This window comes from Pseudomonas sp. GW823-FHT01D03, assembly GCF_058798255.1.
Map to the genome: position 1 here is coordinate 340461 of NZ_JBXAKK010000001.1, position 115343 is coordinate 455803.

The 115343-nt window shown below is 60.6% G+C and carries 85 protein-coding genes, 3 tRNA genes and 3 rRNA genes (2 of these 91 cut by a window edge); 60 read left to right on the forward strand and 31 right to left on the reverse strand.

From position 1 onward, the window contains the following. Together trpA and AC1RBR_RS01540 are read left to right on the forward strand one after the other, a co-directional pair. Nucleotides 1-277, forward strand: partial view of a tryptophan synthase subunit alpha gene (gene trpA, locus AC1RBR_RS01535; protein ID WP_095139712.1) — the final stretch only. 536 nt of this gene lie to the left of the window's left edge; only the last 277 of its 813 coding nucleotides appear in the window; the start codon falls outside the window, past its left edge; the stop codon is at nt 275-277. Nucleotides 278-399: 122 nt separating this feature from the next. Then, nucleotides 400-855 carry an anti-virulence regulator CigR family protein gene (locus AC1RBR_RS01540; RefSeq protein WP_456018364.1) on the forward strand — a complete coding sequence of 152 codons (456 nt, stop codon included), beginning with the start codon at nt 400-402 and terminating at the stop codon, nt 853-855. 148 nt (nt 856-1003) lie between these two features. On the opposite strand, the gene AC1RBR_RS01545 is transcribed toward AC1RBR_RS01540, so the two are convergent. The 10 genes from AC1RBR_RS01545 to AC1RBR_RS01590 all read right to left on the reverse strand — a co-directional run bounded on the left by AC1RBR_RS01545 (nt 1004) and on the right by AC1RBR_RS01590 (nt 11112). After that, a complete protein-coding gene (locus AC1RBR_RS01545; protein WP_492562652.1) occupies nt 1004-2965 on the reverse strand; it encodes a DUF7844 domain-containing protein in 1962 nt (653 codons plus the stop codon). After that, nucleotides 2962-3282, reverse strand: a complete 321-nt coding sequence (locus AC1RBR_RS01550) for a DUF2388 domain-containing protein (RefSeq protein ID WP_007911662.1) — start codon at nt 3280-3282, stop codon at nt 2962-2964. Before AC1RBR_RS01550 ends, AC1RBR_RS01545 begins: the two co-directional genes overlap by 4 nt. A gap of 42 nt (nt 3283-3324) precedes the next feature. Further along, the gene (locus AC1RBR_RS01555; protein WP_492562654.1) at nt 3325-3630 is read right to left on the reverse strand and encodes a DUF2388 domain-containing protein; all 306 of its coding nucleotides are present in this window, start codon (nt 3628-3630) and stop codon (nt 3325-3327) included. Between the two features lie 108 nt (nt 3631-3738). After that, nucleotides 3739-4056, reverse strand: coding sequence for a DUF2388 domain-containing protein (locus AC1RBR_RS01560; RefSeq protein ID WP_007962831.1), 318 nt, complete (start codon nt 4054-4056; stop codon nt 3739-3741). A 586-nt stretch (nt 4057-4642) separates the two neighbouring features. Then, nucleotides 4643-4858: a DUF1127 domain-containing protein gene (locus tag AC1RBR_RS01565; protein ID WP_003220409.1), complete on the reverse strand. Its 216-nt coding sequence runs from the start codon at nt 4856-4858 to the stop codon at nt 4643-4645. A gap of 321 nt (nt 4859-5179) precedes the next feature. Beyond that, complete coding sequence (gene scpC, locus AC1RBR_RS01570) at nt 5180-6673, reverse strand: succinyl-CoA:acetate CoA-transferase ScpC (protein WP_095139708.1); 1494 nt, start codon at nt 6671-6673, stop codon at nt 5180-5182. A 214-nt stretch (nt 6674-6887) separates the two neighbouring features. Further along, nucleotides 6888-8321: an NAD(P)(+) transhydrogenase (Re/Si-specific) subunit beta gene (locus AC1RBR_RS01575; RefSeq protein WP_095139707.1), complete on the reverse strand. Its 1434-nt coding sequence runs from the start codon at nt 8319-8321 to the stop codon at nt 6888-6890. Next, nucleotides 8321-8641 (reverse strand): NAD(P) transhydrogenase subunit alpha part 2, encoded by a 321-nt coding sequence (locus tag AC1RBR_RS01580; protein WP_003220416.1) that lies wholly within the window; start codon nt 8639-8641, stop codon nt 8321-8323. The genes AC1RBR_RS01575 and AC1RBR_RS01580 overlap by 1 nt, the downstream gene beginning before the upstream one ends. Before the next feature lie 15 nt (nt 8642-8656). Next, entirely contained in the window at nt 8657-9778 is a 1122-nt protein-coding gene (locus tag AC1RBR_RS01585) for a Re/Si-specific NAD(P)(+) transhydrogenase subunit alpha (protein WP_007962844.1), read from the reverse strand. A 434-nt stretch (nt 9779-10212) separates the two neighbouring features. Beyond that, nucleotides 10213-11112 carry a LysR family transcriptional regulator gene (locus AC1RBR_RS01590; protein ID WP_097090188.1) on the reverse strand — a complete coding sequence of 300 codons (900 nt, stop codon included), beginning with the start codon at nt 11110-11112 and terminating at the stop codon, nt 10213-10215. Nucleotides 11113-11269: 157 nt separating this feature from the next. Between AC1RBR_RS01590 and AC1RBR_RS01595 the strand changes: the two genes are divergently transcribed. The 7 genes from AC1RBR_RS01595 (at nt 11270) to rrf (ending at nt 19534) form a co-directional block, all read left to right on the forward strand. Then, on the forward strand, nt 11270-12451 hold the full coding sequence (locus tag AC1RBR_RS01595; protein WP_492562657.1) for an acyl-CoA dehydrogenase: 1182 nt from the start codon (nt 11270-11272) through the stop codon (nt 12449-12451). 13 nt (nt 12452-12464) lie between these two features. Next, nucleotides 12465-13685, forward strand: coding sequence for a CaiB/BaiF CoA transferase family protein (locus AC1RBR_RS01600; RefSeq protein ID WP_492562659.1), 1221 nt, complete (start codon nt 12465-12467; stop codon nt 13683-13685). Between the two features lie 641 nt (nt 13686-14326). Then, nucleotides 14327-15863 (forward strand): 16S ribosomal RNA (locus AC1RBR_RS01605). A gap of 81 nt (nt 15864-15944) precedes the next feature. Next, nucleotides 15945-16021: transfer RNA gene (locus AC1RBR_RS01610), tRNA-Ile, on the forward strand. Between the two features lie 29 nt (nt 16022-16050). Next, nucleotides 16051-16126: transfer RNA gene (locus AC1RBR_RS01615), tRNA-Ala, on the forward strand. Between the two features lie 247 nt (nt 16127-16373). Beyond that, nucleotides 16374-19265: ribosomal RNA gene (locus AC1RBR_RS01620) — 23S ribosomal RNA — on the forward strand. A gap of 153 nt (nt 19266-19418) precedes the next feature. Then, nucleotides 19419-19534 (forward strand): 5S ribosomal RNA (gene rrf / locus AC1RBR_RS01625). Together the 16S, 23S and 5S rRNA genes with 2 tRNA genes alongside form the textbook arrangement of a ribosomal RNA operon. Before the next feature lie 65 nt (nt 19535-19599). On the opposite strand, the gene AC1RBR_RS01630 is transcribed toward rrf, so the two are convergent. The 4 genes from AC1RBR_RS01630 to AC1RBR_RS01645 all read right to left on the reverse strand — a co-directional run bounded on the left by AC1RBR_RS01630 (nt 19600) and on the right by AC1RBR_RS01645 (nt 24946). After that, the gene (locus tag AC1RBR_RS01630; protein ID WP_492562661.1) at nt 19600-20778 is read right to left on the reverse strand and encodes a PepSY-associated TM helix domain-containing protein; all 1179 of its coding nucleotides are present in this window, start codon (nt 20776-20778) and stop codon (nt 19600-19602) included. Between the two features lie 77 nt (nt 20779-20855). Then, a complete protein-coding gene (locus AC1RBR_RS01635) occupies nt 20856-23357 on the reverse strand; it encodes a TonB-dependent siderophore receptor (protein ID WP_492562662.1) in 2502 nt (833 codons plus the stop codon). Between the two features lie 87 nt (nt 23358-23444). Continuing rightward, nucleotides 23445-24446, reverse strand: coding sequence for a FecR domain-containing protein (locus tag AC1RBR_RS01640; RefSeq protein WP_492562664.1), 1002 nt, complete (start codon nt 24444-24446; stop codon nt 23445-23447). Further along, entirely contained in the window at nt 24446-24946 is a 501-nt protein-coding gene (locus tag AC1RBR_RS01645; RefSeq protein ID WP_492562666.1) for a sigma-70 family RNA polymerase sigma factor, read from the reverse strand. Before AC1RBR_RS01645 ends, AC1RBR_RS01640 begins: the two co-directional genes overlap by 1 nt. Nucleotides 24947-25257: 311 nt before the next feature. On the opposite strand from AC1RBR_RS01645, the gene AC1RBR_RS01650 reads away from it, so the two are divergent. Continuing rightward, a complete protein-coding gene (locus AC1RBR_RS01650) occupies nt 25258-27138 on the forward strand; it encodes a methyl-accepting chemotaxis protein (protein WP_095140130.1) in 1881 nt (626 codons plus the stop codon). A 146-nt stretch (nt 27139-27284) separates the two neighbouring features. Here the strand turns inward: AC1RBR_RS01650 and AC1RBR_RS01655 are convergent, their stop codons facing one another. From AC1RBR_RS01655 to AC1RBR_RS01675, 5 genes are all read right to left on the reverse strand, one after another. Next, nucleotides 27285-27752 (reverse strand): SRPBCC family protein, encoded by a 468-nt coding sequence (locus AC1RBR_RS01655; RefSeq protein WP_027611106.1) that lies wholly within the window; start codon nt 27750-27752, stop codon nt 27285-27287. Between the two features lie 22 nt (nt 27753-27774). Next, on the reverse strand, nt 27775-31167 hold the full coding sequence (locus tag AC1RBR_RS01660) for an amino acid adenylation domain-containing protein (protein WP_492562668.1): 3393 nt from the start codon (nt 31165-31167) through the stop codon (nt 27775-27777). 13 nt (nt 31168-31180) lie between these two features. Continuing rightward, nucleotides 31181-32110, reverse strand: a complete 930-nt coding sequence (locus tag AC1RBR_RS01665; protein WP_492562670.1) for a diiron oxygenase — start codon at nt 32108-32110, stop codon at nt 31181-31183. Continuing rightward, entirely contained in the window at nt 32107-32883 is a 777-nt protein-coding gene (locus AC1RBR_RS01670) for a DUF3050 domain-containing protein (RefSeq protein ID WP_481396200.1), read from the reverse strand. The genes AC1RBR_RS01665 and AC1RBR_RS01670 overlap by 4 nt, the downstream gene beginning before the upstream one ends. A 769-nt stretch (nt 32884-33652) precedes the next feature. Continuing rightward, complete coding sequence (locus tag AC1RBR_RS01675) at nt 33653-34363, reverse strand: GntR family transcriptional regulator (RefSeq protein ID WP_095140125.1); 711 nt, start codon at nt 34361-34363, stop codon at nt 33653-33655. A 196-nt stretch (nt 34364-34559) separates the two neighbouring features. Here AC1RBR_RS01675 and lapG point away from each other — a divergent pair, with 196 nt between their 5' ends. Together lapG and lapD are read left to right on the forward strand one after the other, a co-directional pair. After that, complete coding sequence (lapG, locus tag AC1RBR_RS01680) at nt 34560-35252, forward strand: cysteine protease LapG (protein WP_492562673.1); 693 nt, start codon at nt 34560-34562, stop codon at nt 35250-35252. Between the two features lie 14 nt (nt 35253-35266). Continuing rightward, a complete protein-coding gene (gene lapD / locus AC1RBR_RS01685) occupies nt 35267-37213 on the forward strand; it encodes a cyclic di-GMP receptor LapD (protein ID WP_492562675.1) in 1947 nt (648 codons plus the stop codon). A gap of 126 nt (nt 37214-37339) precedes the next feature. Here the strand turns inward: lapD and AC1RBR_RS01690 are convergent, their stop codons facing one another. After that, nucleotides 37340-37678 (reverse strand): tryptophan synthase subunit beta, encoded by a 339-nt coding sequence (locus AC1RBR_RS01690; RefSeq protein WP_115985159.1) that lies wholly within the window; start codon nt 37676-37678, stop codon nt 37340-37342. A gap of 148 nt (nt 37679-37826) precedes the next feature. Next, nucleotides 37827-53465, reverse strand: coding sequence for a LapA family giant adhesin (locus AC1RBR_RS01695; protein WP_492562678.1), 15639 nt, complete (start codon nt 53463-53465; stop codon nt 37827-37829). A gap of 357 nt (nt 53466-53822) precedes the next feature. Between AC1RBR_RS01695 and AC1RBR_RS01700 the strand changes: the two genes are divergently transcribed. The 12 genes from AC1RBR_RS01700 to AC1RBR_RS01755 all read left to right on the forward strand — a co-directional run bounded on the left by AC1RBR_RS01700 (nt 53823) and on the right by AC1RBR_RS01755 (nt 70055). Continuing rightward, entirely contained in the window at nt 53823-55175 is a 1353-nt protein-coding gene (locus AC1RBR_RS01700) for a TolC family outer membrane protein (protein WP_095137823.1), read from the forward strand. A 42-nt stretch (nt 55176-55217) separates the two neighbouring features. Then, nucleotides 55218-57374, forward strand: coding sequence for a type I secretion system permease/ATPase (locus AC1RBR_RS01705; RefSeq protein ID WP_027611114.1), 2157 nt, complete (start codon nt 55218-55220; stop codon nt 57372-57374). Beyond that, on the forward strand, nt 57364-58731 hold the full coding sequence (locus tag AC1RBR_RS01710; protein ID WP_027611115.1) for an HlyD family type I secretion periplasmic adaptor subunit: 1368 nt from the start codon (nt 57364-57366) through the stop codon (nt 58729-58731). The genes AC1RBR_RS01705 and AC1RBR_RS01710 overlap by 11 nt, the downstream gene beginning before the upstream one ends. A 372-nt stretch (nt 58732-59103) precedes the next feature. Beyond that, entirely contained in the window at nt 59104-60000 is an 897-nt protein-coding gene (locus AC1RBR_RS01715) for a TauD/TfdA dioxygenase family protein (RefSeq protein ID WP_492562681.1), read from the forward strand. Between the two features lie 18 nt (nt 60001-60018). Continuing rightward, nucleotides 60019-61044 carry an ABC transporter substrate-binding protein gene (locus tag AC1RBR_RS01720; protein WP_492562683.1) on the forward strand — a complete coding sequence of 342 codons (1026 nt, stop codon included), beginning with the start codon at nt 60019-60021 and terminating at the stop codon, nt 61042-61044. Nucleotides 61045-61049: 5 nt separating this feature from the next. Further along, nucleotides 61050-61910 (forward strand): ABC transporter ATP-binding protein, encoded by an 861-nt coding sequence (locus tag AC1RBR_RS01725; RefSeq protein WP_492562685.1) that lies wholly within the window; start codon nt 61050-61052, stop codon nt 61908-61910. 20 nt (nt 61911-61930) lie between these two features. Then, complete coding sequence (locus AC1RBR_RS01730; protein WP_492562686.1) at nt 61931-62797, forward strand: ABC transporter permease; 867 nt, start codon at nt 61931-61933, stop codon at nt 62795-62797. A gap of 174 nt (nt 62798-62971) precedes the next feature. Further along, nucleotides 62972-63889: a LysR family transcriptional regulator gene (locus AC1RBR_RS01735; protein ID WP_007961495.1), complete on the forward strand. Its 918-nt coding sequence runs from the start codon at nt 62972-62974 to the stop codon at nt 63887-63889. A 219-nt stretch (nt 63890-64108) separates the two neighbouring features. Next, on the forward strand, nt 64109-65647 hold the full coding sequence (locus AC1RBR_RS01740) for an MFS transporter (protein ID WP_253149762.1): 1539 nt from the start codon (nt 64109-64111) through the stop codon (nt 65645-65647). 26 nt (nt 65648-65673) lie between these two features. After that, the gene (locus AC1RBR_RS01745) at nt 65674-66741 is read left to right on the forward strand and encodes an HlyD family secretion protein (protein WP_492562688.1); all 1068 of its coding nucleotides are present in this window, start codon (nt 65674-65676) and stop codon (nt 66739-66741) included. Between the two features lie 131 nt (nt 66742-66872). After that, on the forward strand, nt 66873-68297 hold the full coding sequence (locus AC1RBR_RS01750) for an efflux transporter outer membrane subunit (RefSeq protein ID WP_492562689.1): 1425 nt from the start codon (nt 66873-66875) through the stop codon (nt 68295-68297). Between the two features lie 162 nt (nt 68298-68459). Continuing rightward, entirely contained in the window at nt 68460-70055 is a 1596-nt protein-coding gene (locus AC1RBR_RS01755) for a glycosyltransferase family 39 protein (protein WP_492562691.1), read from the forward strand. An 8-nt stretch (nt 70056-70063) separates the two neighbouring features. Here the strand turns inward: AC1RBR_RS01755 and AC1RBR_RS01760 are convergent, their stop codons facing one another. Both AC1RBR_RS01760 and AC1RBR_RS01765 read right to left on the reverse strand, forming a co-directional pair. Beyond that, on the reverse strand, nt 70064-70822 hold the full coding sequence (locus AC1RBR_RS01760) for a slipin family protein (RefSeq protein ID WP_150603973.1): 759 nt from the start codon (nt 70820-70822) through the stop codon (nt 70064-70066). A 2-nt stretch (nt 70823-70824) separates the two neighbouring features. Next, nucleotides 70825-71355: an NfeD family protein gene (locus AC1RBR_RS01765; protein ID WP_492562693.1), complete on the reverse strand. Its 531-nt coding sequence runs from the start codon at nt 71353-71355 to the stop codon at nt 70825-70827. Between the two features lie 175 nt (nt 71356-71530). Here AC1RBR_RS01765 and AC1RBR_RS01770 point away from each other — a divergent pair, with 175 nt between their 5' ends. From AC1RBR_RS01770 to pgaD, 15 genes are all read left to right on the forward strand, one after another. Beyond that, entirely contained in the window at nt 71531-71992 is a 462-nt protein-coding gene (locus AC1RBR_RS01770; protein WP_492562695.1) for an aminoacyl-tRNA deacylase, read from the forward strand. 125 nt (nt 71993-72117) lie between these two features. Then, nucleotides 72118-72363 carry a DUF2789 domain-containing protein gene (locus AC1RBR_RS01775; RefSeq protein WP_492562697.1) on the forward strand — a complete coding sequence of 82 codons (246 nt, stop codon included), beginning with the start codon at nt 72118-72120 and terminating at the stop codon, nt 72361-72363. Nucleotides 72364-72456: 93 nt separating this feature from the next. Continuing rightward, a complete protein-coding gene (locus AC1RBR_RS01780) occupies nt 72457-72702 on the forward strand; it encodes a type II toxin-antitoxin system Phd/YefM family antitoxin (protein ID WP_204894228.1) in 246 nt (81 codons plus the stop codon). After that, a complete protein-coding gene (locus tag AC1RBR_RS01785; protein WP_007961475.1) occupies nt 72692-72973 on the forward strand; it encodes a type II toxin-antitoxin system RelE family toxin in 282 nt (93 codons plus the stop codon). The genes AC1RBR_RS01780 and AC1RBR_RS01785 overlap by 11 nt, the downstream gene beginning before the upstream one ends. A 144-nt stretch (nt 72974-73117) precedes the next feature. Beyond that, a complete protein-coding gene (locus AC1RBR_RS01790) occupies nt 73118-73546 on the forward strand; it encodes a MarR family winged helix-turn-helix transcriptional regulator (RefSeq protein ID WP_047290742.1) in 429 nt (142 codons plus the stop codon). Further along, nucleotides 73543-75606, forward strand: coding sequence for an FUSC family protein (locus AC1RBR_RS01795; RefSeq protein WP_492562700.1), 2064 nt, complete (start codon nt 73543-73545; stop codon nt 75604-75606). The genes AC1RBR_RS01790 and AC1RBR_RS01795 overlap by 4 nt, the downstream gene beginning before the upstream one ends. After that, the gene (locus AC1RBR_RS01800) at nt 75603-75812 is read left to right on the forward strand and encodes a DUF1656 domain-containing protein (protein ID WP_047601052.1); all 210 of its coding nucleotides are present in this window, start codon (nt 75603-75605) and stop codon (nt 75810-75812) included. Before AC1RBR_RS01795 ends, AC1RBR_RS01800 begins: the two co-directional genes overlap by 4 nt. Continuing rightward, nucleotides 75809-76696, forward strand: coding sequence for an efflux RND transporter periplasmic adaptor subunit (locus AC1RBR_RS01805; RefSeq protein ID WP_492562701.1), 888 nt, complete (start codon nt 75809-75811; stop codon nt 76694-76696). The genes AC1RBR_RS01800 and AC1RBR_RS01805 overlap by 4 nt, the downstream gene beginning before the upstream one ends. Then, nucleotides 76693-78135, forward strand: a complete 1443-nt coding sequence (locus tag AC1RBR_RS01810; protein ID WP_492562703.1) for an efflux transporter outer membrane subunit — start codon at nt 76693-76695, stop codon at nt 78133-78135. The genes AC1RBR_RS01805 and AC1RBR_RS01810 overlap by 4 nt, the downstream gene beginning before the upstream one ends. A 93-nt stretch (nt 78136-78228) precedes the next feature. After that, nucleotides 78229-78864, forward strand: a complete 636-nt coding sequence (locus AC1RBR_RS01815; RefSeq protein WP_115985175.1) for an NADH:ubiquinone oxidoreductase subunit N — start codon at nt 78229-78231, stop codon at nt 78862-78864. Nucleotides 78865-79156: 292 nt separating this feature from the next. Beyond that, nucleotides 79157-80662 (forward strand): YdgA family protein, encoded by a 1506-nt coding sequence (locus AC1RBR_RS01820; protein WP_492562705.1) that lies wholly within the window; start codon nt 79157-79159, stop codon nt 80660-80662. A 249-nt stretch (nt 80663-80911) separates the two neighbouring features. Continuing rightward, nucleotides 80912-83392, forward strand: a complete 2481-nt coding sequence (pgaA, locus tag AC1RBR_RS01825) for a poly-beta-1,6 N-acetyl-D-glucosamine export porin PgaA (protein ID WP_492562706.1) — start codon at nt 80912-80914, stop codon at nt 83390-83392. Between the two features lie 12 nt (nt 83393-83404). Then, nucleotides 83405-85402 carry a poly-beta-1,6-N-acetyl-D-glucosamine N-deacetylase PgaB gene (gene pgaB, locus AC1RBR_RS01830; protein WP_492562708.1) on the forward strand — a complete coding sequence of 666 codons (1998 nt, stop codon included), beginning with the start codon at nt 83405-83407 and terminating at the stop codon, nt 85400-85402. Between the two features lies 1 nt (nt 85403). After that, the gene (gene pgaC, locus AC1RBR_RS01835; protein WP_047601041.1) at nt 85404-86759 is read left to right on the forward strand and encodes a poly-beta-1,6-N-acetyl-D-glucosamine synthase; all 1356 of its coding nucleotides are present in this window, start codon (nt 85404-85406) and stop codon (nt 86757-86759) included. Further along, nucleotides 86756-87289, forward strand: a complete 534-nt coding sequence (gene pgaD / locus AC1RBR_RS01840; protein ID WP_492562711.1) for a poly-beta-1,6-N-acetyl-D-glucosamine biosynthesis protein PgaD — start codon at nt 86756-86758, stop codon at nt 87287-87289. Before pgaC ends, pgaD begins: the two co-directional genes overlap by 4 nt. Nucleotides 87290-87392: 103 nt before the next feature. On the opposite strand, the gene AC1RBR_RS01845 is transcribed toward pgaD, so the two are convergent. Beyond that, nucleotides 87393-88916: an FAD-dependent oxidoreductase gene (locus AC1RBR_RS01845; protein WP_492562713.1), complete on the reverse strand. Its 1524-nt coding sequence runs from the start codon at nt 88914-88916 to the stop codon at nt 87393-87395. 139 nt (nt 88917-89055) lie between these two features. Here AC1RBR_RS01845 and AC1RBR_RS01850 point away from each other — a divergent pair, with 139 nt between their 5' ends. The 5 genes from AC1RBR_RS01850 to AC1RBR_RS01870 all read left to right on the forward strand — a co-directional run bounded on the left by AC1RBR_RS01850 (nt 89056) and on the right by AC1RBR_RS01870 (nt 92855). Continuing rightward, nucleotides 89056-89616, forward strand: a complete 561-nt coding sequence (locus AC1RBR_RS01850; RefSeq protein WP_007963512.1) for a YbhB/YbcL family Raf kinase inhibitor-like protein — start codon at nt 89056-89058, stop codon at nt 89614-89616. Nucleotides 89617-89704: 88 nt separating this feature from the next. Then, nucleotides 89705-91390: a vWA domain-containing protein gene (locus AC1RBR_RS01855; protein ID WP_492562715.1), complete on the forward strand. Its 1686-nt coding sequence runs from the start codon at nt 89705-89707 to the stop codon at nt 91388-91390. A 29-nt stretch (nt 91391-91419) separates the two neighbouring features. Continuing rightward, entirely contained in the window at nt 91420-92001 is a 582-nt protein-coding gene (locus tag AC1RBR_RS01860; protein WP_492567211.1) for an RNA polymerase sigma factor, read from the forward strand. Then, complete coding sequence (locus tag AC1RBR_RS01865) at nt 91998-92567, forward strand: hypothetical protein (protein WP_492562717.1); 570 nt, start codon at nt 91998-92000, stop codon at nt 92565-92567. The genes AC1RBR_RS01860 and AC1RBR_RS01865 overlap by 4 nt, the downstream gene beginning before the upstream one ends. A gap of 57 nt (nt 92568-92624) precedes the next feature. Next, nucleotides 92625-92855 (forward strand): hypothetical protein, encoded by a 231-nt coding sequence (locus AC1RBR_RS01870; RefSeq protein ID WP_443534869.1) that lies wholly within the window; start codon nt 92625-92627, stop codon nt 92853-92855. Nucleotides 92856-92931: 76 nt separating this feature from the next. Here the strand turns inward: AC1RBR_RS01870 and AC1RBR_RS01875 are convergent. Beyond that, nucleotides 92932-93008: transfer RNA gene (locus AC1RBR_RS01875), tRNA-Arg, on the reverse strand. Between the two features lie 443 nt (nt 93009-93451). Here AC1RBR_RS01875 and gabD point away from each other — a divergent pair. From gabD to AC1RBR_RS01890, 3 genes are all read left to right on the forward strand, one after another. Next, nucleotides 93452-94894: an NADP-dependent succinate-semialdehyde dehydrogenase gene (gabD, locus tag AC1RBR_RS01880; RefSeq protein WP_007963502.1), complete on the forward strand. Its 1443-nt coding sequence runs from the start codon at nt 93452-93454 to the stop codon at nt 94892-94894. Between the two features lie 185 nt (nt 94895-95079). Next, complete coding sequence (gene gabT / locus AC1RBR_RS01885) at nt 95080-96357, forward strand: 4-aminobutyrate--2-oxoglutarate transaminase (protein ID WP_003220503.1); 1278 nt, start codon at nt 95080-95082, stop codon at nt 96355-96357. Nucleotides 96358-96487: 130 nt separating this feature from the next. After that, the gene (locus AC1RBR_RS01890; protein WP_492562721.1) at nt 96488-97699 is read left to right on the forward strand and encodes an HDOD domain-containing protein; all 1212 of its coding nucleotides are present in this window, start codon (nt 96488-96490) and stop codon (nt 97697-97699) included. 139 nt (nt 97700-97838) lie between these two features. On the opposite strand, the gene AC1RBR_RS01895 is transcribed toward AC1RBR_RS01890, so the two are convergent. After that, nucleotides 97839-98828: a GGDEF domain-containing protein gene (locus AC1RBR_RS01895; protein WP_204894239.1), complete on the reverse strand. Its 990-nt coding sequence runs from the start codon at nt 98826-98828 to the stop codon at nt 97839-97841. A gap of 247 nt (nt 98829-99075) precedes the next feature. Beyond that, a complete protein-coding gene (gene desA / locus AC1RBR_RS01900; RefSeq protein ID WP_095137852.1) occupies nt 99076-100260 on the reverse strand; it encodes a delta-9 fatty acid desaturase DesA in 1185 nt (394 codons plus the stop codon). A gap of 146 nt (nt 100261-100406) precedes the next feature. On the opposite strand from desA, the gene dibA reads away from it, so the two are divergent. From dibA to AC1RBR_RS01930, 6 genes are all read left to right on the forward strand, one after another. Next, nucleotides 100407-102323 (forward strand): phosphodiesterase DibA, encoded by a 1917-nt coding sequence (dibA, locus tag AC1RBR_RS01905; protein WP_492562722.1) that lies wholly within the window; start codon nt 100407-100409, stop codon nt 102321-102323. A gap of 294 nt (nt 102324-102617) precedes the next feature. Further along, nucleotides 102618-102800, forward strand: a complete 183-nt coding sequence (gene oscA, locus AC1RBR_RS01910; RefSeq protein ID WP_095137854.1) for a sulfur starvation response protein OscA — start codon at nt 102618-102620, stop codon at nt 102798-102800. 135 nt (nt 102801-102935) lie between these two features. Next, the gene (locus AC1RBR_RS01915; RefSeq protein ID WP_047290763.1) at nt 102936-103949 is read left to right on the forward strand and encodes a sulfate ABC transporter substrate-binding protein; all 1014 of its coding nucleotides are present in this window, start codon (nt 102936-102938) and stop codon (nt 103947-103949) included. 156 nt (nt 103950-104105) lie between these two features. Beyond that, nucleotides 104106-104924: a sulfate ABC transporter permease subunit CysT gene (gene cysT, locus AC1RBR_RS01920; protein WP_027611147.1), complete on the forward strand. Its 819-nt coding sequence runs from the start codon at nt 104106-104108 to the stop codon at nt 104922-104924. A gap of 12 nt (nt 104925-104936) precedes the next feature. Further along, complete coding sequence (gene cysW, locus AC1RBR_RS01925; protein ID WP_003220512.1) at nt 104937-105809, forward strand: sulfate ABC transporter permease subunit CysW; 873 nt, start codon at nt 104937-104939, stop codon at nt 105807-105809. 3 nt (nt 105810-105812) lie between these two features. Continuing rightward, complete coding sequence (locus tag AC1RBR_RS01930; protein WP_027611148.1) at nt 105813-106802, forward strand: sulfate/molybdate ABC transporter ATP-binding protein; 990 nt, start codon at nt 105813-105815, stop codon at nt 106800-106802. A gap of 95 nt (nt 106803-106897) precedes the next feature. Here the strand turns inward: AC1RBR_RS01930 and AC1RBR_RS01935 are convergent, their stop codons facing one another. Beyond that, on the reverse strand, nt 106898-107422 hold the full coding sequence (locus tag AC1RBR_RS01935) for an Mpo1 family 2-hydroxy fatty acid dioxygenase (RefSeq protein ID WP_492562726.1): 525 nt from the start codon (nt 107420-107422) through the stop codon (nt 106898-106900). Between the two features lie 82 nt (nt 107423-107504). On the opposite strand from AC1RBR_RS01935, the gene AC1RBR_RS01940 reads away from it, so the two are divergent. Beyond that, nucleotides 107505-108182 carry a Crp/Fnr family transcriptional regulator gene (locus tag AC1RBR_RS01940; protein ID WP_492562728.1) on the forward strand — a complete coding sequence of 226 codons (678 nt, stop codon included), beginning with the start codon at nt 107505-107507 and terminating at the stop codon, nt 108180-108182. Nucleotides 108183-108306: 124 nt separating this feature from the next. Here the strand turns inward: AC1RBR_RS01940 and uraH are convergent, their stop codons facing one another. Both uraH and AC1RBR_RS01950 read right to left on the reverse strand, forming a co-directional pair. Continuing rightward, entirely contained in the window at nt 108307-108717 is a 411-nt protein-coding gene (uraH, locus tag AC1RBR_RS01945) for a hydroxyisourate hydrolase (RefSeq protein ID WP_095137858.1), read from the reverse strand. Between the two features lie 11 nt (nt 108718-108728). Continuing rightward, nucleotides 108729-109214 carry a GlcG/HbpS family heme-binding protein gene (locus tag AC1RBR_RS01950; RefSeq protein WP_253150968.1) on the reverse strand — a complete coding sequence of 162 codons (486 nt, stop codon included), beginning with the start codon at nt 109212-109214 and terminating at the stop codon, nt 108729-108731. A gap of 136 nt (nt 109215-109350) precedes the next feature. Here AC1RBR_RS01950 and AC1RBR_RS01955 point away from each other — a divergent pair, with 136 nt between their 5' ends. From AC1RBR_RS01955 to AC1RBR_RS01970, 4 genes are all read left to right on the forward strand, one after another. Beyond that, nucleotides 109351-110031: a heavy metal response regulator transcription factor gene (locus tag AC1RBR_RS01955; RefSeq protein WP_095137860.1), complete on the forward strand. Its 681-nt coding sequence runs from the start codon at nt 109351-109353 to the stop codon at nt 110029-110031. Next, nucleotides 110021-111409 carry a heavy metal sensor histidine kinase gene (locus AC1RBR_RS01960; RefSeq protein WP_492562730.1) on the forward strand — a complete coding sequence of 463 codons (1389 nt, stop codon included), beginning with the start codon at nt 110021-110023 and terminating at the stop codon, nt 111407-111409. The genes AC1RBR_RS01955 and AC1RBR_RS01960 overlap by 11 nt, the downstream gene beginning before the upstream one ends. 113 nt (nt 111410-111522) lie before the next feature. Further along, nucleotides 111523-111771 carry a helix-turn-helix domain-containing protein gene (locus tag AC1RBR_RS01965; RefSeq protein WP_095137862.1) on the forward strand — a complete coding sequence of 83 codons (249 nt, stop codon included), beginning with the start codon at nt 111523-111525 and terminating at the stop codon, nt 111769-111771. Then, entirely contained in the window at nt 111764-112987 is a 1224-nt protein-coding gene (locus AC1RBR_RS01970) for a type II toxin-antitoxin system HipA family toxin (RefSeq protein ID WP_492562732.1), read from the forward strand. Before AC1RBR_RS01965 ends, AC1RBR_RS01970 begins: the two co-directional genes overlap by 8 nt. Nucleotides 112988-112990: 3 nt before the next feature. On the opposite strand, the gene AC1RBR_RS01975 is transcribed toward AC1RBR_RS01970, so the two are convergent. Beyond that, a complete protein-coding gene (locus AC1RBR_RS01975; protein ID WP_492562734.1) occupies nt 112991-113995 on the reverse strand; it encodes an AraC family transcriptional regulator in 1005 nt (334 codons plus the stop codon). Nucleotides 113996-114095: 100 nt separating this feature from the next. Here AC1RBR_RS01975 and AC1RBR_RS01980 point away from each other — a divergent pair, with 100 nt between their 5' ends. After that, nucleotides 114096-115169 (forward strand): fatty acid desaturase, encoded by a 1074-nt coding sequence (locus AC1RBR_RS01980; RefSeq protein WP_492562735.1) that lies wholly within the window; start codon nt 114096-114098, stop codon nt 115167-115169. Between the two features lie 113 nt (nt 115170-115282). Continuing rightward, nucleotides 115283-115343, forward strand: partial view of an imidazolonepropionase gene (gene hutI / locus AC1RBR_RS01985; RefSeq protein ID WP_492562736.1) — the start only. 1145 nt of this gene lie beyond the right edge of the window; the window shows 61 of its 1206 coding nt (coding positions 1-61); it begins with the start codon at nt 115283-115285; its stop codon lies off the right edge, out of view.

Below are 115343 nucleotides of genomic sequence, written 5' to 3' on the forward strand. Positions count from 1 at the left end.
GGCCGGTGTGACCGGTGCCGGTGCCGCGACTCTGGAGCATGTCGAAGAAGCGGTGACTCGTCTGCGTCGACACACTGACCTGCCGATCAGCATCGGTTTCGGTATCCGTACTCCGGAGCAGGCGGCTTCCATCGCCCGCTTGGCGGACGGTGTGGTGGTGGGTTCGGCACTGATCGATCACATCGCCAATGCGACCACGCCGGCCCAGGCTGTCGATGGTGTGCTGGGCCTGTGCAAGGCGCTGTCCGAAGGCGTGCGTAAGGCCCGCGTCAGCTAAAGGTAAAGTTCCTGATACAGAGGAATTAGCGCCTCACAACGCAACCTAATCGAGCAAGACCGAGGGATTCAGAACCACGTTCTGAATCCCTTTTTGCTGTTGGTGCAGTGAGGAAAGATCTGATGAAAATGCCGAAACGTCTGATTGCCGGACTGGGCGTGCTGATGCTCAGCGCGACGCCGCTGCTGGCCAGCGCCGACCCGCGCGATGATCACGACCACGGCGGCCCGCAGCAGGGCCATTACGACAACCGTGGCGACAATCACGGTGACGACCACCGTGGCCCGCAGAACGATCACCGTGGCGGCCCGCCGCCGCGTGACTTCGGGCCGGTGCGCCAGACCATACGTGACAATCATGGCTACTTCGTGCGCGGTGCACCGCCACCGCCGGGCATTCGTCTGGAACGTGGCCGGCCGTTGCCGCACGGTTATTACGGCGAGCGGCTGGACGGTCGGGCACTGAGTCGTTTGCCGGTGTATCCGGGTTATGAATGGCGCCGGGCCGGTGGTGACATTGTGCTGATCGCGGTGGGTACCGGGATCGTTTACGAAATTCTGGATGGTGTTTTGTACTGATTTGGCACGATCATCTGTGGCGAGGGAGCTTGCTCCCGCTGGGGCGCGGAGCGGCCGTGAAAATTCGGCATTCAACCGATTTACGACTGCTGCGCCGCCGAGCGGGAGCAAGCTCTCTCGCCACAAGACTCAGTTCCAGTCTTCTGTCTCAGGGCAGCTCCAGTCCGCCGGACGCCTTGTGCAGTTTGCGCAGATGCTCGCCTATCTGCTTCACGTTGGCTTCGCTGGCGGCAATTTCGGCCGCTCGTTGGGGCTCCAGCAACTTGCGCACCTCCTTGTCCAGATCGCCGCTCAGCGCCAGCAGTTGTTTCTGGCGTTGGGCGCTTTCGTCCTGCAGGCGCTTGAACTCGCTCGGTTGCGGCAGACCGTAGCCGCGGCTGTCGAGCAGTTCCGCCGGGCGACTGAGGAAGCCACTGTTGGCGAGAATTTCCTGCAGGGTCGCGTTGGCCTTGTCCATGCCACCGTTTTCCAGCTCCCGGGCGCCGAGGTAACGCTGCTTGACCTCGTCCTGGGCCAGCAGCAACTGGCGGCGATAACTGGCCTGTTCCAGCAGCAGCAATGCGGCGCTGGTACGCAAGTCGGCGCGTTCGAACCACTCACGGCGTTCTTCGGCTGTCAGCGAAAGCCATTCCTCAACAGTGTTCTGCTTGATTGGCAACTGCTTCTTCAGCACATCGAACATCGCCTGATAGCGATCGCGGAACGAGTCGAAGCGATAACCCAGGCGCAGGGCTTCCTTGGGATTGTCGAGTACGCTGGTGTCGGCCAGCCCCCGGCCTTTGAGCACTTCGAGCAAGCCGTTGGGCATGATGCTGTCCAGACCAACAAGTTGCTTGTTGTTGCTGCCGCTGCGTAGCAGTTTCAGGCCTTCCACCGCGCAGTTGTTCGACAGGAAGAAGTAGTTGCCGTCATAGCTCCAGTGCATTTCGGCAGCGTGTTCGATCACGCCTTCGATCTCGTCGCGTGACAGGTTCAATGGCACCGAGGCGAGGCTGCGCAATTCAGTCTTGGTGTATTCGTCGATGACCTGCGCAAGCGGCAGCACGAACAGGCGTGACGGATATTTGCCGACCAGTCCGTCCCAGCTCGACAGCTGCACGTCGCCGACAAAGGCGCGGTAGGACAGCACCAGATGTTGATCAAGGTCGAGCCGGCAATCCGGCCCACGCGGGCGGCCCGGTGCGCAGATCACCAGGCGCAACATGCTGTGACCCCAGCGGCTGACCCAGTTCTGGTTGGCTTCGGCCAGCAAATAGTCGACGGCATACACCCGCTCCGGATCGACTTGCCCCAGCGGCTGTTTGGCGAAGTCATTGCCGGCGTTGAGAAAGGCGAAGGTGTTGCTGCAGGTGTCCTTGACCGGTGGTGCCCAGCCGAAATGCTCCTTGTAGTAGCGATAGAGCGCTGGCCGCCGACAGGCATAGCTCGGGTCGAGGAGGAAATACTCCATGTTGACCGCGACAAACTCTTTCGGGCTGGAGATCTCGTACAGGTCCGGGCTGCGCGCGATCTGTCGGTTGTGCTGTTCGCGTTCACCACGGCGGCCGACATATTGCTGCCAGCCGGCGAGGTCGAGCAGGCGCGGGTCATCGCTCAGGGTGAAGCGCCGCTCTGTCTGGCCGCGACACTCATCGGGAATACCGATCAGCCCGGCGCTGTTGAAGCGTCGGCTGCAACGCTGGATCAGCGTGCGTTCGGCAGCGGGCCACAGGCGCGCGCGGTCATAAATGTGGGTGAGTTCGTGCAGCACCGTTGCCAGCAGTTCCTGGCGTACCGTGCCGTGGGGGCGATTGGTTTTCTCTTTTGCTGCGCTACCGTCGGTGAGGCCTGCGAGCAGTTTGCGATTCAGGTCGAGTTCCGCGATCAGGGTCGCCTGGCCGTAGGCGTTACCGGGCATGTCGTCGGTCCAGCCGACGTCGATGCGCCGATCCAGCTGTTCGACGAAACTGGGCGGCAGTTTTTGCATCGCTTCATCAAGCAGCGCCTGGCTGGCCTGCTGCTGGGCGGGGCTCAGGCCGTCGGTCTTGAGCCGCAATTGCAGGCTGGCGTGGGCGCTGTTGCCAAGCAGCAACAACGCCCCGGCCAGTAGCCAGGCGCCAAGTGACTTCACAGGGCGAGGATGGCTTCGGCGAGCACCTGATCACTGGCGTCGCGGGCTTCCGGCACGCGCGTGCGCAAGGTGTTGAGGGCGGCTTCCAGGTGCGCACCGCGGATATCGCCGTTGGTGGCAACGAAGCTGGCCGCATCGTCGTGGGCTTCGCGGATGATTTTCGAATCGCGAATCGACGTCGTGGTATCGGAGGTGAAATCGATGGTGCGCTGGGAGGCACGAACGATGATGTTACTGGTGGCTACCAGGGTGTGTGCCTGGGCCACATCGGCCAACAAAAACAGGCCAAGGGCGGCAGCAATCAGCGGGCTACGCATGGAACGACTCCGGAGGGCAATGTTAACGAGGGATCATGATAACTATTGGACGAGAATTGCCTGTGCCAGTTCAAGGTCGCTGACATGAAGTTTTGGTCGGGATTTGCGCAAGTAATGCAGGGCGGATTCGAGCTGCGCGCCGCGCAATTGACCGTCACTGGCAACAAACGCCGCCGCGTCATCGTGAGCGGCGACGATCAGTTTACGGTCGAATGGTGCGGAAGACACCATCCCAGTTGCCCAAACGCTGACCACGGTGTTTTGCGTGGAGATATCAAAGGCATCGACCGAGGTCGCCCAGAAGGCGCTGATCAGCACAGAAGGGAAAAGCAGTCTGAATAAACGCATGAGACTCGGTAACGGTTAACGAACCTCAAGGCTAGCGCAAATGCCCGGGCCAGAGCCAGCGGCGAAACATCGGGACACGACTGGCGTGCCCCGTCCGGCAACGGCGGATCAGATCGCCAGGATGGCTTGCGCCAGTTGGAAGTCAGTCGCGTTCAGTTGCGGTGCCTGATGGCGGATCAGGTCCAGAGCGCTTTCCAGTTTCACGCCACGAATCTGGCCTTCGCTGGCGACGAAGCTGGCAGCGTCGTCACGGGCAGCAATCACGACTTTGTTGTCACGCAGCGAAGAGCTGACGTCGGAGGTGGCATCCGAAGAGGACTTCAGCGCGCCAACCACAGCGTCGGTGGTCACGATGAAGCTGGAGGCGCTGGCGTTGGCAGCCACGGCGAGCAAGGCGGCAGCGCTGAGCAGGCGAAGACGGGACATGGGGTATCTCCTGAAAGTAAACCGTTTTGAGAGGTGGCTTGTGTCTGATGTATCAGACGCGGGTTACAGAAGATTCGCCACGTTCTGGTGTGGATATTAGGCCTGTATGCGGCGTTCGGACAGTGGGCAGAATGCTAACGCCAGCAGGGTCTCTCCGGTTCATTCGGTCGCTCGGCATGGCTGAGGCCCTGATCCGCGGGATCGTGGTGATTCAGCTGAGCCAGCAGGCGTCACGTTCCAGCGTGCTCCATCCCTTGTCAAAGCCACGCAGCAAGCGCGGACGAACGAGCGGCTGGATCGGAATTGCGGAAACATCCTGTAAGTTTTTCATGGTGTTTTCTTTAAGCCGGGATGGATTGAAGCCTGGCGATGCCCGATGCAGATAGCCAGGCAGATACACCGATGCAAAATTGTACTGGTGCAAATCTTTGTTTTTTAAACTGTACTTGTTACCCCTGTAACTCGCATCTCGGGACGGTTTCGAAATCCGAAACGACAAAACCCGTCGCGGTTTCCCGCGACGGGTCTTGTTTTTTCAATTCGGGTTGCTGGCGGTGGGTCTAACGACCAGAGCCAGCGACGCTACTTAGCGCCAGAACGGCTTGCTCAGCTCTTCGTAGCGTTGTGCTTCGCTGATACCGGCGTCAGCCAGCAGACGCGAATCCAGACGAGCCAGTTGGTGGCGGCTGGAGATGCGGCGCTGCCACAACATCAGGTTGGCGATAACGCGCAGAGGCAGGGAAGCCTGGGTTTTTGCAGCTTTGTCTTCGAAGAACAGTTCGGAACTGAGTGTACGTTCCATGGTTGACATCCTTCCGCTTGTGGCGGGATCAGGTAGTGGTTTGACTGGTGCCCATGATCCTCTCGTTTGCCTAGTCTCTCTAGATACAGTTCGACTGTATTGTGAGTGACCAGTTAACTGTTTATCGGGGGTGTACGGGTCAAAATTGAGCAAACTGTACCTGTCTGCACTTAACTGGTGCATTTTAAGTCTGTTCGAGGGAAATAGTAGGAAAAAGGTGTAGGAAAGCACCGGTACAGTAGTACAGTTTTTTCCAGAAGAGGCTGGTGAATAAAACCGCTGATACAAACTGTGTTTGCATCAGCGGTTTGACTGTGTGAATTACACTGCGAGCATGCGGCCGGTTTCTTCCAGGTTCATGTGCCAGCTCAACGCGTCACGCAGAATGTGCGGGGTATGACCACCGATGGCGCAGGCAGCGGTGAAGTAGTCATTCAGCGCCTGGCGGTAATCGGGATGCACACAATTGTCGATGATCACCCGGGCGCGTTCGCGCGGGGCCAGGCCACGCAAGTCCGCCAGACCCACCTCAGTCACCAGAATGTCGACGTCATGCTCGGTGTGGTCAACGTGGCTGACCATCGGCACCACGCTGGAAATCGCCCCGCCCTTGGCGATCGACTTGGTCACGAACACTGCCAGGTGCGCGTTGCGCGCGAAGTCGCCCGAGCCACCAATGCCATTCATCATCCGCGTGCCGCAGACGTGGGTGGAGTTGACGTTGCCGTAGATGTCGAACTCCAGCGCAGTGTTGATACCGATGATACCCAGACGACGCACCACTTCCGGGTGGTTGGAGATTTCCTGCGGGCGCAGCACCAGTTTGTCCTTGTACTTCTCCAGGTTGCCGAACACGTCGCTGTTGCGCCGCTCCGACAAAGTGATCGAGCTGCCCGACGCAAAGCTCAGCTTGCCGGCGTCGATCAGGTCGAAGGTCGAGTCCTGCAGCACTTCGGAGTACATGGTCAGGTCTTCGAACGGCGAATCGATCAGGCCGCACATCACCGCGTTGGCGATGTTGCCGATCCCGGCCTGCAACGGGCCGAGCTTGTTGGTCATGCGCCCGGCATCGACTTCCTGCTTGAAGAAGGTGATCAGGTGTTCGGCGATAGCGTTGGTGTCGACATCCGGGGTCGACACCGTGGACGGCGAATCCGCCTGCTGGGTGATGACGATGGCGACAATCTTCTCCGGCGGGATCGGGATCGCGGTGCTGCCGATGCGGTCGTCGACTTTCACCAGCGGGATTGGCGTGCGCGTCGGGCGATAGGTCGGGATATAGATGTCATGCAGGCCTTCGAGGTTGGCGTTGTGCGCCAGGTTGATCTCGACGATCACCTGCTTGGCGAAAATCGCGAAGCTGGCCGAGTTGCCCACCGAGGTGGTCGGCACGATGTGGCCTTGCTCGGTGATGGCCACGGCTTCGATCACCGCGATATCCGGCAGCTTCAGTTGCTGGTTGCGCAGTTGCTCGACGGTTTCCGACAAGTGCTGGTCGATGAACATCACTTCGCCGGCGTTGATTGCCTTGCGCAAGGTGCTGTCGACCTGGAACGGCATGCGCCGCGACAACACGCCGGCTTCGGTCAGTTGCTTGTCGAGGTCGTTGCCCAGGCTGGCACCGGTCATCAGGCTGATCTTCAGCGGCGTGACCTTGGCTCGCTCGGCCAGTGCGTGAGGGACGGCTTTGGCTTCGCCTGCGCGGGTGAAGCCGCTCATGCCGACGGTCATGCCGTCTTCAATCAGCGCGGCGGCGTCGGCGGCGCTCATCACTTTATCCAACAACGAAGGCAGGCGAATACGGTCACGGTACATGGATTATTTTCTCGGGAAGCGAGTAGCAGGATGCGCAGTCTAGTTAATTTCGCGGGCGCCTGTCCCGCTACCAAGGTCGCAAACGAGGCGTCTATTTAGCGGGTTTCAAGTAAAACACCGTTACTGGATCTGCAACAACGTGGCAAATTGTCCGACGTTTTGCGCAAACAAAAACGCCCCGACAAGTCGGGGCGTCCGGTGCAACTGCGGAGGATTACTCGACCGCTTTGACCATGTCTTCGATGACTTTTTTCGCGTCGCCGAACACCATCATGGTCTTGTCCAGGTAGAACAGTTCGTTGTCCAGACCGGCATAACCGCTGGCCATCGAGCGCTTGTTGACGATGATGGTCTTGGCCTTGAACGCTTCGAGAATCGGCATGCCGGCAATCGGCGATTTCGGATCGTTCTTGGCGGCCGGGTTGACCACGTCGTTGGCGCCGAGTACCAGCACCACGTCGGCCTGGCCGAACTCGGAGTTGATGTCTTCCATCTCGAACACCTGGTCGTAAGGCACTTCGGCCTCGGCGAGCAGGACGTTCATGTGCCCCGGCATGCGACCGGCCACCGGGTGAATCGCGTACTTCACGGTCACGCCGCGATGGGTCAGTTTCTCGGTCAGCTCTTTCAATGCATGCTGCGCACGGGCCACCGCCAGGCCGTAACCCGGGACGATGATCACGGTGTCGGCGTTGGTCAGCAGGAACGTTGCGTCGTCGGCCGAACCGGATTTCACCGGACGGGCTTCTTTCGCACCGGCAGGTCCTGCGTCGGCCGTGTTGCCGAAACCACCGAGCAGGACATTAAAGAAGGAACGGTTCATCGCCTTGCACATGATGTACGAGAGAATCGCACCGCTCGAACCCACCAGCGAACCGGCGATGATCAGCATTGAGTTGTTCAGCGAGAAGCCGATACCCGCTGCAGCCCAGCCCGAGTAACTGTTGAGCATCGACACCACCACCGGCATGTCGGCGCCGCCGATCGGGATGATGATCAGCACGCCCATCACGAACGCCAGGGCTAACATCAGCGCGAAAGCGGCGAGGTTGCCGGTGAGCATGAAGGTCACGCCCAGCACCAGTGTCGCCAGACCCAGAACCGCGTTGAGCTTGTGCTGACCGGCAAACTGTACTGGCGCGCCCTGGAACAGGCGGAACTTGTACTTGCCCGACAGCTTGCCGAACGCGATCACCGAGCCGGAGAAGGTGATTGCACCAATCGCCGCGCCGAGGAACAGCTCCAGACGGTTGCCCGCCGGGATCGAGTCGCCCAGTTGCTTGACGATGCCCAGCGATTGCGGCTCGACCACCGCGGCAATGGCGATGAACACCGCCGCCAGACCGATCATGCTGTGCATGAACGCGACCAGTTCCGGCATCTTGGTCATTTCAACGCGCTTGGCCATGATCGAACCGGCGGTGCCGCCGATCAGCAGGCCGACGATCACGTAACCGATACCCGCAGTCGCCAGCTCAGCCCCAAGCTTATAGATGAGGCCGACGGTGGTGAGGATGGCCAGCGCCATGCCGAGCATGCCGAACAGGTTGCCGCGCCGCGAGGTGGTCGGGTGCGACAGGCCTTTGAGGGCCTGGATAAAACAGATCGACGCGATCAGGTAGAGCGTCGTGACGAGATTCATGCTCATTACTTCGGCGCCTCTTCTTTTGCTTTCGGGGCTTTCTTCTTGAACATCTCAAGCATGCGGCGGGTGACCAGGAAGCCACCAAACACGTTGACCGCAGCCAGCGCCACGGCGAGGGTGCCCATGGTCTTGCCCAGCGGCGTGACGGTCAGCGCAGCGGCAAGCATGGCGCCGACGATCACGATCGCCGAAATGGCGTTGGTCACCGCCATCAACGGCGTGTGCAGCGCAGGTGTAACGTTCCAGACCACGTGATAACCGACATAAATCGCCAGCACGAAGATGATCAGGTTGTAGATACCGGGGGAGATAAGCTCTTCCATCGTCTGAATCCCTGCTTAGGCGTTTTTGCGGATGACTTGGCCGTCGCGGCACATCAGGCACGCGGCGACGATGTCGTCTTCGAGGTTGACGTCGAACTGGCCTTCTTTGGTGAACACCAGCTTGAGGAAGTCCAGCAGGTTGCGGGCGTACAGCGCCGAGGCGTCTGCAGCGACTTCACCGGCCAGGTTGGTCGGGCCGACGATGGTCACGCCGTTCTCGACCACGACCTGATCGGCGACGGTCAGCGGGCAGTTGCCGCCCTGAGCTGCCGCGAGGTCGATGACCACCGAGCCCGGCTTCATCTGCGCCACGGTGTCTGCGCTCAACAGTGTCGGCGCCTTGCGGCCCGGGATCAGTGCGGTGGTGATGACGATGTCGGCCTGCTTGGCGCGTTCGTGCACAGCCTGGGCCTGACGTTGCATCCAGCTCGCCGGCATCGGGCGAGCGTAACCGCCGACACCGACCGCGCATTCACGCTCTTCGTCAGTCTCGTAAGGCACATCGACGAACTTCGCGCCGAGGGATTCGATCTGTTCCTTCACCGCCGGACGCACGTCAGACGCTTCGATCACCGCACCCAGACGTTTCGCCGTGGCAATCGCCTGCAACCCGGCCACGCCGGCACCCAGAATCAGCACGCGCGCCGCTTTCACGGTGCCCGCAGCGGTCATCAGCATCGGCATGAAGCGCGGATAGTAGTGCGCGGCCAGCAACACAGCCTTGTAGCCGGCAATGTTTGCCTGCGACGACAGCACATCGAGACTCTGCGCCCGAGAGGTGCGCGGCGCCGCTTCGAGGGCGAACGCGGTGATCCCGCACTCGGCCATTTTGGCGATGGTGTCGTTATTGAAGGGGTTGAGCATGCCCACCAGCACCGTGCCGCGCTTGATCAGCGCCAGTTCGGCGTCGCTGGGGGCGACCACTTTGAGAATCAGCTCGGCGCCGAACGCATCGTTGGCACTGCCAATGGTTGCGCCCGCCGCTTCATAGGCACTGTCGACAACGCTGGCTTTAACGCCGGCGCCGGTTTGCACAGTGACCTTATGACCTTGGCTGATCAGCTTTTTAATGGTTTCCGGGGTTGCAGCAACCCGTGTTTCACCGGTCTGGGTTTCGAGAGGAACACCAATGTGCACGTCAAATCTCCTGCGTGATCTTATTGAGTAAACCCAGGCACTGCGGATGGTGCGACTGGGGCGGCCGATCAGCACGATCCCGCCAAATCAGGGCGGGGCGCGGCATTTTGCAGGCGAACTTTATGCCCTTCAAGGGATTATGACGGGTGACGGAAAATTAACTACAAGTCATCCCGTGACCGAATGTCGCAGATGGCCAGTTGAATCCCTTGCAGGCCGTGCCTTGCAAGGATTCTGGCTGAATTTGAAAAAATTTCTCATCGGTGGCGTGAATAGGCCGTAATGAGTCGTGGATGAAGGCTCAAAGCCACGTCTTCAGGCGCTTGTGGGACGTCTGTACGACTTTCGGATACAGTCTGTGATTTTGCGACAAATACTTATATCTGTAGGGCTTTGATTTTCCTGACTACCGGGTTAGTAATCGCTGTAAGCCTTTATCCTTCTAGGCTGTAGCTGTTTGCCTGATTGACCAGCCAATCGCGAAAAGCCTTGAGTGATGCCGATTCGACCTTTCGCTCCGGAATCATCAGGTAATACGCCTTGATGCTGGAAAGCGCATTCGGGTTGGCGACCACCAGGCGTTTCTCGGCCAGTTCGCGCTGAATCAGAAACGGTGGAATCAGCGCGATGCCCATGTCGTGCATGGCCGCTTGGGCCAGCATGGAGAATAGCTCGTAGCGCGGGCCTGTCATGTCGCGTGGGATGTTCAGGTGCTGTGAATTGAACCATTGGCGCCAGGCGTAGGGGCGAGTGGTTTGCTGCAACAGAGGCAGCTCGGCAATCTCGTTGGGTGTCAGATGTTTCTTGCTGCCGAGGAGAGCGGGGCTGCATACCGGCATCGGATTTTCGCCCATCAGCCTGTGGGATTCGGTACCCGACCAATCGGCGTCGCCAAAGTAGATTGCCGCATCGAAATCAGTGTCGGCAAACAGGAATGGGCGGGTGCGGTTGGTGAGATTGACCGTTACTTCCGGGTGTTTGAGTTGGAAGTCCTTGAGCCGTGGCAGCAGCCATTGCGTGCCGAAGGTCGGCACCACCGCCAGTTCGATCACGTTGGTGCCTTGCTGGCCCATCACCGAGAGCGTGTCGCGCTCGACGGCGTCCAGTTGCGTGGCCACCCGACGGCTGTAGGAAAGTCCCGCTTCCGTCAGCTTCACTCCACGTCGCGAGCGCCGGAAAAGCTCCACACTGAGGAACTCCTCAAGGCTGGCGATCTGTCGGCAAATGGCGCCTTGGGTGAGGGAAAGTTCTTCGGCAGCCTTGGTAAAGCTTTCGTGGCGAGCGGCGGCTTCGAAGCTGATCAGGGCGGTGGTGCTGGGGATCTTTCTGCGCATGTACGTCAACCTCACTAATGCGCCGCATAAAAGGCATTCAGCGACGTTTCGGAGTGAGAAATTAGCACAACAGGATGCGAAATCCTCGTTTGCCGCGCTGGCGAACCGGGCCTAGGATCAATGCCACGTTAATTCACCGATTTGCGAGGACACACTCATGGGCGGTAAAGCTAGCTTCAACTGGATCGATCCCCTGCTGCTGGATCAACAGCTCACCGAAGAAGAGCGCATGATCCGCGACACCGCCGCCCAATTCGCTCAGCAGAGCCTGGCGCCCCGCGTGCTTGAAGCTTTCCGCCATGAGAAAACCGACCCGGCGATCTTTCGCGAAATGGGCGAAGTCGGCCTGCTCGGCGCGACCATCCCTGAGCAGTACGGCGGCAGCGGCCTGAACTACGTCAGCTACGGCCTGATTGCTCGCGAAGTGGAGCGTGTCGACTCCGGCTACCGCTCGATGATGAGTGTGCAATCGTCGCTGGTAATGGTGCCAATCAACGAATTCGGCACAGAAGCCCAGAAACAGAAATACCTGCCGAAACTGGCCTCCGGTGAATGGATCGGCTGCTTCGGTCTGACCGAGCCAAACCACGGTTCCGACCCGGGTGCGATGACCACCCGTGCGCGCAAAGTCGACGGCGGCTACAGCCTGACCGGCGCCAAGATGTGGATCACCAACAGCCCCATCGCCGACGTATTTGTAGTCTGGGCCAAAGACGATGCCGGCGACATCCGTGGCTTCGTACTGGAAAAAGGCTGGAAGGGCCTGAGTGCACCGGCGATTCACGGCAAGGTCGGTCTGCGTGCTTCGATCACTGGCGAAATCGTCATGGACAACGTGTTTGTGCCGGAAGAGAACATCTTCCCGGACGTGCGGGGTCTGAAAGGCCCGTTCACCTGCCTCAACTCCGCACGTTACGGCATCTCCTGGGGCGCGTTGGGCGCTGCCGAGTTCTGCTGGCACACCGCTCGCCAGTACACCCTCGATCGTCAGCAGTTCGGGCGTCCATTGGCCGCTACCCAATTGATCCAGAAGAAGCTGGCCGACATGCAGACCGAGATCACTCTGGCGCTGCAAGGTTGCCTGCGTCTGGGTCGTATGAAGGATGAGGGCACTGCGGCGGTCGAAATCACCTCGATCATGAAGCGCAACTCCTGTGGCAAGTCGCTGGATATCGCGCGCATGGCCCGTGACATGCTGGGTGGCAACGGCATTTCCGACGAGTTCGGAGTGGCCCGTCACCTGGTCAACCTGGAAGTGGTGAATACCTATGAAGGTACCCACGACGTTCATGCGCTGATCCTCGGTCGCGCGCAAACCGGTCTGCAGGCGTTCTATTAACAGGAGAGCGACCATGGGCGCGCTGTCGCATCTGCGGGTACTGGATTTATCGCGCGTGCTGGCCGGGCCTTGGGCCGGGCAGATTCTCGCCGACCTTGGCGCCGAGGTGATCAAGGTCGAGCGCCCGGGCAATGGCGATGACACGCGCGCCTGGGGGCCGCCCTTCCTTAAGGACGCTTATGGTGAGAACACCAGCGAGGCGGCTTATTACCTGTCGGCCAACCGCAACAAGCAATCGGTAACGATCGACTTCACCCGACCTGAGGGGCAGCAGCTTGTACGGGACCTCGCGGCGAAGTCGGACATCCTGATCGAGAACTTCAAGGTTGGAGGGCTGGCCGCTTATGGGCTGGACTATGAGTCGCTCAAAGCGATCAATCCGGACCTGATCTATTGTTCGATCACCGGGTTTGGTCAAACCGGACCGTATGCCAAGCGGGCCGGTTATGATTTCATGATCCAGGGGCTGGGCGGGCTGATGAGCCTGACCGGTCGCCCTGAAGGTGATGAAGGCGCCGGGCCGGTGAAGGTGGGGGTGGCGCTGACGGATATCCTCACGGGACTGTATTCGACCGTGGCGATTCTGGCAGCGCTGGCTCATCGTGATCACGATGGCGGCGGCCAGCACATCGATATGGCTCTGCTGGATGTGCAGGTCGCATGTCTGGCGAACCAGGCAATGAACTACCTGACTACCGGCAATGCGCCGAAACGACTGGGTAATGCACATCCGAACATCGTGCCCTATCAGGACTTCCCGACGGCTGATGGCGATTTCATTCTTACCGTTGGCAATGACGGACAGTTCCGCAAGTTTGCCGAGGTGGCGGGGCAGCCGCAGTGGGCGGACGATCCGCGTTTCGCGACTAACAAGCTGCGGGTGGCTAATCGCGCGGTGTTGATTCCGCTTATTCGTCAGGCGACGGTCTTCAAGACCACTGCCGAATGGGTGGCGCAGTTGGAGCAGGCGGGCGTGCCTTGTGGGCCGATCAATGATTTGTCCCAAGTGTTTGACGATCCACAGGTGAAAGCGCGTGGGTTGGCGATAGAGCTCCCGCATGCACTGGCCGGGATGGTTCCGCAGGTAGCGAGTCCGATCCGGCTGTCGCAGACGCCGGTCGAGTACCGTCGTGCGCCTCCTTTATTGGGCGAGCATACGCTGGAGGTTCTGCAGCGGGTGCTGGGTCTGGGCGCTGGCGCGGTGGAGGCACTCAAGGCTGATGGGGTGCTTTGAGTATCCCTCTATATAGAGGAGTCGTTTCCCAGCCTATATATATGTGTCGCTGTGTGTTTTTTGACCGATCTGTAAGTCGTTGAAAGAAAAGTGAAATTAACGGTTGACGGCAGATTCAGGAGGTCTATAATTCGCCCCACTTCCGGCGCAGTCGAAACGGAAAGCTCCTTGAGATTCAATGAGTTATGCGATTTTCGACAGCGAGTTGCTTCAGTTCATCGAAGCCTGGAAGGAGTTGAAAGGGCGGTGATGTTTGGCTCTTTTGACGGTTCGATCTTCTCGGTCGAAAGCGGTGAAAAAGAGGTGTTGACAGCAGCGTGTAACGCTGTAGAATTCGCCTCCCGCTGACGAGAGATCGGAAGCGCAAGTGGTTGAAGTTGTTGAAGAATTCTTCGAAAACTTCTGAAAATAATCACTTGACAGCAAATGAGGCTGCTGTAGAATGCGCGCCTCGGTTGAGACGAAAGATCTTAACCAACCGCTCTTTAACAACTGAATCAAGCAATTCGTGTGGGTGCTTGTGGAGTCAGACTGATAGTCAACAAGATTATCAGCATCACAAGTTACTCCGCGAGAAATCAAAGATGTAACCAACGATTGCTGAGCCAAGTTTAGGGTTTCTTAAAAACCCAAAGATGTTTGAACTGAAGAGTTTGATCATGGCTCAGATTGAACGCTGGCGGCAGGCCTAACACATGCAAGTCGAGCGGATGAAGGGAGCTTGCTCCTGGATTCAGCGGCGGACGGGTGAGTAATGCCTAGGAATCTGCCTGGTAGTGGGGGACAACGTTTCGAAAGGAACGCTAATACCGCATACGTCCTACGGGAGAAAGCAGGGGACCTTCGGGCCTTGCGCTATCAGATGAGCCTAGGTCGGATTAGCTAGTTGGTGAGGTAATGGCTCACCAAGGCGACGATCCGTAACTGGTCTGAGAGGATGATCAGTCACACTGGAACTGAGACACGGTCCAGACTCCTACGGGAGGCAGCAGTGGGGAATATTGGACAATGGGCGAAAGCCTGATCCAGCCATGCCGCGTGTGTGAAGAAGGTCTTCGGATTGTAAAGCACTTTAAGTTGGGAGGAAGGGTTGTAGATTAATACTCTGCAATTTTGACGTTACCGACAGAATAAGCACCGGCTAACTCTGTGCCAGCAGCCGCGGTAATACAGAGGGTGCAAGCGTTAATCGGAATTACTGGGCGTAAAGCGCGCGTAGGTGGTTTGTTAAGTTGGATGTGAAATCCCCGGGCTCAACCTGGGAACTGCATCCAAAACTGGCAAGCTAGAGTATGGTAGAGGGTGGTGGAATTTCCTGTGTAGCGGTGAAATGCGTAGATATAGGAAGGAACACCAGTGGCGAAGGCGACCACCTGGACTGATACTGACACTGAGGTGCGAAAGCGTGGGGAGCAAACAGGATTAGATACCCTGGTAGTCCACGCCGTAAACGATGTCAACTAGCCGTTGGGAGCCTTGAGCTCTTAGTGGCGCAGCTAACGCATTAAGTTGACCGCCTGGGGAGTACGGCCGCAAGGTTAAAACTCAAATGAATTGACGGGGGCCCGCACAAGCGGTGGAGCATGTGGTTTAATTCGAAGCAACGCGAAGAACCTTACCAGGCCTTGACATCCAATGAACTTTCCAGAGATGGATTGGTGCCTTCGGGAGCATTGAGACAGGTGCTGCATGGCTGTCGTCAGCTCGTGTCGTGAGATGTTGGGTTAAGTCCCGTAACGAGCGCAACCCTTGTCCTTAGTTACCAGCACGTAATGGTGGGCACTCTAAGGAGACTGCCGGTGACAAACCGGAGGAAGGTGGGGATGACGTCAAGTCATCATGGCCCTTACGGCCTGGGCTACACACGTGCTACAATGGTCGGTACAGAGGGTTGCCAAGCCGCGAGGTGGAGCTAATCCCACAAAACCGATCGTAGTCCGGATCGCAGTCTGCAACTCGACTGCGTGAAGTCGGAATCGCTAGTAATCGCGAATCAGAATGTCGCGGTGAATACGTTCCCGGGCCTTGTACACACCGCCCGTCACACCATGGGAGTGGGTTGCACCAGAAGTAGCTAGTCTAACCTTCGGGAGGACGGTTACCACGGTGTGATTCATGACTGGGGTGAAGTCGTAACAAGGTAGCCGTAGGGGAACCTGCGGCTGGATCACCTCCTTAATCGACGACATCAGCTGCTCCATAAGTTCCCACACGAATTGCTTGATTCATTGAAGAAGACGATAGAAGCAGCCCGAAATTGGGTCTGTAGCTCAGTTGGTTAGAGCGCACCCCTGATAAGGGTGAGGTCGGCAGTTCGAATCTGCCCAGACCCACCAATTTTTGTGTGGGAAACCTGTAGAAATACGGGGCCATAGCTCAGCTGGGAGAGCGCCTGCCTTGCACGCAGGAGGTCAGCGGTTCGATCCCGCTTGGCTCCACCACCACTGCTTCTGAAGTTTGAAAGCTTAGAAATGAGCATTCCATCGCTGTGATGGTGAATGCTGATTTCTAGTCTTTTGATTAGATCGTTCTTTAAAAATTTGGGTATGTGATAGAAAGATAGACTGAACGTTACTTTCACTGGTAACGGATCAGGCTAAGGTAAAATTTGTGAGTGACTCTTAAGAGTTTTGCGAATTTTCGGCGAATGTCGTCTTCACAGTATAACCAGATTGCTTGGGGTTATATGGTCAAGTGAAGAAGCGCATACGGTGGATGCCTTGGCAGTCAGAGGCGATGAAAGACGTGGTAGCCTGCGAAAAGCTTCGGGGAGTCGGCAAACAGACTTTGATCCGGAGATGTCTGAATGGGGGAACCCAGCCATCATAAGATGGTTATCTTGTACTGAATACATAGGTGCAAGAGGCGAACCAGGGGAACTGAAACATCTAAGTACCCTGAGGAAAAGAAATCAACCGAGATTCCCTTAGTAGTGGCGAGCGAACGGGGACTAGCCCTTAAGTGGCTTTGAGATTAGCGGAACGCTCTGGAAAGTGCGGCCATAGTGGGTGATAGCCCTGTACGCGAAAATCTCTTAGTCATGAAATCGAGTAGGACGGAGCACGAGAAACTTTGTCTGAATATGGGGGGACCATCCTCCAAGGCTAAATACTACTGACTGACCGATAGTGAACTAGTACCGTGAGGGAAAGGCGAAAAGAACCCCGGAGAGGGGAGTGAAATAGATCCTGAAACCGTATGCGTACAAGCAGTGGGAGCCCACTTTGTTGGGTGACTGCGTACCTTTTGTATAATGGGTCAGCGACTTATTTTCAGTGGCGAGCTTAACCGAATAGGGGAGGCGTAGCGAAAGCGAGTCTTAATAGGGCGTCTAGTCGCTGGGAATAGACCCGAAACCGGGCGATCTATCCATGGGCAGGTTGAAGGTTAGGTAACACTGACTGGAGGACCGAACCGACTACCGTTGAAAAGTTAGCGGATGACCTGTGGATCGGAGTGAAAGGCTAATCAAGCTCGGAGATAGCTGGTTCTCCTCGAAAGCTATTTAGGTAGCGCCTCATGTATCACTGTAGGGGGTAGAGCACTGTTTCGGCTAGGGGGTCATCCCGACTTACCAAACCGATGCAAACTCCGAATACCTACAAGTGCCGAGCATGGGAGACACACGGCGGGTGCTAACGTCCGTCGTGAAAAGGGAAACAACCCAGACCGTCAGCTAAGGTCCCAAAGTTATGGTTAAGTGGGAAACGATGTGGGAAGGCTTAGACAGCTAGGAGGTTGGCTTAGAAGCAGCCACCCTTTAAAGAAAGCGTAATAGCTCACTAGTCGAGTCGGCCTGCGCGGAAGATGTAACGGGGCTCAAACCATACACCGAAGCTACGGGTATCACGCAAGTGATGCGGTAGAGGAGCGTTCTGTAAGCCTGTGAAGGTGAGTTGAGAAGCTTGCTGGAGGTATCAGAAGTGCGAATGCTGACATGAGTAACGACAATGGGTGTGAAAAACACCCACGCCGAAAGACCAAGGTTTCCTGCGCAACGTTAATCGACGCAGGGTTAGTCGGTCCCTAAGGCGAGGCTGAAAAGCGTAGTCGATGGAAAACAGGTTAATATTCCTGTACTTCTGGTTATTGCGATGGAGGGACGGAGAAGGCTAGGCCAGCTTGGCGTTGGTTGTCCAAGTTTAAGGTGGTAGGCTGAGATCTTAGGTAAATCCGGGATCTTAAGGCCGAGAGCTGATGACGAGTTACCCTTTGGGTGACGAAGTGGTTGATGCCATGCTTCCAAGAAAAGCTTCTAAGCTTCAGATAACCAGGAACCGTACCCCAAACCGACACAGGTGGTTGGGTAGAGAATACCAAGGCGCTTGAGAGAACTCGGGTGAAGGAACTAGGCAAAATGGCACCGTAACTTCGGGAGAAGGTGCGCCGGTGAGGGTGAAGGACTTGCTCCGTAAGCTCATGCCGGTCGAAGATACCAGGCCGCTGCGACTGTTTATTAAAAACACAGCACTCTGCAAACACGAAAGTGGACGTATAGGGTGTGACGCCTGCCCGGTGCCGGAAGGTTAATTGATGGGGTTAGCTAACGCGAAGCTCTTGATCGAAGCCCCGGTAAACGGCGGCCGTAACTATAACGGTCCTAAGGTAGCGAAATTCCTTGTCGGGTAAGTTCCGACCTGCACGAATGGCGTAACGATGGCGGCGCTGTCTCCACCCGAGACTCAGTGAAATTGAAATCGCTGTGAAGATGCAGTGTATCCGCGGCTAGACGGAAAGACCCCGTGAACCTTTACTATAGCTTTGCACTGGACTTTGAATTTGCTTGTGTAGGATAGGTGGGAGGCTTTGAAGCGTGGACGCCAGTTCGCGTGGAGCCATCCTTGAAATACCACCCTGGCAACTTTGAGGTTCTAACTCAGGTCCGTTATCCGGATCGAGGACAGTGTATGGTGGGTAGTTTGACTGGGGCGGTCTCCTCCTAAAGAGTAACGGAGGAGTACGAAGGTGCGCTCAGACCGGTCGGAAATCGGTCGTAGAGTATAAAGGCAAAAGCGCGCTTGACTGCGAGACAGACACGTCGAGCAGGTACGAAAGTAGGTCTTAGTGATCCGGTGGTTCTGTATGGAAGGGCCATCGCTCAACGGATAAAAGGTACTCCGGGGATAACAGGCTGATACCGCCCAAGAGTTCATATCGACGGCGGTGTTTGGCACCTCGATGTCGGCTCATCACATCCTGGGGCTGAAGCCGGTCCCAAGGGTATGGCTGTTCGCCATTTAAAGTGGTACGCGAGCTGGGTTTAGAACGTCGTGAGACAGTTCGGTCCCTATCTGCCGTGGACGTTTGAGATTTGAGAGGGGCTGCTCCTAGTACGAGAGGACCGGAGTGGACGAACCTCTGGTGTTCCGGTTGTCACGCCAGTGGCATTGCCGGGTAGCTATGTTCGGGAAAGATAACCGCTGAAAGCATCTAAGCGGGAAACTTGCCTCAAGATGAGATCTCACTGGAACCTTGAGTTCCCTGAAGGGCCGTCGAAGACTACGACGTTGATAGGTTGGGTGTGTAAGCGCTGTGAGGCGTTGAGCTAACCAATACTAATTGCCCGTGAGGCTTGACCATATAACACCCAAGCAATCTGAATGCTCGAAAGAGACCAGATTGCGGTGTGTGAAGACGCAATGAACCGAAAGTTCGCGATGCTCACAAACACCTGTATCACATACCCGATTTGCTGAAGCGAGGCCAACCGGTCACGAGTCAGTACCCGAATTTCTTGACGACCATAGAGCGTTGGAACCACCTGATCCCATCCCGAACTCAGAAGTGAAACGATGCATCGCCGATGGTAGTGTGGGGTTTCCCCATGTGAGAGTAGGTCATCGTCAAGATTAAATTCCAGAACCCCTGTCTGCTAACGCAGACAGGGGTTTTGTCGTTTCAGGACTCCCAAACATCAGACCGTTTTACGAGCCTTGCTGATGCGCCGAGCTTGCCACTTACGCCACCAGATATAGACGCCAGTCCCTGACAGTCCCGCAATCACAACACCCAATACCGCGATCAGCACCTGACCGGTAAAGCCTATGATCCGTCCGCCATGTATCGGTAGCTGCAATCGATAAAACCGCTCCCCCAATGTCCCTTCTCCAGCGATTTCCTGCCCTAATAATCGTCCGTCCGTGCCGTGAAAGAACAACCAGGATTTTCCATGCGCTTGAGTGTCATGTTGTCCAAATCCTGCACCGTAGAAGTTGTACTCAAAGCTGTAATACAACTCCCCGATCGCCGCTGTCAGTCCTAACCTTTTTCCCTCCTGCACTGCCCTTTCATACGCCTGTTGATAACTCAACTGTGTCACCCCCAACTCCGAGGGAGGCATTCGCCCTCGAGCCTCATAAACGCTCGGTTCAATCGGCGAAAACCACGACACTGCCGGTTTGAACACCTGACTCGGCAAATTCATCGCGACACTGCTGACCGCAATCGGCAGCAACAACAACCACAGCCACAATCCCCCCGCACGATGCAGGTCGAAGTTGAGCCGGTAAGCGTGCCTGCCCTTGATCTTCCAGGCCGTCGACCACTTTCTCCAGAACGGCTTGCCACGAGGAAATGTCAGCGAAAAGGCGATAAAGCAATCGATCACCCAGGCGCACGCAACCAGACCCATCAACCACAAGCCCCAGTTTCCGGGCAGCGTCAGGTTGTAATGAAACTCGAGAATGAACGGAATGAAGTTCTCCCGGGAAAAGCAGCACTCGCCCCAGTAACGTTGCCCTTTCTGCTCGGCACTCACCGGGTCCAGGTAGAACACCTGATTGCGCTCATCAAACGGTTTGCCCGTCGCCGGATCGTTACGTGGAACAGCTGCCAATAGCGCGGTATGCCCCAACTCGTCCGGATACTCCATGTACCAGACCTGCAGCTTCGGATGGGTGGTTTGCACAGCCTCGACCAACGCCCCTGGAGGCAATCGCTGACCCTCGGCGGACGCCGCATAGAATTGCGGATTCAGCCACTCATCCAGCTCATGATTAAACGCCAGAATGCTTCCGGTAATCCCGGCCAACAGCAAAAACACCGCCGTCGCCAGGCCGATATAGCGATGCAACAACACCAACAATGCGCGCATGAAGATTTCCCCACAAAGACGACAAAGCCAGCCCCTGAGAAATCAGCGGCTGGCTTTTTTATGCACAAGGCAAAGGCTTAGAACTGGTAGCTGACCGTGGCGGCGACGTTGCGCTCTTCGCCCATGTAGCAGAAGTTCAGGCTGGCGCAGGAGGCCACGTAGGACTCGTTGGTCAGGTTGTTCGCATTCAAGCGCACGTCGACGCCCTTCAAGCCGACCTTGCCCAAGTCATAACCGATGGAGGCGTCGAACAAGGTGTAGGAAGGTACCTTCAGCGTGTTTTCCGCATCCGCCCAGCTGTAACCGACATAACGCACACCACCGCCCAGGCGCAGGCCGTCGAGTGCCGCACTGTCGAATTTGTAGTCCGCCCACAACGACGCCATGTGCCGCGGTGCCTGAGTCGGCGAGTTGCCTTTGTTCTCGATCACATCGGTCGGCGTGCTCAAGGTGCTGACCATCGACTTCGAGTACTCGATATCGGTGAAGGTGTAGCTGCCGAGGACTTTCAGGTTGTCGGTCAACTGCATGTGCGCTTCCAGCTCCAGACCTTGCGAGCGCACAGCGCCGACTGCTCGGTAGAAGTTTTCCTGTGGCAACTTGGTCGCGAGGTTCTCCTGATCAATGCGGAACAGCGAGGCTGTGAACAGGTTGTCGGTGCCCGGCGGTTGATACTTCAGGCCGACTTCCCACTGTGTGCCATCGGTCGGAGGCAGAGGATTACCGGCGCTGTCGGCATACGAGTTCGGGTTAAACGACTCGGAGTAGCTGATGTACGGCGCCAGGCCGTTATCGAACAGATACAACGCACCAGCGCGGCCGGTCAGTTTGGTGCGGCGGTCGTTGATTTCCGTGCCCACCGAACGGCCCGCTTCGGCGATACGGTTCTCATCCGACGTCTCGACCCAGTCCTGACGCAGGCCCAGCGAGAACCGCCACTGGTTCATCTCGATCAGGTCTTGCAGGTAGACCCCGGTCTGCTCCAGGCGCCGCAGGTAACTGGTGTCGCCGTACATATCGATCGCTGAGTTGCCATAGACCGGGTTGAACGCATTGATCGGCGCCAGACCGCCACTGGTCCAGTCGACCACCGTTTTGCGCCGCTGATAGTCCGCACCCATCAACACGGTGTGCTTGGTAGCTCCGGTGAAGAATTCGGCCTGCAGCATGTTGTCGACGATGAACGCATGCAGACGTTCATCGCCGCCGGTGTAATAACGGTTCAGTTCGTTGCTGGTTGGCGTCGTCCAGCCATAGGCGTAAACCTGATCCATGTTCACTTTGGAGTCGAGGTAACGGAAGTTCTGCCGCGCTGTGAAGACATCGTTGAAGCGATGTTCGAACTGATAGCCGAACGATTGCTGATCCCGCGAGTAGCCATCAATCCCCGGCTCACCCTCGAAGAAGTGCGGCGAGATGCGATTGCCGTTGCGCTGATGAATCGTCCCGTCCGCCGGCACGCCGCCGTGGTAGCCGCCATCCGGATCGTGCTGCAGATACGCCTGCAGCGTCAGCGAGGTGTCTTCAGTGAAATCGATGCTCAGCGTCGGAGCGAGGGCGAAGCGTTTTTCCTTGTTGTGATCGAATTGTGTGTCGGACTGATCCGTCAAACCGGTCAGACGATAGGCAATGCGCTTGTCGTCATCGCCCGGACCGCTGAAGTCAAAACCGACCCCGCGCTGACCTTGGGTACCGACCGTGGCCTGAACCTGATGATAGGCCTCGTACAACGGCTTTTTGCTGGTCAGCGCCACCAGGCCACCGGGCGAACTGCGGCCATACAAGACCGACGACGGGCCTTTGAGAATATCCACGCGCTCGAGGAAATACGGATCGACCTGCATGGTGCTGTAGGTCCCGCTGTCGCCCATCGACTTGAGGCCGTCGAGGTAGATGTTATCCACCGAGCCATCGTTGAAGCCGCGCATCGCCACATAGTCGTAGCGATGGGTCGCCCCGTAAGGGTTGGTCAGCACGCCGGGGGTATAACGCATCGCCTGGGAGACGGTCTGCGAGCCTTGATCGTCCATTTGCTCGCGGGTGACCACGGACACGCTTTGCGAAGTTTCCAGCAACGCGGTACTGGTCTTGGTGGCGATCTGGCTGTGGGTGGCGTTATAGCCTTCCATGCTGCCGAGTGCGTTGCCGAGGGCGAAACCTTTGATATCGGTGGTTGGCAGTGCCAGCGCATCGGTTTCACTGACAGGACGCAGGACGTAGCTGCTGCCGTCCTGGCTGACTGCTTCCAGGCCCGAACCGCTGAGCAAATGGCTCAACGCCTGATCAGTTGAATATTCGCCCTGTACGCCCGGAGACTGTTGTCCCTGCGTTTGCTGCGGAGTCATCGCCAGGGTAATGCCTGCCTGACGGGCAAACTGGTTCAGCGCTTCGCCCAGCGGGCCGGCGCCGATGCTGTAGCGATGACTGCTCGCTTCACTGGCAGGGGCGGCGACGCTCAGGCCGGGCAGCGCACCGGCACCCAGAACGGTGGACAGCAGGGCGGCGCGAACGGCGTGGCGCAGCAGGCCCGATTCGGCAGTGAAATTCAGCGGTTTCTTACAGGTGAGGCGGACAGTCATTGTCGGTTTCCGTGGCAAGTCGCAAAGGCTGAGTTGAAGTGCTTACTGACCAAGCCGGACTTGTCGCGAAAACCCGCCAAAGTAATTTCAGGTCACCGCCTCGAGTGTGACCCACCATCGGGTGCGATAACGCAATTGCACCGGCAGGGTCTGCGGCAGGATGGCCAGCAGCTTGTCGGTGTCCTCCAGGCGGAACACTCCGGACAGGCGCAAGTCCGCCACCTGCGGCGCGCACGTCACAAAGCCCTGCCGATAACGCCCGACTTCATTGAGGAAATCGCCCAGGCGCATGTTGCGGGTCACAATCAAACCATCGGCCCACGCGCCCACGTCCATATCCAGTGGCGGGGCCGGGCGCACCTGATGGTGATCGATCAGATAGGTCTGCCCGGCGAGCGCCTCGACGGAGGTTGCGCCGCTGCGAATGGCGACGCTCCCTGAGCTGACGGTGAGCCGCGTGCAATCGCTGTCCTGACGCAGAATGAAGCGGGCTTTTATCGGCTCATAAATGCCATGACGACTTTGCACGCGAAGTGGCCGGTTGAACGTCGCGCCTTCATCGTTACCGCCGCAGGTAACGATGATTTCCCCGCGAGTGAGTTTGATCAGCCGTTGTTGCGCGGTGTAATCCAGATCCACAGCACTTGCAGTGTTCAGCTCGATCCGCGTGCCGTCGGGCAACTGGAAGCCGCGGCGTTCGCCGGTCGCCGTTGCATAATCGGCGCGCCACTGCTGCCAGACGGAGATGTCCTTGGCCAGCCACGCCGCGGAGGCCATCAGTACCGTGCCGGACAGCAACTTCAAGGCCTGTCGCCGTCCGAGTCCTTGCGCACTGTTTTCCAGCGTATTCAGCGCCACGTGCGCACCGGGCACGGCGCGCAGGTTATGGCTCAATTCCGCCTGCAACGACTGCACACGTTGCCAGGCCAGTTCATGTTCATGATGTTCGGCGCGCCACGCGTCGCACTGATGACTCAGGCGCGCATTGCCATGGTTGTTGCGCAGCCGCAGCAACCAGTGAATGGCTTGCTTGACCACCTGTTGTTGCGGCTCGGCGCGGCGCCCGACTGAGTTGTTGTCCACAGGCATCAGGCTTCGTACCGCAACATGTAACAGTGATACAGCGCATCGGCGACGTAACGTTCGACTGAGCGCAGTGACAAACCCATCTGCGCGGCGATTTGCCTGTGGGTCAAACCTTCGCACTGCGCCAGCAGAAACGCCTGACGCACTTTCGGCCGCAAGCCTTCGAGCATGCGCGCCACGCTCTCGAGCAACTCGATCACCAACGCGCGAGCTTCGGCGCTTGGGGTTTCGGCTTCGGGCAAATGGGCGATGGCTTCGAGATAGGCGCGTTCGATTTCTGCACGGCGCCAGTGGTCGATTACCAGGCCACGGGCGATGGTGCGTAAAAATGCGCGAGGTGCCTTGAGTTCCAGACGTTCGCTGCGCTGCAACAGACGGACGAAGGTGTCCTGGGCCAGATCCGCGGCATCTGCGGCATTGCCCAGCCGCGCTCGCAGCCAGGCGTTGAGCCAGCCGTGATGACTCCTGTAAAGCGCCTGCATTGCAAACTCAGGTGAGGACATGAACGCGACAGCCCGAACGTCACAAATGATAATTAGTCGCATTTTTATCAAGGGCTGAGAATTTTGCAACCTCCGCACGAATAACCGTCTTAAAAAACTGAAGGCAAACGCTCTGGCACGCCGTTCGGCGGGAATCTGACAGAAATGCCGCACATTTCCCACAACGCCCTAAGTTTTCCGCGAACGGTGCCGACAGACTGGTGAGACATGCGTGCACCAAAGTAGAGCGGTCGTCAGAACGCCGCCTGCGCTGTACATGGAATGTTGCATCCCGGAACGCATCCCCACTTTTGCATAAGAAGTCCCATGAAATGAATCTCAAGTTCAGCCATAAAATCCTGTTGGCCGCCTCGGGCGTCGTGGTCCTGGCTTTCGCTTTGTTCACCCTCTACAACGACTATCTGCAACGCAACACCATTCGCCAGAACCTTCAGTCGTCCGTGCAGCAGGCCGGCGATCTGACCGCCAGCAGCGTGCAGAACTGGATGAGCGGGCGAATTCTGGTGCTGGAAAACCTCGCGCAAAACGTTGCCCATCAGGGCAAGGACGCCGACTTCCCGGGGCTGGTCGATCAACCGGCCTTCACCTCGAACTTCCAGTTCACCTACGTCGGCCAGGCCAACGGGGTGTTCACTCAGCGCCCTGACGCGAAAATGCCCGACGGCTACGACCCGCGTCAGCGCCCTTGGTACAAGCAGGCCGTGGTCGCCGACAAAACCATGCTGACCCCGCCGTACATGGCGGCGGTCGGTGGTCTGGTGGTGACCATCGCCATGCCGGTGAAAAAGAATGGCGAACTGCTGGGTGTAGTCGGTGGCGACCTGAGCCTGGAAACACTGGTGAAGATCATCAACTCGGTGGACTTCGGTGGCCTTGGCCACGCGTTCCTGGTCAGCGGTGACGGCCAAGTGATCGTCAGCCCGGACAAAGATCAGGTGATGAAGAACCTCAAGGACATCTACCCGAATTCCGGCGTGCGCATCGAGAAAGGCAACCAGAACGTGGTGCTCAACGGCCAGGAACGTATCCTGTCGTTCACCCCGGTCAGCGGTTTGCCGAATGCCGACTGGTACATCGGTCTGTCGATCGATCGTGACAAGGCCTACGCCGCCCTCAGCCAGTTCCGTACTTCGGCGCTGATCGCGATGTTCGTCGCGGTCGCTGCGATTGCGTTGCTGTTGAGCCTGCTGATCAACGTCCTGATGCGTCCGCTGACCACCATGGGCCGCGCGATGCAGGACATCGCCCAGGGTGAAGGCGACCTGACCCGGCGTCTGGTCGTGGAAGGCAAGGATGAGTTCGCCGAACTGGGCAGCTCGTTCAACCAGTTCGTCGAGCGCATTCACGCGTCGATTTCCGAAGTGTCGTCGGCCACCCGTCATGTACATGACCTGTCGCAACGGGTGATGGCGTCGTCCAACGCCTCGATCATCGGTTCCGACGAACAAAGTGCCCGCACCAACAGCGTGGCTGCCGCGATCAACCAGTTGGGCGCCGCCACTCAGGAAATCGCCCGAAATGCCGCCGATGCTTCGCAGCACGCCAGCGGCGCGAGCGAGCAGGCCGATGACGGTCGTCAGGTGGTCGAGCAGACCATTCAGGCGATGACCGAGCTGTCGCAGAAGATCAGCCTGTCGTGCACCCAGATTGAAACTCTGAACGCCAGCACCGACAACATCGGCCACATCCTCGATGTGATCAAAGGCATCTCGCAGCAGACCAACCTGCTGGCGCTCAACGCGGCCATCGAAGCGGCACGTGCTGGTGAAGCCGGACGTGGTTTTGCGGTGGTGGCGGACGAGGTGCGCAACCTCGCCCATCGCACCCAGGAATCGGCGGAGGAGATCCACAAGATGATCACCTCCTTGCAGGTCGGTTCCCGTGAAGCGGTGACCACCATGAACGCCAGTCAGGCGTCCAGCGAAGAGAGCGTTGAAGTGGCGAATCAGGCTGGCCTGCGCCTCGTCAGCGTGACCCAGCGCATCGGCGAAATCGACGGCATGAACCAGTCGGTGGCTGCCGCGACCGAAGAGCAGACGGCGGTGGTGGAAACCCTCAACGTCGATGTCAACCAGATCAACCTACTGAACCAGCAGAGCGTCGCCAACCTCAATGAAACATTGAAGGATTGCGATGCGTTGTCGCAGCAGGCGAACCGGTTGAAGCAGTTGGTCGACAGCTTCAAGATCTGATCGCCAGACGGAAGACCGCGTTATCGTTCTTCGCGAGCAAGCCCGCTCCCACAAATTGACCGCGTTCCTACAGAAGGAATGCAATCAAAATGTGGGAGCGGGCTTGCTCGCGAAGGCGGTAGTTCAGTCACCGCCAAACTGAAGCCTTACACAAACAGCTTCAGCACATTCCCCATCGCATCATCGGCAAACCCCTGCACGAAATCCTTGAACCCCGGCAGCGCTTCCTCCCCACCTGAAGCCGGCTCGGCAATGATCGTCCAGGTCGCCCGCGACTTCCCCGCCCCCAGTGATTCCACATTCATCGCCGCCCACAAATTCGCCACACCCAAGGTGTTGTAAATCGTGGTCCAGGTCATGGCGCGCGCCTGCTCATCGCGGGAGTTGAGTTGTTCGACCACCACATTGCCATCCTTGAAGAATTTCTTGCGCAGCGACGACACGCCGTCGCCGGTCATTTCGATGTGCGACAGCGCCGGAATGAAACGGTCGAAGCCAGCGAAATTGCCGACCACCGCCCAGACCTGCGCCGCGTCCGCCGGCACCTCCACCGAAGACACAACGTGGCAGCCGTGCGGGTTTTTGATCAGGGTGTCGGGTTGCAGATTGCTCATGGTGTTGCTCCTTTTTGATGAACTAGATGAAGTTGATCTGTTTCAAGTAATCGCAGCCGCGACGTAGCAGCGCCGGGGATTTTTCCGGGTACTGCGCGCCCATCTGCCGCACGCCGGCCTTGGCGTTGGCATGGCCGATCAGGGAGATGTCGCCGATGTCTTCCTCGAAGCCGTTGAGGTAGAAACCGAGCACGCCGAACAGCGCGTTGTCGGCATCGACCCGGCCCAGTTGCTGCTGCCAGTCGGCGACGCTGACCAGCGAGAACTCGCTGCCGGTTTCGCGGAACGAGGCGACGTAGGCATCCCAACTCAGCGGCTCGGGGTTGTGCAGGTTGAACACCGCACGCTTGGTCGAATAACGGCTGGCGTGGAAGGCGATGAAGCGGGCGAGAAAGTCCACCGGCATCAGGTCGAAATTCAGCGCGAAGGCCGGCACCTGACCGAGCTGGATCGAGCCCTTGAGCATCAGCATCAAACGGTTTTTGTGCGGCTGGCAGACGCCGCTCAGGCTGTTGAAGCTGATGTTGCCGGGGCGATACAGGTTGACCCACACCCCGCGCTCGCGGGCCCGTTCGAGGATGCGTTCGCCGACCCATTTCGACAGGTTGTAGCCGTTGCGAATGTAGATCGGCGGGGTCGCTGCGGCGGGCAATTCGAGCACGTGGCCTTCGCTATCGACGGTGCTGGAAGCGGACAGCGTCGAGACAAAATTGAAGACCTTTTTGCTGCGCCCTTCACACAGGCGCAGCAGCTCGAAAATCGGCTCGACGTTATCTGCGGCAAGCGACTCGTAATCAAGCACGTGATTGACGTTGGCGGCGTTGTGCACCAGCGCGCCGAACTCGCGATCCAGGCGCTGATAATCGTCAGCGGCCAGACCCAGTTGCGGGCGGGTGAGGTCCGCGGAGTAGATTCGCACCCGGCTCAAATCGAGATGTTCGAGGCGGTTCTCGCGCAACGCCTGAGCAAAACGCTGCGCCGCCGTTTGCCCGCCCCCGTCGCGCACCAGACACGCCACTTCGCTGGCGCCCCAACCAAGCAGCGCTTCGACGATGTGCACGCCGACAAAGCTGTTGGCGCCGGTGACGATCACCTTGTGCACATCGCCCAAGCGACTGATGGGCAGCGGCTCAATGTTCAGCGCACGCTCGGCGTCGGCCATGGCCTGGGCGCTGAGCACCGCGCTGTCATCGGTACCGCGCACCAGCGTTGCGAGTTTGATGATGGTCGGCAATTCGATGAAGCGGTTGATCGAGATGCTGCGCCCGAACTCCTCACGCAAGCGCAGCAACATCCGCGACAGCAGAATCGAATGCCCACCGAGATTGAAGAAGCTTTCGTCGGTGGAAATATCGCTGCTCGGCAGCTCCAGCAGTTCCGCCCAGATCTCCAGCAGCAACGCTTCGTCAGCGTTTGCCGGCAGGCATTTCGGACTGCTGTCCTGCACGCTCACCGGCAGCTCCAGCAACGCTTTGCGGTCGACCTTGCCGTTGCTGGCGAACGGCATCTGCGCCAGTTCAGTCCACGCCACCGGTTGCATGTAGTCCGGCAGAAACTGCTGGGCATGCGCCTTCAACAGATCGCGGGCAGCGTCCGACTGCGGCTGCGCAAGGAACGCCAGAATCCGCCGCTGATGGTCGATCACCACCGCCACCTGGCGGTACAACTGGCTCTCGCGCAGGCAGCGCTCGATCTCTTCCGGTTCGACCCGGAAACCACGGATCTTTACCTGATTGTCGCGCCGTCCACACAGCTCGATGCCGTGTTCGCCCCACTTGGCCATGTCGCCGCTGCGGTAGGCGCGCAAGCTCTCACCGTGCGGCAGTTGCAGGGTCAGATAACGCTCCGCAGTCTGCTGCGGATTGTTCAGATAACCGAGGCAAACGCCGGGGCCGACGATGAACAATTCGCCGACGGTGTTCTCCGGCACCGGTTGCAGATCGTCATCGAGAATCAGCACCTGACTGTTGGCAATCGGTGCGCCAAGAGTACGGTTGCTGTCACCCGGTTTGAGCTGGCGAGCGGTAATCAGCACCGTCGCTTCGGTGGGGCCGTAGAGGTTGTGCAGCTTGCCCTGACGGGTCAGTTGCTCGATGACGAAGGGCTCGCAGATGTCGCCGCCGGTCATCACCTCGACGCCTTGCAATTGCTCCAGCGGTAGGATGCTCAGCAGCGCCGGCGGCAGGAACGCGTGGGTCAGTTGCCGGCGGCGGATAAGCGCCACCAGTTGCAGCGGATCGCGGCGCTGGGTGTCATCCGGTACTACCAGTTCAGCGCCTTGCAGCAGCGTCGGAAAGATATCGATCAGAGAAGAATCGAAACTCAGCGAAGAGAACTGCAACACCCGACTTTCGGCGTGCAACTGCGCGTAATCGGCGTACCACGCGGTGAAGTGCGCAAGGTTCGCCTGGCTCAGCAGCACGCCCTTCGGATGGCCGGTGGTGCCGGAGGTGTAGAGCGCCATGCACGGTGCTTCAAGCGTCGGCCGCTGACGCATCAACGGCAGGTCGAGATCGGCGTCGGCACTGTCGATACGACTGACATCCAGCCCGGGCATCGACTCACCCAGCGGATGCTCGCCGTCGTGCAGCAACAACACTGCGCCGGCGTTTTGCAGGATGTATTGCTGACGCTGCACCGGATGGCTCGGCTCCAGCGGCAGATACACCGCGCCACTGCCGAGCACCGCCAGAATCGAGGCGAACAGCGCCGGGCTTTTCGGCTGGCAGATACCCACGACCCACGGCTGCGGATGCTGCTCGAGCAACGGTTGCAGACGTTGCTGGATCGCACGGCTGTGCGTGTGCAACTGGCGATAGCTGAGTGACTGCTCGGCCAAGTGCAACGCCGGTCGCTCGGCGTGCGCGATCAGGCTCTGCTGCAGGCGTTCGATCAGCGGCGTCTGCGCCTGTCGCAATAATTCCGGATGCGTCGTGGCGTTGAGGCGATGGACGTAAGCCAGACTGTCGAGAAACGACAGATTTTCCACCTGTTCAAAGTCCGGCGCCGTGGCTGGCACTGCCTGCTGCAAATACTCGGCATCGCGGGAGAAACGGCTGACCAGCAACGCGACTTCGTCGACCACATGCGTCAGCACTCGCTGGCGCAGTGCCTGACCATTGCCGGACGGCTCATCGCCAATCGGCACACGGCTGATCAGTGACGAGCCGAGGAAGCACAGCAGGTCGAGCGTCGGTAAACCGCCAAGGCTCGGCGACCCGATACCCAGGCGCAGATGCAGGTGCGGGATGGCGCAGAAATCGCCGGCGCCGATGAAGCCGTCGTCGATGATCAGATCCACCGGCGATTGCGCCGCGCCGCTGCGCCGTAAAGTGTGACCGTGTTGTTCGAGTTCCTGCGCCAGGTCGGTCATGGCCTGGCTGGCGCCAATCAGCAAAATGTCGAGACGTCTCATGTCGGCCTCCTCATCAAACCAGATAGTCACGCAGGGCGTGCTGCACGCACGGCGTGTCGAGCAGCGAGCTGCTGTGGAAAAAGCGCACGATGTTGCCCACCAGCGGATGGTGGCGATTGATCGGAAACGCCAGCCCGGCCATTTCGTCCTTGAGCGAGCGGTGCACTGCCTCGCTGACCGGCAGGGCGTCGATCAGGCGCAAATCGAAGGACTTCTGGATGTCGTTGGTCAGGTAATGGCCGATGAACACCGGCAGGATCTGCGCGATGGTTGCCCGATCCGCGTCATTGGCGGTGTGCCAATAGATACGCACCATGCGCGCCCAGAAGCTGGAGTGGCGGCCCTCGTCGAGCAAGTGATCGGCCATCAGCCCTTTGATCGACGGCTTGACCGTGTCGTCCCGGGCGAACGCGGCGACGTCGCCGGTCACGGTGTTTTCGGCGATGGCCACGCAGATCAGTTCCACCGCGCTGCGCAGGTGCTCGGGCGCCAGTGCCACAGCGGCAGGAATCGCCCGGCTCAGTTCGATTTCAGTGGGCAGTTCGATCGGCTCGATACCGGTCATGGCCACGGTCTGCTGCATAAAATCCATCGCTACCAGCGCGTGGTAATCCTCGTCCACCACCACGGTCATGGCGTCGTAGCGACAGGCGAACGGGAAGGCCACGGCGAAGCGATTCTTGGCGATGCTGCGCGCGGTCTTGTCGACGATCTCGGTCTCGAAAATCACCACGTCGTTGATGAATTTGTACAGCGTCTGCACCAGGGCGAAATCCCGCTGCTGCGGGCATTCGCGCAGGAAGGTTTCGCTGAGCACCAGGGGTTGGCGGCTCAGCGGGTAGATCAGGCGTTCATCGTCTTCGAGCACGCGCCGTGGTCGGGTACGGATGGTGGCGCGGGTTTCCCAGGCGTCGGCGAAGGATTGGTAGTCGGCGGCGTTCATTGGGCCACCTCCACCAAAGTCTCGCGCATGCTCAGACGCAGGCCGTCCCACAGGGCGATGCGGCTTTCCACCGCCGCGATGGCGCTGGCATAGACCTCGGCTTCGCGTTGCGGATCGCCATCGACCAGGCGATCGAGCAGGTGCTCCGCCGCCGGGCCGTGATCTTCCGAATCGACCTCGATGTGGCGCTCCAGGTAATAGCGAAAGGTCGGCGCCTGTTCGATGCCGATCCCCCAGTCATCGAGGATGCGCTGGAACATCGGCGGGATTACGCTCTCGCGGCCATGCAGGAACGCCGCGGCGACGCTGTGGCCCGGTGCGTGCAGCGCGGTGTTCAGCGTCTCGCGCACAAATTTTGCTGCTGCCGGATCCACTTCGACGCTTTGCAGAGCGACGTCGTAACTCACGCCTTCCTGCTGCAGCGCGACAAACCGCTCGACCGCCGTGGTGCTCGCACCGACTTCGCGCATGGCGTCCAGGTACAGCTCGAAATGGCTGTAATGGCCGTGAGCGGGACGATCATCCGACTCCTCACCGAGCACGATTTCATTGATCAGGCGTGCGGCATGCGGGTCTCGTGGCGGCAACCAGGGCAGCCGCGTGCAGGTCAGTTCCTGCTGCAGGCGCTTGGTCAGCGACATGAAATCCCACACGGCGAAGACGTGGGACTCCATGAACCGGCGCAGTACCGATAACGAATCGATCTCGGTGAAGATCGGGTGAACGCTCAATTGCGCTTTTTTCAGGGCGAGTTGTTCTTTAGTTGGCATCATGGCGAACCTCGGTGTTATTGGAATAGAGGAAGTTGCTCGTTCTGTGCTTTAACGCGGACTCAATAAATCTGAAACGTTTTCTATTGGCGAACGCTGGCCTCATTCGGATCGGTGAAAGTTTGCGAAGTGCATGGAAGGCTCTGAGCAGAAGCCTGGCGCTTATCTGCCAAGACTGCAGCCTGACTATGGAGCTGCGCCGTGTTTGCGGGGTGAACCCTGCTCGGCAATAAAAAGCTAATACATCGTTAAATAACTTAACAAGTTTATTTTTAATTATTTTTAGTTGTCTGTTTTTTGAATATGAGTTGGCCTGATAAAACTATTTATTTGAGTTTTATTTGGGCGTAGTTGCTCCTTTCGGCAAATAAAGGCCAAAATTGAAAACAAGAGTGAATGCCTCACTCAAAGCAACTTTAAAAAGCGGGGATTTATGTGATGTATAGGAATGAAAGTGGGCCGGAAACGGCGCCGTAACTTCCCTTTTTCCCGTGGCAAGGCTCCTTCCGTAGGTTCCTGGTGCGGGGACTGCGCCGGCAGTGCGGCGCGTCGCCCGTTCTTCATGGGGTGGCCGTTAAAGAGTGCGGGTAAATTGGCGGGACGGCTATGACCGATTCGTCCGCGCCGAGCCGCAATGACGGGCTTGCGAGCGCTGGGAGGGTAGAGCGAACAGGCGGATCCGCCACCAGGTTTGCGGGGGATCGGGGGAGAGGATTTGTAAGCGGGTTATTCGCCGGTCAGGCGCGAAGGCCAGAGACCGGCGTGGAGGGTGTCAGCGTGCAGCCTTGCGGTTTTGTCCGGCGGGGCTGGCGAGATAGCGGGTGATGACCTCGACGCCACGGTTGAGGTGATGTGTGAGCAACTTCACCGACAGCTCGACATCGCGCGCGATCACGGCCTGGAGCATGGCGCGGTGATCTTCCTGGGAGAGTTTGCCCAGGCCCATGGCTTCGAGGTTGAACCGCAGGAAGCGCTCTTCCTCATTGAGGCCGTCTTCGACCAATCGCAGCAAACGCCGATTCGGTGCCTTACTGTACAAAGCCATGTGGAACAGACGATTGAGCCGACCGATTTCGCTGTAGTCGTGCTGGATTTCGAGTTCTTCGATATATCTGGCGGCAAGCGCGTGATCGGCGCTGGTCAGCAACGGGATCGACTGGCGCATGGCCTCGGATTCGAGCAGGATCCGCAACTCGTAGGTTTCGGTGGCGTCGCCCTGGATCAGCGGCGCTACAACGGCGCCCTTGTGGGTGGTGACGCTTAGCAGTTCCTGCGCTTCGAGCTGGCGCAGAGCCTCGCGCACCGGCATCCGGCTGACCCCGAACAGGTCGGCCAGATCCTGCTGGCGCAGGGCGGTGCCGCACGGTAAGCGACCGTCAAGGATCGCCGAGCGCAGGGTCTCTTCGATGATCGAGCGGGCAAGGTGTGCGGGAATCGGCCCATCGACTTTGATGCTGTGCAGCGGTTTGGGCTTCTGTGTCACAACTACTCACCCTGAATGACGACGGAATTTGGATCCAAAGACACTAGTGATTGCTCTACAGGTTGTCAAACCATGTAAAGGCTTGCTGTCCTGCGTGAAGTTTAGCGCGATGGTGATGATCTCATGGTGCCATTGTTTTTTGCCGGGCTAAGCTTCACCATCAAACGCTTTCCTTCCTGCCCCTTGGAAACCTGCTGTGGCGGTACGTTTCGCGATCCCCCGGACTCTGCGCTGGCTAGGCTGCGCACTGTTGCTGGCCGGCGTTATGCTGGGCGGCCTGCATGCCGATTGGGATTTTTCCGCGATCAGCCGCAAAGCCACGGCGCTGTACGGCCCGCTGGGTGCCGGGCAGCAGCGGATCGATGCCTGGCAGAACCTGCTGGCCACGCAGAAACAGGTCAGCGAGATGGAAAAGCTCAAAGTGGTGAACCTGTTTTTCAACAAACAGGTGCGTTATGTAGAAGATATCGATCTGTGGCGACAGGTCGATTATTGGGAGACGCCCATCGAAGCCCTGTGGAAAGGTGCCGGCGATTGCGAAGACTACGCGATCGCCAAGTATTTCAGCCTGCGCCATCTCGGGGTCTCCAGTGACAAGCTGCGCATCACCTACGTCAAGGCACTGCGCCAGAATCGCGCGCACATGGTACTGACTTACTATGCCACCCCCGATGCCATGCCGTTGGTGCTCGACAGCCTGATCGATCCGATTCAGCCGGCGTCCCAGCGAACCGATTTGCTGCCGGTCTACTCTTTCAATGCAGAAGGTCTGTACCTGCCGGGAGCCAAGGGCAACAAGAAGGTCGGTGACACCAAACGCCTGTCGCGCTGGCAGGATGTGCTGAAGAAAATGCAGGCCGAAGGTTTCCCGGTCGAAACGACTAACTAGGAGCACGCGCTCAGATGTCTTTGTTCAAACAGCTGTTGATCGCTATCTGTCTGTTCCTGGTGGTCGCCTTCACCGGCAGCTTCATGGTCAGTCTGGAGAGCTCGCGCACGCAGTACGTCAACCAGCTGCGCTCCCACGCTCAGGACGCCGCCACGGCGCTGGCGTTGTCGCTGACGCCGAATATCGACGACCCGGCGATGGTCGAGCTGCTGGTCAGCTCGATTTTCGACAGCGGCTATTACGCGAGCATCCGCGTCGTTGATCTGAAAACCGACCAGACCATCGTCGAGCGCAGCGGAATTCCGACAGTCAGCAATGTGCCTGACTGGTTCGTCAACCTGATCGGCCTCGAACCTGCTGGTGGCGACGCGCTGGTCAGCCGTGGCTGGGAGCAGGCGGCGCGGGTCGAGGTGGTCAGCCACCCGATGTTTGCCGTGGCCAAGTTGTGGCAGAGCGCGTTGGGCAGCCTCGGCTGGTTGCTGCTGTGCGGTGCGGTCAGTGCGGTGCTCGGCGCGCTGCTGTTGCGCCGGCAATTGCGCCCGCTCGATTACATGGTCAAACAATCGCACGCCATTGCCCGCCGCGAATTCCTCAGCCTGCCGGATCTGCCGCGCACCCCGGAACTACGGCGCGTGGTACAGGCGATGAACCAGATGGTCGAGAAGCTCAAGGCGCTGTTTCAGGAGCAGGCCGAGCGCAGTGAAAAACTGCGTGCCGAGTCCTATCAGGACAACCTCACGGGGCTGGCCAACCGGCGCTATTTTGAGATGCAATTGCACAACCGCGTGAGCAACCCGGAGCAGGCCAGTTCCGGTTATCTGCTGCTGTTGCGGGTCAAGGATCTGGCCGGGCTCAACCAGCGCCTGGGCGGGCAGCGCACCGACGAACTGTTGAAAGCGGTGGGCCAGCAGCTATCGCGCGAATGCGCCAAATACCCGGAAACCCAGAACCTCGTCACCCGCATACGCGGTGGTGAGTTCGCCGTGCTGGCGCCAGGGCTGGTGCGCGAAGAAGCGCTGCAACTGGCGCAGAACCTCGACAGCGCATTGAGCAGCCTGCATGCCACCGGCGCCACCGATGTACCGGCCGTGGCCTCCATCGGCCTCGCGCCGTTTGCCCACGGTGATTCACCGCAAGCAGTACTGACCCTGGGCGACCAGGCGCTGGCGCAGGCCGAGGGGCAGGGCGAGCAGAATTGGGCGTGCATCGATCAGAGCCTGGTGGCGGACGTCGGTGACGATCACCACGCCTGGCATCGCTTGCTCGATCAGGCGCTGAATCAGCAGCGTTTCGAGCTGTACTTCCAACCGGTGGTGGCCGCTCAGGACACGCAATTGGTGCTGCATTACAAAGTGCTCTCGCGGTTGCTGGATGAGCAGGGTCAGACCATTCCGGCCGGACGTTTCCTGCCGTGGCTCGAGCGTTTCGGCTGGACCGCACGGCTTGACCGCTTGATGCTCGAACGCGTTCTGGAGCAGATGAAAGGGCATGAGGATTCGCTGGCGCTGAACCTGTCCTCGGCGACCCTGGCCGATTCGCAGGCCTTGAACAAAGTGTTCGAGATTCTGCGGGCGCACTCTGATCTGGGCGAGCGCCTGACGCTGGAGATCGGTGAGGAACAGTTGCCGGAGCAAGCGGTGCTGGAGCAGTTGACCCGGCGCCTGCGTGAACTCGGTTTCTCCCTGAGCCTGCAGCGCTTTGGTGGACGCTTCAGCATGATCGGCAACTTGGCGCGGCTGGGGCTGGCGTACCTGAAGATCGATGGCAGCTACATTCGCGCCATTGATCAGGAGAGCGACAAGCGCCTGTTCATCGAAGCGATCCAGCGGGCGGCGCACAGCATCGATCTGCCATTGATTGCCGAGCGGGTGGAGACCGAAGGCGAGTTGTCGGTGATTCGCGAGATGGGCTTGTATGGGGTGCAGGGGCAGTTGTTGGGTGAGCCCAGGCCCTGGAAGTAAATCTTGTTAAGGCGGTGACAGTGATGCCGCCTTCGCGAGCAAGCCCGCTCCCACATTGGAATGCATTTCAAGTGTGGGAGCGGGCTTGCTCGCGAAGGGGCCAGTCCAGTCGCCGAAGATCGCGGATCAGATCAGCCCGCCTTCATCTTCATCGATCAGGTGGCTCAACCCGCCCAGCGCCTCACGCGCCTGGGTCCGGTCCATCAGCTTGGCCTGTGCTGCCGGCGGCAGGTCGGTGACCCGGATCACGCCTTTCTGGGTCAGCACCTGAATCAGGTCGTCGAGTACCCGAATCATTTCCAGGTCGCTCTGCTTGAGCTGTTTCAGGCTGGTTTCCACCACTTCATTGGCGAACCAGGCCTGGATTTCATGGCTGTCGGCCGGCAGCGTTTCCGTGGCCTCGGCGTAGGCCGCGGCTTCCACGCGAATCAACAGACCTTGCGCATCGCGTTGCACGTAAAACATTGAGCATCCCTCAGAAAAGATCCAGCGTCATGCTGTCAGCAGCATAGGCCAACTGCGCGCGAGTATGCGGTGCGGCGACGAAATCGTCACCGCCGAGTTAGCCGCAAACGTGACGGCCGCCCCAAGGGGCGGCCGTTTTGTTCACGCATCAGCTGTTGTTGTGGTCGACCTTGATGGTCGGATCGCTGCCGGCAATCAGGTTGTGAATGTTGGCACTCGACCAGTTGTTGCCTTCCAGTTTGATCGTCACGTCCGGCGTGGCGGCTGCCGCATCGCCGGAGTTGAACTTGCCCGCCGAGCTGACTTGCAGCGACGACGTGCCATCAACCGTGGTGATCTTCAGGAAGTTGTCGATGGTGCTGCCGGTTTCACCCTGCAGCAGATCGCGCAGGTCGATGCGGTCGCCTTCACTGGCCTTGAAGTCCTTGATCACATCGTTGCCGGTGTCGCCCGCCTTCCAGACGAAGGTGTCGGCACCGGAACCACCGATCAGGATGTCGTTGCCCTTACCGCCGATCAGCGTGTCGTTGCCGGTGCCGCCGAGCAGGATGTCATTGCCCTTGCCGCCGTCGAGCAGGTCGTTGCCGCCCGAGCCAAACAGGATGTCGTTACCTGCGCCGCCCAACAGCGTGTCGTTACCGTCATGTGCACCGGACACATCGAACGCCTGATAGTGCTCGGTGATGTACTGGTGCACGTTGCTGGTGGTGACTTTGCTGACGTCGACCCCGGTTTCCTTGGCCACGAACGCCTGCATCGCCTGATAACCCTCACCGGCAATGCCGTTGAAGCTCACCAGGTCGCCGAACAGGATGTCGTTACCGTCGCCACCGCTGACGGTGTCGTTGCCCGGCATCGTCGCTTCGGTGTGGCCGATGATCGAGTTGGCCAGATCCTTCGGATCGATGTTGGTCTGTGGCGTCTTGTCCGAGTCGTAAGGTTTCAGGTCGTTGAGGCTGACATCGTTGTTCAGTCCGATAGCCTCGACGTTCGACAGACCGCTGAGCAGGGCAAAGCCACTGGTCGAGTTACTGGTCGTTGACGAGTTGGTGCTGTTACCGGTACCCGCCAGATTGGACAGCTCATAAGTGCCGTCGCCCTGCGCGTGGATGGTGCCCAGATTAGAGCTGCTCCAGCCCCACCACGAATTGTAGGTTTGCAGGGTCACGGTGCCGGCGCTGTTGATCGTCAACGCGTGGGTATTGTCGATGTAGGTGCTGAAGGTGTCGCCCGGCTTGTAGTTGCTGGTTTTCACCACGTCGTCGAGCTTCACGTTGCCGTACAGCGTCGGGTTGGTCTGTTCGCCGCTCTGGTAGTAGGTCGGCTGGCCGTCGGTGATGAAGTACGTGAGGTTCTTCGCGCCGGTGTTGGCCACCGCGTCAGCGCTCTGGAACCAGTTGGCCGTGGTCTTGAAGACGTCCTCGTAGTTGGTGCCGCCGCCGGAGGCCATCGAGTCCAATACGGCTTTAAGTTGCGTCAGCGCGTTCGGGTCGTTGAGGTTCACCGACACCGACTTGTTGACCTGGGTATCGAAGTCCACCAGGAAGATGTTTACCGTCCCCGAATTGCTGCCGCCCAGGCTCTGCTTGAGACTGTTGAACACCGAGGTCAGCGAGTCTTTGGCTGCGTTGAGCGACGAGGCGCTCATGCTGCCCGAGCTGTCGACCATGAACGCGATGTTGTAGTTGGTGCCCGGCACTACGGTCAGACCGCCGATGTCGGCGACCATGATGTCGTTGCCATCGGTGCCGTTGAAGGTGTCATCGCCAGAAGTACCGACCACCGCGTTGTACACCGCCGGCACCACGGTGACCGGGATGGTCGCGGTGCTGCTTGCCGAGCCGCCGACCATCTCGGTGGAGGTCGAGGTCACGGTCAGGTTGAACTGGCCGTTGTAGTAGGTCGGCGGGGTCACGGTCAGACTGCCGAGGTTCCAGCCGGTGACGTTGGCTTCGCCATTGCTTGCGGTGACGGTGAAGCTGTGGCCATTACCGTCGGAAAGGACCGAGCCGACCGGCGCGCCGCTGATTTTCACGCTCAGGGTTTCCGAGCCGTCGGTGTCGGTCAGCGCGGTGTTGATCGCCGACAGTTTCACCGTGGTGCCCTCGGCGCCGGTGTTGAGCTTGTAGCCGTCGTAATAACCTTCGCCGTTGCTGCCATGCAGGTCGGAGACGGTTACGCCGGCATTCACCAGATCCTGCACGCCGGTGTAGATCGGCACGCCGGCGCTGCTCAGGTCGATCGGCGTGCTGCCATTGACCGACAGGTTCACGTCATAGCTGCCCGGGCCGCTCTGGTTGTGGTGGTAGATGTCCAGGGTGTAGTAGCCGCTGGTGGTCGGGGTGAACGAACCACTGATCGCGCCACCCGCGCCCCAGGTACCTGACGCCACGCTCTTGCCGCCAATGGTGATCAGCAGGCTGTCGTCAGCCACGCCGCTGAAGCTGTAGGTCTTGCCGGCTTCCAGATAGATCAGGCCGGAGGTTTTCGACGCGGTGCCGGCGGTCACACTGCCGTCGGACTGCACGTTGGTCACGTTGGTGCTGGAGTTCGGGGTACCGGCGCCGTCGATCACGTTTTTCAACGTGGTCGAGTCAGCGCCGTTGCCGTTGGTGCCCAGGCCCGGCAGGCCGGTCCAGACTTCCTTGACCAGTCCGGTGGACTTCACGCTGTTGTCGGCCACGCTCACGGTCGGTGCATCCGCCACCGGCGTGATGTCGATCTTCACGGTGCCGGTGTTGCCCAGCAGCTGGCCGTCGGTTGGCTGGAACTTGATCTGTGCGTAGTCGGCCTGGTTGTTGCCCATGCCGGTGCCGCCGTAACCGTTGACCCCCGATTCGTTGGCATCCGGCATGAAGCGCAGCTTGCCGGCGTCGATGTCAGCCTTGCTGAAGGTCTGGTTGTTGGCGACGTCTTTCCAGGTCGAACCGTCCAGGTATTGCAGTTTGCCTTCGCCCGGCAGCTGGGTGATTTTGATGCCCAGGCTGCTGGCCGGGCTGTCGACGTCGGTCACACCGAAGGTCGACCAGCCGAGGAGCAGCGGCGTGTCTTCGGTGCCGGTGACGTTGCTTGGCGCGGCCACCGGAGCGTCGTTGACCGCCACTACATTGACCGTGGTGGTCGCGGTGTTGGAGTAGTTGCCGCCATCGGTCACAGTCACGGTGATGATCCGTGGCACGGTGCTCGGGTTTTCACTGCTGTTGGTGAAACTAATGTTCTTGATCGCCTGCATGTAGTCGGCGAGCGTTGCGTTACCCGACAGGGTCAAGGTCACGGTGCCGTTGGTGCTGTTGGCATTGATGGTGATGCCGTTGACGCTGTTGCCCAAGTTCAGTGCGTCACCGTCCTGACGGTTGGTCAACACGATGGTCGCACCGGTCAGCATGGTGCTGTCCGGATCGGTGATCGTCAGGTCAGTGTCGGCAATCGACACGCCGGCGCCCGGGGTGTTTTCGGTGAACGTGACCTTGTAATCGGCACCGGTGGCGCCGCTGGAGTTGTTGGCATCGAGGTCGATGACCGGTGGCGCATCGTTGTCGATGATCGAGGTGCTGACGCTGCCGTTGGTGCTGCTGACGGCCAGGTTCTCGAAGTTGCCGCCGGTGGCCGAGTCGATCTTGACCACGAAGTTCTCGGTGCCTTCGGTGATCTTGTCATCGATGGTCGCGACGTTGAACTGCGCGCTGCTGGCGCCTGCCGGGATCTTCACGGTGTACACGCCAGTGAAGTCCGAACCGTCGGCGGCGGTGCCGCTGTAGACGATTTTCAGGGTCACGTCGGTTTGCGCCGGGTGGGTCAGGCTGACGGTGTAGCTGGCGGTCTGGCCTTCGGTCACCGAGGTGCTGCCGGTGATGCTGACGGTGGTGGTGTCGATGGTATCGGCGACGTTGGTCACGGCCGGTGTCGTGCTCGGTACCAGGTTCTCGAAGTTGCCACCGCTGGCGTTGGTGATGGTCGCCTGCACGCTGCCGGCGTCTTTGTAGACGTCGTCAGCCGGAGCGGGAACGGTCACGGTGCCCGTGGTTTTACCGGCGTCGATGGTGATCACCGAACCGTTGCTCAGGGTCACGGTCACCGGCGAGCCGGCGGCGTTGCTCAGGGTCGCGGTGTAGGTGATCTGGCCGCCCTCGTTCACCGCCGGGGTCGCGCTCAACGACAGGTTGGTGGTGTCGACGGTGTCGGTCACGGTGGTGCTGACCGGGGTCTTGTCGGCTACCAGATTTTCGTAATTGCCGCCGCTGACGTTGGTGATCGCATTGGTCAACGGTGCGTGGCCGGTCAACACGTCGTTCGGCGCAGTGGTGGTCACGGTGCCGGTGGTTTTGCCGATGTCGATGGTGATCGTCTGGCCGTTGGACAGGCTTACGGTCACTGGCGAACCGGTGACCGGAGCGCCGACAGTGGCGGTGTAGGTGACGGTGCCACCCTCGGCCACAGTACCCGTGGCGGTGAGTTTCACGCCCGTGGTGTCGATGGTATCGGTAACGCTGGTCACGGCTGGCGCGGTGCTTGGTACCAGGTTTTCGAAGTTGCCACCTGTCGCCGACTTGATGGTCGCCTGCACGGTGCCGGCGTCTTTGTAGACGTCATCGGCTGGTGCAGGAACAGTCACGGTGCCGGTGGTTTTGCCTGCATCGATGGTGATCACTGCGCCGTTGCTCAGGGTCACGGTGACTGGCGAGCCAGCAGCGTTGGTCAGGGTCGCGGTGTAAACGATCGAGCCACCTTCGGCCACGGTGCCGGTCGCACTGAGCGACAGGTTGGTGGTGTCGACAGTGTCGGTCACGGTGGTGCTGACCGGGGTCTTGTCGGCAACGAGGTTTTCGTAGTTGCCGCCGCTGACATTGGTGATCGCGTTGGTCAGCGGCGCATGGCCGGTCAACGCATCGTTCGGTGCGGTGGTGGTCACGGTGCCGGTGGTCTTGCCGATGTCGATGGTGATGGACTGGCCGTTGGCCAGAGTCACCACGACTGGCGAACCTGTGACTGGCGCACCGACGGTGGCGGTGTAGACGACGTTGCCGCCTTCAGCCGCTGTACTGGTGGCAGACAACTTCACGGTAGTGGTGTCGATGGTGTCGGTGACGCTGGTCACGGCCGGTACGGTGCTTGGTACCAGGTTTTCGAAGCTGCCGCCGCTGGCGTTGGTGATGGTTGCCTGCACGGTGCCGGCGTCTTTGTAGACGTCATCAGCCGGGGCAGGAACGGTCACGGTGCCAGTGGTTTTGCCGGCGTCGATGGTGATCACCGCGCCGTTGGACAGAGTCACAGTGACCGGCGAGCCAGCCGCGTTGGTCAGTGTCGCGGTGTAGATGATCGAACCGCCTTCGGCGACCGTGTTGGTGGCGCTCAGGGACAGGTTGGTCGTATCGACAGTGTCGGTCACAGTGGTGCTGACCGGTGTCTTGTCGGCCACCAGATTTTCGAAGTTGCCGCCGCTGACGTTGGTGATCGCATTGGCCAACGGTGCGTGGCCGGTCAACACGTCGTTCGGCGCTGTGGTGGTCACGGTGCCGGTGGTTTTGCCGATGTCGATGGTGATCGTTTGGCCGTTGGACAGGCTTACGGTCACTGGCGAACCAGTCACAGGCGCACCGACGGTGGCGGTGTAGGTGACGGTACCACCTTCGGCCACGGTGCCAGTGGCGGTGAGTTTCACGCCCGTGGTGTCGATGGTGTCGGTGACGCTGGTCACGGCTGGCGTGGTGCTCGGCACCAGGTTTTCGAAGTTGCCACCGCTGGCATTGGTGATGGTTGCCTGCACGGTGCCGGCGTCTTTGTAGACGTCATCAGCCGGGGCAGGAACGGTCACGGTGCCAGTGGTTTTACCGGCGTCGATGGTGATCACGGCGCCGTTGCTCAGGGTCACGGTGACTGGCGAGCCAGCAGCGTTGGTCAGGGTCGCGGTGTAAACGATCGAGCCACCTTCGGCCACGGTACCTGTAGCGCTGAGCGACAGGTTGGTCGTATCGACAGTGTCGGTCACGGTGGTGCTCACCGGGGTCTTGTCGGCTACGAGGTTTTCGAAGTTGCCGCCGCTGACGTTGGTGATTGCGTTGGTCAACGGTGCATGACCGGCCAACACGTCATTCGGCGCAGTAGTGGTGACAGTACCGGTGGTTTTACCCACTTCGATGGTGATGTTCTGACCATTGGCCAGAGTGACGGTCACTGGCGAACCGGTTACCGGTGCACCAACGGTCGCGGTGTAGGTGACGGTACCGCCTTCAGCAGCAGACTCGGTCGCGGTCAGTTTGACCGTGGTGGTGTCGATGGTGTCAGTAACATTGGTGACTGCAGGAACAGTGCTCGGCACCAGGTTCTCGAAGTTGCCACCGGTAGCAGTCGAAATGGTCGCTTCGACTTTGCCAGCGTCCTTGTACACGTCATCGGCAGGCGCCGGAACGGTCACGGTGCCGGTGGTTTTACCGGCGTCGATGGTGATCACGGCGCCGTTGCTCAACGTCACGGTAACCGGCGAGCCGGCAGCGTTGGTCAGCGTCGCGGTGTAAACGATCGAGCCACCCTCGGCCACGGTGCCGGTCGCGGACAGCGACAGGTTGGTGGTGTCGACGGTGTCAGTAACCGTGGTGTTGACCGGGGTCTTGTCGGCAACGAGGTTCTCGTAGTTGCCGCCGCTGACGTTGGTGATCGCGTTGGTCAGCGGCGCATGACCGGCCAGCGCATCGTTCGGTGCGGTGGTAGTGACGGTGCCGGTAGTTTTACCCACTTCGATGGTGATGTTCTGACCGTTGGCCAAGGTCACCACAACCGGCGAACCGGTGACTGGTGCACCGACGGTTGCGGTGTAGGTGACGGTACCGCCTTCAGCAGCAGACTCGGTCGCGGTCAGTTTGACCGTGGTGGTATCAATGGTGTCGGTGACGTTGGTGACGGCCGGAACGGAGCTCGGCACCAGGTTTTCGAAGTTGCCACCGGTGGCATTGGTGATCGTTGCCTGAACGGTGCCGGCGTCTTTGTAAACGTCGTCCGCTGGTGCCGGAACGGTCACGTTGCCAGTGGTTTTGCCCGCTTCGATGGTGATCACGGCGCCGTTGGACAGGGTCACGGTCACTGGCGAGCCAGCCGGGTTGGTCAGGGTCGCTGTGTAGATGATCGAACCACCCTCGGCAACCGAGTTGGTAGCGCTCAGGGACAGGTTGGTCGTATCGACAGTGTCGGTCACAGTGGTGCTGACTGGCGTTTTGTCAGCCACCAGACTCTCGTAATTACCGCCGGTCACGCCAGTGATCGCGTTGGTCAGAGGAGCATGACCAGTCAACGCATCGTTCGGTGCGGTGGTAGATACAGTGCCGGTGGTCTTGCCGACTTCGATGGTGATGTTCTGACCGTTGGCCAACGTCACTACGACCGGCGAACCGGTCACTGGGGCACCGACAGTCGCGGTGTAGGTGACGGTACCGCCTTCAGCGGCAGACTCGGTCGCGGTCAGTTTCACCGTGGTGGTGTCGATGGTATCGGTAACGTTGGTGACGGCCGGAACAGTGCTAGGCACCAGATTCTCGAAGTTGCCACCGGTAGCAGTGGAAATGGTTGCTTCGACTTTACCGGCGTCTTTGTAAACGTCGTCCGCCGGCGCAGGAACAGTTACGGTGCCAGTGGTTTTACCGGCTTCGATGGTGATCACTGCGCCGTTCGAAAGAGTCACGGTGACTGGCGAGCCAGCGGCATTGGTCAAGGTCGCGGTGTAAACGATCGAGCCACCCTCGGCCACGGTGCCGGTCGCACTGAGCGACAGGTTGGTGGTGTCGACGGTGTCAGTAACGGTGGTCGAAACCGGCGTTTTGTCGGCGACCAGATTCTCGTAATTGCCACCGGTCACGCCGGTAATCGAGTTGGTCAGTGGTGCATGCCCGGTCAGCGCATCGTTCGGTGCTGTGGCGGTCACCGAACCAGTGGTCTTGCCGACTTCGATGGTGATGTTCTGCCCGTTGGCCAAGGTCACGACAACCGGCGAACCGGTGACCGGCGCACCGACGGTCGCGGTGTAAGTCACGGTGCCGCCTTCAGCCACCGAAGTATCGGCGCTGAGCTTCACGGTGGAGGTGTCGATGGTGTCGGTGACTTCGGTCACTGCAGGAACAGTGCTTGGGACGAGGTTCTCGAAGTTGCCACCGGTGGCGCTGGAAATGGTTGCTTCGACTTTGCCAGCGTCCTTGTACACGTCATCGGCAGGCGCCGGAACGGTCACGGTGCCAGTGGTTTTGCCCGCTTCGATGGTGATCACGGCGCCGTTGGACAGGGTCACGGTCACTGGCGAGCCAGCCGGGTTGGTCAGGGTCGCTGTGTAGATGATCGAACCACCCTCGGCAACCGAGTTGGTAGCGCTCAGGGACAGGTTGGTCGTATCGACAGTGTCGGTCACAGTGGTGCTGACTGGCGTTTTGTCAGCCACCAGACTCTCGTAATTACCGCCGGTCACGCCAGTGATCGCGTTGGTCAGAGGAGCATGACCAGTCAACGCATCGTTCGGTGCGGTGGTAGATACAGTGCCGGTGGTCTTGCCGACTTCGATGGTGATGTTCTGACCGTTGGCCAGGGTCACGACCACAGGCGAGCCGGTCACTGGCGCGCCGACGGTCGCGGTGTAGGTGACGGTACCGCCTTCAGCAGCAGACTCGGTCGCGGTCAGTTTCACCGTCGTGGTGTCGATGGTATCGGTGACGTTAGTGACCGCAGGAACGGTGCTCGGCACCAGGTTTTCGAAGTTGCCACCGGTAGCAGTGGAAATGGTTGCTTCGACTTTACCGGCGTCTTTGTAAACGTCGTCCGCTGGCGCAGGTACGGTTACGGTGCCAGTGGTTTTACCGGCTTCGATGGTGATCACTGCGCCGTTCGACAGGGTCACGGTGACTGGCGAGCCAGCGGCATTGGTCAAGGTCGCGGTGTAGACGATCGAGCCACCCTCGGCCACGGTGCCGGTCGCACTGAGTGACAGGTTGGTGGTGTCGACGGTGTCAGTAACGGTGGTCGAAACCGGCGTCTTGTCGGCGACCAGATTCTCGAAATTACCGCCAGTCACGCCGGTGATCGCGTTGGTCAGAGGAGCATGACCGGTCAACGCATCGTTCGGCGCGGTGGTGGTGACGGTACCAGTGGTTTTACCCACTTCGATGGTGATGTTCTGGCCGTTGGCGAGAGTGACGGTCACTGGCGAACCAGTTACCGGTGCACCAACGGTCGCGGTGTAGGTGACGGTACCGCCTTCAGCGGCGGACTCAGTCGCGGTCAGTTTCACCGTGGTGGTATCGATGGTGTCGGTCACGTTGGTGACCGCCGGAACGGTGCTAGGCACCAGGTTCTCGAAGTTGCCACCGGTAGCGCTGGAAATGGTCGCTTCGACTTTACCGGCGTCTTTGTAAACGTCATCGGCAGGTGCCGGAACGGTCACGGTGCCCGTGGTTTTACCGGCTTCGATGGTGATCACCGCGCCGTTGGACAGCGTCACGGTCACCGGAGTACCGGCCGGATTGGTCAGGGTCGCGGTGTAAACAATCGAACCACCTTCCGCCACCGAGTCGCTGGCGGTCAGGTTCAGGTTGGTGGTGTCGACGGTGTCCGACACCGAGGTGTTCGCCGGTGTCTTGTCGGCCACCAGGTTTTCATAGTTGCCGCCGGCAACCTTGTCGATGGCCACGCTCAGCGAGCTGCCGCCCGCCAATGGGCTGTTCGGCGCAACGAAATTCACGCTGCCGGTGGTCTCACCGACGGCGATGGTGATGGTCTGGCCGTTGGACAGGGTCACGACGACTGGCGAGCCGGTTACCGGTGCGGTCACGCTCGCGGTGTAGGCCACGGTTTCGCCTTCGGCGACGTTGGCGGTAGCGGTCAGCGACACGGTGGAGGTGTCGATGGTGTCGTTGACGGTGGTCACCGCCGGAGTGTTGCTGGTGACCAGGTTTTCGAAGTCGCCACCGGTCGCGCCCTTGATGGTCGCTTCAACGGTGCCGGCGTCCTTGTAGACGTCATCCTTCGGTGCATCGACGGTCACGGTGCCGATAGTTTTACCGGCGTCGATGGTGATCACCGCGCCATTGCTCAAGGTCACTGTCACCGGGGTGCCGGCGGCGTTGGTCAGGGTGGCGGTGTAGGTGATCTGGCCGCCTTCGTTCACCGCCGGAGTCGCGCTCAGCGACAGGTTGGTGGTGTCGACAGTGTCAGTCACGGTAGTGCTGACCGGTGTCTTGTCGGCGACGAGGTTTTCGTAGTTGCCGCCGCTGACATCGGTGATCGAGTTGTTCAGCGGTTCGTGACCGGTCAGCGCATCGTTCGGTGCTGTGGTGGTGACGGTGCCGGTGGTCTTGCCGATGTCGATGGTGATGGTCTGACCGTTGGCCAGGGTCACAACAACAGGTGCGCCAGTCACTGGAGCGCCAACAGTCGCGGTGTAAGTGACGGAGCCGCCTTCAGCCACCGAAGTATCGGCGCTCAGCTTCACGGTCGAGGTATCGATGGTGTCGGTGACTTCGGTAACGGCTGGAACGGTGCTTGGCACCAGGTTCTCGAAGTTGCCGCCTGCAGCATCCTTGATCGTGACTTCGACCTTGCCGGCGTCTTTGTAGACGTCATCGGCTGGCGCTGGAACAGTCACGGTACCGGTGGTTTTACCGGCTTCGATGGTGATCACCGAGCCGTTCGACAGGGTCACGGTGACTGGCGAGCCAGCGGCATTGGTCAGCGTGGCGGTGTAGACGATCGAGCCACCCTCGGCCACGGTGCCGGTCGCACTCAGCGACAGGTTGGTGGTGTCGACAGTGTCGGTCACGGTGGTGCTGACCGGAGTTTTGTCGGCCACCAGATTCTCGTAATTGCCGCCGCTGACGCCAGTGATCGCGTTGGTCAGTGGTGCATGACCATTCAACGCATCGTTCGGTGCGGTGGTGGTCACGGTGCCGGTGGTCTTGCCGACTTCGATGGTGATGTTCTGACCATTGGCCAGGGTCACCACGACTGGCGAACCAGTAACGGGTGCGCCAACGGTCGCGGTGTAGGTAACCGTGCCACCTTCAGCAGCAGACTCGGTCGCGGTCAGTTTGACCGTGGTTGTGTCAATGGTGTCAGTGACTTCAGTCACTGCCGGAACAGTGCTCGGAACGAGGTTCTCGAAGTTGCCGCCGGTTGCACCGTTGATGGTGACTTCGACTTTGCCGGCATCTTTGTAGACGTCATCGGCAGGGGCCGGAACGGTCACGGTGCCAGTGGTTTTGCCCGCTTCGATGGTGATCACCGAACCGTTGGACAGGGTCACGGTGACTGGCGAGCCAGCAGCGTTGGTCAGGGTCGCGGTGTACGTGATCGAACCGCCCTCGGCGACCGAGTTGGTGGCGCTGAGCGACAGATTCGTCGTGTCCACGGTGTCAGTGACGGTGGTGCTGACCGGGGTATTGTCAGCGACCAGATTTTCGAAGTTGCCACCGGTGACGCCGGTGATCGAGTTCGTCAACGGTTCGTGACCCGTCAGCGCGTCGTTTGGCGCGGTGGTCGTGACGGTGCCGGTGGTCTTGCCGACTTCGATGGTGATGTTCTGACCATTGGCCAGGGTCACCACGACTGGCGAACCAGTAACGGGTGCGCCGACGGTGGCGGTGTAAGTGACAGTGCCGCCTTCAGCTACCGAAGTGTCGGCGGTGAGTTTGACCGTCGACGTATCGATGGTATCGGTAACTTCGGTAACAGCCGGAACGGTGCTCGGCACCAGGTTCTCGAAATTGCCGCCTGCTGCGTCTTTGATCGTGACTTCAACCTTGCCAGCGTCTTTGTAAACGTCATCGGCTGGTGCTGGAACGGTCACGGTGCCGGTAGTTTTACCGGCTTCGATAGTGATCACCGAGCCGTTGGACAAGGTCACGGTCACCGGAGTACCGGCCGGATTGGTCAGGGTAGCGGTGTAGACGATCAAACCGCCTTCCGCCACGGTGCCGGTGGCGCTCAGGGTCAAGTTGGTGGTGTCGACGGTGTCGGTGACGTTGGTCGAAACCGGGGTTTTGTCAGCGACCAGGTTTTCGTAGTTGCCACCGCTCACTTCAGTGATCGCGTTGGTCAGTGGCTCGTGACCGGTCAACGCATCGTTCGGTGCGGTGGTGGTCACGGTGCCAGTGGTTTTGCCCACTTCGATGGTGATGGTCTGACCGTTGGCCAGGGTCACAACAACCGGCGAGCCAGTCACCGGCGCACCGACAGTGGCGGTGTAAGTGACGGTGCCACCTTCAGCCACCGAAGTATCGGCGGTCAGTTTGACGGTCGAGGTGTCGATGGTGTCAGTCACTTCAGTGACCGCAGGGACGGTGCTCGGCACCAGATTCTCGAAGTTGCCGCCGGTTGTTCCGGTAATGCTGACTTCCACTTTGCCGGCGTCTTTGTAGACGTCATCGGCAGGTGCTGGAACCGTTACGGTGCCAATGGTTTTGCCGGCCTCGATGGTGATGACCGAGCCATTGCTCAAGGTCACGGTCACCGGAGTACCGGCCGGATTGGTCAGGGTTGCGGTGTAGACAATCGAACCGCCTTCCGCCACGGTGCCGGTCGCAGTCAGCGACAGGTTGGTGGTGTCGACGGTGTCGGTCACGGTGGTGCTGACCGGGGTTTTATCCGCGACCAGATTTTCGTAGTTGCCACCGCTCACGTCAGTGATCGCGTTGGTCAGTGGCTCATGACCGTTCAACGCATCGTTCGGCGCAGTGGTGGTGACGGTGCCGGTGGTTTTACCCACTTCGATGGTGATGGTCTGGCCGTTGGCCAGGGTCACAACAACCGGCGAGCCAGTCACCGGCGCACCGACAGTCGCGGTGTAGGTGACGGTGCCGCCCTCGGCCACCGAGGCATCGGCGGTCAGTTTGACGGTCGAAGTATCGATGGTGTCAGTGACTTCGGTGACAGCCGGAACGGTGCTCGGAACAAGGTTCTCGAAATTGCCACCGCTGGTTCCGGTAATGCTGACTTCGACTTTGCCGGCATCTTTGTAGACGTCATCGGCTGGCGCCGGAACGGTCACGGTTCCGGTGGTTTTGCCGGCTTCGATGGTGATGACGGAGCCATTGCTCAGGGTCACGGTCACCGGGGTGCCGGCCGGATTGGTCAGGGTCGCGGTGTAGACGATCGAACCGCCTTCAGCGACGGTGCCGGTGGCACTCAGCGACAGGTTGGTGGTGTCGACGGAGTCGGTCACGGTGGTGCTGACCGGCGTCTTGTCGGCGACCAGATTTTCGTAGTTGCCACCGCTCACGCCAGTGATCGAATTGCTCAGCGGCGCCTGGCCGTTCAGCACGTCGTTCGGTGCGGTGGTGGTCACGGTGCCGGTGGTTTTGCCCACTTCGATGGTGATGGACTGACCGTTGGCCAGGGTCACGACAACTGGCGAACCGGTCACGGGCGCACCGACGGTGGCGGTGTAAGTAACGGTGCCGCCCTCGGCGACCGAGGTGTCAGCGGACAGTTTGACCGTCGAAGTGTCGATGGTATCGGTCACTTCGGTGACCGCAGGGACAGTGCTTGGCACCAGGTTTTCGAAGTTGCCGCCGGTTGCACCGTTGATGGTGACTTCGACTTTGCCGGCGTCTTTGTAAACGTCATCGGCAGGCGCCGGAACCGTCACGGTGCCGGTGGTTTTACCCGCTTCGATGGTGATCACCGCGCCGTTGCTCAGGGTCACGGTGACGGGCGAGCCGGCAGCGTTGGTCAGGGTCGCGGTGTAGACGATCGAGCCACCCTCGGCCACGGTGCCGGTCGCACTCAGTGACAGATTGGTGGTGTCGACGGTGTCGGTAACGGTGGTCGAAACCGGAGTTTGGTCGGCGACGAGGTTTTCGTAGTTACCGCCACTGACGTTGGTGATGGCGTTGGTCAGCGGTGGGTTGCCAGTCAGCGCATCGTTCGGCGCGGTGGTGGTCACGGTGCCGGTGGTTTTGCCGACTTCGATGGTAATGATCTGACCGTTGGCCAGGGTCACGGTCACTGGTGAACCGGTCACAGGTGCACCGACGGTGGCGGTGTAAGTGACGGTGCCGCCCTCAGCGACCGAAGGATCGGCGGTCAGTTTGACGGTCGAGGTATCGATGGTGTCGGTGACTTCGGTGACCGCCGGAACGGTGCTCGGCACCAGGTTCTCGAAATTGCCGCCGGTAGTGCCGGTGATGCTGACTTCGACTTGGCCGGCATCTTTATAGACGTCATCGGCAGGCGCGGGAACGGTCACGGTGCCAGTGGTTTTGCCGGCGTCGATGGTGATGACGGAGCCGTTGCTCAACGTCACGGTCACCGGGGTGCCCGCCGGATTGGTCAGGGTCGCGGTGTAAACGATCGAGCCGCCTTCAGCGACGGTGCCGGTGGCGCTCAGCGACAGGTTGGTGGTGTCGATGGAATCGGTGACGGTGGTGGTGGCCGGCGTCGTGTTTGGCACCAGATTCTCGAAGTTGCCGCCGGTCGCACCGGTGATCGTGGTGCTGACGGTGCCGCCGTTGTTGTAGACGTCGTTCGGCGCGGTCGGCACGTTGACCGTGCCAGTGGTCTGGCCGGCTTCGATGGTGATGATCGAACCGTTGGACAGGGTGACGGTGACCGGCGTCTGTGCCGGATTGGTCAGGGTCGCCGTGTAGGTGATCTGGCCACCTTCGACCACGCTGCCGGTGGCGGTCAGGGTCAAGCCGGTGGTGTCGCGCGAATCGACGATGTTCGTCACGACTGGCGTCGTGTTCGGCACCAGGTTCTCGAAGTTGCCGCCGGTGGCACCAGTGATGGTGGTGCTGACGGTACTGCCGTTGTTGTAAACGTCATTCGGCGCGGTCGGCACGTTGACGGTGCCGGTGGTCTGGCCGGCTTCGATGGTGATGGTCGAACCGTTGGACAGGGTGACGGTCACCGGCGTCTGCGCCGGGTTGGTCAGTGTCGCGGTGTAAGTGATCTGACCGCCTTCGGTGACGCTGTTGCCAGCGGTCAGGGTGACGGTGGTGGTGTCGATGGTGTCGGTGACCTGGGTCGTGGCCGGGGTGGTCGGCGGGGTCACGGTGATGCCGTTGCCGCCGGTGGTGCCGGTGACGGTCACATCGATCTGGGTCGGGTCGTTATATACGGTGTCGTTCGGTGCCAGCGGCACGTTGACGGTGCCGGTGGTGGAGCCGGCCGGAATCACGATCACCGAGCCGTTGGACAGAGTGATGGTCAGGTCGGTCAGCGGCGCCTGGGTCAGGGTCGCGGTGTACACCAGCACGCCGCCGGCTTCGGTGATGGTCGGCGTGGCGCTGAGGCTCAGGGTCGACTCACGCAGGGCGTTGGTGGTGGTGTCGGTGGTCTGGCCGCCGGTGGTGTTCTGTGCCACTTGTGCGCCGGAGTTGATGCCCGCAGTCGGGAAGCCGATGGTCGGATCGACGCGGCCCGCGGTGGCATCGAGCATCACGAAGCTGTGACCGCCGCCTGCCGCGCCGCCAGTGCCTGCGGCGGTAGCGCCGGCAGCGGTGGCTTCAAGGGCGGTGGTCGGGTCGGCGCCGGCGGCGATGGCCTGCTGCAGCTCGGCTACAGACGGCGCGGCCTGCGCGGTGGCTTCGGCCAGGTCAGTGCTGGAGTCGGGCGCGTTGGCGCTCCACTGGGTTTCACGGCCCAGGTCCAGGGTGCGGCCATCCGCCAGTTCCAGCGACACGGCGCCGGAGAGGCCGGTATCGATCTGGTCGCCGACGAACAGGCGATCGCCTTCAACGAGCACGCGGCGTACACCCTCGGGGGAGACCACGAATACTTGACCGACAATGCTTTTGACGATGGCAACAACACTGCTCATTGAAGACTCTCCGGGTGTCACGTTCAGTTGACTTCCATAGCCTGATGGCTTCGGCGCCGATTCAGTCTGGACGTACTTTTAAAATTTGCGAATCAAGTTTGACGCTGTTTTTCGTCAATATTTTGGCTAGATTCTTTCGCTATTAACTTTATGCCAAACTATTGACCTTCTGGGTGCCATCCTAAACAATCGCCCCACTAATGTCACATTGATATTTCCGCGGCGACCTGTCCCTTAGCGTGTGATCCAGTTCCTATTTTGAACTTTCCGACATACGGTCATTCCGGTTGCCAATCATCCGACGCAGCAGCACGTTTTGCTGTGATTCAAGACAAGAAGTCCTGGGAAATCTTTACCATGCGTTTGCACCTGTTCAAGGCTCTACCGTTCGCCCTCGCCGCCTCATTTGTACAAGCACAATCCTTACCAGAAGCCATGCAGCAGGCACTGGATGTCCATCCGGAAATCCAGGCAGGGGTCAACAGTCGTTTGGCCGCGGATTATCAGTTAAAGGCAGCGAAAGGGGGATACCTGCCCAAGGTCGATCTGCTGGGCGGTTATGGTCGTGAGGGCACCGACAGCGTGACCACCCGCGCCAACGGTGGCGGCAACCACTGGGAAACCTTGAACCGCAGCGAGTCAAGTTTACGTCTCTCGCAAATGGTTTTTGACGGTTTTGCGACGTCGAGTGAAGTCGGGCGTCAACAAGCCACCGTCAACTCCCGCGCCTACTCGCTGCTCGGCACTTCCGAGCGCACCGCGCTGACCGTCGCCCAGGTGTACCTGGACGTACTGACCCGTCGCGAATTCGTGCGTCTGGCCGAAGAAAACCTCAAGAGCCACCAGCGCATTTACGACCAGATCCAGTTGCGCACTCAGCGTGGCGTTGGTAGCGGCGCTGACCTTGATCAGGCTGAAGCGCGGATGGCTCAGGCCCGCAACAACCTGATCACCGAACAGACCAACCTCGCCGACTCCGAGACCAACTTCCTCAGTGCCGTCGGCCAGATGCCAGACCAGCTGGAGCGTCCGGCGCCGTTCATGGCGATGATGCCGGCCAACCTCAATGAAGCGCGTCAGCAGATGCTGGAAAACAGTCCGATTCTGCGCTCGGCCGAGTCCGATATCGCTGCGGCCGAGAAGCAGTACGAAACCGCCAAGTCGACGTTCTACCCACGTTTCGACGCCGAGCTGGGGCGCACCGCCGACAACGATCTCGACGGTCAGAACGGCCACAACAACGAGTGGCAGGCGATGCTGCGCATGCGCTTCAACCTGTACTCCGGCGGCAGCAACAAGGCCGATCTGGAATCCAAGTCGTACCTGTCGAACCAGGCTCTGGACATCCGCAACAACGCCCTGCGTCAATTGAACGAAGAGCTGGGCCTGGCCTGGAACGCCCTGAACAACGCCAATGCGCAGGTGCCGATTGCTCAGCAGTACGTTGATCACAGCACCTCCGTGCGCACCGCCTACCAGCGTCAGTTCAGCCTCGGCGAGCGCACCCTGCTCGATTTGCTCGACAGCGAAAACGAGTTGTTCACCGCTTCGCGCCGTTTGGCCGAAATCAAGAACATTCAGTTATTTACTCAGTATCGAATCAAGGCGACCATGGGCGAGTTGCTCAAGAGCCAGGGAGTGGTCGCACCATTGGCATCCGTCGTGCAGAACGATGTGAAGCCGAAGGTTCAACTGCCCGGTATGAATTGAGCAGAACCTTCATTGTTCAATTGTTAGCCAAGAGTGCCGAGCGTGGAATCAGAAGTCAGTCGAGTTCAACTCATTCATGATCCGCGCGCGATGCACGACGATCCGTTACTGGATGGCCTGCTCGCTCTGTGCATGCTGCACCAGAAACCCGCCAGTGCGGCGATGCTCACCACTGGCCTGCCGCTGCCCAAGCAGCGTCTGAGTGTCGAGTTGCTGCCCCGCGCAGCGGCTCGCGCCGGGCTGCAGGGCCGGGTGCTGCAACGCAAGCTGGAAGAGATTCCGGCGATTGCCATGCCGGCGCTGTTGCTGCTCAAGGATGGCCGCAGTGCTGTTCTGCTCGGCTGGCAAGGTGACAACGAAGCCCGGGTGCTGCTCAGCGAAAGCGATGGCGGTGAATCGGTGGTCAGCCGCGAACTGTTGGCCGACGACTACACCGGCAAAGTGTTCTTCGCTCAGCCGCAGCACAAATTCGACGTCAACCACGGCACGTTGATCCCGCGTGCACGCTCGTGGTTTCGCGACACCCTCAAGCGTTCGCGCTGGCTGTATGCCGATGCGATCGCCGCGAGTTTCCTGATCAACATCATCGCCATGGCCGCGCCGCTGTTCGTGATGAACGTCTACGACCGCGTGGTGCCGAACCAGGCCGAAGCGACCCTGTGGGTGCTGGCGCTGGGCATCACCGGTGCCTACATCTTCGACCTGATCCTCAAGAGCCTGCGCAGTCTGTGCCTGGATCTGGCCGGCAAGAAAACCGACCTGATCATCTCCGCGACGCTGTTCGAGCGCATCGTCGGCATGGCCATGAAGTACCGCCCGGCGCGGGTCGGCAGCTTCGCGCAGAACATCCATGAGTTTCAGAGCCTGCGCGACTTCCTCGCCTCGCTGACCCTGACCAGCCTGATCGACCTGCCGTTCACCATTCTGATCTTCATCGTCATCGCGATTCTCGGCGGGCATCTGGTGTGGATTCCGGTGCTGGCGTTCCCGATTGCGCTGTTGATCGGCTACGCGTTGCAGAAGCCGCTGGTAGCGACCATGGAACGCACCATGGCGCTCGGCGCCGAGCGTCAGTCGAGCCTGATCGAAACCCTCGCCGGCCTCGATGCGGTCAAGGTCAACAACGCCGAAAGCGAACGTCAGTACCAGTGGGAACAGACTATCGGCACTCTCAGCCGCCTCGAGCTGCGAGTGAAAATGCTCTCCGGTCTGGCGATGAACATCACCCTGCTGATCCAGCAACTGGCCGGGGTGATCATGATCGTCTTCGGCGTGTACCAGATCATCGCCGGCAACCTGAGCATGGGCGGTCTGATTGCCTGCTACATGCTCAGTGGCCGTGCGCTCAGCCCGCTGGCCTCGCTGTCCGGTCTGCTCACCCGCTACCAGCAGGCGCGGGTGACCATGACTTCGGTCGACCAGATGATGGAGCTGCCGCAGGAACGCAATTTCGAAGAGCGTCCGCTGAGCCGCAAGGTGCTGCAGGGCGCGATCGAGTGCCGTCAGTTGAACTTCACCTACCCGGAACAGCAGAACCCGGCGCTGAAAAACATCAACCTGGTGATCCGTCCCGGCGAGAAGATCGGCATCATCGGTCGCAGCGGTTCGGGCAAAAGCTCACTGGCGAAACTGCTGGTGGGCTTGTATCAGCCGGACGACGGCGCGTTGCTGGTGGATGGCGTGGACATCCGCCAGATCGACGTCAGCGAGCTGCGCTACAACATCGGCTACGTGCCGCAGGACATCCAGCTGCTGGCCGGTACCTTGCGTGACAATCTGGTCTCCGGCGCACGTTATGTCGAAGACGAGTTGGTGCTGCAAGCCGCAGAACTCGCGGGCGTGCACGAATTCGCCCGTCTGCACCCGCAAGGCTATGAACTGCAAGTCGGCGAGCGCGGGCAGAACCTGTCCGGCGGCCAGCGGCAGAACGTTGCACTGGCGCGGGCGCTGTTGCTCAACCCGCCGATCCTGCTCCTCGACGAACCGACCAGCGCCATGGACAACACCGGCGAAGAACGCCTCAAGCAACGCCTGGCTGCCGTCGTTGAAAACAAGACCGTGGTGCTGGTGACGCACCGGGCCTCGCTGCTGTCGCTGGTCGACCGCCTGCTGGTGGTCGACCGTGGACAAATTCTCGCCGATGGCCCGAAAGCCGCCGTGATGGAAGCGTTGAAGAAGGGGCAGATCAGTGTTGCTTAAGTCGGGTGTCAAAGAGTCGATCCGTCGCTACTTCAAGGGTTCTGCCTCGCTGCAGGGCCAGCCGCTGCCGGAGGTCAACAAGGCGCTGATCGAGGACGCCCCGCGCGTCGTGCGCCTGACTATCTGGGCAATCATCGGCTTCTTCCTGTTCTTGCTGCTGTGGGCCAACTTCGCCGTTATCGACGAGGTGACCAAGGGCGACGGCAAGGCGATTCCGTCGTCGAAGATCCAGAAAATCCAGAACCTTGAGGGCGGGATTGTCTCGGAAATGTTCGTCAAGGAAGGCCAGATCGTCGAGGCCGGCGCACCGTTGATTCGCCTGGACGACACGCGGTTTGCTTCCAACGTCGGCGAAACCGAGGCCGACCGGCTGTCGATGCTGTTGCGCGTCGAACGCCTGAGCGCCGAGGTCGATGACCGTCCGCTGAATTTCCCCGAAGACGTGCTCAAAGCCGTGCCGGGTCAGGCGAAAAGCGAAGAATCGTTGTACATCAGCCGGCGTCAGCAACTGCACGACGAGATCGGTGGTTTGCAGGAGCAGTTGATCCAGCGTCAGCAAGAGCTGCGCGAGTTCAGCTCCAAGCAGGCGCAGTATCGCCAGCAACTGGGATTGCAGCGCCAGGAAATCAACATGTCCGAGCCGCTGGTGGCGCAGGGCGCCGTATCGCCGGTGGAAGTGCTGCGGCTCAAGCGTGCCGAAGTCGAAACCCGTGGTCAGCTCGACGCCACCACCCTGGCGATCCCGCGTGCCGAATCGGCCATCAAGGAAGTCCAGCGCAAGATCGACGAGACTCGCGGCAAATTCCGCAGCGAAGCGCTGACTCAGCTCAACGAAGCCCGCACTGACCTGAACAAGGCCCAGGCCACCGGCAAGGCCTTGGAAGATCGGGTCAGCCGGACACTGGTCACCTCGCCGGTACGCGGCATCGTCAACAAGTTGCTGGTCAACACCATCGGTGGCGTGATCCAGCCGGGCAGCGACATGGTGGAAATCGTGCCGCTGGATGACACCTTGCTGGTCGAAGCCAAGATCCGTCCGCAGGACATTGCCTTCCTGCACCCGGGGCAGGAAGCGATCGTCAAATTCACCGCGTACGACTACACCATTTATGGCGGACTGAAAGCCAAACTGGAGCAGATCGGTGCCGACACCATCACCGACGAAGACAAGAAAACCACCTACTACATCATCAAGGTGCGCACCGAGCGCAGCCACCTGGGCACTGATGAAAAGCCGTTGCTGATCATTCCGGGGATGGTCGCCTCGGTGGATATCATCACCGGCAAGAAATCGGTGTTGAGCTATCTGCTCAAGCCGATCATTCGGGCGCGGGCCGAGGCGTTGCACGAGCGCTAGATCTTCAGCGCGGCGGCTGGCCTCTTCGCGAGCAAGCCCGCTCCCACATTTGATCTTCAGTGGACGCAGGTTCTCTGTTCGACCGGGATCCACTGTGGGAGCGGGCTTGCTCGCGAAGGGGCCAGCCAATCACCACACTCCTGTCAGTAAGTGACACAAATCGTCACTCACTAAACAGTCCATTCCTCACCAACCGCCATATCGTTATTCATTAACGGTATTTAATTTCCAGTTCTTATAGCTTTAAAGTCATCCATCTGCGTACCTGCCGACCAATCGGCGCGCCGCACGACCTGAACCAACACGCAATCCAGCGTGAGTTTCTGATCGACGTGCGCGCCTGTGAGCGCGCCGTGCGTGGGAGATTGAAAGATGTCCGCAGCTACTGCCACCCCAAGCGCCGCGACCGCCGCGCCGCAAACCTTTGAAATTCGTCCGTTCAGCGGTGCCGTCGGTGCCGAGATCATTGGCCTGGATCTGACCCGGCCGGTGAACGACCAGGACTTCGCGCGCATTCATCGCGCGCATCTGGATCACCACGTCGTGGTCTTCCGCGACCAGCGCATCACCCCGCAACAGCAGATCGATTTCAGCCGTCGTTTCGGCGTGTTGCAGATTCACGTGCTCAAGCAGTTCCTGCTGGCCAATCACCCGGAAATCCTCATCGTTTCCAACATTGTCGAGAACGGCCAGAACATCGGTCTCGGCGATGCCGGCAAGTTCTGGCATTCCGACCTTTCCTATAAAGAGCTGCCGAGTCTCGGCTCGATGCTGCATGCCCAGGAGTTGCCGTCCGAGGGCGGCGACACGCTGTTCGCCGACATGCACAACGCCTGGGACAACCTGCCCGAAGCGCTGCGTAAAGCCGTGGAAGGCCGTTCCGCTGCGCACTCCTACACCGCGCGTTACAGCGAAACCAAATTCGAAGGCAACTGGCGCCCGACCCTGACTCCGGAGCAATTGGCCCAGGTCGCCGAAGTGGTGCACCCGATCGTCCGTACCCATCCGGAAAACGGCCGCAAGGCGTTGTTCGTCAGCGAAGGCTTCACCACCCGCATCGTCGGCCTGCCGGAAGACGAGAGCAAGCAACTGCTCGCCGAGCTCTACGCCCATAGCGTGCTGCCGCAAAACATCTACCGCCATCAGTGGCAGCCCCACGACATGGTGTTCTGGGACAACCGTTCGCTGATCCACCTCGCCGTCGGCTGCCCCGCGCACCTGCGCCGCAAGCTGTATCGCACGACCATCCAGGGCGACGCGCCTTTCTGATTTGCCGGAGATTCGATCATGTCCAAACGTCTTCCATTTGCACCGCTAGCGGCGGCCATCGGCCTGGGTTTCAGTCTGATTGCCGGCAGCCTGGTGGCGCCGACCGTGGCCCACGCCGAAGGTGAAATCCGCATCGCCGAACAGTTCGGGATTGTCTATTTATTGCTCAACGTGGTGCGCGATCAGGGCCTGATCGAGAAGTACGGCAAGCAGCAAGGCCTCGACATCAAGGTCGACTGGACGCAGCTCTCGGGCGGCGCGGCGGTCAACGATGCGCTGTTGTCCGGCTCTATCGACATTGCCGGCGCCGGCGTCGGCCCGTTGCTGACCATCTGGGATCGCACCCACGGCAAGCAGAACGTCAAGGCAGTCGCCTCGCTCGGCAACTTCCCGTACTACCTGGTCAGCAACAATCCCAAGGTCAAAACCATTGCCGATTTCACCGAGAAGGACCGCATTGCGGTGCCGGCGGTGGGCGTGTCGGTGCAGTCGCGCTTCCTGCAATACGCGGCGGCCAAGCAGTGGGGTGACAAGGAATTCAACCGCCTCGACAAGTACACCATCGCCGTTCCGCACCCGGATGCGACCTCTGCGTTGATCGCCGGCGGCACCGAACTGACCGGGCATTTCTCCAACCCGCCGTTCCAGGATCAGGCGCTGCAGAACCCGAACGTGCACGTGGTGCTCAACTCCTACGACATCCTCGGGCCGAACACGCCAACCGTGCTGTTCGCCACCGAGAAATTCCGCAACGACAACCCGAAAACCTACAAAGCCTTCGTCGAAGCGCTGACCGAAGCCGCGCAATTTGCGCAGAACAATAAGGGCGCAGCGGCGGACACCTACATCCGCGTGACCAAGGCCAAGATCGACCGCGCCGAGCTGCTGAAAATCATCGACAACCCGCAGTTCGAATTCAGTGTCACGCCGAAAAATACTTATCCACTGGCCGAATTCCTCTACCGCGTCGGTGCGATCAAAAACAAACCGGAGTCGTGGAAGGACTACTTCTTCCAGGACGCCAAACCGCTGCAGGGGAGCTGATCGAGATGAATGCCCCTTTGCAAGGCCACGCGGCCAGCAACCCGATCGCCAGTACGCAAGCGCTGCTGGCGGTGGATAATGTCAGCCTCGAATACCGCACCCCGCAACGGGTGGTGCGCGCCACGCATCAGGTCAGTTTCGAAATCGATCCGGCGGATCGCTTCGTGCTGCTTGGACCGTCCGGCTGCGGCAAGTCGACGTTGCTCAAGGCAGCCGCCGGGTTCATTGCCCCGAGTGAAGGCGAGATTCGCCTGCAAGGTCAGCGGGTCGATGGACCGGGTCCGGACCGGATCGTGGTGTTCCAGGAATTCGATCAACTGCCGCCGTGGAAAACCGTGAAACAGAACGTGATGTTTCCGCTGCTGGCCTCGCGAACCTTGAACAAAAAAGACGCCGAAGAACGTGCACTGCACTACCTGGAAAAAGTCGGTCTGGCGGCATTCGCCGACGCCTATCCCCACACTTTGTCCGGCGGCATGAAGGCGCGGGTGGCGATTGCCCGCGCGCTGGCGATGCAGCCGAAAATCCTTCTGATGGACGAGCCGTTCGCCGCGCTGGACGCCCTGACCCGGCGCAAGATGCAGGAAGAATTGCTGCTGCTCTGGGAAGAGGTGCGCTTCACCTTGCTGTTCGTTACGCACTCGATCGAAGAAGCGCTGGTGGTCGGCAATCGCATCCTGCTGCTGTCGCCACATCCGGGGCGAGTACGCGCCGAAGTGCACAGCCATCAATACGATCTGCAAAGCCTTGGCGGTGTAGCGTTTCAGGAATCGGCGCGGCGCATTCACCGTTTGCTGTTCGATGAAGGCCAGTCGCCGGAAACCGAGCGTGACCACCACTTCAACGACATTCGTATCGCTTATTGAGCGTTCTGGAGGATTGCCCGATGAGCCAACCATCGTCTGTACGACAAGAGTTTGAAACCGTCCTTGAACCATTGACCAGCGTGCCGCTCGAGCGCGAACTGCCGCTGGGCCAACGCCTGTGGCAACAGGGCTGGCTGCGCAAAAGCCTGATCCTGATTCTGCTGGCGATCCTTTGGGAGGTGATCGCCCGGGTGCAGAACAACGACCTGCTGCTGCCAAGTTTTCTGCAGACCAGTCATGCGCTGTACGACGGCCTGCTCAGCGGTGAGTTGCTGGGCAAGGTGTGGATATCGCTGGTGGTGCTGATCAAGGGCTATCTGATCGGCATCGTGCTGGCGTTCGCCCTGACCACGCTGGCGGTGTCGACCCAGTTTGGCCGGGATCTGCTGAGTACCCTGACCTCGATGTTCAACCCGTTGCCGGCGATCGCCTTGCTGCCACTGGCCTTGCTCTGGTTCGGGCTGGGGCAGAACAGCCTGATCTTCGTGCTGGTGCATTCGGTGCTGTGGGCGCTGGCGTTGAACACCTACGCCGGTTTTCTCGGTGTCTCGGAAACCCTGCGCATGGCCGGGCGTAACTATGGGCTGAAGGGCATGCGTTTTGTGCTGTTCATCCTGATTCCGGCAGCGCTGCCGTCGATTCTTGCCGGGTTGAAAATCGGCTGGGCGTTTGCCTGGCGCACGCTGATTGCCGCCGAGCTGGTATTCGGTGCCACCAGTGGCAAGGGCGGGTTGGGCTGGTACATCTTCCAGAATCGCAACGAGCTGTACACCGACAAGGTGTTTGCCGGGTTGGCGGTGGTGATCCTGATCGGGTTGCTGGTGGAGAATCTGGTGTTCGATACGCTGGAGCGGGTGACGGTGAAGCGTTGGGGCATGCAGCGGTAATTTGTGGTGCTCCCACTGGCCCCTTCGCGAGCAAGCCCGCTCCCACATTTTGAAATGCGTTTCCCCTGTGGGAGCGGGCTTGCTCGCGAAGGCGTCGGTTCATGCATCACCGGTTTCAAGGATGTTTGCTAGCATTGCGCCTGAATCAATCCAGATCAGCCAAGAGTGCTCAGCATGCAACTCCCGGACATGAACCTTCTGGTCGCCCTCGACGCTTTGCTTGACGAGGGCAGTGTGGTCGGCGCCGCTCGGCGGATGAACCTCAGCCCTGCCGCCATGAGTCGTACGCTGACGCGCATTCGCGAGGCGATCGGCGATCCGATCCTGGTGCGCGCCGGTCGTGGCCTGGTGCCAACTCCCAAAGCCCTGGAATTGCGCGAGCAGGTGCGCGATGTGGTGGAGCAGGCGGCGCTGCTGTTTCGCTCCGCCGACAGCGTGGAACTGGGCACTTTGCGGCGGCGCTTCAGCATCCGCGCCAACGACTTTTTCATCGGCGTGTACGGCGGCAAGCTGTTCGACACCCTTGACCAGCAGGCGCCGCACTGCGAATTGCGCTTCGTCCCCGAGGGTGATGGCGACGATGAAGCGCTGCGTGAAGGACGGATTGATCTGAGTGTCAGCAACACCCGTCCGGTAACCCCGGAAGTCAAAGTGCAGAACCTGTTCTCCACGCATTTCGTCGGCCTGGTGCGAGAGGATCATCCACTGCTCGACGGCGAAATCACTGCTGAGCGCTATGCCGGTTACTCGCATATCAGCATGTCGCGCCGTGGCATTGCTCGCGGCCCCATCGACACCGCGTTGAACGCCTTGGGTCTGGAGCGGCGGGTGGCGGTGATCGCTCCGAGTTTCCATGCGGCGATGTTTGCCTTGCCCGATTCCGACCTGATCCTGCCGGTGCCCAAGGAAGCGTTGCTCAGCGTGCGCCGACTCGGCTTGAAACTGCGCTCGTTCAACCTGCCGATCCCGTTGCCGACGCTGATGCTGACCCAGGCCTGGCACCCGCGTTTCGACAAGGATCCGGCGCACCGCTGGCTGCGTGAAACGCTCAAGGCGTGTTGCGACGAGACGTGGCTGGCCGCGCAACCCTGATCCCACAAACAACGCAATCTCTGTAGGAGTGAGCCTGCTCGCGATAGCGGTGTATCAGTCGCCAAAAGTATCGACTGAAATGGCGCCATCGCGAGCAGGCTCACTCCTACAGGGAAATCGTTGTGTCTGACGCACTTATAACCTGCCAATAAGTCAATTTTCGTCAGCAGTAAGCCTTACTAAAATTCTCCGGTATTTTTCCTTCCGGAGTGTGTATCCATGACATCCCTGACGGTCCCGGCGCCCATCGCTGCGGCCAGTCCGGCGACGGCGGCTGCGCCACCGGTGTTCGGCGCGCGGATCATCACCGGCCTGGTCGGAGTGCTGCTCGCCGTGTTGGTCTCGGGCCTCAACGAGATGGTGACCAAAGTCGCGCTGGCCGACATCCGTGGCGCGCTGAACATCGGTTATGACGAAGGCACCTGGCTGGTGTCCTGCTACGCCGCGACCTCGGTGGCGGCGATGGCGTTCGCGCCCTGGTGCTCGGTGACCTTTTCGCTGCGCCGTTTCACCCTCTGCGCGATCAGCCTGTTCACGCTGCTCGGCGTGCTGTGCCCGTTCGCCCCCAACTACGAAAGCCTGCTGCTGATGCGCACCCTGCAAGGGCTGGCCGGCGGCGCGTTGCCGCCGATGCTGATGACCGTCGCCCTGCGTTTTCTACCGGCCAATTTCAAACTCTACGGCCTGGCCGGTTATGCCCTGACCGCAACTTTCGGCCCAGGACTCGGCACGCCGCTGGCCGGGTTGTGGAGCGAGTACGTCGGCTGGCAATGGACGTTCTGGCAAATCATCGTGCCGTGCCTGATTGCCATGGCAATGGTCGCTTGGGGCATTCCGCAGGATCCGCTGCGCCTGGAGCGCCTCAAGACCTTCAACTGGAAGGGCCTGCTGCTGGGCTTCCCGGCGATCTGCATGCTGGTGATCGGCTTGCTCCAGGGCAATCGGCTGGACTGGTTCGAGTCGAGCCTGATCTGCGCTTTGCTCGGCGCCGGCTCGCTGTTGCTGGTGGCGTTTCTGATCAATGAGTGGTCGCAGCCGATTCCGTTTTTCAAGTTGCAGATGCTCGGCATCCGCAACCTGGCGTTCGCACTGATGACCCTGGCCGGGGTGCTGGTGGTGTTGCAGGCGGTGGTGCTGATTCCGTCGAGCTATCTGGCGCAGGTCCAGGGTTATCGCCCGGTGCAGACCGCGCCGATCATGCTGATCGCCGCGTTGCCACAGTTGATCGCGCTGCCGCTGGTGGCGGCGCTGTGCAACCTGCGCTGGGTCGATTGCCGCTGGGTGCTCGGCATCGGTTTGAGCATGTTGACGTTGTCTTGCCTGGGTGGCTCGCTGCTGACCTCGGAGTGGATCCGCGACAATTTCTACGTCCTGCAATGGCTGCAGATTTTCGGTCAGCCAATGTCGGTGTTGCCGCTGTTGATGCTCTCGACCGGCAGCATCCAGCCGCAGGACGGGCCGTTCGCCTCGGCGTGGTTCAACACGGTGAAAGGCCTGGCGGCGGTGATCGCCACCGGAGTCATCGAGGCGCTGACCACCGCGCGCCTGCATTTCCATTCCACCATGTTGATCGACAACCTCGGCAACTCACCGCTGGCCGATCGCAGCGATCCGGGGCTCGCCCACCGCCTGCATGAACAGGCCGTGGTGCTGACTTCGTCCGATCTCTATGTGTGCATGGCCGGCGTCGCGGTGGCGCTGATTCTGCTGATTTTCTGGCTGCCGACGCGGATCTTTCCACCGCGCGCGCCGACCTGATGGCTGTACTGAAACAGAAGGTTTTTATGACGACTCAAGCAAAGCAAAAACTCGCGGTGGCCGTGGCGGCCGCACTGGCCGTTGGCGTGTTGCTGTACCTGGCGGTGCCGGGACTGTTCGGCAAGCGTACCCAGCAAAATACCAACGACGCGTTCGTTTCCGCCGACTTCACCTTGGTGGTGCCGCGCGTGGCGGGGTTCATCAAGGAAGTGCTGGTGGAAGACAACCAGCGGGTCAAGGCCGGGCAACTGCTGGCGTTGATCGATGATCGTGATTTGCGCGCCGCCGCTGAAGCGGCCGATGCGCAAACCCTGGTCGCCCGCGCTCAGTTGCAAAATGCCAAGGCCACGCTGGAGCGGCAGACCTCGGTGATTGCTCAGGCGCAAGCTTCGGTGGTCTCGGCCAAGGCAGAAATGGCGTTCGCCCAGCAGGAGCTCAATCGCTACAACCACCTCGCCGGCGTGGGTGCCGGCACGGTGCAGAATGCGCAACAGGCCCGTACGCGCATCGATCAGGCGAGCGCTCGGCTCGACACCGCCAGCGCGAAACTCGCGGCCGAGCGCAAGCAGGTGGAAATTCTCACGGCGCAGCGCGATGCCGCCGAAGGCAATCTGAAGCATGCGCAAGCGGCGCTGGAAATCGCCAGTTTCGAGCTGTCGTATACGCGCATCACCGCGCCGCAGGACGGCATGGTCGGCGAGCGCGCGGTGCGCGTCGGCGCCTATGTGACGCCGGGCAGCAAGCTGCTGGCGGTGGTGCCGTTGCAGCAGGCGTATGTGGTTGCCAACTTCCAGGAAACCCAGCTCACCGACGTGCAGCCGGGGCAGCAGGTGCAGGTGCGCGTCGACAGCCTCGGCGGCGAGGCCTTGAGCGGTCGCGTCGAAAGCATCGCCCCGGCCACCGGCGTGACCTTCGCCGCGGTGAAACCGGATAACGCCACGGGCAACTTCACCAAGGTCGTGCAGCGGATTCCGGTGAAAATCGTGCTTGAGCCGGGTCAGCCATTGGCCGAGCGTTTGCGTGTGGGCATGTCGGTGGAGGCGAGTATCGATACTGGCAGCTCGGCGGCGGAGCGCGAGGTGACTCAGCGATGATTCTGGGTAAAAACCTGTGGCGAGGGAGCTTGCTCCCGCTGGGTTGCGAAGCGACCCCAAGAATCGCGAGTGCTACGCACTCGAGCGGGAGCAAGCTCCCTCGCCACAAAAGTCTGTTTCAGTCACTTGTCATGGTGAGCTTGTTTGGCCTCAGCGCCTGCACCGTCGGCCCCGACTTCCACAAGCCCGAAGCCACACAGATCGCCGACTGGGCCAAGCCCGCCAAATCCGCTCCCAGCCAAGCCGTCAGCGAACCGCTTAACGAACGCTGGTGGGAGGTTTTCCACGACCCGCAACTCTCGGCCCTGACCCAGCGGGCGATGAACAGCAACCTCGATCTGCAACGGGTCAGCAGCCGCTTGCAACAAAGCCGTGCCGCGCGCCAGGTGATCACCGCGGATCGCTACCCGAACACCGCCGCTACCGGCAGCTACGCGCGTAAACGCAACAGTGGCGAAGGCCTGAATGACCCGTCCGGACACAACGGCGATTCCGCTTTCAACCTGTGGGACGCCGGTTTCTCCGCCTCCTGGGAACTGGATTTCTGGGGCCGCGTGCGCCGCGAAACCGAAGCCGCCGATGCCAACCTCGAAGTCGCCGAAAACGACCGACGCGGTGTGCTGCTGGCAGTGCTGGCCGACACCGCGCAGAACTACATCCAGCTGCGCGGCGTGCAGAACACCCGCGCGGTCACCGAGCAGAACCTCGACGTCGCCCGGCACAGCCTCAAGCTGTCGCAACTACGCCTCAACGACGGTGTAGCGACCGATCTGGATGTCGCCGAAGCTGCCGCGCAGGTTTCCGCCATCGAATCGCGCCTGCCGGCCCTTGAGCAGCGTCAGTCGCAACTGATCAACGCGATCAGTCTGTTGATGGGCGAGCCACCGCAAGCCTTGGCCAAGGAGTTATCCACAGACGCAGCGGTGCCGCAGTCACCGCTGCAAGTCGCTATCGGCCTGCCGTCGCAACTGGCCGAACGCCGTCCGGACATCCGGCAGGCCGAGGCGCGCCTGCATGCCGCCACCGCCAACATCGGCGTGGCCAAAGGGGATTTCTATCCGCGCATCACCCTGTCCGGCAACCTCGGATCGCAAGCGATGCAACTGAGCGATTTCGGCTCCTGGGGCTCGCGCGCGTTCGGCATCGGCCCGCAATTCAGCCTGCCGCTGTTCGACGGCGGACGCCTGCGCGGCATGCTGCAACTGCGCGAAGCCCAGCAACAGGAAGCGGCCATCGCCTACCAGCAGACCGTGCTGCGCGCTTGGCACGAAATCGACGACCAGTTGACCGCCTATAACGCCAGTCAACGCCGCCGCGACAGCCTCGCCGAAGCCGTACGCCAGAACCAGATAGCCCTGCGCACCGCGCAACAGCAATACGTCGAAGGCGTGGTCGATTTCGTCAACGTTCTCACCGTGCAGAGCGCGTTGCTCACTACGCAGGAGCAGTGGGTGGAAAGTTCGACCGGCGTTTCGCTGGCGATGGTCGGGTTGTACCGGGCGTTGGGCGGGGGCTGGGAGTCGGTGTATCCGGCGGAGGGGATGGCGCAACGCTGATGGCGTGAACTGAAAATGCCGATGGCAGTTTTTGCATGGGCCGGGGTGCCGGATGTCGTGAAAGCGCACACCGCCATCGACGACCCTCCCGTGGCTGACCTAAAGTGACGGAAAGCTTCGGCTCCATCCGTTCGCGTTATTCCGGCACAGCAAGAGGACGCAATGGCGGCACACAGAGAAACGCCGGTCGGCGACACGCAGGATCCACGTGCTGTCCCCGGAGCATGGTTGGTTGCCTTGCGCCTGATTCGTTGGGCCCGGGAACACTGGCTGTTGCCGATCATGCTGCTGGCGGCGGCGGTGCGTTTCTATGACCTGACGGCCGCGTCGATCTGGTTCGATGAAGGCTCCAGTGTTCTGCTCAGCCGGTTTTCCCTGCCTGAGATCTGGGGGCATGCGGCCCATGACGTGCACCCGCCGCTGTATTTCATGTTGCTGCACGGCTGGATCGGGCTGTTCGGTGACGGCATCCTGTCGATTCGCCTGATGAGCGCTGTCCCGGGGATCATTACCGTCGGCCTCGGTGTGTGGCTGGTGGATCTGCTTGCCACCCGTCGTGCCGCGCTGTTGGCCGGTTTGCTGCTGGCGCTGTTGCCCACGGCCGTGCGCTACAGCCAGGAAGTGCGCATGTATGCGCTGCTCGGCATGTGGCTGATCGCGGCGACCATTGCGCTGGTCTACTGGGTCCGGCAGCCGCGGCGGCATCGTTTTCTGGTGGCTTATGCGCTGCTGATGACGGCAGCGTTGTACACCCACTATTTCACTGTTCTGTGCGTGATCAGCCACTGGCTGTATCTGACGGCGGTGCGCGTGCAGCCGGGGTATCGGCTGCGGCATATTCAGCGTCCGGCCTGGTGGCTGGCCAACTTGAGCATCGCGTTGCTGTACATGCCGTGGGTGCCCAACCTGCTTGATCTGCTGCAGCACATCCCGGAACTCAAGGCCAGTAATGACATAGGCTGGGAAGATCCGGTGACCCTCGTTTCGTTGCCGTCGATGGTCTGGTCGTTGCTGATTCAGGACGACGGTTTGTCCTTGCCCGCGTGGCTGTTCTGGCTGCTGCCACTGGCATTGGTGGGGGTGATCGGCGTCGCGTTGCGACGTGATCGCAGTGTGTTTCGCGGCAGCCTGTTGCTGCTGTCTTACAGCGTGGTGCCGATTCTGCTGGTGTTTGGCGTGTCGTTCATCTCGCCGGTGTTCATCGAGCGTTACGTGACGGCCTATGCGTTGGGGTTGCCGATGCTGGTGGCGCTGGCGGTCGATCGGCTGTACACAGGCTCTCGCGTTCTGGCGCTGGCGATTCTGGTGCTGTTCGTCGGGGTCGAACTGGTGGGTGTGAAGAACAACGCCACGGTCGACAGCAATGATCAGTTCAGCGTGCTGGTCGACTACGTCAATCGACACTTCACCGAGGGTGACCGGATCGTTACCAGCGACATGATGTGGTACCTCAGCTACATCTATTACAACCGCACCGATGCGCAGATCCGCCTGTATACGCCACCTGCGGCGGACGGGCGTTCCACGCGCCCCAATGCCTACGGATTTGGCACATTGGTCGGCGAAGAGGTTTTCCTCGATCAGCTTGGCGACGTGTCCAAGGGCAGCACGCGGATGTGGCTGATCGGCACGCTGGATGAACCCGATGAGTTTGCGGCGTTGCCTGAAGGCTGGCAACGGCAGAGCGATGTCCATGCAGGCGGTGCTTTTGCACGCTTGTATGTGAGGGTACCGAGCGCCGATAAGACGGGCGGGTGATCGCAGGCTCAGGATTTGCCCGACAAATCCGCCATCCCCTTGAGCAACTCGATCGGCAACGGAAAGACGATCGTCGAGCTCTTGTCGCCGGCAATCGAACTCAAGGTCTGCATGTAGCGCAACTGCATGGCGCCGGGCTGGCGGCCGAGCATTTCGGCGGCCTGCATGAGTTTTTCCGAGGCTTGCAGTTCGCCTTCGGCGTGGATCACCTTGGCCCGGCGTTCACGTTCGGCTTCGGCCTGTTTGGCAATCGCGCGCACCATCGATTCATTGAGGTCGACGTGCTTGATCTCGACGTTGGCCACCTTGATACCCCAGGCATCGGTCTGAGCGTCGAGCACCTGCTGAATATCGATGTTCAACTGCTCGCGTTCGGCCAGCAGTTCATCCAGCTCATGTTTGCCGAGCACCGCGCGCAGGGTGGTCTGCGCCAGTTGGCTGGTAGCCGAAAGAAAGTCTTCGACCTGAATGATCGCCTTCTGCGGGTCGAGCACGCGGAAGTACAGCACCGCGTTGACCTTCACCGAGACGTTGTCGCGGGTGATCACATCCTGTGGCGGTACGTCGAGCACCACGGTGCGCAGGTCGACCCGGACCATTTGCTGCACCACCGGAATCAGCAGGATCAGCCCGGGGCCCTTGACCTGCCAGAAGCGCCCGAGCTGGAACACCACGCCGCGCTCGTACTCACGCAGGATGCGGAAGGTCGACCCGGCGAGCACAATGACCAACAGCAGCAGTGCAACGAAACCGATTTGCAGACCCATGATCACTCTCCGTGTCGCACCGCGTCAGTCGCGGCGACTTTCAGCAATAAGCCCTTACGCCCGACCACACGCACCGATTGCCCGGCGTGCAGCGGTGTCGTGCTGTGCACTTGCCAGTGTTCACCCTGCAATTGCACCCAGCCGTTATAGGCGTTTTGCGCTTGCACGGTGGTCACCGCCGTCACGCTGCCGACCAGCCCGGCATCGCCGCTGACGGCGTGGCGCGGGCGGGTTTTCAAGGCGCGGACGATCAATGCGATCAGCAGCAGGGCGCTGAGCAGGCCGAGGCCGATGATCATCGGCACCGGCAACTCGGCGTTGCCCAGAATCAGCGCGCCGATGACGAACATGATGATCCCGCCGAGGCCGATCACCCCGTAGTTGGGCAGCGCGGCTTCGGCGATCAGAAAGGCAATCCCGAGGGTGATCAGCCACAGGCCGAGCGGATTGAATGCGGTCAGCGGGCCGTCAGCCGCGAGGGCCGAGCCGCTGGCCAGCAGTATCAGGAAAAACGTGCAACATCGACTGTTCACGTGACCCTCCGGGAGAGTCATGGGGGTGTTTCCTTAAGTCTAGTTGAGCCTGGCGCTGGATGAATTCTGCTCAATGAGCAGATGTGTCCAGTGAGCGGATTTCCCTTCGCCAATGCCTTGCCGGACTAGACTCAGCAGAACAGGCACAACGTTCAGCGTGACACCGAGGTGCAACATGCGTATGGCAAAAAAAGTGCAGAGCAGCCTGAATCGGGCGCACTGCGAATATGACGTCGTGGCCCACCGCCACTCGGCCAGCAGCCTGGAAACCGCGCGGGTTTCCGGGGTGCCCGCCGAACGTGTGGCCAAGTCGGTGATCCTCGACCACCACCACGGGCATTACCTGATGGCCGTGCTGCCGGCCAGTCGGCATCTGGACTTGAGCAAAGTGCGCAACCGCGGTGAATGGCAGATCACCCGGGAGAGCAACCTGGCGCATATCTTCGATGACTGCGAACGCGGTGCGGTGCCGCCGCTCGGTGATTCCTATGGCCTGGACATGGTCATCGACCCGCTGCTGACCCGGCAGAAAGACATCTACCTGGAAGCTGGCAACCACAACTACCTGCTGCACATGAGCATGCCCGAGTTTCTGAAAATGGTGCCGCATGCCGAGGTGCGGGAGTTGAGTCATTAAGTTTTGTAGCGCTTTCGCCGACGCCTTCGCGAGCAAGCCCGCTCCCACAGGTTGATCGCGTTCCCCTGTGGGAGCGGGCTTGCTCGCGAATGATCTCCCATCCGACGCATTTGAAGGATTCCTCCATGGAACAGCCCACCCACAGCCTGCCGTCCCTGTTCAAACAACTGGGACTGCGCGACGACCCGACCAGCATTGATCAATTCATCGCCACCCATTCACCCCTCAAACCCGAGCTGCACCTGGCGGACGCGTTTTTCTGGAGCAAGAGCCAGGCGGATTTTTTGCGTGATGAGATTCTTGATGATGCGGATTGGGCGGAGGTGGTGGATCAGTTGAATGTGTTGTTGCGCAAGGGGCGGGAGGGATGACTATTTGGCAACCATTTAGCGGCTGATCGTTTTTGCGGTTGTCTGAAAATTCTAAATAGACCAATATCACGACCTCAATTGAGGTCTTTTATTATGCAAAGTGTTCTTGCCGATATGGCGGTCAGCGTTTCCGAATTGAAGAAAAATCCGTCAGCAGTGTTGAGTGGCGCACAGGGTGGTGCTGTGGCTGTGCTGAACCATAATCGCGTCATGGGTTACATGGTGCCAGCCGATGTTTACGAAGCCATGATGGAGCGGCTTGATGATTTGGAACTGGCCGAGATCGTCCGTTCCCGCAGTCATGAAACACCCATTTCGGTAAGCCTGGATGACCTATAAGCTCGAATTTCTGCCGTCTGCTCATAAGGAGTGGAACAAGCTGGGTCATACGTTGCGAGATCAATTCAAGAAAAAGCTCGCTGAAAGGTTATCGCTACCAAGGGTATCGGCTGATGCGCTTCATGGAATGCCTGACTGCTACAAAATCAAACTGAAGGCTTCTGGTTACCGTCTGGTCTACCAAGTGATAGATGAGCGAATCGTCGTTTCGGTAGTCGCTGTGGGAAAACGCGAGCGCAGCAGTGTCTATGAGAAAGCCAAAAAACGCTGAGTCGTCCAGACCTCGGCGTTTTTTTCTTCCCTGACAACCTATTTGTTTCAAAACTTGACTGAAATTCCCCGCCAATGCGATATTGATAGTTAGCAAACTAACAGTGTGCATTTTCCCGTGCCGAATTCCCTCGACGCTCTCCAGATGAACATCAGCAGTGCCATGGTGGTGGCCGCCAGGCATTGGCGGAAGATCTGCCAGACCACGCTGGTCAACTATGGAATCTCCGAAGCCTGCGCCGTGCCGTTGTTGATGATCGGGCGGTTGGGCGAGGGTGTGCGTCAGGTGCAAGTGGCGCAGGCAGCCGGGATGGAGAGTCCGTCGCTGGTGCGCCTGCTCGATCAGTTGTGCCACGCCGGCTATGTCTGCCGCACAGAAGATGCGCAGGATCGCCGGGCCAAGTGCCTGAGCCTGACCGACACCGGCCGTGAGCTGGTGCAAGCGGTGGAAAGCGAGCTGGTACGTCTGCGTCATGAAGTGCTTGAAGGCATCGACCAGAGTGATCTGGAGGCTACGCTTCGGGTACTGCGAGCTTTTGAGGCGGCCAATCCGCCTGTGGTGATCAATTCTTGAACGGTTTTTTCTCTGGCATCCCGCCTGCCCGTGACTGGTTCTACGGGGTTCGTACCTTTGCAGCGTCGATGATTGCGCTGTACATCGCCTTGCTCATGCAAATGCCGCGTCCGTATTGGGCGATGGCCACGGTGTACATCGTCTCCAGCCCGTTTCTCGGGCCGACCAGCTCCAAGGCGCTGTACCGCGCCATCGGTACCTTTCTCGGGGCAGCGGCGGCGGTGCTGTTCGTGCCGATGTTCGTACAGAGTCCCTATGTGCTGGTGGTGGTGATTGCCTTGTGGACGGGGATTTTGCTGTTCCTGTCGCTGCACCTGCGTACCGCCAATAGCTACGCACTGATGCTGGCCGGCTACACCTTGCCGCTGATTGCCTTGCCGACGGTGGATAATCCGCTGGCGGTGTGGGACGTGGCGGAGGCGCGCACCGAAGAGATTTTTCTCGGCATCGCCGTGGCGGCGGTGGTCGGCGCGATGTTCTGGCCGCGGCGTCTGGCGCCGGTGTTCAACGACGCGGTGGGCAAGTGGTTCGCCGACGCCACCACCTACAGCCTGAAGTTTCTCAGCCGCGACGTGCAGCCGGAACAGATCGCCGCGCTGCGCATGGCCATGGTAGCCAATTTCAACAGTCTCGAATTGATGATCGGCCAGTTGCCCCATGAAGGCGCGCGACCGCAAACCGTGCGCAACACCAAGGAACTGCGCGGGCGGATGATTCACCTGTTGCCGGTGATCGACGCTTTGGAAGACTCGCTCTACGCCCTCGAACGGCGCACGCCGGAACTGGTGGAAAAGTTTGCCCCGCTGCTGACCGCGACCCAGCAATGGCTCGGCCATAACGACGCCGATCTTGATCGGTGGCAGGCGCTCAAGGATCAACTTCAGGCCCTGCAGCCAAGCTGCGAGGCGCTGGAAGATCGCAAGCAATTGCTGTTCTCCAACGCGATTTATCGCCTCGGCGAATTCATCGATCTGTGGCAGGACTGCCGCAGTCTGCAGGACGCGATTCTCTGCGAGCGCCAGGACAGCTGGCGCGCGGTTTACCGACACTGGCGCCTCGGGCGGCTGACGCCGTTTCTCGACCGCGGGATGATGCTGTATTCGGTGGCCTCGACCGTTCTGGCGATCATCGTCGCTTCGGTGCTGTGGATTCTGCTCGGCTGGCCGGACGGTGGCAGCGCGGTGATTCTGGCGGCGGTAGCGTGCAGTTTCTTCGCCTCGATGGACGACCCGGCGCCACAGATCTACCGGTTCTTTTTCTGGACCGGAATGTCGGTGCTGTTCGCCAGTCTCTATCTGTTTCTGATTCTGCCGAACCTGCACGATTTCCCCATGCTGGTACTGGCGTTTGCGGTTCCGTTCATTTGTGTCGGTACCCTGACGGTGCAGCCACGCTTCTTCCTCGGCATGCTCCTGACGCTGGTCAACACCTCGTCGTTCATCAGCATTCAGGGCGCGTACGACGCGGACTTCTTCGCCTTTGTGAACTCCAACCTGGCCGGCCCTCTGGGCCTGTTGTTCGCGTTTATCTGGACCCTGATCGCCCGCCCGTTCGGCGTCGAGCTGGCCGCCAAACGTCTGACCCGCTTCAGCTGGAAAGACATCGTGCGCATGACCGAGCCGGCCAATCTGGCCGAACATCGGCATCTGGGCGTGCAGTTGCTCGATCGTCTGATGCAGCACTTGCCGCGTCTGGCCATGACCGGCCAGGACACCGGGATTGCCATGCGTGAAGTGCGCGTCGGCCTGAACCTGCTCGATCTGCTGGCTTACACGCCACGGGTCAGCGGCGCGCCGAAGGCCCTGCTGCAGCAAGTGGTGGCTGAGGTCGGCGAGTATTTCCGCGCGTGTCTGAAGGCCGGCGAACGCTTGCCTGCGCCGAGTCCGTTGCTGATGACGATGGACCGCGCGCGCCGCGCGCTCAAAGGCCACGGCGACGAAGAAACCCGGCTAAACCTGTTGCATGCCCTGAGCGGTTTGCGCCTGGCGCTGCTGCCCGGCGTGGAATTCGTCAGCACCGGCGATGCCGAAGAACCGCTGCCCGATGGAGCGCCACTATGATCGGTGATCTGGATATCAGCGGGATTTTCCTGCCGACCCTGCTGGTGCTGATGGGCATCACCTATGTGTTGTTTTTGCTGGTGCACGGCGTGCTCACGCGTGTGCACTTTTACCGTCTGGTCTGGCACCGGGCATTGTTCAACGTGGCGCTCTACGCCGTGCTGCTGTACGGCGTGGACTCACTCAGTCGATACCTGATGACATGAAAAAACCGTTTCTGACTATCGGTCGCGTGGTCCTGACCCTGCTGATCGTGACTTTTGCCGTCGTCCTCGTCTGGCGCATGGTGATGTATTACATGTTTGCGCCGTGGACCCGCGACGGCCACATCCGTGCCGACATCATCCAGATCGCCCCGGACGTGTCCGGGTTGATCCAGCAGGTCGAGGTCAAGGACAACCAGTTGATCAAACGCGGCCAGGTGCTGTTCAGCATCGACCAGGACCGTTTCAAACTGGCTCTGCGTCAGGCTAAAGCCGCGGTCGCCGATCGCGAAGAAACCCTCGCCCAGGCGCAGCGTGAAGCCAAGCGCAACCGTGGCCTGGGCAACCTGGTGCCGGCCGAACAACTGGAAGAAAGCCAGTCGAAAGTCGCCCGGGCGCAATCGGCGCTGGCCGAAGCGCTGGTGGCGGTGGACAGCGCCCAGCTCAACCTGGATCGTTCGGTGATCCGCAGCCCGGTGGACGGCTACGTCAACGACCGCGCGCCGCGAGTGCAGGAGTTCGTTACCGCAGGGCGACCGGTGTTGTCGGTGGTCGACAGCAACTCGTTCCACATCGACGGCTATTTCGAAGAAACCAAACTCGACGGCATTCATGTCGGGCAGTCGGTGGATATCCGCGTGATCGGCGACAAGGCCAGGCTGCGCGGGCATGTCGAAAGCATCGTCGCCGGTATCGAAGACCGCGACCGCACCAGCGGCAACAACCTGCTGCCGAACGTCAACCCGGCGTTCAGCTGGGTGCGGCTGGCGCAGCGGATTCCGGTGCGTATCGCCTTTGACGAGGTGCCGGAAGACTTCCGCATGATCGCCGGGCGTACCGCGACCGTGTCGATCATCGACGACAGAACGCAGGAGCCCGTGCAATGAACAAGGCCCTGATGATCGCCGGGTTGGGCGTGATGCTCTCGGCCTGTCAGATGGTCGGGCCGGACTATCAGCTGCCCGCTGACGCAGCGGTGCAGCGCAAGGACTTTCAGGGCGAACTGGCGGTGGAAGGCAAACCGGTGGTGTCAGCGCCGGTACCGGCTGACTGGTGGCGGCTGTATAAGGATCCACGTCTGGATCAACTGGTGCAGCAAGCCATGGCGTCCAACACTGATTTGCGTGTAGCGGCGGCGAACCTTCAACGGGCTCGCGCGCAAGTCGATGAGGCCGAAGCGGCGGGTGGCTGGAGCGCAGGCGTGAAGATGGGCGCGCAGCGTCTGCAGGAATCCGGTCAGGCGTTCTTGCTGCCGGAGAAAGTCCCGGTCGACAACGTCGGCGATATTGGCATCAGCGCGTCCTATCAGTTCGATCTGTGGGGCACCCTGCAACGCGGTATCGAAGGCGCGAAAGCTAACGCCGATGCGACGCAAGCGGCGGCTGACACCGCACGCATCACTTTGGTGGCCGACGTGGTTCGCGCCTACACCCAAGTGTGCGCGGCCAACGAAGAGCGGGAAATTGCCCAGCATTCACTCGATCTGCAATCGCAGAGCACCACGCTGATCCAGCGTCTGCGCGATGCCGGGCGTGGCGATGAGACCCAGGTCACCCGTTCGCAAACCCAATTCAAGTCGTTGCGCGCCGACCTGCCGCGCTATGAGGCAGCGCGTCAGGCCGGGTTGTTCCGCCTGTCGATGCTGCTGGCCAAACCGGTCGAGCAATTGCCGGCCGGCACCGCAACCTGTGCCGAGTTGCCGAAAATCGCCCAATTGGTGCCGGTGGGTGATGGCGCTGCGCTGCTCAAGCGTCGTCCCGATATCCGTCAGGCGGAACGTCGCTTGGCGGCCTCGACAGCGGGCATCGGCGTCGCCACGGGCGAGCTGTACCCGGACATCAGTATCGGCGCGACCATCGGCACCGTCGGTCTTATTGACGACTTGGGTGATCCATCGACCAACCGCTGGGGCTTCGGCCCGTCGCTGAGCTGGAAAGTGCCGACCAACGGCGCCCGCGCGCGCATCCGTGAAGCCGAAGCATCGGCCCAGGGCGCACTGGCGCATTTCGACGGCGTGGTGCTCAACGCCATCCGCGAAACCCAGACCGGTCTGGCCCAGTACAGCTCGCTGCTGCAACGCCGCGACGCCCTGGCCGATGCCGAGCAATCGGCAAAACTGGCGGCGGACCAGACCCACCGCTTCTTCCAGGCCGGGCGCGAGTCGTTCCTCGCCGATCTGCAGGCGACCCGCACCTACACCGACGTCACCGCGCAACTGGCCGCCGCCAACACCCAGGTCGCCATGAGCCAGATCGATTTGTTCCTCGCCCTGGGCGGCGGTTGGGAAAGCGGACGAACGCAAGCCTCAAGCGCCAGCAAACCCTGAAGCCGTTGCTATGCTTTGAAGTGTTGAAAGGGCGCCCCGTGCAACGCACCCTTTCAGCGCACATTGCTAGCGCTGGTCTAGGGGAAACCAATAATGAAAAACCCTTACGCTCTCGGCTTCTGGTGCGCCCTGGTAGCGCTGGTGCTGCTATCGGCCACCTATTTCTACGGCATCATGCTGGCCCACCAGATCGACAAGGCCATGGTTTTCCTCGACAGCGCCGTCGCGCTGATTGCAGTGATGGCCATCGTTGTCGTGGCCTGGGCCTCGGTCCAGGTGCAGCGGGTCAAGAAACGCCAACTCGAACAAGGCAAGACCCTGGTGCTGATCTGGGACACCAAAGTCGCCCTGCGCAAGGTCGAAACCGTATTTGACCGCTACTTCTGGGGCAGCTATTGGCAACCGGGACGCACCTTCGCCGAAGTCATGGGCGAACTCACCGGCACCCCGCTGGAAAAAAGCCTCGAAGCGCTGAAGAAGCAGTGTCTGGAACTCGACAAGCAAATCGACAGCGAGGGCTGGCATTGGCTGAACAATGCCCGTGAACTGTCGGATGTCGCCACGGCCATGGCCCGTGAGCGCTATCAACTGGATTTCTGCGACCCTCGGGCGGATGGGCCGGGCGGGGCGGTGATCGATCGGGATTTTGAAGTGCTGGTGTATACCTGGACGGCGCGGTTGAAGAGCTTCGATCATCAACTCGATGAGATCGAGGTGCAGTATTCCTGATCTTCTGGGAATCCAGTGGCCCTATCGCGAGCAGGCTCACTCCTACAGGGGAACGCATTTCAATTGTAGGAGTGAGCCTGCTCGCGATAGCGTCCTCAAAAACACTGCAACTCTCCCCGCCTGTCAGCTGTCCACACTCCCCATAGACACTCTTTAACCTTTAAACATTGGGCCGCCTTGCGCTGCCAGTGCTAATCTCCACCGCTAATTTCAGCGGAGTCGAGCCGCAACCCGGTCACGGGTTCAGGGAAGACGACCACACTTTCAGCCACGGACATTGATCAGGTCATTCATGAATAAATCTGCAGGCGTGCTTCTCGGGATTGTTGTTGCCATCGGTGCGATCAGCGCCGGCGGGGCCTGGTACACCGGAACCAAGATTGAAGGCGTGCTGAACAACGCCGTCAGCAACGCCAACAAAGAGCTGCAGACCGCGATGGCCGGCTCCAATGGCACCGCGTCGCTGGAGCTGGTGTCGCTGGAGCGTCACACTTTCACCAGCACCGCGCACTACCGCCTCAAGGGCGAGGGCGAGATGTTCGGTGACCAGCCGGTCGAGCTGCTGTTTGTCGACCACATCGAGCACGGCCCACTGCCGTTCTCGCGCCTGGTGTCGCTGAAGTGGCTGCCGGTCATGGCCACCAGCAATTACGAGCTGGAAAAGAGCCCGGCCACCGAAAAATGGTTTGCCGCCACCAAGGGCGCCGCGCCGCTCAAGGGCGTGACCAACATCGGCTACGACGAATCCACCACCAGCAGCCTCGAGTTGCTGCCGCTGGAAACCGCGCTGGACGAGCAGTCGAGCCTGAAGTTTTCCGGCCTGACCATGAACATCTCCGCCAGTGCCCAGGCGCAGAAGGTCAAGGCTGACGGCTACATGGACAACCTGAAACTGGTCACCGTGTCGCAGGATCAGGCGCCGGTGCAGGTCGAACTCAACGGTCTGACCCTGGCCAGCAACCTCGCCAAGAGCAGCTACGGCTACTACACCGGGGAAAACACCCTGGAGCTGACCAACAGCAAAACCACCTTCGGTGCCAAGCAGTCGGTGCTCGGCGTGAAGAACTTCGAAATGAAGAACCTCACCGAAGAGAGCGGCAGCAATGCCTCGGGCCGCGCTGACTACAAGGTGGGTGAAGTCACCCTCAACGACAAGAAAATCGGTTCGGCCAACATGGCCATGAGCCTGAAGAACCTCGACATTCCGTCGACGATGTCGCTGATGCAGATCTACCAGAGCAAATTGCAGCCGTACGAGAAGGAAGCGGCGGCCGCTGCCGAAGCCGGCCTGCCGGCACCGGAACTGAACCTGACCGAAGCCGAGTCGGCACAGGTCAAGGCTGACCTGCAGAAACTGCTGGCCGCCAGTCCACAGATCGCGCTGGAAAACCTGTCGCTGAAAACCGCCAACGGTGAAAGCCGCGCCAGTCTGGTGATTGACCTGACCAAGCCGCAGTCGATGGACCTGCCGCCGGATCAACTGGGCAAACAGTTGATCGCGCTGCTGGACCTGAACATTCAGGTGTCCAAGCCGATGCTGATCGATCTGCTCAGCGTGCAGGCGCAGCTCGACGGTCAGACTGACGCCAAAGCCATCGTCGACCAGGCCAGCGCCGGTGCCGACATGTTCTCCGGCATGGCGGTGGGTTCGCAGTTGGCGACCGTCGACGGCGCCAATGTCGTGACCAAGCTGCATTACGCCGCCAATCAGGTGGAGTTCAACGGCCAGAAAATGACCGTTGAGCAGTTCGTCGGCTTCCTGATGAGCAAGTTCGCTGGCGTCACGCAAGTGCAGTAATACTGCGTTCTAAATAGCAACGCCCGGTCTCTGTATCCCGCAGACACCGGGCGTTTTGCTGTCTGGTGTTCCGGTTTTCGTCTGAGCCGGCGCCACGATTCTGAACAATTATTGCGTTCTGGATATTCGACTACGCTTGCATGCAAGACTGCCTGACTAAGCTTGGCTGGGTCTGTTTTGACTCGGTCTCCGTTACGAATGGGCAAGGGGGGCATTGCGACCCGGCTGGCCATGTAAGGATGCTGACGAATGCCGCGTATTGATGTTCCTGTTTTACATCGTGGTTTACGCCCGTTGTTTCGCGTTGCGCTGTGCAGCCAGTTGCTCTGGCCGGCACTGGCGTTTGCCGATACGCCCTACGATCAGATGGTGCGTGATGCCCGTGCCGGGCAGACCACGCCCGCGCTGAATGTGCTGCGCCAGGTGCCGCCGGGGCAATCGACCACCGGCCAGATCAGCGATCATCTGCAGATCGCCAGTTGGGCCGGCCTCGATGCCGAAGTGGTGCAGGTCTATGAAACCCAGGGCCGTGACCGGGTGCTGCCGGTGCAGGCACTGACCGCCACCGCACGCGCCTATCGCAACCTCAAGCGTTGGGAGCAGGCGACCCAGGTCTATAACAAGGCGCTGGCGCTGGAGCCGGACAACGCTGATTTGCAACTGGGGCTGGCCCTGACCCAGGCTGACGCGGGCAAACCCGACGAAGCCGTGACCCGCGCCAAGGCTCTGGTCGCCGCCAAACCCGACGATCCCTCGCGCCGCCTCGCACTGGGCTACGCCCTGACTCGCGCCGGCAAGCAGTACGACGCGCTGTTCGAATACGATCAGGCGTTCATCCGTGCTGGCAGCAAGCCGGACGTTGCCCGTGAGTATGTGGTCGCCCTGCAAAAGGCGCGGCTGCCGGAACCGGCGCTGCGTCTGGCCAATCAACGTCCGGGGCTGATCGACCCGGTGACCTTGCGCCGTCTCGAAGGCGATCTGGCTGCCGAACGGGTGCGTCTGGCCGAACTCGCCACCCGCAGCGAAAAAGAACGCTACGTGATCGCCGACCGCGCGTTGGCCGATTACGACAAATTGCTCGCCACCTGGACCCCGGACGCCAGCGCCCACGATGACGTGATTCGCTGGCGCATCGACCGCATGGGCGCACTCAAGGCCCGGGCGCGCACCGCCGACGTGATCAACGAATACCAGAAGCTGCAAGCCGAAGGCGTGAAGATGCCGACCTACGCCTTGCGCTGGGTGGCGGCGTCGTACCTGGATCAGCGTCAGCCGGAAATCGCCACCGACCTGTATCGCCAGGTGCTGTCGGCACCGGATGCCGATGTCGGTGATCGCCTCGAAGACACCACCGCGTTGTACTACTCGCTGCTGGAGAGTGATCGCGCCGAAGAGGCCCGCAAGGTCGCTGACGATCTGGCCAAGTCGCAGAAACCGCGCGTCGAACTCAAGGGCCTGCCGATCGGCAACCCCAACGATGAATGGATGGACGCGCAGCAACTGGCGGCGCAGGCCGGTACCTACGGTTCCGATCTGCCGCACGGCGAGGAACGCCTGCAGACACTGGTCGATCAGGCCCCGGGCAACCTCGGATTGCGTCTGGCCCAGGCCGATCTGTATCTGGCCCGGCAGTGGCCACGCCGCGCCGAAAACCAGCTCAAGGAAACCGAGAGCATGGCCCCCCGCGACATGGGCCTGGAAATCGCCCAGGCGCGCACCGCCATGCAATTGCAGGAATGGCGGCAGATGGATGCGCTGACCGATGACGTGGTGGCGCGCTTCCCGGACAACCGGCAGGTGCAGCGTCTGGCCCGCGAGCGTGAAGTCCATGACATGTCCGAATTGCGCGTCGAAGCTTACGGCGGCAAAGCCAATGGCGGTGGCAGCGGTGATGCCGGCGCGGTCAGTGGCAGTCGCGACTTCGGCATTCAGACTACGTTGTACAGCCCTCCGATCGATGAAGACTGGCGCGTATTTGCCGGCGCGGGTTATGCCACTGGCGACTTCGCCGAAGGTACCGGCCATCACCGTTTTCAACGTGTCGGTCTGGAACGTCGAACTCGCGACATGACGCTTGAAGCCGAAGTTTCCAATCATGATTATGGCTTTGGCGACAAACAGGGCGCACGTCTGGCGATCGCCCGTGACATCAACGACCACTGGCAGTACGGCGGCAGCCTCGAATACCTGTCGGCCGAGACGCCGTTGCGTGCGCTCAACAGCGACATCAAGGCCAACGGCGGCAATGCGTTTATCCGCTGGCGCGCCAACGAGAGCCGCGAGTGGCGGCTGTCGGTCAGCCCGTCGCACTTCAGTGATGGCAACAACCGCCTCGAGGCCTTGCTCACCGGGCGCGAGGGTGTCTACAGCGCGCCGAACGTGCAGGTCGATGCCGGTCTGGAAGTCGGCACCAGCCACAACTCGAAATCCGATGACGTGCCGTACTTCAACCCGAAGTCGGACTTCAGCGTGATGCCGACGGTCAACGTCAACCATGTGCTCTACCACCGTTACGAAACCTCGTGGAGCCAGCAGTTCCAGGCGGGTGCGGGCACCTACAGCCAGCGTGACCACGGCACCGGCGGCATGGCGATGCTCGGTTATGGCCAGCGTTATGCCTGGAACGACGTGTTCGAGGTGGGCGGCTTGTTCAGTGTGATCAACCGTCCCTACGACGGTGATCGGGAGACCGATCTGCGTCTGCTCGTCGACCTCACTTTCCGCTTCTAGAAGAGTTTGAAGATGCCTTTGATGACGCGTTTCATCCTTCTGCTGGGAGTGCTGCTGATCAGCGCCTGCGCCCAGCAAGCCCCGGCTTTCGCGCCGCCGTCGCAACGTCCGGTGGCGGCCAGTGAAAAACCGTGGCCGAAAAACCACGTGCTGGGCATCGCCTATCACGACGTCGAAGACCGTGACCCCGATCAGGCCGTGGTGGCGGTGCGCACTGAGCGCATGATCGAACAGTTGGCCTGGCTGCGCGAGAACGGCTACAAGCCGGTCACCGTCGACCAGATCATGGCCGCGCGCAAGGGCGGCCCGGAACTGCCAGCCAAAGCGATCCTGCTCAGCTTCGACGACGGTTACTCAAGCTTTTATACCCGCGTGTTGCCGGTGCTGCGTGCCTACAACTGGCACGCCTTGCTGGCGCCGGTCGGCACCTGGATCGACACCCCGCTCAATCAGCCAGTGGATTTTGCCGGTGCACCCCGCGCACGCTCCGACTTCCTGACCTGGGATCAGGTGCGCGAGATTTCGCGATCGGGGCTGGTGGAAATCGCCGCGCACACCGACGCCAACCACAAAGGCGTTCTTGCCAACCCGCAGGGCAACCTGCAGCCGGCGGCGGCGACGCGTCGCTACGATCCGCTCACCAAACGCTACGAATCCGAAGAGGAGTTCCGTGCCCGGATACGCAATGACGTCGCGGCCATCTCGGAAAAAATCCGCAAGGTCACCGGCAAAAAACCGCGCGTCTGGGTCTGGCCGTACGGCACGGCGGACGGCACTTCGCTGACCGTGGTCGGCGAGCAGGGCTACGAAATGGCCCTGACCCTGGACGACGGTCTCGACGCCCTCGACAACCTGATGAGCAGCCCGCGTTTCCTGGTGGCCTCCGATCCTGACGGCGAGCATTTCGCCAACAGCATCGTTGGCGTGCAATCGGATTTCGCCATGCGTGTGGTGCACGTCGATCTCGACAACGTTTATGACCCGGATCCGGCGCAGCAGGAAATCAACCTCGGCAAGCTGATCCAGCGCATGGCCGACATGGGTGCCAACACTGTGTTCCTGCAGGCCTTCGCCGATCCGAAGGGCGACGGACTGGTGCACTCGCTGTACTTCCCTAACCGTCACCTGCCGGTGCGCGCCGACATCTTTGACCGTGTCGCCTGGCAACTGCGCACTCGGGCGCACGTGAAAGTGTTCGCCTGGATGCCGGTCCTGAGTTTCGGCCTCGATTCGAAGTTGCCGCGTGTCACGCGCTGGGATCCGCAGACCGGCACCACCTCCGTCGATCCGGATCAGTATCGGCGCCTGTCGCCGTTCGATCCGCAAGTAAGGCAGATCATCGGTGAAATCTACGAAGACGTGGCGCGCCTGACCTCGGTCGACGGCATCCTTTACCACGACGACGCGGTGCTCTCGGACTTCGAAGACGCCAGTCCGGAGGCCCTGAAAGCCTATACGGCGCAGGGTTTGCCGGGTTCGATCGCCGCCCTGCGCGATGATCCGGCGGCGATGCAGCGCTGGACGCGCTTCAAGAGTAAATACCTGATCGATTTCACCAACGAACTGACTGCCAAGGTGCGTGCGATCCGTGGCCCGCAGGTGCTGACCGCACGCAACCTCTTCGCCGAACCGGTGCTCAATCCTGAAAGCGAAGCCTGGTTTGCGCAGAACCTCGACGACTTCCTCGTGACCTACGACTGGACGGCGCCGATGGCCATGCCGCTGATGGAAAAACAGACCCAGGCGCAATCTGGCCCGTGGCTCGAACAACTGGTGGCGAAGATCAAACAGCGCCCCGGCGCGCTGGATCGCACGGTGTTCGAACTGCAGGCCCGCGACTGGACGAAAAAGGATCAGGCCGACATCGATGGCGCCCAACTGGCGGACTGGATGGGCCGTCTCAAGCGTCAGGGTGCGACCAGTTTCGGTTACTACCCGGACAACTTCCTCGACAACCTGCCGGACCTGAAAACCGTAAGGCCTGCGCTCTCCAACAAATGGAACCCATGACATGCTGGATAGACTGTTAGCCCTGCTTGTTCTGGCGCTCGTCCTCGGCGTGCCGCTGGGGTTGATCTTCCTGGTCACCGGGCAGTTCCTGATGGACTTCGTGTTCTTCTACCCGTTGTTCATGTCCGGTCTGTGGATCGCCGGCGGCCTGTATTTCTGGCTGCACTGGGAACGCCACTGGCCGTGGAAGGACGACACCCTGCCGCCGCCACTGGAAGGCGAGCCGCTGATCTCGATCCTGATCCCTTGCTACAACGAAGGCGAAAACGCTGCCGACACGATTCACGCGGCGCTGGCCCAGCACTACCCGAACATCGAAGTCATTGCGATCAACGACGGCTCCAAGGACAACACCGCCGAAGTGCTCGACCGGCTCGCTCAGGAAGACCCACGCCTGCGCGTGCTGCATCTGGCGGAAAACCAGGGCAAGGCCGTGGCCCTGCGCATGGGCGCGATTGCTGCGCGCAGCGAGTATCTGGTGTGCATCGACGGCGACGCGCTGCTGGCGCCGAACACGGCGGCCTATCTGGTGGCGCCGATGCTCGATAATGCGCGGCTTGGCGCGGTGACCGGCAACCCACGGATTCGCACACGTTCGACCCTGGTCGGGCGGGTACAGGTCGGTGAGTTCTCGTCGATCATCGGCTTGATCAAGCGCACGCAGCGGGTGTTCGGGCGGATCTTTACCGTGTCCGGCGTCATCGTCGCGTTCCGCCGTACCGCGTTGAACCGGGTCGGCTACTGGAGCCCGGACATGATCACCGAAGACATCGACATCAGCTGGAAGCTGCAACTCGATCACTGGAGCATCTTCTACGAGCCGCGCGCGCTGTGCTGGATCCTGATGCCGGAAACCCTGCGCGGTCTGTGGAAGCAGCGCCTGCGTTGGGCCCAGGGCGGTGCCGAGGTGCTGTTCAAAAACATTCGCGGGATCTGGCAGTACCGCCATCGTTATCTGTGGCCGCTGCTGTTCGAATACTGCCTGTCGACCGGGTGGGCCTTCACCTTCCTGCTGTCGGTGATCTTCTGGGGCGTCGGCAAGTTCGTGGTCATGCCGGAGTCGATTGCCGTGCATCACCTGATGCCGCCGGCGTTCACCGGATTGCTGCTGGCGATCGTCTGTCTGGTGCAGTTCGCCGTCAGCATCATCATCGACCGGCGCTACGAACCGGGTCTGGGCAGAACCATGTTCTGGGTGGTCTGGTATCCGATCGCCTTCTGGCTGGTAAGCCTGCTCACCACCTTGGTCAGTTTCCCCAAGGTTCTGTTTGGCCAACACCAGAAGCGTGCGCGTTGGGTCAGCCCTGACCGCGGCATCAAGCCGGTCGGCGACGACGAAGAGGAGGTCATCAAATGAAAATCATCCGGACCCGCCAGCGGCCGTTTCTGGTCGTGATCGACGTGATCCTCACGGTGGTGGCCTGGGTCGGCCTGCTGTTTCTGCTGATTCGCGGGTTGTGGCCGCTGATCGAGACTCACGCCGGTGGACCACGCATCGACAGCTCGGCGTTCGACGCCCTCGGCACCTTGCAAATCTACCTGTGGGTAGCGCTGGTCAACGCAGTGATCCTGATTGGTTGGGCGCGTTATCAGCAGCGCAAAAGCAGAAGCTTCGCCCAGCGTCGCTTGCCGGCGCCGGTGGTCGATGACGAAGGGCTGACCAAGAGTTTCCGCCTGTGCGATGACCGTTTGCAGAAGCTGCGCACGCCTGGGGTGATGACCATCCACAACGATCAGGAAGGAGATATCAGCCATGTGGTGCTGAACTTCCGGCCGCTGCAACCAGCGGAGTTGCCACCACCGCTGGCGCCGCTGGAGCACCCGCGAGTGATCTTTCTGCACGCCGAGGATGATGACAATCGCAACCCGGTAAATCGCCCCAGCTGAGCGACAACTCTCCTGTAGGAGCTGCCGAAGGCTGCGATCTTTTGACTTTGTTTTTGAAGATCAAAAGATCGCAGCCTGCGGCAGCTCCTACATTGTTCAGCATTCAGCTGCGAATCAGCTTCCACGCCTCTTCCATCGCCAACGGTTGTTTCAGCCGTTCGGCCAACATCGCCATGGCCCGCTCTTCCTCGCAAGCCACGGCGGCAACCACTACGCCGTTGTGGCCGAACAGGCCGATGAAGGGCGGATGCTCGGGTTCGCCCTTGAACTCGATTTCATCCCACTGACTGGCATGGCCAAGGTAGTCGTAGTTCCTGCCGAAGTGCCAGGTCCAGAAAAACGGCACATCCAGATAATGCTCGTCAGCGCCCAACATGTTGGCAGCAGCGATACGCGCATGTTGCTGGGCCAGGCGCCAATGCTCAATGCGCTGCGGCTGGCCGCTCAGGGTGAACGTGGCGATATCGCCAATCGCCCAGAGGCCTTCGCAGACCCGCAGACCGGCATCGACGCGCAGTGACTGGTCTTTCTCTCTTGGCAGCGAAGCGAACGCCTCTGTGGCCGGATGAACGCCAACCCCGGCCAGCACCAGATCCGCCGAGACGCGCAAACCGTTGTCCAGCAGCACCGCCTCGACCTTGCCGTCACCGGTGATTTCCCGGGCTTCGTGATCAGTGATGAATTTCACCCCATGCTGTTCATGCAGCGCACGGATCGCATTGCCCACCGCTTCGCCAAATTGCGCGGCAAACGGAATCGCATGGCGGGCGATGACCGTGACGTCGAGGCCGAACTGGCGCAGGGCCGAGGCGCATTCGAGGGCGATAAAGCTGTCGCCGATGATCAGCGCCCGCTGCTCGGGTTTGGCCGCGCGCATGATCTGTTCGGCCTGGGCTTTCGAGCGCAGAACAAACACCTGCGGCAGATCGGCGCCGGGCAGTTGCAGCGGATTGGGCTCGCCGCCGGTGGCGAGCACCGCGGCGTCGTAACCAAGGGTCTGGCCATCCTTCAAATGCAGGGTTTTCGTTGGTGCGTCGAGGGCCGCAATTTCGCCTTGCCGGCGTTCGATGCGCTGCTGCTTATAAAAGCTTTCATCGCGCAGCGACGGGGTTTCCTGCGCCGACATCTCGCCGGCGAGGACGAATTTGCTCAGCACCGTGCGGTCGTAACCGGCATCCGCTTCGCGGTCGAGCATAATGATCCGGCCACCGAAACCTTTCTCCCGCAGAGCCGCCGCACATGCCGTGCCCGCTGCACCTGCACCGACAATCACAAAGGTGCGCGAATCATCGGCCGGCGGCGTGTGTGCGTCCGGCAGCGGTTGATCATCGACCCAGACCTCATCGCCCCTTACCTCCAGCGGATAACGCTTGAGACTGTCGAGGGCCGGCGGTTCGCACAACGCGCCATCCTCGGTGCGAAAAGCGGCTTTGTGCCACGGGCAGATCAGGCGTCCGTTGCACAGCGCGCCGTCAGCCAGCGGCGCGCCAGCGTGTGGGCATTCGCCTTGAAATGCGCGCAGTTGGCCATTGGCGTGGAGCAGGACAATCTTGAGCTCGCCGATTTCCACTTGCAGGCCACGGTCTTCGGGGACATCGGCGACACATGCAACACGGTGCAGGCTCATGTTCGAGCTCCTCGCAGGCATTTCTCATACGAGTTTGCGCCGCAGTGCGAGGTTCAGCCAATTGCCACTGCCAAGGTACGAACGGTACAGCTATAGTTTGCAGGCCGACGAAGGCCCAACCGCACAAGGTGCTCCCGGAATGACCCGATTGACCTCTCTCAACCCTTGGCTGGCGGCCGTCGCCGTCGCCCTTTGCGTGCAGTTTCCGGCGCAGGCGGCCGAGCGCTTTACCCTCGACATCCCCGGTGTCTCGGACAATCGCCTGTTCACCTCGGCCGCCGCGAGCGATGCGGCCGGTTGCGGTGGCAAGAACCAGTCCCCGGCACTGGCCTGGAACGCGGGGCCTGCCGGCACTCTGAGCTACGCGATCGTCATGCACGACCCGGACGGCCAGAAAGGTGCTGGCGTCGATCACTGGATTCACTACGGCATCAAGGCCACTACCCGGCAGATCCCTGCTGGCGTCGGCGCCAAATCCAGTCTCGAAGGCATGGGCGGTACCAACAGCAAAGGCACCACCCATTACATCGGGCCGTGCCCACCGGTTGGCGACAGCGCGCACCACTACATCATTCAGATCTACGCTCTGGATCTGGCCCCGGACGCCTTGCCCGCCGGCCTGACCCGCGCCGAACTGATGGACAAAATCAAAGGCCACGTACTGCGTAACAGCAGCGTGGTGCGGCGTTATCACCGCTGAAAATATTTTCAGCGGCGTTTAACCCGATCTGAAAGGGCTGCCCGTCTCAGTGGATGAATGGATCACTTTCATCCAGAGGTCAGCCCCCATGTCCCGCTCCCTGCCTTTTCTGCGACCCGTTGCCGTCGGTGTGTTGTTGACCGTCGCCGGTTGCGGCGTGTCTTCCAATCCTGAATCGGCTGCCGTTCCGGCTCCGGCCCAGCCTCAGCCATCGATTCAGCATGAAGCGATCGTTGCCGACAGTGCGCTGGCCAAACGCAGCGCGCGTCCAGCGCCGGTTGCCAGTTTCGCGGCGATGCCGGCTTCGGAAAGTTATCCACAAGGCTATCGTGACGAGCAGCGCGAGCAATATCAGGCGCTGGCCGACAACCCGATCCACAGCGTGGACGAGGCTCCGGTCTCGACCTTCAGCGCTGACGTCGATACGGGCGCCTACGCCAATGTCCGGCGTTTGCTCAATCAGGGACGCCTGCCACCGGAAGGTGCGGTGCGACTGGAGGAAATGGTCAATTACTTTCCCTATAACTACGCGCTGCCCAGCGACGGCTCGCCGTTCGGCGTGACCACCGAACTGGCCGTCACCCCGTGGAACCCGCACACCCGCCTGCTGCGGATCGGCATCAAGGCGTCCGATCGGGCTGTGGCGGAACTGGCCCCGGCGAATCTGGTGTTCCTGGTGGATGTGTCCGGTTCGATGGATCGCCGCGAAGGGCTGCCGCTGGTCAAAAGCACACTAAAGTTGCTGGTTGATCAGTTGCGCGAGCAGGACCGGGTTTCGCTGGTGGTGTATGCCGGCGAATCCCGCGTGGTGCTGGAGCCGACTTCCGGACGCGAGAAAGCGAAAATTCGCACAGCTATCGAGCAATTGACCGCAGGCGGTTCAACTGCTGGCGCGTCGGGTATCGAACTGGCCTATCAAATGGCCCAGCAAGCGTTCATCCCCAAAGGCATCAACCGCATCCTGTTGGCCACTGACGGTGACTTCAACGTCGGCATCAGCGACTTCGATAGCCTCAAGCAAATGGCTGTGGATAAACGCAAAACCGGGATTTCCCTGACCACCCTGGGCTTTGGTGTGGATAACTACAATGAACACTTGATGGAGCAACTGGCCGACGCCGGCGACGGCAACTACGCCTACATCGACAACCTGCGCGAGGCGCGCAAAGTGCTGGTGGATCAACTCGGTTCGACCCTGGCGGTGGTGGCGAAAAACGTCAAATTGCAGGTGGAATTCAACCCGGCGCAGGTCAGTGAATACCGCCTGCTCGGCTACGAAAACCGCGCTCTTAAGCGTGAGGATTTCAGCAACGACAAGGTTGATGCCGGGGAAGTCGGCGCAGGACACACGGTGACCGCGCTGTATGAAATTGTTCCGGCAGGTGAGCAGGGCTGGCTGGAACCGCTGCGCTACGGTAAATCGGAGAAGGTGGTTGCTGCGAAGGATGGAGAATTAGCGATGCTGCGTGTGCGTTATCAACAGCCTGAAGGTGGGAAAAGTCTGCTGATCGAACGGCCGATTGCCAATAAGGTCGCACTGGCCAGCGAGGATCTGCGTTTCGCGGCGGCGGTGGCGGCGTTTTCCCAGCAGCTCAAGGACGCCCGCTACACCGGCGACTTCGGCCTGAAAGACACCGAAGCACTGGCCCGGGGCGCTCGTGGCGATGACCGTTTCGGTCTGCGCAATGAGTTCGTGCAACTGGTCGAACTGGCGCAGAGCCTGCTCAGCTCAACCGCATCGAATACGCTGCCCACTGAGCTACGGATTGAATAGTGAGTCGTCTGAAAGGCTTCATCAGTCAGCTGTTTGCTTCACCAGACAGCCCGGCCGCCGGCAGCGATGAAACGCTGCTGGCGCGTTATCGCGAGGGCGACGGCGCGGCGTTCGAGATCTTGTACGCCCGCCATCGTCAGGGTTTGTATCGGTTTTTGCTCGGCTTGAGCGGCAAACCGGAACTGGCCGATGAAGTGTTTCAGGACACCTGGCTGAGCCTGATCCGCAGCGCCAGTCAGCCACAGGGCCGGGCGACGTTTCGTACATGGTTGTTCCAGATTGCCCGCAATCGGCTGATCGATCACTGGCGCAAACACGGCGTGCATCAGCCGCTGCACGACAGTTACAACGAAGAGCTGCATGCGATTGGCGACGAGACCCACGATCCCGAACAAATGCTGAACCTCAGTCGCGACAGCCAGCGCCTGGAAAGCGCCCTGCGAACCCTGCCCGCCGACCAGCGCGAAGTGTTCCTGCTGCGTGCCCATGGCGACCTCGACCTGGCGCAAATCGCCAGCCTCACCGAAACACCGCTGGAAACCGTCAAGAGCCGATTGCGCTACGCCCAGCAAAAACTGCGTCGGCTGCTGGCCGAGGAGGTACTGACATGACTGACGCCCGCGAGAGACCCGAAGAGCAACTGCTCAAGCATTATCGCGAGCAACACACCGGCGAACCTTCAGAACAGCTCGATGCACTGATTCTCGCCGCTGCCCGCCGCGCCGCCCCGGCGCCCAAGCCAAGCCTGTGGCAACGCTGGCTGCAGGCCTGCCAGAAGCCGCGTTGGCAGGTCGCATTCGCCAGCCTGGTCGGTGTGGCAGTGATGCTCTCGCTGGTACAACGCGCCCCCGAACCGCAGCCGCAATTCGACTTCGCCCCGGCCGCCAAACCTGCCGCACCAATGGCTCGCAAACAAGCCCCCGAAGCATTGTCCGCCCCCGCGCCGATGGCAGAAATGGCCGCGCCAATGCACAGCGAGGCGTTCAGCGCCGACGAAGCCAAAACCAGCAAACGCGCTGCCGCCCCGGCCAACGGCCTCGACGCACAATTGCGCGAAGTCTTGCGCCTGCGCGAATCCGGCCAATCAAAAGCGGCCGACACCCTGTTCAACAACCTGCACAAACGCTACCCGAACGCCGACCTCGACGCCCGACTGGAAAAAATCCAGAAGAACTGACCGCCCTGTTCGCCCAGCCATTTGGCATTGCCCCGCAAAAACGCGCACTATCGGGCCATGGCTGAAGTGCTGGAGAACAAAGTGGCAGCAAAAATCGACCGCATCGCCCAACTCCTCAACTGCCCGCAGAAGGGCGAGGAGATGCGGCGCGCGATTACCGAGGCGCGCAAGGAGTTTCTGCTGAACCAGTCGGAAGAAGACGTCGTGGAAGAAGACGAGGTTTTTGAGGAGGTTGGGGAAGAAGAGGAAGACGACGATTACGACGAGTTTGACTGGACGACGGAGTGACCACCGTCGCATGAAACACCGCGCCCACAAAAAAGCCCCGGACCATCACAGTCCGGGGCTTTCTCGTTTAAATCAGTGGTGCACCAGGCGGGATTCGAACCCACGACCCCTGCCTTCGGAGGGCAGTACTCTATCCAGCTGAGCTACTGGTGCAGCGGGCGACATCATACCTAGGTCGGCTCGGGGCGTCCATGCCGGGTTTTGGCGGGTTTTGTCAGTGCGCGTGTCGGTGTGAAACGCTGCATTCCTTAAAGCTGTAACGTCCTGCAAAACCCTCGCTTGGCGCTTTTTACCGGCTGATCTATGGTTTGGCTGCGGCCGGGGCTTTTTGCGCGTTGATCTGAAAAAACCAGCAAACGCTGGGTTTTTGTTCTTTTTTTCGAACGACCTATTGTCCTTTACCCCCTTTGATCCTACGATCCGTTTGAGATTTCAAACGCTCTTTGACGGGGTGTTGGAGCGCTGGTGCTGTGAATAACGCACGATCACTGCGCCTCACCCGGTAGATGATTTCCCTGACGGCAGCCTTGCGAGGCGCCTTTCTACAATCATAATTTTGCTCCGCGCAGGCCGCGGTGCTGTTAAGGAAAGCCGACATGCAGCTTAAAGATACCCAGTTGTTCCGCCAGCAAGCCTTCATTGATGGCGCTTGGGTCGATGCGGACAACGGTCAGACGATCAAGGTCAACAACCCGGCCACCGGCGAAATCCTCGGCACCGTGCCGAAGATGGGCGCTGCCGAAACCCGCCGCGCCATCGAAGCCGCTGACAAAGCGCTGCCGGCCTGGCGTGCACTGACCGCCAAGGAGCGTGCAGGCAAGCTGCGTCGCTGGTTCGAACTGATGATCGAGAACCAGGACGACCTCGCGCGCCTGATGACTCTCGAGCAGGGCAAGCCGCTGGCCGAGGCCAAGGGCGAAATCGTTTACGCCGCTTCGTTCATCGAGTGGTTCGCCGAAGAAGCCAAGCGCATCTACGGCGACGTGATCCCGGGCCACCAGCCGGACAAGCGCCTGATCGTGATCAAGCAGCCGATCGGTGTGACCGCAGCGATCACCCCGTGGAACTTCCCGGCGGCGATGATCACCCGTAAAGCCGGCCCTGCGCTGGCCGCCGGTTGCACCATGGTGCTCAAGCCGGCTTCGCAAACCCCATTCTCCGCCTTCGCTCTGGCTGAACTGGCGCAGCGCGCCGGCATCCCTAAAGGTGTGTTCAGCGTGGTCTCCGGCAGCGCCGGCGACATCGGCAGCGAACTGACCAGCAACCCGATCGTGCGCAAGCTGTCCTTCACCGGCTCGACCGAAATCGGCCGTCAGCTGATGTCGGAATGCGCCAAGGACATCAAGAAAGTCTCGCTGGAACTGGGCGGCAACGCGCCGTTCATCGTGTTCGACGACGCGGACCTGGATAAGGCCGTCGAAGGCGCGATCATTTCAAAATACCGCAACAATGGCCAGACCTGCGTCTGCGCCAACCGTCTGTACATTCAGGATTCGGTCTACGACGCGTTCGCCGAGAAGCTGAAAGTGGCGGTGGCCAAACTGAAGATCGGCAACGGTCTGGAAGAAGGCACCACCACTGGCCCGCTGATCGACGAAAAAGCCGTGGCCAAGGTGCAAGAGCACATCGCTGACGCCGTGGCCAAAGGCGCCACCGTGCTGGCCGGTGGCAAACCGATGGAGGGCAATTTCTTCGAGCCGACCATCCTGACCAACGTGCCGAAAGACGCGGCTGTGGCTAAGGAAGAAACCTTCGGCCCGCTGGCGCCGCTGTTCCGCTTCAAAGACGAAGCCGAAGTGATCGCCATGTCCAACGACACCGAGTTCGGTCTGGCGTCGTACTTCTACGCTCGTGACCTGGGCCGGGTGTTCCGTGTGGCGGAAGCCCTGGAATACGGCATGGTCGGCGTCAACACCGGGCTGATCTCCAACGAAGTCGCGCCGTTCGGCGGCATCAAGGCTTCGGGCCTGGGCCGTGAAGGCTCCAAGTACGGCATCGAGGATTACCTGGAAATCAAATACCTCTGTCTGGGCATCTAAGCCGGGAAAGGGATCGCTGCAAACGCAAAGGGCACGAGAGCGCTGTCCCTTTGCGTCGTTTCAAACCGGAATTTTCTCTGCGGCCGGGAACGCCGTGGCAGTCGATCATCGCATGCTGCCACCGCCGATTCCTCCCGCTTAATCCTTGAACCACGCCGCCCGATGAGCGGTGAATGAGGACTGTAATGAGCAAGACTAACGCTGAACTGATGGCCCGTCGTACCGCAGCTGTTCCACGTGGTGTTGGCCAGATTCACCCGATCTTCGCTGAATCGGCGAAGAACGCTACCGTGACCGACGTTGAAGGTCGTGAATTCATCGACTTCGCCGGCGGTATCGCTGTGCTGAACACCGGCCACGTGCACCCGAAAATCATCGCCGCCGTGACCGAACAGCTGAACAAGCTGACCCACACCTGCTTCCAGGTACTGGCCTACGAGCCGTACGTTGAGCTGTGCGAAAAGATCAACGCCAAGGTGCCAGGTGATTTCGCCAAGAAAACCCTGTTGGTCACCACCGGTTCCGAAGCCGTGGAAAACGCCGTGAAAATCGCCCGCGCCGCCACTGGCCGTGCCGGCGTGATCGCCTTCACCGGCGCTTACCACGGTCGCACCATGATGACTCTGGGCCTGACCGGTAAGGTCGTGCCTTACTCGGCCGGCATGGGCCTGATGCCAGGCGGCATCTTCCGCGCGCTGTACCCGAACGAACTGCACGGTGTGAGCATCGACGATTCGATCGCGTCCATCGAGCGCATCTTCAAGAACGACGCCGAGCCGAAAGACATCGCCGCGATCATCATCGAGCCTGTGCAGGGTGAAGGTGGTTTCTACGTCGCGCCGAAAGAATTCATGAAGCGTCTGCGTGCCCTGTGCGACCAGCACGGCATCCTGCTGATCGCTGACGAAGTGCAGACCGGCGCTGGCCGTACCGGCACCTTCTTCGCCATGGAACAGATGGGCGTTGCTGCCGACCTGACCACTTTCGCCAAATCCATCGCTGGCGGCTTCCCGCTGGCCGGTGTCTGCGGCAAGGCCGAATACATGGACGCCATCGCTCCAGGCGGCCTGGGCGGCACCTACGCCGGTAGCCCGATCGCTTGCGCTGCGGCGCTGGCCGTGATGGAAGTGTTCGAAGAAGAGCAACTGCTGGACCGCTGCAAGGCTGTCGGCGAGCGTCTGGTGACCGGTTTGAAGGCCATCCAGGCCAAGTACCCGGTGATCGGTGAAGTGCGTGCGCTGGGCGCGATGATCGCGGTCGAGCTGTTCGAAAACGGCGACAGCCACAAGCCAAACCCGACCGCCGTTGCGGCTGTGGTGGCCAAGGCTCGCGACAAGGGTCTGATCCTGCTGTCCTGCGGCACCTACGGCAACGTGCTGCGCGTCCTCGTACCGCTGACCTCGCCGGACGAGCAACTGGACAAAGGTCTGGCGATCATCGAAGAGTGCTTCTCGGAGCTGTAATTCCGGGCACTGTGTGATCTGATCGAGAAAAACCCGCTTCGGCGGGTTTTTTTATGCCTCGGAAACCCTTTTGCGCTGTATCGAAAGGCCAGCATTGGCTAAGGTTCAGGCATTGCAAGGGAGAGCGCGCATGACCGCCGTTGATTTACCCGCCGTACCCCGAGTGCTGATTGCCGAGGCCGATCCATGGTCTCGTGACCTGCTCAAACAAGTGCTGCTCAATGTGCGCTGTGACGCGCGGCTGGATCTGTGTGCCGATGGCCAGCAAGCCCTGTCACTGCTCAGCGAAGTGCCCTATGACCTGGCCATTGTCGATTGGGAGTTGCCGGGCATCGATGGTTTGAGCGTGCTGCGCAGCGTGCGTCAGCGCAAACGTAATCCGCCGCTGCCGTTCATTCTGATGAGCAGTCGCGCTGACAGTGCCAGCGTACGCGAAGCTCTGCCGCTGGCGCCGACGGCGTATCTGACCAAGCCCCTGAACATGGAAACCCTGACCGAGCGCCTTCAAGGATTGCTGCTGGATGCCGGCGAAGAGGTGTTCTGCGAAGTGCCGACGCTGGCGCCGGGCATGACCTTGTCGGTGTTCCTTGAGCGGCGCCGCGAACAAGCCGATGGCGCGCCGTTGATGACCGATGTGCAAGTGGCGGTCAAACGCAGCCTCAACCCCAATGGCCTTGATCTGAAGCTGCTGGAAGAAGAGATCCGCACCGATCCGCAGATCACCGCCGTGCTGATCGCTGCCGCCAACAGCGCGGCGCAGCATCATGGTGCGGCGGTGCAGACCCTGGGGCAGGCGCTGCATCGCCTTGGCACCGGACAGAGCATGAACCTGATCCTCGGCCTGGCGCTCAAACGCAGCGCCAGACTCAGTGACCCGTGCCTGGCGGACTACGCCGAGCGCTATTGGGGGCTGTCGCTGCACACCGCCGAATACGCCCGCACCCTGGCGCGCCTGCTCGATCTGGATCAGGAGCGCTGCTACTGCGCGGGCATGCTGCATCGTCTCGGTGACCTGGCGTTGCTGCGCTGTTTGCAGGAGTGGAAGCAGGCCGGTGGCGAGCTGGATGAGTGGGAGGAGATCGGTGACGCGTTGGCGGAGTTTGGTGCGGCCTACGGTTCGGCGTTGCGTACACGCTGGCGCTTGCCGCTGGAGCTGCGAGAGTTGATTGCGTCGGTCTATCAACTTGGTGGCGGGGTTTACTCCCGTGAAGCGTTGGTGATGAACATGGCGGCGCAAATGGCCCGCCTGACCGAGCATGAGGGTGTTGAGGAGCTGGCCAGGAGTCGTACGGCGCGGCTGCTGAAGATCGGGCTGCCGGAATTGATGCGGATGCGTAAATAACCTGACTTTTCACAAAACCCTGTGGGAGCGGGCTTGCTCGCGAAGGCGGTGTGTCAGGCAACACAGATGCTGAATGACCTACCGCCTTCGCGAGCAAGCCCGCTCCCACATTGGATTTCTGGGTGGCTGAAATGTGCAGTCAGGCAGAGATGATCCGGTTCTTGCCCTGACGCTTGGCCTCATACATTGCCGCATCCGCCCGGGCGAACAGGCTCTCGAGACTGTCGTCGCCATCCCTGAGGCTGGTCAGGCCCTGGCTGACGGTGATGCCGAACGTCTGACCCTCATGGTTGAAACTCAGGCGCTGAATCTCCTGCTGCAGTCGCTCGGCCACTTGCAGCGCCATGTCCGGTGCGCAACCGGGAAACACCGCAGCGAACTCCTCACCGCCAATGCGTCCGAACAGATCGCCCCGGCGTAACGACCCACGTCCGCACTCGGCGATCCGTTGCAGCACGTTGTCACCTTCCGGGTGGCCGTAGCTGTCGTTGATCAGCTTGAAGTCATCGATGTCCAGCAGCAGAAAGGCCAGTGGGGCACCTTGCAGGCGTGCCTCCTCGAATTCGCGATGGGCGCATTCGAAGAAGTGTCGGCGGTTGCTGCTCTGGGTCAGCACGTCGGTGGTCGCCAGGCGATGCAGTTCGGTTTCCATGCGCTTCTTGTCGGTGATGTCCTCGGCGATGCCGACAATGATCACCGGTTGCCCTGGCTCGTCCTGACGGTTGATGAAGCATTTGTCGCTGAGCCAGCGCACCTGACCGTCGGCGGCGATGATCCGGTACTCGCGGTCTTCCACCGCCCCCTTGTGCAGCACTTCGGCAAGGCTGCGTTCGGCGTAATCCAGGTCGTCGGGGTAGATGCTGTCGCGCCACTGGTTGTAGTCGGCCAGCAACAGGCCTGCGGAGCGGCCGAAAATCCGTTCGTAGGCAGGGCTGACATACAGCACCTGACGAGTTTCCCAATTGAACGCCCAGAGCACCGCGTTGACGCTCACCAGCAATGAACTGAACAGCTGTTCGCGCTCACTCAGCCGGGCGACTTCGCCTTGGGCGTGCATCAGCGCCATCAGGGTTTGCGCGGCCTCGGGCCACTGCGCAAGGGACGAGTCTTTTTGATTGTTGTTGACCATCGGCACATATCTCAAAGGGCGTGCCGCGATTTCGACAACGGCCACAGTACAGCCCGCCGGGGTGGCGAAGTGTCTTTGAGATAGGGCTTTCGATGCTAAGTTCCGCGCTTTTGTGGCGAGGGAGCTTGCTCCCGCCGGGCGGTAGGGGTGACGCGTTTCAGCAATGAGAACGCGTCGTCAGATTTGCGGTAGCTGCGCTACCGATCGGGGATGAATCCCCTCGCAACAGGGGATTCGTTCATGGCGGTCAGGCTGCGGCGGGGCGCAGCGAGTAGGTTTTCAACTGGTCGGCAAATTCACGCAGGGACTGGATGCCGCTGGCCTCGGCTTCGTGCACCCATTCCTTGATGGCGGCGAGCATGTCGTGGCCATTGGCGCTGGTCTTGACCCAGATCTGCTGCAGGGCCAGACGTTTTTCGTAAATGACCTTCAGCGCCTGGCTGTGCTCGAGCATGTTCTGGATGCGCAAGTGATGACGGTCTTCCAGCAGGCTGGTTTCCCGCGACAACAGGCGTTTGGCCCGATGGAATTGATGGCGTACCGAATGATCGACCTTGTCCAGCTCCTGCTTGACCAGCGGGCCGATCACCAACTTGCGGTACTGGGCCATGATCTGGAAGCGGTTGTTGAGGATCGCCATGGCGGTGTCCATGTCCAGATGGCCCTTGCCTTCGACGCGGTGGGCGATCGGTGCTACACGCTGCACCTTGGCCAGCCTGAAGAAACTGAAGACTTTGATCCACGCCCAGCCGAGGTCGAATTCCCACTTCTTCACCGACAGCTTGGCCGAGTTGGGGTAGGTGTGATGGTTGTTGTGCAGTTCTTCGCCGCCGATCAGGATGCCCCACGGCACCAGATTGGTCGCCGCGTCGCGGCATTCGAAGTTGCGGTAGCCGATGGCGTGACCCAGACCGTTGACCACGCCGGCAGCCCAGACCGGAATCCACATCATCTGGATCGCCCAGATGGTGATGCCGATGGTGCCGAACAGCAGCAGGTCGATGACGCCCATGATCGCCACGCCCAGCAGTGGGTAGCGGCTGTAGAGATTGCGCTCGATCCAGTCTTCCGGGCAGTTCTTGCCGTAGATGCGCAGGGTCTCCGGGTTCTCGGCTTCGGCGCGATACAGCTCGGCACCTTTGCGCAGCACGGTGGACAGACCCTTGATGACCGGGCTGTGCGGGTCATCTTCGGTTTCGCATTTGGCGTGGTGTTTGCGGTGGATAGCGGTCCACTCGCGGGTGTTCTGCGCCGTGGTCAGCCACAGCCAGAAGCGGAAAAAGTGTTTCAGGCCAGCATTCAGCTCAAGCGAGCGATGGGCCGAGTAACGGTGCAGATAGACCGTGACGGCGACAATTGTCACGTGGGTCATCAGCAGGGTGACCGCGACCAGAGACCAGGCCGACAAGCCAAGAAAACCTTCGTACCACATAGGCTATAGGGCCCTCGATAAAGATAAAAACAGCCGTTGCATTATCACCAAGCACACAGATAAAACCAGTCGCCCTTTCAGATAAGAGTCGCTGGATGTTTCTTCACCTATAATTCCAACCTTTTTGTAGGGACATGGACGGCCGAATGTCTGCCACTTATCGCGATGCCTTGCGTGCAGCGCTGCTTTACCTGTTGCTTGCTGTGGTCTGGCTGCAGGGCACTGGTTACTTATTGAACAGTTTCTTTGATGAGTCTGTCGATCTGCAGCGATGGCAACTGATCAACGGTTACGCCTGGGCTGCCGTCAGCGCTGGCCTGATTTTCCTGGCACGGGCCAGATTGTGCGAATTTCTCGGCATTGGAGCGCGGTTACGCGAGCGTCAGTCCGATCGTGAGCGCCTGCGTCAGGCGGCAGCCGTGTTCGATTGCACCCGCGAAGGGGTGCTGGTCACCAACCGTCAGGGCCTGATCGTGCACGTCAACCGTGCGTTCATGGAAATCACCGGCTACCAGTACGACGAAGTTCTCGGCCATCAGCCGAGCCTGTTCAAGTCCGGTCACCATCCGCCAGGTTTTTACCAGGCGATGTTCGCCACGCTGGAGAGCGAGGGCGAGTGGAGCGGTGAGATCTGGAACCGGCGCAAGAGCGGCGAGATTTATCCACAGTGGCAGACCATCCGCGTGATTCACGATGATCAGGGTCGGCTCAGTCACTACGTGGCGGTTTTTTCCGACATCAGTGCGATCAAGGACTCCGAACACGAGCTCAAGCACCTTGCCCACCACGACCCGCTGACCGACTTGCCCAATCGCCTGTTGTTCAGCGACCGCGCCGAGCAGGCGCTGGCCTCGGCGCAGATTCACAAGCGCGGCTGCGCCCTGCTGATGATCGATCTGGATCACTTCAAGATGATCAACGACAGCCTCGGGCACAACGTTGGCGATCGCCTGCTCAAAGCGGTGGCGGCGCGCCTGCAGGAACTGTTCGGCCCCGGGATCACCCTGGCGCGGCTCGGTGGTGACGAATTCGCGGTGCTGGCAGAGAGTTGTCCACAACTGGTTCAGGCGGCGGCGCTCGCGCAACGCATTCTTGATGCGCTCAAGGAGCCGTTCGGCATCGAACAACATCAGCTGTTCATCAACGCCAGTATCGGTATCAGCCTGTTCCCCAGCGATGCGTTGAGTGCCGATCAATTGCTGCGCAACGCCGACGCCGCGCTGTTCAAGGCCAAAAGCAGCGGGCGCAACGGCTACGCGTTGTACACCGAAGAGCTGACCGCGCATGCGCAGCAACGGGTCGAGATCGCCTTCGAACTGCGTCGCGCGCTGGAGCAACAGGAGCTGCGGGTCTATTACCAACCGGTTCACGATTTGCGCAGCAGTCGCCTGATCGGCGTCGAAGCGCTGGTGCGCTGGCAGCATCCGCAGCGCGGGCTGGTGTCGCCGGCGGAATTCATTCCGATTGCCGAACGCACCGGGCTGATCGCCGAAATCGACGCCTGGGTGATGCGCCAGGCGTGTTTGCAGATGTGCCAGTGGCAGCAGGCCGGGATTGAGCTGTCGTTTGTCGCGGTGAACGTGTCCTCGCGCTTGTTTGCCCGGCGTGAGCTGTATCAGCAGGTGGCGCAGGTGCTGCACGAGACCGGGCTGGATCCTGCGTATCTGGAACTGGAAGTCACCGAAAGCGCGGTGATGGATGATCCGGAAGTGGCGCTGGAGCAAATGCATCGCTTGCGGGAGTTGGGTATTCGCCTGGCCATCGATGACTTTGGCACCGGGTACTCGTCGTTGCTGCGGCTCAAGCGCCTGCCGGTACAGAAGTTGAAGATCGATCAGGGTTTTGTCGCCGGATTGCCGTGGGACGAAGATGATGCAGCCATCGTTCGGGTGATCGTCGCCCTGGCCCGCAGCATGGGCATGCAGGTGCATGCCGAGGGGATCGAACAGGCCGAGCAGGCGGCATTTCTGCTGGAACAGGAATGTGATCTGGGCCAGGGCTACTGGTTTGGGCGGCCGGTGCCGGCGGGGGAGATTGACTGGGGCAATGCGCCTTTTTATTGATTGAGCCCGATTCTGTGGCGAGGGAGCTTGCTCCCGCTGGGCTGCGTAGCAGGCCCAAAAAAACGGCGAGCGCTTCGCACTCGAGCGGGAGCAAGCTCCCTCGCCACAGGGGTTGCGGTGTTCTTTTGTACCGTGAACACCGCGCAAACCCTTGCCCCGTCAGATAATGTTTTCTAGTTATATAAACATTCTTAAATAGTCTTTTTAAGAATATCTGCGCCTCTCTTATATTGCTCCCACGCCGAACGCAGTGCCGCCCACTGCCAGGCACATCCCATTCAAAGGAGCAGCACCATGAGCGCATCCCTTCGCAGCGTTGACGGTCAGGACGAAACCACCATCTTGCGTGAAATCCAGAGCGCCCTGCGCGATCTGCGTTTCGGCGCGGTGGAGATCACTGTGCACAACGCCCAGGTCGTGCAGATCGAACGCAAAGAGAAGTTCCGTTTGCAGCAGCCGGGCAAACAACCGAACTAAAAGATCGCAGCCTGCGGCAGCTCCTACAGGGGGCTGTGCGTAGGAGCTGCCGAAGGCTGCGATCTTTGAACCGGCAACACGATTCCCGAAATACATAAGAAAAAGCCACCACCAAGAATTCCAGGAGCTTTCACCATGTCGTCGATTCGCCGTTACGCTTTGGCCGCGCTGGCCAGCGCTGTGTTTGCCGGTTCCGCGGTTGCCAAGGATTACGAACTGCTCAACGTGTCGTATGACCCGACGCGCGAGCTGTATCAGGACTACAACGCCGAATTCATCAAGTTCTGGCAGAAAGATCATGCCGGCGACACGGTGAAAATCCAGCAATCCCACGGCGGTTCGGGCAAGCAGGGCCGCGCGGTGATCGACGGTCTGCGCGCCGACGTCGTAACCCTGGCGCTGGCCGGCGACATCGATGAAATCGCCAAGCTCGGCAAGACCCTGCCGGCCGACTGGCAGAAGCGTCTGCCGGACGCGAGCACCCCGTACACCTCGACCATCGTGTTCCTGGTGCGCAAGGGCAACCCGAAAGGCATCAAGGACTGGGGCGATCTGATCAAGAACGACGTCTCGGTAATCACCCCGAACCCGAAAACCTCCGGCGGTGCGCGCTGGAACTTCCTTGCCGCGTGGGCCTACGGCCTGAAAGCCAACGGCGGCAGCGAAGAAAAAGCCAAAGAGTACGTGCAGACCCTGTTCAAGCACGTTCCGGTACTGGACACCGGCGCTCGCGGTTCGACCATCACCTTCGTCAACAACGGTCAGGGTGACGTGTTGCTGGCCTGGGAAAACGAAGCGTTCCTGGCGTTGAAAGAAGACGGCGGCGCCGACAAGTTCGACATCGTCGTGCCGTCGCTGTCGATTCTGGCCGAGCCACCGGTAGCAGTGGTCGACAAGAATGCCGAGAAGAAGGGTAACGAGCAGATCGCCGAAGCCTACCTGAAGCACCTGTACAGCCCGGCCGGTCAGGAGATCGCCGCGAAGAACTTCTACCGCCCGCGTGACAAGGACGTGGCGGCGAAGTACGCCCAGCAGTTCCCGAAACTGGAACTGGTGACCATCGACAAGGACTTTGGCGGCTGGAAATCCGCGCAGCCGAAATTCTTCAACGACGGTGGCGTGTTCGACCAGATCTATCAGGCGCAGTAATCTGACCCACAATGAGCCTGATGCTCGGGCACTAAACCATGTGGGAGCGGGCTTGCTCGCGAAGACGGTGTGTCAGACGACTTGAATGTTGAATGATAGGGCCTCTTCGCGAGCAAGCCCGCTCCCACATTGATGCGTTTTCAACCAAGGACTTTTATGTCGCGTCGTATCTCCCCCGTCATACCCGGCTTCGGGCTGACGCTGGGTTACACCTTGGTGTACCTCAGCCTGATTGTGCTTATCCCGCTGGCGGCGATGTTCGTCCACGCCGCCCAACTCACCTGGGATCAGTTCTGGACGATCATCACCGCGCCACGCGTGCTGGCAGCCTTGAAGCTGAGCTTCGGCACCGCGCTGTGTGCGGCGATCATCAACGGCATCATCGGTACGCTATTGGCCTGGGTGCTGGTGCGCTACACCTTCCCCGGGCGCAAGGTGATCGACGCGATGATCGACCTGCCGTTCGCCCTGCCGACGGCGGTGGCCGGTATCGCCCTGACCGCGCTGTACACCCCGACCGGTCTGGTCGGACAGTTCGCCGCCGACCTCGGTTTCAAGATCGCCTACACCCCCTTGGGTATCACCCTGGCGCTGACTTTCGTCACGCTGCCGTTCGTGGTGCGCACGGTGCAACCGGTGCTGGCTGACATTCCCCGTGAAGTCGAAGAAGCCGCCGCCTGCCTCGGCGCGAAACCGTTGCAGGTGTTCCGCCATATCCTGCTGCCAGCGCTGTTGCCCGCCTGGCTGACCGGTTTTGCCCTGGCGTTCGCCCGCGGGGTCGGCGAGTACGGTTCGGTGATTTTCATTGCCGGTAACATGCCGATGAAAACCGAGATCCTGCCGCTGCTGATCATGGTCAAGCTCGACCAGTACGATTACACCGGCGCCACTTCCATCGGCGTGCTGATGCTGGTGGTTTCCTTCGTCCTGTTGCTGCTGATCAACCTGTTGCAGCGGCGCATCGAAACCCCATAAGGAGGCGCGAACATGTCCCAATCGTCTATTGCGGCCGCGTCCTCGGCCAACGCTGCGCGTCGTGGCAGCGCTACGTCACGGCGCGTGCTGATCGGCCTCGGCTGGCTGATCTTTTTCCTGTTTCTGGTACTGCCGCTGTTCATCGTGGTCTCGCAGGGTCTGAAGAACGGCCTCGGCGCATTCTTCACGGCGATCTTTGAACCGGACGCCTTGTCGGCACTGAAACTCACGGTGATCGCCGTGCTGATTTCGGTGCCGCTGAACCTGGTGTTCGGGGTCAGCGCCGCATGGTGCGTGAGCAAATATTCGTTCCGCGGCAAGAGCATGCTGGTGACGCTGATCGACCTGCCGTTTTCGGTGTCGCCGGTGATCGCCGGTCTGGTCTACGTGCTGATGTTCGGCGCCCAAGGCCTGTTCGGGCCGTGGCTGCAGGATCACGACATTCAGATCGTGTTCGCCCTGCCGGGCATCGTGCTGGCGACGATCTTCGTCACCGTGCCGTTCGTGGCCCGCGAGCTGATCCCGCTGATGCAGGAACAAGGCACGCAGGAAGAAGAAGCCGCGCGGCTGCTCGGCGCCAATGGCTGGCAGATGTTCTGGCATGTCACCGTCCCCAACATCAAATGGGGCCTGATCTATGGCGTGGTGCTGTGTACCGCGCGGGCCATGGGTGAGTTCGGTGCGGTGTCGGTGGTTTCCGGGCACATTCGCGGGGTGACCAACACCTTGCCGCTGCACGTCGAGATCCTCTACAACGAATACAACCATGTGGCCGCGTTCGCCGTGGCGAGCCTGTTGCTGATCCTGGCGCTCTTCATCCTGCTGCTCAAGCAGTGGAGCGAAAACCGTATCAACCGCCTGCGCGCCAGCGCCGCGGAGGAATAATTCATGTCGATCGAAGTGCGTAACGTCAGCAAGAATTTCAACGCGTTCAAGGCGCTGGACAACATCAGCCTGGACATCCAGAGCGGTGAACTGGTGGCGCTGCTCGGCCCGTCCGGTTGCGGCAAGACCACGCTGCTGCGGATCATCGCCGGCCTGGAAACCCCGGATCAGGGCAACATCGTGTTTCACGGCGAAGACGTATCCGGCCATGACGTGCGTGATCGCAACGTCGGTTTCGTGTTCCAGCACTACGCCTTGTTCCGGCACATGACGGTGTTCGACAACGTCGCGTTCGGCCTGCGCATGAAACCGAAAAACCAGCGTCCGAGCGAAAGCCAGATCGCGACCAAGGTCCACGAACTGCTGAACATGGTGCAGCTGGACTGGCTGTCGGATCGCTACCCGGAGCAACTCTCCGGCGGCCAGCGTCAGCGCATCGCCCTGGCCCGTGCCTTGGCGGTGGAACCGAAAGTGCTGCTGCTCGACGAGCCGTTCGGCGCCCTCGACGCCAAGGTGCGTAAAGAGCTGCGTCGCTGGCTCGCACGCCTGCACGAAGACATCAACCTGACCTCGGTGTTCGTGACCCACGACCAGGAAGAAGCGATGGAAGTCGCCGATCGCATCGTGGTGATGAACAAGGGCGTGATCGAACAGATCGGCTCACCGGGCGACGTCTACGAAAACCCGGCCAGCGATTTCGTCTATCACTTCCTCGGCGACTCCAACCGCTTGCTGCTCAGCGACGACAACCACGTGCTGTTCCGTCCGCACGAAGTGTCGTTGTCCAAGCATGAGCTGGAAGATCACCACGCCGCGGAAGTGCGTGATATCCGCCCATTGGGCGCGACCACGCGGGTGACGTTGAAGGTGGAAGGGCAGACCGATCTGATCGAGGCCGAAGTGGTGAAGGATCACGACAGCCTGATCGGACTGGCCAAGGGTGAAACCCTGTTCTTCAAGCCGAAGGTCTGGCAGAAAGTCGCCAGTCTTTAAGATCAAAAGCTTCGTCGGATCGCCGCCCGGAGCAAGCCCGCTCCCACATTTGGAACGCATTCCATTGTGGGAGCGGGCTTGCTCGCGAAAGCGCTCTACACAGCTGCGCGATTCGGATTGACCCGCACCACCCCCGCTCGCGCCTCGATCTGCTCTTTCAACTCATGGCGCATACCGAGCAGGAACGCCACTTCCGCCACCACAAACAGCGGCCCGACAATCAACCCGCTCACGTCATCGACAAACGCCGGTTTGCGCCCCTCGTAGTGGTGCCCGACAAACTGGATCACCCAGCCAATCACAAACATCGCCAGCCCGCTGCTCAGCCAGACCATGGTGCTCTGCTGCGCCAGCGTGTGCCCGGCCCAGACCGACAGCCCCATCAACAGCGTCATCAGCACGCCCAGCTTCAGTTCCAGGCGCAGGTAAAACCACGCCGACGCCAGTGCCAGCAGCACCGCCGGAGATATCCACAAGCCGCCCAGCACCCATTCCGGTCGCGACAACAGCACCGCCACCGCCACCACGATCAGCGGAATGCCGATAAAGTGGCTGGCGATGTTGCGCGGGTCGCGATGGTAGGCGGCGTATTGACTGAGATGGTCGACGAGGCTTTTCATTGTTGTTCCTCCTGTAGGGTGAGAGCAGCATGCCCCGGGTTCGGCGTTCGCTCTGTCAGGCAGGCGACAATTGGGAGTGATCATGGATAAGCGTTCACGGCTGATGACCGGGCAATGGTTCAGTCATCTGCCGGTATCCTTTCAGGATAGTCTGCTGGCGGCGGCCCGGGAGCGGCGGCTGACGGCGGGGCAGCGTTTATTCCAGCGCGGCGATGCGCCGTGCGGGTTGTACGCGGTGCTCGACGGGGCGATCCGGATCGGGGCGGTGAGCGAGCAGGGCAAGGAGGCGTTGCTGAGCCTGGTCGAGGCGCCGCACTGGTTCGGCGAAATCTGCCTGTTCGACGGCCAGCCACGCACTCACGATGCGTATGCGGTCGGGCCGTGCACCCTGCTGAATATCCCGCAGGCCACGCTGCTGAAAATCCTCGACGAACAGCCGGTGTACTGGCGCCATCTGGCGTTGCTGATGAGCCACAAACTGCGCCTGACCTTTATCAATCTCGAACAGTTGAGCCTGCTGCCGGCCCCGGCACGCCTGGCGCATCGCTTGCTGATGATCGCCGAGGGTTACGGCGAAATCGATGCGCCACGTCGGATCCTGCAATTGCCGCAAGAGCAGTTGGCGTCGATGCTGTCGCTGTCACGGCAGACCACCAACCAGATCCTCAAGGATTTGCAGGGGCAGGGGATTATCGGGTTGGGATATGGCGAGATCGAGATTCTCGATGCCGAGCGATTGCGGGCCCTTGCCACGCTCTAAAACTTCACACCGATCCATTGTAGGAGTGAGCCTGCTCGCGATAGCGGTGTGTCAGCCGACACATCATGAACTGATACGCCGCTATCGCGAGCAGGCTCACTCCTACAGGGTATTTGTGCGGTAGTCAGGAGCCACGATAGGTCGAGAAACCATAAGGGCTGAGCAGCAGCGGGATGTGGTAGTGCTGGTCAGTCTGCTTCACTTGAAAGATCACCGGGATTTCCGGGAAAAACGTCTCGCGCTGGTTCTTCTCGAAATACTCGCCGGTCTTGAACACCACCCGGTATTCGCCCGCTTCGAAAGGCTGTTTGGCCGGGAACAGTTCAGCGATGCGCCCCTGTTCGTTGGTGGTGCCCTGGGCCAGTGGCTGCCAGTTCTGGCCGACGTGTTTTTCCAGGGTCACGTTGACGCCCGGCGAGGGCAGGCCGTTTTCCAGGTTGAGCACGTGCACGCTCAGCGGGTTGCCGGCGGCCAGCGCCAGGCTGGAGAAGGCACTCAGGCCGAGTGCGGCGAAGGTCATGCGCAGGGTGGTCATGGTCAGTCTCCTTAGTGGGAACGGGTAATGGTGAGGCCGGCCTTTTCGGCGGCCTTGATGGCACAGTTTTCGTCCTGCTCGCCGCCGCCGGATCCGGCCACGCCCATGGCGCCGACCAGTTCATCAGCGGCGAACAACGGAATCCCGCCGCCGAGCAACAGCAGCTCATCGAGGGTGTTGAGGTTGGCGGTCTCCGGATTACTGCGGGCGCGCTCGGCGAACAGCCGGGTCGGGGTTTTCGTCGACAGCGCGGTGTAGGCCTTGCGCTGGCTGGCAGCGGTGTTGTGCGGGCCGATGCCGTCGCCGCGCAGGGTCACCAGCGTGTTGCCGCCCCGGTCGAGCACCGATACCGTGGCGGTGCAATTGCTCAGTGCGGTGTCGGCCAGCAGGCGTGCGGTTTTCAGGTCGAGGTCAGCGTGGCGCGGCAATTCAGGGGCTGCGAAAACGCTGGCGCTGAGACCCAGGGCGAGGCTGGCTGCAAGGTATTTGACGGTCATGAACAGGCTCCGAAAGCGAAGGACATCACCTTAGCCGCCGCTCTTCGTCAGAACCCCGTCAGTCGGATTACAAGTTTGTAATGGGCAACGCCGCCGAAGGCGCCTAGCCTGTGTGCTTGATCAATTGAGGTGTGCCATGCGTTTGCTGGTCGTAGAAGATGAAGCCAAAACCGCGAATTTCCTGGCCAAGGGCCTGGGCGAATCGGGATTTGCCGTGGACGTGGCGCTCAATGGCCTCGACGGGCGCTATTTCGTCGAGCAGCAGGAATACGACCTGATCATCCTCGACGTGATGCTGCCGGGCCTCAATGGCTGGCAACTGCTGCAACTGATCCGCCAGCGCGGCGCCACCCCGGTGCTGTTCCTGACCGCCAAGGACGCCATCGAAGACCGCGTGCGCGGCCTCGAACTGGGCGCCGATGATTACCTGCTCAAACCCTTCGCCTTCGCCGAATTGCTCGCGCGAGTGCGCACCCTGCTGCGCCGCGGGCCGCTGCGCGAGGCCGAGTCCTACAGCATCGCCGATCTGGAAATCGACGTGCTGCGGCGTCGGGTCAGTCGCGGCGGCCAGCGCATTGCCCTGACCAACAAGGAATTTGCCCTGCTGCAATTGCTCGCCAGTCGTCAGGGTGAAGTGTTGTCACGCACGCTGATCGCCTCGCAGGTGTGGAACCTGAATTTCGACAGCGACACCAACATGGTCGAAGTCGCGGTGCGCCGCCTGCGGGCGAAAGTCGATGACCCGTACATGCCGAAACTGATCCACACCGTGCGCGGGGTCGGCTATCAGCTGGAGGCGCCCGACGATGCGGTCTAGGTCGATCGCCTGGCGTCTGGCGCTGGCGTTCGCCTTGGTCTGCGCGTTGGTGCTCAGTGCGATTGGCGTGTTTCTCTACCGTTCGCTCGCCTCTGAGATCGCCTATCGGGATGATCTGGCGTTGCTTGGCCGCCTGGAGCAGGTGCGCGCCTTACTTGCCGACAGCGACAGCCTCGGCGCCTTGCAGGCGCGGCCACGGCTGTACCAGAACATGCTCGGTAACCTCGACAGCCTGTTGCTGGTGCGGCGTGCCGATGGCTCGAACGTGATCGCGATCAACCCTCGTCAGCGCGAGCTGCCGCCATTGAACGCGATCCCCCGCGAGCAGACGCCGCAGCGTCGCGACGTGCTGACCTGGCAGGCGCCGGACGGTGCCGAGCTGGCGCTGTTGTCCGGTGACGCCCAAGGGCCGAACGGCGAACCGCTGACGGTGGTTGCCGGCAAGGTACTCACTGAGCGTGAGCAGATGCTCGGCAGTTATCGCTTGCGTCTCTATCTGGCGGTCGGGCTCGGCGCGTTGCTCGCGTTCGCGCTGGGACTGGTCCTGCTGCGCCGTGGTCTGCAACCGTTGCGCCAGTTAAGCGCGGCGGTGCGCGGCATTGATCTGCGCAGCCTCGACCAGCGTCTGCCCGCCGGCGGCACCCCCGCCGAACTGCTCGAACCGGTGCAGGCGCTCAACGGCATGCTCGCGCGGCTGGACGACAGCGTGCAGCGGCTGTCGCAGTTTTCTGCCGATCTGGCCCACGAGATCCGCACCCCGCTGCACACGTTGCTCGCCAGCAACGGCCAGGCGCTGAACCACCCGCGCAGCACGGCGGAGTATCAAGAGTTGTTGGCGTCGAACATGGAAGAATTCGAACGCCTCAAACGCATGGCCGAGAACCTGATGTTCCTCGCCCGCGCCGAACAGGCGGAACGCGCGCTCGACTTGCAAACGCTGGATCTGCACAGCGTCGGCAGCGAGTTATGCGATTACTTCGAAGCCTTGGCCGATGACCGCCAGTTGCGCCTGGAAAACCAGTTGCACGGCGAACTGCTGGCCGACCAGCAACTGCTGCAACGCGCCCTCGGTAATCTTCTGGCCAACGCGGTGCGCCACGCCGATGAAGGATCGCTGATCAGCCTGCGTCGCCACGATGAGCCGGGCGTGTGCTGGTTACAGGTACACAACCACGGCCCGGTGATCGCGCCAGAACATCTGGGCAAACTGTTCGACCGCTTCTATCGCGTCGACCCTTCACGGGCGCAACCTGGGGATTCCGGTGGGCTGGGGCTGGCGATTGTGCAGTCGATCATGCAATTGCATGGTGGGCGGGTGGCGGTGAGCAGTGATGCCAGTGGCACAGTGTTCGAGTTGGGGTTTGTCCTGAGCCAATGATGCGCCGTGCAAGTACTCTGAAACTCAGCTAGAGTGTGGCGATTAGTGCATCGCATGTGATGCATTTTGTTTATTTATCTATAAATGCATCGTAAATAGTGCAGGTTTGCGCAATGGAACAGATCGGCGAACTGATCAGAAGCTTGCGCAAGGCGCGCAAACTCTCCCAGCAGGCACTGGCTCAACAATATGGCATGAGCCGCGCCACTATCTCGGGGATCGAAAACAATACGGTTTCCGAAATCGGACTGCGCAAGGTTGAGGCAATTCTTAATGGCTTCGGTTACGAGCTGGTTGCCGTTCCCCGCCAGTCCAATCGCCCAACTCTCGACACTCTGCAAAAAGTGAATTTCCATGACTGAAACGCCGGACAGGTTGCAAATCCGTGTGGGTGAACAGGTGGTCGGGACGCTGGGGCGCGGGCAAGTTCGCGACGACAGCGTGTTCAGTTACCGCGAAGACGCCAGCGCGGACAATGCGGTATCGCTGACGATGCCCACTCGCCTGGACAGCTATGGCTGGGAACATGGCATTCACCCCGTCTTCGAGATGAACTTGCCCGAAGGCGCGCTGCGTGAGGAATTGATGCGGCGCTTCAGTAAAACAGTGCGTGGCTTCGATGATTTTGCTTTGTTGGCTATCGTCGGCCCCCATCAGCTCGGCCGTCTGGCAATTGCCAGCGCACCGGCGACTGATCAGCCTCCGGCAACATCCCTCAGCGATCTGCTGGTACACGATGGTGCTCAGGGGCTGTTCGAAGATCTGTTACAGACCTACGGTCAGTATTCCGGAGTGTCAGGCGTGCAGCCCAAAGTGCTGGTGCGTGACAGCGCTGCCGCGATTGATCGCCTGACTCATCGGGGGGCGACTCATCTGGTCAAGGCCTTTCGCGCCGAAGAGTATCCGCAGCTGGCAACCAATGAATATTTCTGTATGCGAGCGGCGCAGCACTGCGGTCTCGAAGTGCCAAAATTCGAGCTCAGCGAGCACGGCAAATTTCTGGTGATCGAGCGTTTTGACCTGAGCGATTCGGGGTACCTCGGGTTCGAAGATTTCTGTGTACTGAACGGGTGGCCGTCGAAGGCCAAATATGACGGTTCCTATGAGGGTGCCGCACGGCAGATCAAGGCATTCGTTTCGCCGCAGTTGCTGGGCTCTGCGCTGGAAGCGTTTTTCAAGATTGTCGCGTTGTCTGCGGGGCTGAAAAACGGTAATGCGCATCTGAAGAATTTCGGCGTGCTTTATGAAAATTGTGCAGAGCACTCATCCGTCAGGCTCGCGCCGGCTTACGACATCATCACGACTTCGGTTTATATCCGGAGCGACAGCATGGCGCTGCTGCTGGGCGGCTCGAAAGCCTGGCCCAAGTACAAGATGCTGGTGCGATTCGGTCGTACGGCATGCAACCTGACAGAGGCGCGTTGCAGCGAATTACTGCAACAAGTGGCTCATGGCATGCAGATGGCGATGAAGGAAATGGCCGAATACAGTCGCAAGCATCCCGGGTTTGCCGAAGTGGGCGAGGCGATGATCGAACAGTGGACATCCGGCCTGCAACGCAGCTTGGTCAAGGGCTGATGTTCAGCGCAACTGATCGCGAAACTGCCCCGGCGTCATCCCGGTCCAGCGCTTGAACGCGCGGCTGAAGCTGCTGGTGTCGGCAAACCCCAGCAGATAACTGACTTCACTCAACGAACACTGCGGGTCGCGCAGGTGCAGCAGCGCGAGGTTTTCGCGGCTTTCGTTGAGCAGCGTGTCGAAGCGACAGCCCTCATCCGCCAGATGCCGTTGCAGGCTGCGCAGGCTCAGGTGCAAGGCCTGGGCGATGCGTTCGGCGCTGGGTTCGCCTTCGGGCAGTTGTTCTTCGATGGCGTCGCGCACCTTGCGCTCCCAGGTCAGCGGTTGGAGCTGGGCCAGGGTGCGCTTGAGCACGGTTTCGTTGTGTTCGGCCAGTTCCGGGTTGGCGTCGTCGAGGTGGCTGTCGAAGTCGGCGAGGGCGAATTCCAGGCGATCTTCGGCGCAGGAAAAATGCACCGGAGCGCGGAACACTTTGTGCCACTGATGCGCATCGGACGGTTCCGGGCGGCGCAGGTACACCGCCAGCGGCGCGTAGTCGCGACCGAGGCGATTACGGCAGGTGCGTACGTAGATCGCGGCAAACGCGTCGATGGCTTCGAAGGCCGGCGCCGGATTGCCTGACGGAATTTTCAGGCGAAACAGATAGCGGTCATCGCTGCGGCTCAGCTCCAGTTCCAGCGCATCGCTGACCACCGGGTGATAACGCACGATGCGCTCGAACACCTCACGCAGGCTGCCGCTGGCCACCAGCGCGTAACCGAGCGCATGGAACGTGGTCGGGCTGACGAAGCGCGACACTCGCAGACCGATCGCCGGATCCCCGCTGAACTGCACCGCCAGTTGCCACAGGCGCGTGGTGCCGGACAACGGATAGCGCGCATTCGGGTCGTCCATCAACTGCGGATCGAGCCCGGCCTGTTGACACAGGCCGATACTGTCCAGCCCCAGCGCATCGAGTTGCTTGCGCAAGGCACGGGTCCAGCTGGCGAGCGAGGTCGGTTCCTTCATGCTGATTGGCGCTTCCGGTCAACAGGTTGGCGTTCTCGGCTACCGCGATACAGGGCCTGACGAGGCACGATGCGAACATCCATAAACAGAGGATGGAAGCATGGACGGTACTTCTGCAAGTCCCCAACGACACAATGCGGCTCAGCGATCAGCGCATATTCGTGAAGTGGTGCTGGCCAAGGGCGTCGAGTTGCGTCAGCGCTACCCGATTTTGCGGCATCAGGATGCCCTCGGCGCGGGCATTCTGGCCTTCGCCCTGGCCGGGATGATCGGCTCGGCGGCGCTGTACATCACTGGCCATATGGCGTGGTGGGTGTGCCTGCTGCTGAATGCGTTTTTCGCCTCCTTGACCCATGAGCTGGAACACGACCTGATCCACAGCATGTATTTCCGCAAACAACGGCTGCCGCACAACCTGATGATGGGCCTGGTGTGGCTGGCGCGGCCGAGCACGATCAATCCGTGGATCCGCCGCCACCTGCACCTCAATCACCACAAGGTCTCCGGTACCGAAACCGACATGGAGGAGCGGGCGATCACCAATGGCGAGCCATGGGGATTTGCGCGGCTGCTGATGGTCGGCGACAACGTGATGTCGGCGTTCATCCGCATGTTGCGGGCCAAGACCTGGGCGCACAAAATCAACCTCATCAAACGCACGCTGAAGGTCTATGCGCCACTGGCTCTGGTGCATTGGGGGGCGTGGTACGTGTTTCTCGGCTTCCATGCGGCGAATGGCATTGCCTACCTCATGGGTTCGCCGATTGAATGGTCGGCGACCACGCTGTCGGTGATGCAGGTGATCGACATCGCGGCAGTGGTGATCATCGGCCCGAACGTGCTGCGCACCTTTTGCCTGCACTTCATCAGCTCGAACATGCATTACTACGGCGACATCGAGGCGGGCAATGTGCTGCAGCAATGCCAGGTGTTGAACCCTTGGTGGTTGTGGCCGTTGCAGGCGTTCTGCTTCAACTTCGGCAGCAGCCACGGGATTCACCATTTTGTGGTGAAGGAGCCGTTTTACATCCGGCAGATGACCGTGCCGGTGGCACATAAGGTGATGCGCGAGATGGGCGTGCGGTTCAATGATTTCGGCACGTTTGGGCGGGCTAACCGGTTTGTTCGTCAGGATGAGCTGGTAGCGGAGGAGGCGCGTACGGCTCGGGCTTGACAGGTGAGTTCCCGGGCCTCTTCGCGAGCAAGCCCGCTCCCACAGGGGAACGCATTTCAACTGTGGGAGCGGGCTTGCTCGCGAATCGATTTTGAACAAGACGAGGACTTGGGATGAAAACCCTCTGGCAACACTGCCACGTCGCAACCATGGCGCAGGGCGTCTACTCGATCA

Excerpts from the sequence above, each read along its gene's own strand:
- AC1RBR_RS01635 (WP_492562662.1), bottom strand. The coding sequence starts at position 23,357 with ATGACTGTCCGCCTCACCTGTAAGAAACCGCTGAATTTCACTGCCGAA.
- AC1RBR_RS01845 (WP_492562713.1), bottom strand. The coding sequence starts at position 88,916 with ATGAGCCTGCACCGTGTTGCATGTGTCGCCGATGTCCCCGAAGACCGT.
- AC1RBR_RS01735 (WP_007961495.1), top strand. The coding sequence starts at position 62,972 with ATGCAACTCCCGGACATGAACCTTCTGGTCGCCCTCGACGCTTTGCTT.
- AC1RBR_RS01980 (WP_492562735.1), top strand. The coding sequence starts at position 114,096 with ATGGACGGTACTTCTGCAAGTCCCCAACGACACAATGCGGCTCAGCGA.
- AC1RBR_RS01595 (WP_492562657.1), top strand. The coding sequence starts at position 11,270 with ATGGGCGGTAAAGCTAGCTTCAACTGGATCGATCCCCTGCTGCTGGAT.
- AC1RBR_RS01965 (WP_095137862.1), top strand. The coding sequence starts at position 111,523 with ATGGAACAGATCGGCGAACTGATCAGAAGCTTGCGCAAGGCGCGCAAA.
- AC1RBR_RS01930 (WP_027611148.1), top strand. The coding sequence starts at position 105,813 with ATGTCGATCGAAGTGCGTAACGTCAGCAAGAATTTCAACGCGTTCAAG.
- AC1RBR_RS01810 (WP_492562703.1), top strand. The coding sequence starts at position 76,693 with ATGAACAAGGCCCTGATGATCGCCGGGTTGGGCGTGATGCTCTCGGCC.
- gabD (WP_007963502.1), top strand. The coding sequence starts at position 93,452 with ATGCAGCTTAAAGATACCCAGTTGTTCCGCCAGCAAGCCTTCATTGAT.
- AC1RBR_RS01560 (WP_007962831.1), bottom strand. The coding sequence starts at position 4,056 with ATGTCCCGTCTTCGCCTGCTCAGCGCTGCCGCCTTGCTCGCCGTGGCT.
- AC1RBR_RS01550 (WP_007911662.1), bottom strand. The coding sequence starts at position 3,282 with ATGCGTAGCCCGCTGATTGCTGCCGCCCTTGGCCTGTTTTTGTTGGCC.
- AC1RBR_RS01730 (WP_492562686.1), top strand. The coding sequence starts at position 61,931 with ATGAGCCAACCATCGTCTGTACGACAAGAGTTTGAAACCGTCCTTGAA.
- pgaA (WP_492562706.1), top strand. The coding sequence starts at position 80,912 with ATGCCGCGTATTGATGTTCCTGTTTTACATCGTGGTTTACGCCCGTTG.
- AC1RBR_RS01655 (WP_027611106.1), bottom strand. The coding sequence starts at position 27,752 with ATGAGCAATCTGCAACCCGACACCCTGATCAAAAACCCGCACGGCTGC.
- pgaD (WP_492562711.1), top strand. The coding sequence starts at position 86,756 with ATGAAAATCATCCGGACCCGCCAGCGGCCGTTTCTGGTCGTGATCGAC.
- AC1RBR_RS01790 (WP_047290742.1), top strand. The coding sequence starts at position 73,118 with ATGAACATCAGCAGTGCCATGGTGGTGGCCGCCAGGCATTGGCGGAAG.
- oscA (WP_095137854.1), top strand. The coding sequence starts at position 102,618 with ATGAGCGCATCCCTTCGCAGCGTTGACGGTCAGGACGAAACCACCATC.
- AC1RBR_RS01660 (WP_492562668.1), bottom strand. The coding sequence starts at position 31,167 with ATGAGACGTCTCGACATTTTGCTGATTGGCGCCAGCCAGGCCATGACC.
- AC1RBR_RS01760 (WP_150603973.1), bottom strand. The coding sequence starts at position 70,822 with ATGGGTCTGCAAATCGGTTTCGTTGCACTGCTGCTGTTGGTCATTGTG.
- AC1RBR_RS01665 (WP_492562670.1), bottom strand. The coding sequence starts at position 32,110 with ATGAACGCCGCCGACTACCAATCCTTCGCCGACGCCTGGGAAACCCGC.
- AC1RBR_RS01580 (WP_003220416.1), bottom strand. The coding sequence starts at position 8,641 with ATGGAAGAGCTTATCTCCCCCGGTATCTACAACCTGATCATCTTCGTG.
- AC1RBR_RS01785 (WP_007961475.1), top strand. The coding sequence starts at position 72,692 with ATGACCTATAAGCTCGAATTTCTGCCGTCTGCTCATAAGGAGTGGAAC.
- AC1RBR_RS01600 (WP_492562659.1), top strand. The coding sequence starts at position 12,465 with ATGGGCGCGCTGTCGCATCTGCGGGTACTGGATTTATCGCGCGTGCTG.
- AC1RBR_RS01940 (WP_492562728.1), top strand. The coding sequence starts at position 107,505 with ATGGATAAGCGTTCACGGCTGATGACCGGGCAATGGTTCAGTCATCTG.
- AC1RBR_RS01745 (WP_492562688.1), top strand. The coding sequence starts at position 65,674 with ATGACGACTCAAGCAAAGCAAAAACTCGCGGTGGCCGTGGCGGCCGCA.
- AC1RBR_RS01590 (WP_097090188.1), bottom strand. The coding sequence starts at position 11,112 with ATGCGCAGAAAGATCCCCAGCACCACCGCCCTGATCAGCTTCGAAGCC.
- AC1RBR_RS01970 (WP_492562732.1), top strand. The coding sequence starts at position 111,764 with ATGACTGAAACGCCGGACAGGTTGCAAATCCGTGTGGGTGAACAGGTG.
- AC1RBR_RS01715 (WP_492562681.1), top strand. The coding sequence starts at position 59,104 with ATGTCCGCAGCTACTGCCACCCCAAGCGCCGCGACCGCCGCGCCGCAA.
- dibA (WP_492562722.1), top strand. The coding sequence starts at position 100,407 with ATGTCTGCCACTTATCGCGATGCCTTGCGTGCAGCGCTGCTTTACCTG.
- AC1RBR_RS01950 (WP_253150968.1), bottom strand. The coding sequence starts at position 109,214 with ATGACCGTCAAATACCTTGCAGCCAGCCTCGCCCTGGGTCTCAGCGCC.
- AC1RBR_RS01575 (WP_095139707.1), bottom strand. The coding sequence starts at position 8,321 with ATGAGCATGAATCTCGTCACGACGCTCTACCTGATCGCGTCGATCTGT.
- AC1RBR_RS01775 (WP_492562697.1), top strand. The coding sequence starts at position 72,118 with ATGGAACAGCCCACCCACAGCCTGCCGTCCCTGTTCAAACAACTGGGA.
- AC1RBR_RS01695 (WP_492562678.1), bottom strand. The coding sequence starts at position 53,465 with ATGAGCAGTGTTGTTGCCATCGTCAAAAGCATTGTCGGTCAAGTATTC.
- pgaB (WP_492562708.1), top strand. The coding sequence starts at position 83,405 with ATGCCTTTGATGACGCGTTTCATCCTTCTGCTGGGAGTGCTGCTGATC.
- uraH (WP_095137858.1), bottom strand. The coding sequence starts at position 108,717 with ATGACCACCCTGCGCATGACCTTCGCCGCACTCGGCCTGAGTGCCTTC.
- AC1RBR_RS01670 (WP_481396200.1), bottom strand. The coding sequence starts at position 32,883 with ATGATGCCAACTAAAGAACAACTCGCCCTGAAAAAAGCGCAATTGAGC.
- AC1RBR_RS01565 (WP_003220409.1), bottom strand. The coding sequence starts at position 4,858 with ATGGAACGTACACTCAGTTCCGAACTGTTCTTCGAAGACAAAGCTGCA.
- AC1RBR_RS01645 (WP_492562666.1), bottom strand. The coding sequence starts at position 24,946 with ATGTCCTCACCTGAGTTTGCAATGCAGGCGCTTTACAGGAGTCATCAC.
- AC1RBR_RS01650 (WP_095140130.1), top strand. The coding sequence starts at position 25,258 with ATGAATCTCAAGTTCAGCCATAAAATCCTGTTGGCCGCCTCGGGCGTC.
- AC1RBR_RS01975 (WP_492562734.1), bottom strand. The coding sequence starts at position 113,995 with ATGAAGGAACCGACCTCGCTCGCCAGCTGGACCCGTGCCTTGCGCAAG.
- desA (WP_095137852.1), bottom strand. The coding sequence starts at position 100,260 with ATGTGGTACGAAGGTTTTCTTGGCTTGTCGGCCTGGTCTCTGGTCGCG.
- AC1RBR_RS01955 (WP_095137860.1), top strand. The coding sequence starts at position 109,351 with ATGCGTTTGCTGGTCGTAGAAGATGAAGCCAAAACCGCGAATTTCCTG.
- AC1RBR_RS01750 (WP_492562689.1), top strand. The coding sequence starts at position 66,873 with ATGGTGAGCTTGTTTGGCCTCAGCGCCTGCACCGTCGGCCCCGACTTC.
- AC1RBR_RS01630 (WP_492562661.1), bottom strand. The coding sequence starts at position 20,778 with ATGCGCGCATTGTTGGTGTTGTTGCATCGCTATATCGGCCTGGCGACG.
- AC1RBR_RS01870 (WP_443534869.1), top strand. The coding sequence starts at position 92,625 with ATGGCTGAAGTGCTGGAGAACAAAGTGGCAGCAAAAATCGACCGCATC.
- AC1RBR_RS01850 (WP_007963512.1), top strand. The coding sequence starts at position 89,056 with ATGACCCGATTGACCTCTCTCAACCCTTGGCTGGCGGCCGTCGCCGTC.
- AC1RBR_RS01820 (WP_492562705.1), top strand. The coding sequence starts at position 79,157 with ATGAATAAATCTGCAGGCGTGCTTCTCGGGATTGTTGTTGCCATCGGT.
- scpC (WP_095139708.1), bottom strand. The coding sequence starts at position 6,673 with ATGTACCGTGACCGTATTCGCCTGCCTTCGTTGTTGGATAAAGTGATG.
- AC1RBR_RS01935 (WP_492562726.1), bottom strand. The coding sequence starts at position 107,422 with ATGAAAAGCCTCGTCGACCATCTCAGTCAATACGCCGCCTACCATCGC.
- AC1RBR_RS01540 (WP_456018364.1), top strand. The coding sequence starts at position 400 with ATGAAAATGCCGAAACGTCTGATTGCCGGACTGGGCGTGCTGATGCTC.
- AC1RBR_RS01805 (WP_492562701.1), top strand. The coding sequence starts at position 75,809 with ATGAAAAAACCGTTTCTGACTATCGGTCGCGTGGTCCTGACCCTGCTG.
- AC1RBR_RS01725 (WP_492562685.1), top strand. The coding sequence starts at position 61,050 with ATGAATGCCCCTTTGCAAGGCCACGCGGCCAGCAACCCGATCGCCAGT.
- AC1RBR_RS01890 (WP_492562721.1), top strand. The coding sequence starts at position 96,488 with ATGACCGCCGTTGATTTACCCGCCGTACCCCGAGTGCTGATTGCCGAG.
- AC1RBR_RS01700 (WP_095137823.1), top strand. The coding sequence starts at position 53,823 with ATGCGTTTGCACCTGTTCAAGGCTCTACCGTTCGCCCTCGCCGCCTCA.
- AC1RBR_RS01640 (WP_492562664.1), bottom strand. The coding sequence starts at position 24,446 with ATGCCTGTGGACAACAACTCAGTCGGGCGCCGCGCCGAGCCGCAACAA.
- AC1RBR_RS01780 (WP_204894228.1), top strand. The coding sequence starts at position 72,457 with ATGCAAAGTGTTCTTGCCGATATGGCGGTCAGCGTTTCCGAATTGAAG.
- AC1RBR_RS01555 (WP_492562654.1), bottom strand. The coding sequence starts at position 3,630 with ATGCGTTTATTCAGACTGCTTTTCCCTTCTGTGCTGATCAGCGCCTTC.
- AC1RBR_RS01895 (WP_204894239.1), bottom strand. The coding sequence starts at position 98,828 with ATGGTCAACAACAATCAAAAAGACTCGTCCCTTGCGCAGTGGCCCGAG.
- lapD (WP_492562675.1), top strand. The coding sequence starts at position 35,267 with ATGTCTTTGTTCAAACAGCTGTTGATCGCTATCTGTCTGTTCCTGGTG.
- pgaC (WP_047601041.1), top strand. The coding sequence starts at position 85,404 with ATGCTGGATAGACTGTTAGCCCTGCTTGTTCTGGCGCTCGTCCTCGGC.
- AC1RBR_RS01770 (WP_492562695.1), top strand. The coding sequence starts at position 71,531 with ATGCGTATGGCAAAAAAAGTGCAGAGCAGCCTGAATCGGGCGCACTGC.
- AC1RBR_RS01755 (WP_492562691.1), top strand. The coding sequence starts at position 68,460 with ATGGCGGCACACAGAGAAACGCCGGTCGGCGACACGCAGGATCCACGT.
- AC1RBR_RS01800 (WP_047601052.1), top strand. The coding sequence starts at position 75,603 with ATGATCGGTGATCTGGATATCAGCGGGATTTTCCTGCCGACCCTGCTG.
- AC1RBR_RS01720 (WP_492562683.1), top strand. The coding sequence starts at position 60,019 with ATGTCCAAACGTCTTCCATTTGCACCGCTAGCGGCGGCCATCGGCCTG.
- AC1RBR_RS01855 (WP_492562715.1), top strand. The coding sequence starts at position 89,705 with ATGTCCCGCTCCCTGCCTTTTCTGCGACCCGTTGCCGTCGGTGTGTTG.
- AC1RBR_RS01815 (WP_115985175.1), top strand. The coding sequence starts at position 78,229 with ATGAAAAACCCTTACGCTCTCGGCTTCTGGTGCGCCCTGGTAGCGCTG.
- AC1RBR_RS01865 (WP_492562717.1), top strand. The coding sequence starts at position 91,998 with ATGACTGACGCCCGCGAGAGACCCGAAGAGCAACTGCTCAAGCATTAT.
- cysW (WP_003220512.1), top strand. The coding sequence starts at position 104,937 with ATGTCCCAATCGTCTATTGCGGCCGCGTCCTCGGCCAACGCTGCGCGT.
- cysT (WP_027611147.1), top strand. The coding sequence starts at position 104,106 with ATGTCGCGTCGTATCTCCCCCGTCATACCCGGCTTCGGGCTGACGCTG.
- gabT (WP_003220503.1), top strand. The coding sequence starts at position 95,080 with ATGAGCAAGACTAACGCTGAACTGATGGCCCGTCGTACCGCAGCTGTT.
- AC1RBR_RS01740 (WP_253149762.1), top strand. The coding sequence starts at position 64,109 with ATGACATCCCTGACGGTCCCGGCGCCCATCGCTGCGGCCAGTCCGGCG.
- AC1RBR_RS01915 (WP_047290763.1), top strand. The coding sequence starts at position 102,936 with ATGTCGTCGATTCGCCGTTACGCTTTGGCCGCGCTGGCCAGCGCTGTG.
- AC1RBR_RS01960 (WP_492562730.1), top strand. The coding sequence starts at position 110,021 with ATGCGGTCTAGGTCGATCGCCTGGCGTCTGGCGCTGGCGTTCGCCTTG.
- AC1RBR_RS01690 (WP_115985159.1), bottom strand. The coding sequence starts at position 37,678 with ATGTTTTACGTGCAACGCGATGCGCAAGGTCTGTTGATTCGCGTGGAA.